Below are 115,343 nucleotides of genomic sequence, written 5' to 3' on the forward strand. Positions count from 1 at the left end.
ATCGCGGAGCCGACGACGAGATAGCCTGAAATCACGCTGAGCAGCGGCACCGACGACCGGCCGAGCAATTCGACCAGAACCGCGCGATAAACCGACTGGGTGCCGTGGCTCAGCGCCTTGGATTGATCGAGCGTCAGCCCCGTCCAGCTATGCACATAGACGATGCCGAGGATGCAGATAACCCGCGCAACCTTGATCGCGGTTTCGGTGCGGATCGCATCCGCGTTGCGCGCCACGGACGTGCCGGTCATCGCCCGCAACCCCCGTCCGCTGTTCGCCCGACCCGCTTCACGGTCATGCGTCGATCGCTTCCTCGTCGAGCCGTGCCGCATTTTCCTGGATGAACGTGAAACGATGCTCCGGGTTCCGGCCCATCAGCCGGTCGACAAGGTCGCGCACGCCGGCGCGCTCCTCATATTCCTGCGGCAGGGTGATGCGCAGCATGGAGCGCGTACGCACATCCATCGTCGTTTCGCGAAGCTGTTGCGGGTTCATCTCGCCGAGGCCCTTGAAGCGGCTGACCTCGACCTTCTTGCCCTTGAATTCGGTGCGTTCCAACTCGGCGCGGTGCGCTTCGTCGCGCGCATAGGCGCTCTTGCCGCCTGCGACCAACCTGTACAGCGGCGGCTGCGCGAGGTGGAGATGCCCGCGGCGGACGAGCTCGGGCATTTCCTGGAAGAAGAAGGTCATCAGCAATGTCGCGATATGCGCGCCGTCCACATCGGCGTCGGTCATGATGACGATCCGCTCGTAGCGCAGATTGTCGGGCACGCATTTGTCGCGCGTGCCGCAGCCGATCGCTTGGATCAGGTCGGCGATTTCCTGGTTGGCGAGGATCTTGGTGGTGTTCGCCGAGGCGACGTTGAGGATCTTGCCGCGAATCGGCAGGATCGCCTGCGTCTTGCGGTCACGTGCCTGCTTGGCGGAGCCACCGGCGCTGTCGCCCTCGACGATGAACAATTCGGTGCCCGCCGGATCGTCCGCCGAGCAGTCGGTCAGCTTGCCGGGCAGGCGCAGCTTGCGGCCCGCGGTCGCGGTCTTGCGCTTGACCTCGCGCTCCGCCCTGCGGCGCAGCCGTTCGTCCATGCGATCGAGGACGAAGCCCAGCAGCGCGCGGCCGCGCTCCATGTTCTCATTGAGGAAATGGTCGAAATGGTCGCGGACGGCGTTCTCCACGAGCCGCGCCGCCTCCGGGCTGGTCAGCCGGTCCTTGGTCTGGCTCTGGAACTGCGGATCGCGGATGAACACGCTCAGCATCAGTTCGCTACCGGTCATCACGTCTTCGGGGGCGATGTCCCTGGCCTTTTTCTGGCCGACCAGCTCACCGAACGCGCGAATGCCTTTCACCAGCGCCGCGCGCAGCCCGGTCTCGTGCGTTCCGCCATCGGGGGTGGGGATGGTGTTGCAATACCAGCTATAGCTGCCCTCCGACCACAGCGGCCAGGCCACCGCCCATTCGACGCGGCCCTGCTCGTCCGGAAACGGATGGCGACCGGCGAAGAATTCGGTGGTCGCGCACTCGCGCTGCTCGAGCTGCGCGCGCAGATGATCCGAAAGCCCGCCGGGGAACTGGAACACTGCCTCGGGCGGCGTGTCGTCGCCGATCAGTTCGGGCGCGCATTTCCAGCGGATCTCGACGCCCGCGAACAGATAGGCCTTGGATCGCACGAGCTTGTGCAGGCGCCCCGGCTTGAAATGCATCTCCCCGAAGATCTCCGTGTCGGGGACGAAGGTCACGCTGGTGCCGCGGCGGTTGGGGGTGCCGCCCAGCTTCTGCAGCGGGGTCATCACCGCACCGCGCGAGAAGCTCTGGCGGAAAAGTTCCTTGTTGCGCGCGACCTCGACCACCGTCTCGCTCGACAGCGCGTTGACCACGCTGACGCCCACGCCGTGGAGGCCGCCCGAGGTCGCATAGGCCTTGCCCGCGAACTTGCCGCCCGAATGGAGCGTGGTCATGATGACTTCGAGCGCCGACTTGCCCGGGAATTTCGGGTGCGGGTCGATCGGGATGCCGCGGCCATTGTCGACGATGGTCAGCCGGTTGCCGGGTTCGAGCAGCACCTCGATGCGGCTGGCGTGGCCGGCGACGGCCTCGTCCATCGCATTGTCGAGCACTTCGGCGGCGAGATGGTGGAAGGCGCGCTCGTCGGTGCCGCCGATATACATGCCGGGGCGGCGGCGCACCGGCTCAAGTCCCTCCAGCACCTCGATCGACGAGGCGTCGTAGGCGCCGGACGTGGGGATGGGGGCCGCGAACAGATCGTCGTCAGACATGGGCGAAGGCTATGGGGCCCCGAAGCGTTGCTGGCAAGGCATGGCCCCGCCGCGTAGCCGGATGGGCCTGTTGCATTCCGGCCACAGATGCGGCGCGAACGATCGGTGCCATGGATCGATCCCACGCCGTCTTTGTTCCTACCGGGCTTGAATGAGCGAGCATGGAGTAGCGTATGCGTATCAAATATCTGGCGTCGGTTGCGGCGCTTGGCCTGGTGTCGGTGGCGATGCCGGCTGCGGCGCAGGAAGCGGCCACGGACGGCTTTTCCGGCGTTTATGTCGGCGGATCGTTCGGTGCGACGCTGCAGCCCAATGATGGCGGCTCGCGCATCGATTTCGACACCGATCTGGACGGCGATTTCGGCGACACGGTCAACACCGCGTCAGGTGCCAACGCATTCTCACCGGGTTTCTGCGGTGGCCGCGCGCTGGGCTCGACCCGGGATGCAGGCTGCAGAAGCGATAAGGACGGCATCGAATATTACGGCCATGTCGGCTTCGACCGGCAGATGGGCTCCTTCGTCGTCGGCGTCGTCGGTGAATTCGGCAAGAGCGAGGCGGTGGACAGCGTCTCCGCGTTCAGCACGACGCCAGCCCGTTACACGATGACCCGCGAGTTCAAATATAATGCCGGCGCCCGCCTGCGTGCCGGTTATACGCCGAACGGCAGCACGCTCTTCTACGGCACGGGCGGCGGTGCCTGGGCCCGGATCAAGAACAGCTTCTCGACCAGCAACGGCGCCAATGCCTTTGCCGGCAGCGGCAATTCGGATGCCTGGGGCTGGAGCGCGGGCGGCGGTGTCGAGCAGAAGCTGGGCAGCCACTTCTCGGTGGGCCTGCAATATCTCTACACGAGCCTGAAGGACGATGATTATGTCGTCCGGGCGGGTCCCGGCACCGCGCCGCTGACCAACCCGTTCCGCCTCGTCAATGCGGACGGCACCGACTTCCAGCGGGGCGACGACAAGTTCAACACGCACAGCGTGCGCGCAACCGCTTCGTTCCGGTTCTGACGACCAGACCCGCTTCCGCTTCGGCGGGAGCGGGTCCGAACGAAAAAGGCCGGCGCCTTCGCGCCGGCCTTTTTTGTATCAGCGAACGCGCGGGCCGCCGAAGGGCAGCGGCGGCGGCGGGCGGCGGTCGCGCCGGGGCAGTTGCGCCTGATAGGCCTGCCCGCAATGCTCGACGCAATAGGGAAAGCCGGGGTTCACCTGCACGCCGCAGAAGTGGAAGTCCGGCTCGCCCGGATGGCCCAGCGGCCACTTGCAGATGCGGTCGTTCAGTTCGAGCAGGCTGGTCTTGCCGGCGATGTCGGCGCTGGGCTTCGCCGGCACGAGGCGGCGGGGCGGCGCGGGCGGGATCGGTGCCTGCTGGTCGCCGGGGCCCTGACGCAGGAAGCCGCCGGGGCCGACCGAGCGCATCGCCGGTTCGGCAGGGCGGGGCGCGGCTTCGGCCGGGGGTGACTGCGGTTCGGCGGCGGCAGCGGTGGTCGCCGGGGCAGGGCGAGGGGCCGCTGCCGGCACCGGCACCGGCACCGGGGCAGGCACGGGTTCGGCGGCACGCGGCGGCGGCGGCGCCGCGGCGCGACGCTCCTCGGCCTTCGCCTCGCTATCGTTCGCCTTCACCGGTGACGGGCGCGACTGCAGGCCAAGCCGGTGCGCCTTGCCGATCACGGCGTTGCGGCTCACACCGCCGAGTTCCTCGGCGATCTGGCTCGCGGTCATCCCCTGTTCCCACATCGTCTTGAGCTGGTTGATGCGCTCGTCCGTCCAGGCCATCGGTCGTCCTTGTTCAAATATCTCTGCGGCCAAACATGGCCTGCCGATCAGTTCGTCTTGCGGGTTGGGCCGAACGCCGATAGGCGATCCGGCAATGAACGGCCAGCCCGAATCCGGAGTCCGCAACCCACCTGGCGTCCCGACCATCAGGAACGTCAACTGGGCAGGGATGCGTGCGCTCTATATCAAGGAGGTGCGGCGTTTCTTCAAGGTGCAGCTCCAGACGATCTGGGCGCCCGCGCTGACGACGCTGCTTTTTCTCGTCATCTTCACCGTCGCGCTCGGCCGTGGCGGCACGACGGTGATGGGCGTGCCCTTCGCCGATTTCGTCGCCCCAGGCCTGATCATCATGGGGATGATGCAGGCCGCCTTCGCCAATGCCAGCTTCTCGCTGCTCGCCGGCAAGATCCAGGGCACCATCGTCGATTATCTGATGCCGCCGCTGTCCACCGCCGAACTGCTCGCGGCACTGGTCGGTGCCTCCACCACGCGCGCGGTGCTGGTCGGCCTCACCGTGTGGGTCGCGATGCTGCTGTGGCCGGGCGTCCACATTGTGCCCTCGCACCCGTTGAGCGTGCTGTGGTTCGGGCTGCTCGGCGCGGTGTTCCTGTCGACGCTCGGCGTGCTGACCTCGGTCTGGGCGGAAAAGTTCGACCATGCCGCCGCCGTCAGCAATTTCGTCGTCGGGCCGCTCTCGCTGCTGTCGGGCACCTTCTATTCGGTCGACCGGCTGAGCCCGGCCTTCCAGATGGTCAGCCACGCCAACCCGTTCTTCTACATCATCTCGGGCTTCCGCTACGGCTTCCTCCAGCGCGCGGATTCGCCGATCGTCGCGGGTGCGGTGCTGATCCTGCTGATCAACCTCGTCTTGCTCGGCATTACCTATGCGGTGATCGCGCGCGGCTGGAAGATCAAGAACTGACGCCGCGAGCGCCGGCGGCTCAGTCTGCCGCGGCGTTGCAGGTCAGGAGCGCGTCCGCCTCAAGTCCGGCGACGCCGACACGATAGCTGGCGACGGTGCCGACGCTGCGCGCCAGCGTCTTGCAGGCGCGCATCATCGCTACGCCGCAGGTCTCGCCCGGGCCGCTGCACTGGCGTTCGGCGCACCGCCACAGCCGGTCCTCCACCACCACCTTTTCGGGCACGGCGACGCCATCGGCGAAGCGGACTTCGCCGGCGGTGCCCGCCCAGGCCGGCATCGCCGCGGCGGCGAGGCAGCCGGCGGCTGCCAGGGATATCATGCGAACCATCACACTCTCCTTGCGGACTGTTGACAATGGTTGCATTGTGCTACTGGAATTTGAGACGATGAAGCGCTAGAACGCGCAAAACCTGTGTCGGTCGTCCAAATGTCCATCGATCCGCTTGATGACGTCTTTTCCGCCATGCGAACCCGTACCGCGCTTTACGCGCGGTTCGAAGGCAGCGCCCCATGGGGGGTGGAATTCATGCAGGGCCGCGCGGCGCGCTTCGGCCTTGTCGCGCAGGGCGGCTGCTGGCTGAGCGTCGACGGCGAGGCACCGGTCTGGCTCGAAACCGGTGACTGCTACGTGATCGCCTCGGGCCTGCGCTATGTGCTGCAGGACGATCCCGCCTCTCCCACCAAATTCTGCTTCGATGCCTTGCGCGAACATAAGCATCATGTCGTGCGGCACGGCGGCGGCGGGATCGCTGCGACCGTGATTACCGGCTGGTTCATGTTCGACGAGATCAGTGCCCGGCCGCTCATCGATCTGATGCCGCGGCTGATCCTGGCGCGCGTGGCCGAGGATCAGTCGCAGATGATCCAGGCGACGCTGCAACTGCTCGCGTTCGAAACCGGAGAGCGCAACCTCGGTACCTCGATCGTCGTCAGCCGGCTGGCCGACATTCTCTTCATCCAGGCGATCCGCGCCTACGCCGATCGGGCCGGTGAGGAAGCGGGCGGCTGGCTGGGTGCGCTCGGCGATCCCCGGCTGGCACCCGTGATCGGCGCAATCCACGGCGCGGTCGACCATGGCTGGACAGTCGACGAACTCGCGCGGCTCGCCGGGATGTCGCGATCTTCGTTCGCCGCCCGCTTTCGCGCCCGCGTCGGCTTGACGCCGCTCGACTATGTCACGCGCTGGCGGATGTATCGTGCCGGTACCATGCTGCGCCAGTCGGCGGAGCCGATCGCCGGCATCGCCTACCGCGTCGGCTATGACAATGAATCCGCTTTCTCGAAGGCTTTCCGCAGGGTGACGGGGGTGAGTCCGGGGCGGTATCGCCGCGCCTCGGGAGACAAGGCAGTGCCGGCGCCGCCCAGCACTGCGCTCAGGCAGGCGGAAGCGGCACTGGCGCGCTGATCGCCGTCACTTGCGGGGGGCGTCGCCCGAGAAGCTCAGCTGCAACTTGTTCGATGCGCGCGGCACATCCACCTCGGCGCTGTTGAACGCCATCGTCGCGCGCGGCGCGATCTCGCGGCTGGGCGGGGTGATCGTCCAGCCATAGACCACGCGGCCGCTGGTATCGCGCAGTTCGGCGAGGATGTCGGGCACGCGCTGCGGGCTGTCGGTCGGGTTGACGATCCGGCCGCTGATCGCGAGCAGTTCGTTGCCGCTTTCCATCTCACGCCGTTCGGTCGTGGGCGGCTCGATCAGCAGCACCACGCGCGGCGCCGGCACCGAGAAGCCGAGGCGGCTGGCGAGATCGGCGGCGAAGGTCGGCGTGCCGAAATAGAACAGCGCGAGCACGCCCGCGATCAGCGCGAGCACGCCGCACGCGGCGACCCCTATCCAGCGGCGCGAGCGTCGCGGCTTCGGCAACGCGGGCGGGCTGGCGGCGGGCGGGCTGGCGACGGTGTCGGCCACCGGCTCTTCCACCGCGACGGCTGCGGGTTCCTCAGCCGCGTCGCCTTGCGTGGCCGGGGCTTCGGGCACGGCATCGGCCGCTGCCGCATCGGCCGGGGTTTCGGCAGGAAGCGGGTCACCGGTTGGGTCTGCCGCCCCGTCCCCGTCGATGGGGGGCTGAAACCAGCTATGCTTGCACGCCGCGCACCGCACCGAGCGCCCTTCCGCGCCGATCGCGTCGTCGGGCACGGAGTAGCTCGTCCGGCATTCGGGGCACTGCAGGATCATCGTTCGCGGGCAGACTTTTCTGTCACTCTCGGGCGCCATCCACGCCGTCCGCTGCTTCTAAGCACCGTTGGCGCGCCGCTGGCAAGCGTCGAAGCATGGCCGCGGACGATCGCGGCCGCTTTACGCCGCACCTGCGGCTGTGCGATGGCGAGAGCGAATGGGCGAACCGGGAAGCGGCTTGGGCAGCATCGTACAATTCGAGGATGTCGGGCTACGCTATGGCGCCGGGGGCGATGTGCTTTCGGGGGTCAGTTTCGCGCTGGCACCCGGCAGCTTCTATTTCCTCACCGGTCCCTCGGGGGCGGGCAAGACCTCGCTGCTGAAGCTCCTCTATCTGGCGCTGAGGCCCACCACCGGCACGGTGCGGCTGTTCGGTGAGGATGTCGCGCATGTTCCGCGCGCGCGCCTGCCCGCGTTGCGTCGCCGGATCGGTGTGGTGTTCCAGGATTTCCGGCTGCTGCCGCACCTTTCGGTCTTCGACAATGTCGCGCTGCCGCTGCGCGTCGCCGGGGCGGCGGATAGCGAGATCGCCGGGCCCGTGGGGGAAATGCTCGACTGGGTCGGGCTGGGTGACCGCGCCGGGGCGCGGCCCGAAACGCTGTCGGGCGGCGAGCAGCAGCGGGTGGCGATCGCGCGCGCGGTGATCGGCCGACCGGAGCTGCTGATCGCGGATGAGCCGACCGGCAATGTCGATGCGGAAATGGCGGCGCGGCTGTTCCGCCTGTTCGACGGCCTCAACCGGCTGGGCACCACATTGGTGGTGGCGACGCACGACATCCACCTGCTGCAGGCGGTGGCCGATCCGCAGATCATGCGGCTCGACCGCGGTCGCCTCGCCGACCCCACCGGCGCGCTGCGCTTCCCGCCGCGGCGGCAATCCGAAACGGGGGCGGCGGCATGACGACCGCTGCGCGGATCGGTGACGTGATCGTCCGGTCGTTCGGCAGCGCGGCCGACCGCAAGCTGCTGCCCGAAGGCCGTTCGCTGGGGCCGATGCCCTGGGTGGTGGCGATCATGATGTTCCTGGCGGTGCTCGCGACTGCCGCCGGCATCGGCCTTTCCAACGCCGCCGGAGGGTTGCGTTCGGACCTTGCCGGCCGCGCGACGGTCCAGATCGTCGAGGCCGATCCTGTCCGCCGCGCGGCCGCGGCGAAGGCCGCAAGCGCCGCATTGCGCAGCATGCCCGGTATCGACGGCGTCCGTCGCGTGACCGATGCGGAGATCGCCGCGCTGCTCGAACCCTGGCTGGGCGCGGGCAGCATCGACGCCGATCTGCCGGTGCCCGTGCTGATCGATCTCGACTTCGCGCCGGCGGACGAGGCGGCGGTGCTGGCGCGGATCGAGGCGGTGCTGGCGCGTGTCGCGCCCGGCGCGCGGATCGATCGCCACGCCGCATGGCTCGCGCCACTCTCCGGGCTGCTCGGCGCGTTGACGTTGCTGGCGGGCGTGATCGTTGCGCTGGCCGCTGCCGCCACCGCCGCAACCGTTGTGCTGACGGCGCGGGGCGCGCTCGACGCGCATCGCCAGACCATTGCCACCCTCCATCTGCTTGGCGAGACCGACGGCCGCATCGCCGGCCTCTTCCAGCGGCGCATCGGGCTCGACGCGCTGTTCGGCGGCATCGCCGGGGCAGCCGCGGCGATCGTCACATTGCTGGCGATCGGCGCGCGGATCGCGGCGGTCGGCGCGGCCGCGCTCGCTGCGGGCTCGATCGGCTGGGGCGGATGGCTGCTGCTCGCCGGTCTGCCGGTCGCCGGTGGGGTGCTGGCGATGACTGCCGCCCGGCTCACCATCCTGCGCGCGCTGGAACGTCTGCCATGATCCGCCGTGCCGCTTCGCTGCTGCTGATCGTCTGGGCGCTGGGCTTCGCCCTGTTCGTGGTGCTGTTGCCGCAGCCGCTGCCGCCGGCGCGGTCCGACGCGATCGTGGTGCTGACCGGCGGTCCCGGCCGGATCGAGCGCGGGCTGGCGCTGATGCGCCGCGGCCTGGCCAAGCGGATGCTCGTTTCGGGCGTGGCGCCGGCGGTGAAGCCCCACGAACTGGCCGCGCGCACCCGCGCACCGCTCGCGCTGTTCGATTGCTGCGTCGATCTGGGCCATGAGGCCGTCGACACGCGCTCCAACGGCGAGGAGACCGCGCGCTGGATCGCGGCGCGGCGCTATCGCAGCGTCCGTCTGGTCACCACCGATTGGCACATGCCGCGCGCCGCGCTGGAACTCCGGCATTCGCTGCCGCGTGACGTGACCGTGGTCGGCGATGCCGTGAAGAGTGACCCCAATTTCGGGATGCTGCTGATGGAGTATAACAAATTCCTGCTGCGCCGCGCCGCCGTGCTCGTGGGGCTTTGAGCATGATCGCCGCATTGCGCTCGCTGCTGTTCACGCTCGTCTTCTATGTCGCGACGGTGCCCTTCGTCTTCATCGCGCTCCTGGTGGGATTGGTCGATCGGCGCTGGCTGATCGCCGTGGCCGATGCGTGGGGCCGGTTCTTCATCGGGTCTGCCTATTCGTTGCTCGGCATCCGGACCCGGATCGAGGGCGAACTTCCCGATGGGCCGGTGCTCATCGCGCTCAAGCATGAGGCGATGTACGAAACGCTGCGCGCGATTCCGATGTTCGATGCGCCCGCAGTGGTGATGAAGGCTGAACTCGCGCGCATTCCGCTGTGGGGCTGGGCGGCGCGCCGTTACGGCATCATCCCGGTCGACCGCGACGCCGGTGCCCGCGCAATGCGCGAAATGCTGACGGCGGCAAAGGCGGCGGCAAGGGAAGGGCGATCAGTGCTCATCTTCCCCGAGGGCACGCGGGTGCCGCCGGGCGAAACGCCGCCGATCCGCGCCGGGTTTGCCGGGCTCTACAAGGCGCTCGGGCTGCCGGTGGTGCCGATCGCGCTCGACAGCGGCCGGCTGTGGACGCGCGCGATGACCAAGCATCCCGGCACCATCACCTTCCGCGTCGGCGAGACGATTCCGCCCGGCCTGCCGCGCGCCGAAGTCGAGGCGCGGGTGCATCGGGCGATCAACGCCCTCAACGCCTGAGCGCGCTTCTTCGGTCTTCCCTTTTCACCGCAGCTCCTGCAGTTATACTCCGAGTAATCACGTCGATGCCGCGGCGATGGAGACGGCAATGGAGGCAGGGATGAATTGGAACGGCCACGATGTCATGGCGGGCGCCCCGCTGCGCCTGTCGCGTCGGCAGATGCTCGCCGGTACGGCCGCCGCCGCATTCGTCGGACCAGCCTTTGCCGCCACGCCCGCGGGCGTGACGATCCGCAAGGTCGAGCCCGTCGCGCTCCGGCATGTGCGGTTGAAGCCGTCGATCTTCGCCGACGCCGCCGCCGCCAACCGGCGTTACCTGCTGTCGCTCGATCCTGAGCGGCTGCTGCACAATTTCTATCTCTCGGCTGGTTTGCCTGCGCCGGCGCCGCGTTACGAGGGGTGGGAAGCGCAGGGCATTGCCGGCCATTCGCTCGGCCACTGGCTCTCCGCCTGCTCGCTCGCGATCGCCAATGGCGGTGACGCGGCGCTTGCCGCGCGGCTCGACCATGGCCTCGCGGAGATGGCGCGGATCCAGGCGGCGCATGGCGATGGCTATTGCGGCGGCACCACCGTCGATCGTGACGGCAAGACGGTGGACGGCAAGATCGTGTTCGAGGAGGTGCGCCGCGGCGAGATCCGCACGCAGGGCTTCGACCTCAACGGTGGCTGGGTGCCGCTCTACACCTGGCACAAGGTTCATGCCGGGTTGCTCGATGCGCACCGGCTGGCGGGCAACCGCCGGGCGCTCCCGATCGCCCTCGGTCTTTCCGCCTACCTCGCCGGCGTGCTGGAACCGCTCGACGATGCGCAGATGCAGCAGGTGCTGCGCGCGGAGCATGGCGGCCTCAACGACAGCTATGCCGAAACCTATGCGCTGACCGGCGATCCGCGCTGGCTGCGGATGGCGGAGAAGATCCGCCACAAGGCGGTGCTGGACCCGCTTGCGGCCGAGCAGGACAAACTCGCCGGGCTCCACGCCAACACCCAGATCCCCAAGCTGATCGGCCTCGCGCGGCTCTATGAACTCACCGGCGAGCCGCGGCAGGCCACCGCCGCCCGCTTCTTCCACAAGGCGGTGACCGGCCGCCACAGCTATGTGATCGGCGGCAATTCCGAGCGCGAGCATTTCGGCCCGCCCAATGCCATTGCCGGCGCCATCACCGAGGCGACCTGCGAGGCGTGCAACAGCTACAACATGATGAAGCTCACCCGGCACCTCTATGCATGGCAGCCGGACGCGGGCTGGTTCGACTATTTCGAACGCGTCCAGCTCAACCATATCATGGCGCACCAGCGGCCCTCGGATGGTGCCTTCGTCTATTTCATGCCGCTTTCGGCCGGTGCGCGCCGGAGCTATTCGACCGCGGAGGAAAGCTTCTGGTGCTGCGTCGGCTCTGGCATCGAGAGTCACGCCAAACATGCGGAATCGATCTACTGGCAGGCGCCGGGCACGCTCTACGTCAACCTGTTCATCCCCTCGTCGCTCGACCTGGGCGCGCAAGGCCTCGCGCTCGATCTCGACACGCGTTTTCCGATGGACGGGGTGGTCGATCTCACCATCCGCAAGGCACCGGCCGCACCCACCGCGCTCGCGCTGCGCCTGCCGGCATGGGCGCATGAGCCGCGCCTCAGCGTGGACGGCAAGGCAGTGTCGATCGAACGGCGCGATGGCTATGCCGTTCTCAGCCGCCGCTGGCGCGCCGGCCAGCGCATCCGCCTTGACCTGCCGATGGCGCTCGCTGCCGAGCCGACGCCCGACGATCCGACGCTGATCGCTTTCACGCATGGTCCGCTGGTGCTCGCCGCGGATCTCGGGCCGGCGGCCGCGCCGTTCGAAGGCGCCGGCCCCGCGCTCGTTGCCGCCGGCGATGCCGAAGCCACGCTTGCGCCGGCGGACGGCGCGCACCGCTTCACCGCACGGTCGGCGCTGGGCGAGCCGATCAGCCTCGCACCCTTTTTCAACCAGTATGACCGGCGTACCGCGGTCTATTTCCCGACCTTCACCCCCGAACGCTGGGCGATCGCACGTGATGGCTATGTCGCGGCCGAGGCCGAACGGCAGGCCTTGGCGAAACGCACCGTCGACACCGTCTATCTCGGCGAGATGCAGCCGGAACGCGACCACGCGTTCAAGGCGGCGGAAAGTGCCACCGTCCAGCTCCACGGCCGCAGCGCGCGCAAGCTGAAACCGGGGCAGAGCCTGTCGATCGACCTCGCGCGCAAGCCGGGGCCGGCTGTGCTGCGCGTGATCTACTGGGGCGGCGACATCGACCGGGAGATCGAGATCCGCGTCGACGGCACGCTGCTCGCGACCGAACGGCGGGTGGGGCCGAAGGTGGGCAAGTTCGTGGCGGTGGATTATCCGCTGGCCGCGGCAGATGCGGCCCGAGCCACCGTATCGTTCACCGCGCGGGCGGGTGAGGCGGATATCTATGAGGTCCGGATGATGACCAGCGAAGCAGCCGCGACCGTGTGAGGTCGCGTCGGGAGCGGTCGGGGTAGGTCCGCTCGTCGCGGGGTGGCGCGGCGCCACGCCGGAGACGGCGCGCTACCGCCGGTATGACGGCGCACACGGTCCGCAGATTGTCGGAGCGATCGCTCAGATATCGTGATTTCGCGAGCGGCCCGCGCCGCTCTTGCTTGCAGCCTGCGCACACAGATTTTCGGAGGATGGTTCCAACCCTCGGCTAGGAGGACGGCGCGGCAGGTCGGCTGCCACTGCCATTGGAAGGAACAGTCTTGGCCCGCAAGCGCGATCGAATTGGGTGGAAGGGATATCTTCCGGCGATCACGACGCCCTTCGACGCGAGCCGCAACCTCGATTTCGACGCGCTCGGCGACCTGCTCGAGTGGCAGCACGGCGAGGGGATGCACGGGTTGATCGTCGCGGGCACGACCGGCGAATGGTTCAGCCTCGACGCCGACGAACGTCATGCATTGTTCGAGGCCGCCGGCGCGCAGATGGCGACGCGTCTTCCCCTGATCGCGGGATGCAGCGCCTACACCCCGGCGGACGTCGTCGCGCACATCGACACGGCGCATGCTGCGGGTTTCGCGGGCGCGCTGGTCACGCCGCCGCCCTACATCCGGCCGGGGGACGAAGACATCCTCGCCTTCTATACGACCATCGCCCGGCACAGCCGCCTGCCGATCTGCGTCGACAACTGGCCGCCCGGCACCGGTATCGACATGTCGCTGCCACTGCTCGAGCGCATCGCGGCGCTCGACGCCGTCGTCGCGATCAAGCAGTCCACGGGCGACATGGTGCGCTTCATGGCGACGTTTTTCGCCCTCAATGACAGGGTGCGCGTGTTCGGTCTGCCGCTGGACGACGTCGGATTGATGATGGTGCAGAGGCATGATGCCGACGGCACCATCGGCGCGGGTGGCGTGCTCGGGAGGCACCAGCCGGATTTCTACAACCTGGCCTGGCAGGGTGACTTCGCCGGAGCGCTCGCCGCCGGTGCGAAGGATCGCGTCATCATGCGCGAATGGTTCACGCCCTCGCTGGTCGGGCGCTTCGGTTCCGCCGCTGCCATCCTGAAAGCCGCCCTCGATGCGCGCGGCGTTCCTGGTGGCCGCGTGCGGCCCCCGTTTCAGGACGTCAGCGCCGCGAACGCTTTTCGCATCGCCGCGACGCTCGCCAAGCTCGACTGCCTTGACGATCGCGCCCGCACGGCGCGCGCAACGGGATCGCCGGACTGGAAATCGGGGGCGGTTTCGCACGCTAATTTGCGTCTGCGACAATGAAACCGCAACGGCGATCTCATTGATCGCGGCGGGCCGAAATGGAAGCATCGCCCTCGGCCGCAGCGCCCATGAAGATCACAAGAGGACCGCGTCGAGACGAGCGCGGCGAGAGTGCAGGACCAGGAGGAAGACAGTGGCGCGCCTTCGCAGCGGCGGTGGCGTCCAGGCCTTTCAGCACAAAAGGGTTTAATCCATGAAAACACGTTACAGGACCGCCATTTCGACCAAGGCGCTGGTCTGCGCCGGGCTGGTTACCGGAGCGTTCTCCGCCTTCTCTCCGGCCGCCATCGCCCAGACGGTCGACGAGAACGCATCCAACGACATCACGGTTACCGCCCGCAAGCGCAGCGAGACCGCGCAGACGATCGCCGATCCGATCAGTGTCGTGACCGAGGCGAAGATCGCGGGTGCCGACCTGCGTACGCTGCAGGACGCGGTGCGGCTGACCCCGAACCTGGTCGTGCTCGACGGCCTCTATCCGGGCTACAAGACCATATCCTTCCGTGGCTTCACCACATTGGGCCGCGACGGCGAGTTCCCCTTCGCCACGGTCGTCGACGGCGTCGTGCAGCCGGGTCAGATGTTCTTCCAGCAGGACCTCGTCAACGTCCGGCAGATCGAGATCCTGCGGGGCCCCCAGGGCACGCTTTATGGCGGCGGCGCGATTGCGGGCGCGATCAATGTCGTGACGCGCAAGCCGACCGATACGTTCGCCGGTACGGCCTCGTTCCAATATCTCAACGGCGACGAGAAGCGTGGGCTCGTCGGTCTCTCCGGCCCGATCGTCAAGGACAAGCTGTACTTCTCGACCGGCGCCAGCGCCTACAAGACCGATGGCCTGATCGACAACCTCGCCAACGACAAGAACGCGGATTTCGGCGAGGGGCTGACCACGCGTAGCTCGCTCATTTTCACGCCGACCTCCGACATTTCCTTCGCGCTCAGCGCTTCGACCACGGACAGCAAGAATGGCGGCCTTTGGCTGGCACCCGTTCCCGACGAGGACTTCAAGGATGTCATCCCGCTCCCCAGCGAGAACCAGGCCGGCATCGTGCGGAGCAAGCTTCGCGCCTATTCGCTGAAGACGGACTGGGACATCCCGGGCTTCGCGACGCTGACGTCGGTTACCGCCTATTCGCGCGGTCGCGAATATACGACGGCGGACGCGGATTTCACTGCCGCCAACATCGCCTCGCAGACCGTGCGCTTTGTCGACACGACCTGGTCGCAGGAGCTCCGCCTCACCTCAGACAGCAGCGGCCCGTTGAAGTGGAACGCCGGCGGCTATTATCAGGATGAAAAGCGCGACTATCAGAGCAGCTACGATCCTGTCGGCGGCGTTTCCAGCCTCAACGACAACCTGCGCCACTACGAGACGTTCGCGCTGTTCGGCCAGCTTTCGTACGAGCTGACCGACCGGCTCGAGCTGACCGGCGGTTTCCGCTACGACTGGGAGAACCAGTCGTATCTCGATCGCCTGACCGGCCAGATCCTCAAGCAGAAGTTCAGCGAGCCGCAGGGCAAGGCGTCGGTTTCCTACAAGTGGAGCCCGGACCTGTTCACCTATGCGACCTATTCGCGTGGCTATCGCAAGGGCGGCTTCAACCCGAGCAGCAGCGCCGAAACCCTGCTGTTCTATGATCCCGAAACGGCTGACAACTATGAAGTGGGCTTCAAGAGCAACTTCGGCGGCAACCTGGTGACGCTGAATGGCGCGGCCTTCTACACCGACTTCAAGGGCCAGCAGTTCTCGACGTCACGCGTGATCGAGAATGTCGGCATCTTCACCGCCATCTCGAACATCGGCAAGACCCAGGTCGTCGGCGCCGAGGCGGAACTGTCGATCCGGCCGATGCGCGGCCTTAGTCTGAGCGGTTCGCTCGGATATTCCGACGTGAAGATCAAGGACTTCGTCCCGGAAAATCCCGACCTGTACCGCAACAACGTAATCCCGCAGATCTATCGCCTGACGGCGCAGGCCGGCGTCGATTACGAGGCATTCCTCGCGGACGACGCGTCCCTCCTCTTCCATGGCGACGTGTCGCACCGCGGCAACGTCTACTGGGATGTGCAGAACGAACTCGAGACGGGGCCGAAGACCTTCTTCAATGCGAAGCTCACGCTGCGCAAGGGGCCGTGGTCGATCTCGGCGATCGGCCGCAACCTCAGCAACGAGCGCACGCCGATGGCGGTCGGCCCCCACGCGCTGGGGAACGCGACGCTGGCCAGCTACAACCCCCCCCGCCAGTACGGCGTCGAGGTCGGCATGAAGTTCTGATCGGCCGGGACGGTCGCGAATGTCACGCGACCGTCCCGACCCCGCTGGACCCGCGAGGGCGAGTGCATGCCTTATGCGGAGAATCGTGCCACCTTTTCGGCGCAGAACCCGTCGCTGACCTATATGGCGCTCACCGCGCGCGCTGCCGTATTTGTGGCTGACCAGATGAAACGAGGAGTGCTGTGATGACCGACGCCGCCCTATCCCGCCGCGGGCTGCTCGGCGGCGCGGCCGCCCTGGCGGCAGGCACGATGCTGAACGGTGGGGGCGCCTTCGCACGCTCCCCCCGGCGACAGCTCGGCATCCAACTCTACACGCTGATGGCGCTGCTCGATGCCGATTTCGAGGGCACCGTCGCCGCGGTCGCGAAGATGGGGTATCGGGAGGTGGAGACGCTCGGCAGCTTCGGGCGCGATCCGGCGTTCGTCCGCGACGTGTTCGATCGCAACGGGCTTGTCTCTCCCTCGCAGCACATCATGCCGCCCGGCCTGTACGAAGTGTTCGACGATGGCGTGGCCGGCCGGATCGACCGGGCGACATTCGAGCGCAAGTTCATCGAGGCATTCGATTTCGACCATGTCGAAGGATTGATCGATGCCTGCGCCAGGCAGGCCGGCCCGTTGGGCCAGACCTACATCGTGTGGCAGATCAGCTGGCCATCGCAGTTGCAAACGCTGGCGCAGATCAAGCAGTTGATCGCCGCTCTCAACCGCGCGGCCGATGCCGCGCACGCGCGCGGCTTCCAGCTGGCCTATCACAATCATGATCAGGAATTCAAAAAGGTCGGTTCCGACGTGCCGTACGACCTGATCGTCAAGGAAACCGATCCGGACAAGCTGAAGTTCGAGCTCGATCTCGCCTGGTCGACCAAGGCCGGTGTCGATCCGGTCGGCTATTTCCAGCGCTACCCCGGCCGCTTCCGGATGCTCCACATGAAGGACGTTGCGGCCGATGGCAGCGTGCGCGATCCCGGCACCGGCCTCGTCGACTTCCGTCATATCATCCCGGCGGCCGAGAAGGCCGGAATCGCGCACTTCTTCGTGGAGTATGACGTGCCGACCGATCCGCTGCGCACTGCCGCGGATGCGCAGAAATATCTTGCTCCGCTGATGTGAACGCGCGGCGATCGAGAAGATGGGCCCGGCCGCCGGATGCGGCCGGGCCTTTTTGCATGCGCTCAGGCCGCCTCCGGGCGGCCCATGACCTCGAAGCGGGCTATCTTGCCGTCCCGGAAGCGCGCGTACGCCATGCAGACCTCGGATCCCGGCTTGCCGTTTACGGTGAAGGTGCAGCGATACTGCACGAAACCCTGGGCGTCGTCGCTCAGCGTCGCGATCACCGGCGTGACCAGCTCGACGGTTTCGCACGTGCTGCGGATGCGTGTGAAATGGGCGCAGATGCTTTCCGGTCCGGTGCCCCGCAGGCCGCCATCGACAATGAAGTCGGCGTCCCCGGTGAAATGCTGCGCGAACGCTTCGGGGGTGAAAGTGTCGGCGCGGAAGGCGCCGTTCCACCAGTCGAACATGCGGGTGATGGGGTTTGCAGGTGCGGTCATGGAAACTCCGTTCAGCTCAGCTCAGCTCAGGTCAGCTCAGGGCGGTTGCCGGGCGTGCCCCGGTCAGGCGGTCGGCGACGAAGAGAAAGAGCATCGCCGCGAGCAGCGCATCGACCGTGGGGGCGTGGGTGATCTCGAAAAGGCCGAGGCCGACATTGGCGCGCGGCAGCGTGGCGACGCCGATGACGATGCCGAACAGCCATGCGAGGAGCGGCGCGGTGCGAAATGCCGGGATGGACGCATCGGCATCGGTGTAGCGACGGCGCTTCATCAGGAAGTCTGCCACGTAGGCGCCCGACATCGGCGCGATCAGCAGGCCCATGAAGGTCAGCCAGACGATGAAATGGCCGAGAATGTCGGCAGCGGCCAGGCAGGTGCCGAGCACGCCGGCGACCACGGCCAGCTGCCATCGCTCCACCCTCGGGAACAGGGCCGAAAGCGCAAGACCCGATGCGTAGAGGTTCTTGTCGTTGCTCGTCCAGGTTGCCAGGATGACGATGAGGGTGCCGGGCAGCGCGATGCCGGCGGCCAGCATCGTGGCGACGAGGTCTGCATTGCCGTAGAGCGTGCCGAGCGCGGCGGCGAGGATCAGCAGCAATGGAAAGGCGACGGCGTAGTTGATCGTCATCGCCGTGGCATTGTCCCTTCCGGTCCTGAGGAAACGGCTGAGATCCGGATTGATCGAGCAGCCGAAGACTTCGGCACCGACCACGACCGACACGATCATGCCGAGACCCATCGGCTCAGCGATCGTGCGCGGGGCGAAAAGTCCGGCCAGGCCGTGGCGGTCGAGCCCGATCGCCAGCGGCACCAGCGTCGCGGTCAACAGCAGCGGCACACTGACCACGGCAACCTTGCCCATCGCCTTGACCCCGATGATCGCGGTCGAAGCGATCAACGCGCCGACGAGGACCACGCCGATCCTCTCGTCGAGTTCGAAAGCCAGCTGGGTACGCAGGATCGCGGCAAGGCTCTTGACGAGAATCTGGGTCTGCAGGCCGAACCAGCAAAGCGACGTCAGGACCATCATCGCCACGATCGCCATCGACCCGCGCTGCCCGAAGGTGCGCTGGATGATCATCGCGGTCGGCAGCCGAGCGACGATGCCGACATAGCCGGTCATCACGCCCCACAGACCCAGCAGCACGCTGCCGAGAATGACACCGATCGCGACGGTCGCGAAATCGGCATGCTGGCCCAGCTGACCGCCGAATGCGAAAAAGGGAACCGAGATCGAAACGCCGATCAGCACCATCGTCAGGAACGGCCAGCTGCGCAGTTCGCCAGCTTCGGGTGGGCGCTCGGGATTGCGTTCGACGGTGTCGGCGATCTTGCGCAGCAGCTTCATTATCGAAAAATTCTCCAATGCGCCGGACACCACGGGAGGCGCGGCGGGCGTTCGGCAATCCCGATGGTGTCAGACGGGGCGCACACGGCAAGCGGGGAGGGCGGGTCTTGCGCGTGATGCAATGACTTCGCGACGACTTGTGACGTTTGAACAATATCATCCGCGGCGAACTCACGGGATTCATATTCAAATCCGGGAACGCAGTGCATGAAGAGATTTCGCGTCGCCGTCGATATCGGCGGGACATTCGTCGACTCGATCCTGTTTGATTCCGAAACCGGCACCACCCGGCTCGCCAAGGCGTCGACGACGCCCGACGAGCCCGTCCGCGGCGTTCTGGCCGCTCTGGATCGCCTCGGCGTCTCGCTCGATGAGACCGAACTCTTCGTCCATGGCACGACGCTGGGCCTCAACGCCGTGATCGAACGTCGCGGCGTCGAGACGGGCATCATCACCAACGCCGGCTTCCGCGACATCTTCGAGATCGGCCGCGCCGATGTGCCTGCGGCCTCGATGTACGACTATCGCTACCAGCGCGAGGCGAGCCTGGTGAAGCGCCGCCACCGCTTCGGCGTCGGCGGCCGCATCGACGCACAGGGCAACGAGATCGTGCCGCTCGACGAAGCGGCCGTGCTGGATGCCGCGGGCAAGCTCGTCGAGGCCGGCATCCGTTCGGTCGCGATCTGCTTCCTGCACAGCTATCGCAATCCGGCGCACGAGACGCGCGCGGCAGACGTCATTCGCGCGGCCTATCCGCACCTCGCCATATCCGCATCGAGCGCGATCACGCGGGAATATCGCGAGTATGAGCGTACCGCGACGGCGGTGGTGGATGCCTACATCAACCCCATCTTCAACGATTATGTCGGGCAGCTCGAAAACGGGCTCGTCGATGCAGGATTCGGCGGCAAGCTGCTCATCATGCGCTCGGCCGGCGGCGCGATGACGGCCGAGACCGCGCGCCGCGCGCCGATCTATACGGTCCTGTCCGGCCCGGCGGGCGGACTGATCGGCGCGGGCCAGCTGGCGAAGGTGATCGGCCGCGACCGGCTGCTGACGCTCGACTATGGCGGCACCAGCCTGGACGCCGCGGTCATCGAGAACGGCGAGCCGCTGGTGATGCACGAAGCGCCGCTGGCGGATCTTCCGGCGCTGATCCCGATCTTCGACATCCGCTGCATCGGCGCGGGGGGCGGCTCGATCGCCTGGGTGCAGGAAGGATTGCTGCAGGTCGGCCCGCAGAGCGCCGGCTCGCAGCCCGGCCCGATCGCCTACGGCCGGGGCGGTACCGAACCGACCACGACCGACGCGGCGCTGATCCTGGGTTTCCTCGATCCCTCGACCTTCCTCGGCGGCACCGTGGACCTCGATGTTCCTGCAGCACGGCACGGGATGCACGATCGCGTCGCCGGTCCGCTCGGCATCGACATCGACCGCGCGGCAGCAGGCATTTTCGACGTTCTCGTGGCGCGGACCGCGGGCGCCATCCGCGAGATCACCGTGGAGCGCGGCCGCGACCCCCGCGATTTCTCGATGCTCGCCTTCGGCGGCGCAGGGCCGCTGATCGCGCCGCTGATCGCTCGCGAGGTGATGAACGCGGAACTGATCGTGCCGCAGGCGCCGGCCGTGTTCTCGGCGTGGGGCATGCTCATGTCCGACATCGTGACGGACGTCGCGCTGACCCAGCTGCGCCTGCTCGAACCGGCAGCCCAGGCTTCCGTCGATGCAGCATTCGCGACGCTCATCGAAGAGGCCCGGGCGCAGCTGGAAGGGCAGAGCGGCAGCGATACCGAGCGCCGTTTCCTGCGGCTCGTTGAATGCCGCTATGCCGGGCAGGAACATGCGCTGGAGATCGAACTGGCCGAAGGGGAGGCGCTTTCCGCACTTCGCGCCCGCTTCGATGGCCTGCACCGCGAACGCTACGGTCATGCCATCGACGCACCGGTGCAGATCGTGACGCTGCGCGTGCGCGCGAGCGCGGTGATGCCCAAGCCCACGCTGCCGATCCTGCCCGAGGCGAAGCGCCCGGCTTCCGATGCGCAGATGGGCTCGCGCGAGGCGTTCTGCTTCGCCCGCCGGGCGCGAACGCCCTTCGCCGTCTACGACCGCAAGCTGCTTGGCGCCGGCCATGGCTTCGATGGCCCCGCCATCGTCGAGGAAGGCACCACCACCACCGTGATCCATTCCGACCAAACCGTTTCGGTCGATCGCTATGGCCACCTCATCGTCCGCAGGAAGTCCGCATGACGCCCGAAACCAAGCTCGACGGCGCGACCGTCGAAGTCATTCGCAGCTATCTCGTCTCCGCTGCCGAGGAGATGCGCCGCACCCTCATCCGTACCGCCTTCAATCCGGTGATCTACGAGGTGCTCGATTTCGGCATCTCGATCTACGACGGTGACCTCGAACTGATCGCGGATGCGCCGGGCCTCGCCTTCTTCCTCGGCGCCAACGATTATGCGATCCGCAAGGGCGTGGCGTTCGCCGGCGCCGCGACGATGCGGCCCGGGGACATCTTCATCATGAACTATCCCTACTGGAACTCGGCGCATGCGCTGGACGCCACGCTGTTCGCGCCGGTCTTTGCGGAAGGCGCGGACGAGCCCTTCGCCTATACCTGCATTCGCGCGCACTGGATGGATCTGGGCGCGAAGGACCCGGGCTATGTGCTCGACTCCACCGACATGCACCAGGAAGGCCTGATCTTCCCGGGCACGCGCATCTACAAGGATGGCGCGCCGGTGAAGGACATCATCGACATCATCAAGTTCAACTCGCGGATGCCGGGGCCGGTGATGGGCGACCTCGACGCGCAGGTGGCGGCGACCCGTACCGGGGTAGAGCGTCTGAATGCCATCCTCGGCAAGTTCGGCCGCGGCGCGTTCGACGAGGCGGTGGCGCGCACCAAGCTGGCGAGCGACGCGCTGGTCCGCCGTGCGCTGTCGGATCTGCCGCGCGGCACCTGGGAAGCCGATGACGTGGTCGACGACGATGGCATCACCGACGATCCCGTGCCCATCCACGTCAAGGTCACCATCGACGACGATGGCCTGACGTGCGACTTTTCCGGTTCGTCCCCGGCGGTGCGCGGGCCGATCAACATCCCCATCGGCCTGACCGAGACGATCTGCAAGTTCGTGCTCAAGTCGCTGACATCGGCCGGACAGCGCAACAATGCCGGCTCGTTCCGCGCGCTCAAGGTGATCGCCCCCAAAGGCAATCTCTTCCACGCGGTCTACCCGTCTGCCACGTTCACTCAGTGGCCGGCGCACCTTGCGCTGGAGCTGGTCTACAAGGCGCTGGCGCAGGGCATGCCGGAGCGAATTGCGGCCTNCTCGGGCGGCGACACGCTCGGCTTCATGATGATCGGCACGGACCCGCAGACCAGGGCGATGTACGCCGTGTCCAACAACGAACCGGTTGGCTGGGGCGGCAGTTCCGCGTTCGACGGCATCAACGCCACCAATCATATTTCGGGCAGCCTCGTGCGCAACACGCCGATCGAGGTCATCGAGATGAAGACCGGCATGATGATGGAGCAGTTCGAGATCAAATCCGATTCGGGCGGGGCCGGCAGGCGCCGTGGCGGCGTGGGCACCGAGCGCGTGATCCGTTTCACGCAGGACGGCGAGTTTCTCTCGATCACGAAGCGATCGAAGGAAAAGCCATGGTCGCTCGGCGGCGGCGCGCAGCCCGAGGCGAACGAGATGATCGTGCGGCTGGGCACGGCCGAAGAGAAGCGGGTGGGCACCTATCGGATGCCGGTGGCGGTCGGCGACCGTGCCATCGCGCGCGGCGCTGGCGGCGCCGGCTATGGCCGCGCGGAGGAACGCGATCCGGCATCGGTTCTGAACGATGTGCTGGACGGTTACGTGTCGCTCGACGCGGCGCGCGACGTCTACAAGGTGGCGATCGGCAACGGCGCCGTGGATGAGGCGGCGACCGCGGCGCTGCGCGCAGGCTGAGATCGATTGCGAGCCGAAGGGAAGCCCGCCGGAACCCGCCGGCGGGCTTTTCCGCATCCCGCCGGCGGGGACGCTCGCACCGGCAAAACCCTGCGGTTTCCCGGTGCGACGAACGAAGGCTTCTTCAGGGCGGGCCGGCGGCCGTCACGCGGGACAGCGTGCCACCGGATAGAGCATATGACGCTCATCCCGGTACGGCGAACGCAGGTAGAACCATTTGAGTCGCGCCATCGGATCGGCCGCGAAGACATTGTCCCCGGCCAGTTTCGCTGCGAACTCCGCCCGCAGCTCGGGGTCGGTTGCCAGCATCTCGTCGGCCATCGGCGCGATGACATAGGCTTCGAGATATTCCACCGGATCCAGCATTCCGGAGACATAGCCCTGCGCGAACAGCGAATCGGCGCAGATCGGCTCGAGCATGTGAATGGCGAGATCGCCCAGGCGCTGGTCCGTGGGTACGAAGGCAGATCCCGGCGCAAAGCGCTCGACACGCCGCTCGACGGCGGCGATGTCGGATTTCAGCGCGATGCGGCGTTCCGAAACGCCGGCCGCGATCTCCAGATCGCGCAGGCGGAGCATGTCGACCTCCGCCTCGATCCAGGCGGTCGAAACGTCCATCGCGATGCCGTGGGCGCGCAGGCGATCGAGCACGTCGAACTCGCTCGCCGGTACCCAGTAGCCGGTCGGACGCGCGACGGTCCGTCCCGGCGTGGAACCGAACACCGGTGCCTCGATCGACGGCAGCGGCGTCCCAAGCCAACGCACTTCGTGTGCGCCGCTGGCGGGTGAATCGTAGAATTCGGAAGCGATCGGGTGGAACGTCATCGTCCGCACCGGTGCGGGAGCCATATCCCAGGTCAGCACCGGTTCCGCGACGCGGCGCTCCCGGTCCGCGCGGGAGGCGGCGCGCAGCGTGTCGGCATTGGCGGCGGCGGCACGCAGCGATGCCTCGAGCAGCGCATAGGTGCCGAGGACGCGTCGACGCACGGGTTTGAGCGAGTGGTTTTCCACCAGCACCGTGGCGATGTGGCAGATGTCGCCATAGCCGTGCGAAAAGCGCGGCGGGAAGGCCGGCAGCATCAAGCCCAGTTCCGGTTGCCGATCGTCGGCAGCCAGAATGAGCGGGCCGGGACGATGTCCCAGCGCCTGCATGTGCGCGTCGACGTGCGGGCGATACGCCTTTTCGAGCCAGGCGCTGAGTTCCGGCGATGCGGAATAGCCTGGATCCTGGAATCCGTAGGTGATGTCGTACTGGTAATCCAGTCCGTCGGTTACGTGCAGGTCGATGAACAGGTCGGGATCGACCTGCCTCAGCAGCTTGAGGATCGCGCGGATTTCCGGCGCGTGCGCCTTGACGAAATCGCGGTTGAGATTGAGGCCCTGCGCCGATGCCCGCCATCCCTGTTCGCGTGGACCGCGCTGGTTCGGCCGGCTGAAGACCGATCGGCGTTCATGCCCGTCGGGATTGAGCACCGGGACGAAGTACCAGTCGCAACCGGCAAGCAGATCCGCCTTCCCGCCCACCGCGATGTCGCGCAGAAGCATGAGACCCGCGTCCTTGCCGTCGATCTCCCCGGGATGGATGCCGCATTCGGCGAAGACCCGTATCGGACCGGCTTCCTCGGCAGCGGCCGCGGCGCGGTCATGATCGGTGCTGGCGATCGCGAGCGTGAGGGGGTGGCCTTCGGCGGACACGCCGTACTCGCAGAGCCGTATGAGCGGCGAGGTTTCGGCGAGGCGCAGCAGAAAGGCGCGGGTCTCGGCGTAGGTGGGTGTGGTCTCGAGACCATCGATCTCGGCCGGGGTGACCCAGGGCGCCGAAGCCTCACGGATCAGCGCCTCGCTGGCCCCGCTCCACGGCTGGACGGGGGGGAGGGGGGCACGGCGCTCCGGCGGCCAATAGGCGGGCTTCATCTTCGTCCTTTCCGATCACGCGATGCCGATGGTCGGACGGCAGGCTAAACCCCCTAGGTTGCGTGCGCAGTCCGATGATGTTGCGCGACGCCGGGTGACGCTTCAGTGCGTCCAGCTGCGCATCTTGGCTTCGAGCACGGTCAGCAGTTTCGAGGGGGCTCCCTCCAACTGACGACCGAGACGGGTGATCAGGTGGACCGACACCGGCTCCGGCTCGGTCTCTGCGAAGGGGATCGCGATCAGCCGGCGGCTGGCGATCTCTCCGAAGGCGGCAATCTGCGGAAGCACCGTGGCGAAGCGTCCTTCGGAGGCGAGATCGCGCATCATCACGATCGAGGTGGTGGTCTGCGCCGGCTCGAGGTGCGCACCCGCCATCGCTTCCATCTGGCTGAGGATCTGGCGGATCCGGAAGCTCTTGGGCGGGAGGCACAGGTCGTGCTGCGAAAGCTCGACGATCGACACCTGATTCTTGCGTGTCAGCGGGTGCGACGGGTGCACGAGCACCATCAGCGGCTGGGCGACGGAGAGGCGCACGCGCACCTTGGGTTCCGGCTCGATCTGCAGCACGAGGCCGAGGTGGACCTCGTCCTCTTCCACCATGCGCACGATCTCGCTGGTGGAGCCGACATGGGTATCGATGTGGAGGCCCGGGTTCTTCTTGTGGAAGGTGTCGATCGTCTGGAAGAACGCGCTGGTCAGGAAGCCTTCGCCCACGGCCAGCCGGACCGATCCCTTGCGCACGCCGCGCAGGTCCTGGATCTGCGAACGCAACGCGTCCAGCTCGGCGATATGCGTGCGGTGGAAGTCGTAGGTAAGCCGTCCCGCCTCCGTCAGCTTGACCGAGCGTCTCCCCTTCTCGATCAGATTGACGCCGAGATAGCCTTCCAGCTGGACGATCTGGCGGCTGATCGACGAGACCGCGACACCCAGCTTCTCGCTGGCGAGGCGCATCGAGCCCTGGCTCGCCGCCTCGTAGAAATAGCGCATCGCCACGTCCATCAACATCTTCGAAAGCCCTTCCACCGCCCCTGGAGAACGAGGGGGAGGATAGCCAAGGGCTGTCGGCCGGCACCGGTGAGAAATGGACAGGATCGTGCAGATTTGGCCAGTTGTGCTCTGACGATGGCTTGCGCGAGAAGGCTCAGGAGCGATAGCCTTCCGTTCATGCGAAGGCTGGCGCGTTTCCTCTGATGCCGCGGGCTCCACGAAATCGCTGGAGCGCTGGGGTACGCGACGGCATGACGGCCCTGCCGCGCGTCATGCCTCTACCCGCAACATATGACGGGTCCGCGACAGCAGAAACGGGCAATCGGCAAAGCGCGGCGTTTCGCGAATTCGATCTTTTCGCTCCGCCCGCACCCCTCACCGCCGATGTGCGTCTCGAGCGGCTGGCACGCCTGATCGAACCGATCGGGCCGCAACGGGTCTTGCAGGTCTACGGCCCGACCGGGCTCGGCAAGACGACGTTGCTCGCCAATCACGCCTCGGCCTGCCGCGCCTTGCAGCGGCAGGTTCGCTGGCTCGATCTGCGCAGCGTCCACATCCAGGATGAGGGCGCATTCAGGCGGGTGCTGTCCGCCGCGCTATGCGCGGGCGATGAAAGCCACGCCGATTTCGATCGTATCCGTGCTGCCGTTCGCCTGGACGCCGATCCGGTTCTCGTGATCGACGCCAATGCGCTGGACGTCGGACCGCTTGGTCGCGTGCTGGCGGAACTGGTGCACTGCACCGGTCCCGAACTGCAGCTGTGGGTGGTCTCGCGTCGTCCCGCCTCGGCGATGCTTGCCGAACTGCGCTCGCCGCATCTCGTTCGCACGCTCGATCCCGCCGCTCTGCTGTTCGACCATGATGAAACGGGGCGCAATGCGGCCGAAGGCGGCGCAGGCCATGTGGGCAGCGCCGCGGAAGGCTGGCCACTGGCCGAAGCCATAGTCGCTGCCCTCCCGCCCGAAGGCGCCGGCGCCGACCGATTGCTCGACCATGACGGGGGGCTGCTGGAGGCGGCGATCCGCGACGGCATCTGGCGGGATCTCCCGGCCGCGACCCGCGATCTGCTGGCGGAAACCGCTATGGTCGAATGGGTGGACGAGCGATACCTGTCCCGCGTCGCGGCCCCGCTCGCCGCATTTCCAATACTGGACGACATTGCCACGCTGGTGCCGCTCGTCAGGGTTCGTCGCGGGACGAGCGGCGGTTTCTCCATCCATCCCCTGCTACGGGCCTTTGCCTTGCGCCAGCTGGAACGCAGCGAGCCCGCTCACAGGAACCGGGCCTACAGGCAGGCGCTGCTCCATCATGCCGAGCGCCGCGAGCCCGAAGCGGCGATCGCCCTGGTCCGCGACACCGGCGATCAGGGGCTCGCGCGCATGGCTTTCGAGACGTTCACGAGCACCGAACTGCTGCGCAGTTCCGGTTATAACCGGCTGCGTTCCGCGATGGCGCAGTTGATACCGGAGGCGGCCGAGCAATCGGCACAGATCCGCATCACGCAGGCGGTCGTCGCGATGAAGGAGGGCCGTTTTCCCGAGGCCCGCAGGCTTCTCGAATCCGCGCGCGAAACGCTGAGCGAGGACTTGGCCTACCAGTCGCCGTCGCTGTCGCGGGTCTATGCGGATTTTATCATTTCCCAGCACACCCTGGCGTTCCACGCGCATACCGAGCTGACCGAATCGCAGCTATCGGAAGGCGCTTTCTGGTCGACCTACACCAATGATCTGACCAACGCGGCCTTCGTCTATGCCTTGCGGAGCCTGCACTACCTGCGCCGGGGAGAGATCGCGCTCGCGCAGGACCAGATCGAGATATCCCGCGACAAATATGAACGCGCGACGAGCTATTATGGTCTCGGCTCGGCGTTGCTCGTCGACGGCATGATCGCCCTTGCGGCCGGGCGGCTCGGCAGGGCGGAGACGCTGGCGACCGAGGCGCGGCTGCTGATCACGCGCGCCATGCCGGACGATGCGGGCCTGATGGCCGTAGCCGAATGCGTGCTGTGCGAGGTTGCGTTCGAGCGGGGCAATGCCGATGGCCTGTTCGAACGCGTGGATGCCGCGCTTCGCGACCTCGAGGCGTGTGACGGATGGCCCGACGCTTTCGTGATCGGCTATCGCGTGGGCGCACGCGCGGCCATGGCCACGGGCAGCGAGCAACGCGCGCTTGGCCTGCTGAACCGGGCGATCCGGCTCATGCGCGGCCGCGGCCTAAGCGATATCGAGCGCTACTGCCGCATCCTGCGCGCCGATGTCTCAGCGAAGAGCGGGGGCGGGATGCAAGGCTGGCGTACCGGGGAAATCGCGACCAACCTCCTGGCGCCAGACTGGATCGGATGGTGCGAGAGCGACGAGACGGAGCTGCTTGACGGACACGAGGCGCTGAAAGCCGGCGACCAAGGTCGCTTGGGCAACATCGTCAGGCGGCTGGAGGATGTCGCGGCCGAATCCGGACGGCGGATCACAGCGATCCGCGCTCTTCTCCTCTCGGCAGTGGGCGCGTTCGCCCGTGATCATATGAGCGAAGCCGTACAGCATCTCGAGAAAGCCGTCGGCCTCGCGGAGGCCGAGGCTATCGCGCAGCCCTTTATCGAGCATGGCCCGAAGATGCTTCTGATCCTGGAGGCGATGAAGGCGGACCCCAGCCGACTTAGAATGGGGCGCGGCACGCGGGGGTTCTGCGCGGGTCTGGCGCGCACGATTGCGGCGCGCAGCCAGGATGCCGACGGCGGCGCGGTTTTCGTTCCGCGTGAACTGCAAGTGATCCGCTTCCTGGCGCAGCGCCAATCCAACAAGGCGATTGCGCGTGAGCTGGGCTTGTCCGCGAGCGCGGTCAAATTCCATTTGAGCAACATATACCGTAAGTTGGGCGTCAATAAGCGCCATGAAGCGGTCATCGAGGCTCAGCGTATCGGCGTCTCCCTTTGAACCATGCGGCATCGCGGCGTACTTGCGCCAGATGGCCTCCGGGAAACCCGTGGCGGCTCATCTCGACCGGAAGGCCGGCATCGGCACGGGCCACACAAGCGGCAGGCGTGGGACGGTCACACCGACCCTGCATGGTCGGCGGGCGGCAGCACCAGATCGGACCTTGCCCGCTGGATGGCGCATTCGCTGGCGAGAAAGTCCACCAGCGCGCGCACGGAGGGAAGCAGCCCGCGTCGTGACGGGAAGACGGCGTGGACGATGCCCGGCCGGGGTCGCCATTCCGGAAGGATGTGGGCGAGGCGGCCTGTTCTGACGTCGTCCCAGATGAAGATCGTCGGCAGTTGCACCGCCCCCGCGCCCGCCATCGCGGCATTGCGCAGGACGGACATGTCGTCGGTGATCAGGCGCGGAGCATGCGGTACGGTCGCCACCTGGCCATCGGCGTGGTGCAATTCCCAGGCGTGGCCGCGATTTGGCCGCACCTGATCGAGGCTGGGCAGGCCCTGCAGATCGGCGGGCGATCGTGGCGCGTTGGCGATCAGCGCCGGTGCGGCGACGAGGCACTGGCTGCTTTCGTCGAGCCGGCGCATGACGAGATCGGTCGATTCCAGCGGCGGAAACCGCACGCGGATCGCCAGATCGAACCCTTCCGCAATCACGTCGACGCGCCGGTTGGTGCTGTCCAGATGCACCTGGATGCCGGGATTCAGCATCATGAAGCGCGCGATCAGTTCGCCGAACTGGAAGGAGAGCAGCGCCGTGGGGCAACTCATCCGCACCACGCCGCGCGGCGCGGCCTGCACCTCCGCGGCGATCTGCTCGGCTGCTTCCGCCTCGACCCGCATCGCCACGCAACGCTCGTAGAACTCGCGGCCGATGTCGGTCACCGAGAAGCGGCGCGAGGACCGGTTGAGGAGGCGCACGCCCAACCGCTCCTCCAGAAGAAGGACGCGGCGGCTCAACCGCGATTTCTGGATGCCGAGCGCGCGCCCCGCCGACGAGAAGCCGCCATGGTCGACCACGGCCGCGAAATAGTAAAGGTCGTTCAGGTCCTGCATCGTCCCGTCAGTAGGACGCTGCGTCGCCACGGGCAATCTTTTCGCAGGATCGTCGCGTGATTAGCTCCATTCCAAGCGTGGTCGCGCTGCGGCCCACGGAATCGGAGAACAGACATGGCCAAGAAGATACTCGGCCGGTACGGCAACGACCGGCAGCACTGGGTGGGCGACGGCTTCCCGGTCCGCTCGCTCTTCTCTTACAACATGCTGGGCGCGCATATCAGCCCGTTCCTGCTGCTCGATTATGCGGGGCCGCATATCTTCGCACCGACGAAGCAGCGGCGCGGCGTCGGCGAGCATCCGCACCGCGGCTTCGAGACCGTCACCATCGTCTATGACGGCGAGGTCGAGCATCGCGATTCCGCCGGCAATGGCGGGGTGATCGGTCCCGGCGATGTCCAGTGGATGACGGCGGCCGGCGGCATCGTTCACGAGGAATATCATTCGCCCGGTTTCGCCCGGACGGGCGGGCCCTTCCGCATGGTGCAGCTCTGGGTGAACCTGCCTGCCAAGGATAAGATGGCGCCCGCCGGCTATCAGGGCATATCGAAAGCCGACATTCCCGTCGTCTCGCTCCCCCGCGGCGCGGGCAAGGCGCGCATCATCGCCGGCGAGTATCGCGGAACGAAAGGGGCGGCGCGCACCTTCACCCCGATCAACCTGTGGGATCTGAGCCTGAAGGCCGACGCGGACCTGACGCTGGATCTGCCCGAAGGCCATACCGCGATGATCGTGGTGCTGACCGGCCATGTCACGGTGGGAGACGGGCATGGCGCAGGCGAGGCCGAAGTCCTGCTGCTCGATCGCGAGGGCAGCGACATCGCCGTCCACGCCGATGGCGACGCCAAGCTGCTGGTCCTGACCGGCGAGCCGATCGACGAGCCGATCGTGGGCTATGGGCCGTTCGTGATGAACAGCGAGGCGGAGATCCGCCAGGCTGCCGACGACTTCAACAACGGCCGCTTCGTCGCGGCCGCATCCTGATCGAGGGGCCGGATCCGGATTGCGGGTCCGGCCCCTTTTTCCTGCGGAAGGGCGCGTGCCACCCCTCCGCCTGATCGCGGGCTTCGGCCCGCCCCCGGCGCAGCATGTTCAATCAAGAAAAGGGACCCCAATGGCCAGTGAAGCGATCCGCAACGCGCAGACCGATGACCTTCTCACCCCCGAGAATTCGGCCTTCATCATCATCGACTATCAACCGATCCAGGTGTCCTCGATCCGCTCGATCCCGCGCGATGAACTGGTGTTCAACATCGTGAGCACCGCCAAGGCGGCGGTGAACTTCAACCTTCCGATCATCCACTCGACCGTCAACGTCGCGACCGGCCGCAACAAGCCGCCCATCCAGGAACTGCAGGACGTGCTCGGCCATCTGCCGACCTATGACCGGACGTCGATCAACAGCTGGGAGGACTCCGAATTCAAGCAGGCGGTCAAGGCGCTCGGCCGCCGCAAGCTGATCATGACCGCGCTGTGGACCGAGGCCTGCCTGACCTTCCCGGCGCTCGACGCGATCCGGGAAGGCTATGAGGTCTATGTGCCGGTCGATGCGGTCGGCGGCACGTCGCTCGCCGCGCACGAGGCCGCGCTGCGCCGCGTCGAACAGGCGGGCGCGAAGCTGATCAGCCGGGTTCAGATGTATTGCGAACTCCAGCGCGATTGGGCGCGCGAGGCGACCGTGCCCGGCTTCATGGATGTCTTCGAGAGTTTCGACGGCTTCAACCCCGAAAAGGCAGCGCAGAGCGCGGCGAACGGCTGATGTGGGCGATGGCGGCGGCGTGGAAACCGCCGCCATCCCCGCAACGGGCGGAAACGATGGCACGTCGTTCGATGGCGACGGACCGGAAAGGCCGGCTTTCGGCTTTTTCGTTTTTCGACGCAGATGACCGGGTTTGGCGCAAAACTGCCGTTGCCCATTGCCGATCAGTTCCCCGCTTCATCGATCTGGACCCTTGACTAAATCACATCAAGATATTTAAGCGGGGATGCGCCGATCGGATGCAGGATAGGCCAGCGTAGGGGAGGCATTCCTCCGGGAATGGCAGGGTAAAGCTCGTGATGGAGACACGCTTGCCAGCGGGCACTTTCGGACCCGCCGCATCTTCGCGGCTGCTGTTGTTCGGCGCGACCGGTGATCTTTCACAACGGATGTTGCTGACATCCCTCTTCGGACTTGACGAGGATGGACTGCTTGATCCCGATCTTCGGATCGTGGCGACGGCGATCGAGCCGCTATCTAGCGAAGAGTTCCGGCGGCTTGCTGAAGGGGCGCTCCTCAAATATCTGGATACCGCGCGAGCGACGGCGCCGGCGCTGAAGCGGTTCCTCGCCCGATTATCCTATGTGCGTGTGGACGCATCCGATCCGGCCCACTTCAGCCCGCTGGCCGACGCAGTCGGGCCGATCGGCGGCGGTCTCTCGATCTTCCTTTCAACCGCGCCCAGCCTGTTCGGGCCGACGATCGCGGGCCTCAGTCAAACAGGGCTGGCCGGCGAAACGGCACGGCTTGCGCTCGAAAAGCCGTTGGGCAGCGATCTCGCTTCAAGCCGGTTGATCAACGATGCCGTAGCGGCCGTCTTTCCGGAAAACCGGGTCTTTCGCCTTGATCATTACCTCGGAAAGGAGACGGTCCAGAACTTGCTCGCCCTTCGCTTCGGCAATGCCCTGTTCGAGCCACTCTGGAATGCGCAAGGCATAGAGCATGTTCAGATCAGCGTTGCAGAGACTGTCGGCCTGGAGGGGCGTGGTGCCTATTTCGACGGCATGGGATCGCTGCGGGACATGGTGCAAAACCACATGCTGCAGCTGCTGGCACTCGTCGCGATGGAGCCGCCATCATCGTTGAACCCGCAGTCGGTCCGGGACGAGAAGGTCAAGGTGTTGACCTCACTGCGACCGGTCGGCCAACGGGACAGCATCGCAGGGCAATATACCGCCGGCGCGATCGGCGGCGCTCTGGTGGGTGGCTATATCGACGAACTCGGCGGCCCATCCGACGCTGAGACATTCGTCGCGATCAAGGCGCATGTCGATAATTGGCGGTGGAAGGGCGTGCCCTTCTATCTGCGGACCGGCAAGCGCCTGCCGATTCGCCGCTCAGAGATCGTCATCCAGTTCAGGCCGGTGCACCATTCGATATTTGGGGCGCCCGGAGGAAGTCTCCAGCCCAACAAGCTTGTGATCGGCCTGCAACCTGAAGAGAATATCCGCCTGCTGTTGATGACCAAACAACCTGGTCTCTATCGCATGGGTCTCAGGCTGCGCGAAGTGCCGCTCGATCTCGGGATGGCCGATGCCTTCTCTGATGTCCGCAGGCGGATTGCTTATGAGCGATTGCTGCTCGACCTGATCGAGGGTGATCCGACTCTTTTCGTCCGAAGGGATGAAATCGAGGCGCAGTGGCGATGGATTGACGACATCCGCGCCGGATGGGCTTCCCGCGGAAGTGGACCGCGGCCGTATAGCGCCGGGACGTGGGGTCCTTCCGCCGCAATCGCGCTTGCCGAGCGGGACGGCGTCAGTTGGCATGAATGATCCTGTCATCGATGTCGACGATCCGGAGGTCGAGCGCCATCGTCAATCGGGATGCACGCATCCGTCGTCCTGCGCCATCGGATCAAAGGAGCGCGCCAGGCGGGCGGGTCCATTGCCGGCAATGACCGGGCTACCTACGCCAGAAGGGCCGATCTTCACCGGGAGAGAGCGTCAGGCCGACGTGGATGGGGTGTGTCCCTTCTGAAGGGACACAAGATTTGGCGTATAGGTAGAGAACAGAGGCAATAAGGCAGCGCCGATTGCCGGAGCGTTGCCGCAATTTTGTCCAATCCTCAGTTCCGGACAGAAGAAATCTTCCGGAGCAACGTGCCGGATTTTGTCATGGATGAGCGCCTGCATCGTCGTCAGCCGCTCGTTCGAAAGCGTGCCTCCGATCACGACCGCATCGAGATCGAGAAGGCTGTTGGCACCGATGATGGTGAAGACGAGCGCATCCGTGCATCGTGCCATCCAACCATCCCATGCAGCCTGAGACCCGTCCGTGCCGCCGGGCAGGTTATAAAGTGAAGCAGAGTGCAACAGGAAATCAATGCCGCCGACTTTCGGCACGGGCATGGAAGCAAGCGCGCCAGCATTGCCATTTTTTCCGCGCTTGATTTCGCCGTTAAGAATGAGCCCGCCGCCGACGAAGTTACCGATATGGATATAAAGAAAGTTCGTGAGACCTGCGCCTGTGCCGGACATAAGTTCCGCCAGCGCGCCCGCGTTGCCGTCATTCTCGAAAATGACAGTGTCATTGAGTTCATGCTGGAAAAAGGCCTCCAGACCGGGATCTGCCCAGGCTGCGGCCTGCTGGGACGCGATGCCAGCCTCTTCGCGCCACTCCCCGATGAACCAGGGCATGGCAACGCCATAGCCGAGAAAGCCGTTGCGCTGCTCCTGATGCAGTTCCGGCATGGATTGACGCGTAAAGGATTTGATATGCTCAACTGCGCTGGCCGGGCTCGGAAACGGTGTGTTCGTGCTCTCGGAGGTGATGATGCGACCATCAAAATCGAGCATGGTGCACACCAGCCGGTCACGGCCGATTTCTACGCCGATCGTACAACCACTGTCGCCGTTGATCCGATAGATGATCGAGGGTTGACCGATTCCCCCCGTCCGCTTTCCAGCCTTGACCAGGCGGCCCTCCTCCGCGAGGCTCTCGACAATGCGTACGGCCGCCTGGGGGGACAGGCCGGTGATTCTGGACAGATCGGCTTTTGAGGCGCCGTTGAGCCGCCTTACCGTCGCGAGGATGAGGCGCTCGTTGTAACGCCGCACTCCGACCGCGTTGCTGCCACGCTTGTTCACCCGCAACCCCGTTCATTTTCATCGGCAGCAGAATGATGCGCGATGGCTTCGGACGTTTGGAGCACGCGGCCGACGAATGGCAAGTCCACTCGTCCCTCACCCCGTGCGGAGCGCTCGATCGCCTCGCGAGGTTCAGCGGGCCGGATGCCGGGCTGGAGCCGGTCTATCGAACGACAGGAAGATGGCTCACCTGAATGGCGGATTCTGTACGCGCGGGAACGAGCACAGCCGCCGCTTCGATGGTGGAGACCTTGGAAGGGGAGGGGCGGGCCGCTCGACCCGAATGCCTCAACGTTCACGGCGAAGGGTTTCGCGGTCGAACAACGAAAACACAATTGACAGACTAAATCACATCGATAGATTTAGAGAAACAAAGCGGCGCGCCAGCACGGACAGGTGCCGCAGAGCAGGGAAGAGGATGGCGGTGGAGGCTGATCCACAGAACCGGATTGCAGCGTCTCAGAGGGCGCCTGGCCCGTTACGGATTTGCACGCCGGTTGCATTTCGTGCCGAGCGCGCGGCGCGGTGCCGGCCGTCATACGTCTTTCACTATTGCCCGACCCGACGCACAGCCGAGCGGTGTGGGCTTGTCGCGAGATCGATCCATGCAACATGAAAATCTTCTTCTCGGCGCAATCGAAGCTGGGGGAACAAAATTCCTTTGCGGAATAGCGGGCCGCGACGGCCGCATCATCCGGCAGCAGCGGATTCCGACGACACTGCCAGGAGAAACGCTCAACGCGGCGGGCGCGTTCTTCAAAGACGCTATAGCGGACATCGGGCAATTGTCGGCATTCTCGATCGGGAGCTTCGGACCGCTTTCCCTCAATCCGATTGCGCCGGATTATGGCTGCATCACATCCACCCCCAAGGCAGGTTGGGAAAACAATGACCTGCTCGGCCATTTCTCCCGCCTGATAGATGCGCCAATGGCGCTCGACACGGATGTCAACTGTGCGGCCGTCGGCGAGCGGCTGTTTGGCAGCGGCCGCGGGCTGGACACCTTCTGCTATGTAACGGTCGGCACCGGGATCGGCGTCGGTCTGCTCGTGGATGGCGCGCCCCATGGCGGTGCGAACCACCCCGAAGCGGGGCACATCCGGTTGCCACGCGCTGCAGGCGATGAGGTGTTTCCTGGCATCTGCCCTTTCCACGGGGACTGCCTCGAAGGTCTTGCGAGCGGGCCGGCCATGCGCGCGCGCTGGAACATGCCTGGCGAACACCTGCCGCCCGACCATCCGGGCTGGGAAATCGAGGCCGACTATCTCGCGGGCCTGTGCGCGACATTGACCTATATCGTGCGTCCGGACCGTATCATCATCGGCGGCGGCGTCATGGAATCTCCGGGCATGTACGGTCGCGTTCGACGGGCGCTGACTACCAAGCTGGCCGGCTACGACGCCAGCATGCGCACCCTGCAGATGGACGACTATATCGCGGCGCCGACAGCGGGCTCATCGGCGGGACTGACGGGGGCGCTCGCGCTCGCCTATCGAACCGCGACACGTCAGTGGCCGATGCATTGGTCGGTCAGGCTCCCGTCGTTCTCCAATCCAACTTCTTTGTCAGGAGCTGCTCTTGCATAGTCCCTCCATATCGGTTCGCGGGGGCCACGGCATGGCAGCTGCGGCTGATGCCCGGGTGACCACCGCCATCGTCCTGAGCGCGGCCGGTGCGGCGCTCGGCGGCCTTCTGTTCGGCTTCGACACCGCCGTGATCTCGGGAACGACCTCGGCCCTCGAGGAGCGTTTCGGGCTCACCGACGGCATGTTGGGCTTTACCGTGGCGTCCGCGCTCATCGGAACGGTGGTCGGCTCGCTGGTGGCCGGGGCGCCGGCCGACCGCTTCGGCCGGCGCGCGGTGATGTTGACCGTTGCCATCTGCTATGTCGTATCGTCCTTGGGCACGGGCCTTGCCGGCAGCTGGCTGACCCTGCTCGCGTTCCGCTTCCTGGGGGGGCTGGCGATCGGCGCGGCTTCGGTGGTGACGCCCATCTATATCGCGGAAGTGTCGCCCGCCCGATTCCGGGGGCGACTGGTTGCAATGAACCAGCTCAACATCGTGCTCGGCATCCTGATCGCCTTCCTGTCGAACTACGTCATTGCCAGGCTTGTGCCGGCCGATATCGCGTGGCGATGGATGTTCGGCATCGTCGCCCTGCCGTCGGCGCTTTTCCTCGTCGTCAGTCTATTGCTCCCGGAAAGCCCGCGCTGGCTGGCGATCAATGGCCGGGATGGGCAAGCGATCGGTGTCATGAAGAAACTGGGTTTTCTCGATCCCGACGGCGAACTTCATCATATCCAGGCAGCCGAGAGGCGTGTCGATCGGTCCGCGCCATCAGGGCTTTTCCAATCCGCCTACCTACGGCCTGTGGCGTGCGCCGTGGCAATCGCCATGTTCAACCAGCTCTCCGGGATCAACGCGCTTCTCTACTATGCGCCGCGCGTTTTCGAACTGGCCGGGGCCGGCGCCGACAGCGCGTTGCTGCAGTCCATCGCGATCGGTGGGACGAACCTGCTCTTCACGATTTGCGCGCTTTTTCTGATCGATCGCTTCGGCCGCAAGCCGCTGCTCTTCATGGGATCCCTTCTTTGTGCCGCCGCGCTGTTCCTCGTCGGCTATCAGCTCGAAAGCGCACGTCCGGATGGTACGCTTATCCTCGTCGGCCTGCTCGGCTTCATCGCCGCATTCGCCATGTCGCAAGGCGCCGTCATCTGGGTCTTCATCTCGGAGGTGTTCCCGAGTGCCGTGCGCGGCAAGGGGCAGGCGCTCGGCAGTACCACCCATTGGGTCATGGCAGCGGCGATTACCTGGGCCTTTCCGGTCTTCGCGGCCTCGGTCGGAGGTTGGGTTTTCGCCTTCTTCGGCGCGATGATGCTCCTCCAGTTCGTCTGGACGTGGAAGGCGATGCCTGAAACCAATGGGGTGGCGCTGGAAGACATGAACCTGGGGAGTGCGAAGGCATGATCAGGACGCTTCTCATGCTGACCGGCGCGGCCGTGATGATCCCTGCGGCCGCGGATGCGCAGCGGGCCGATCCTCGCCCCGCCTATCATTACGGGCCGAAGCGGAATTGGATGAACGATCCCAACGGCCTGGTCTATTTCGAGGGAGAGTATCATCTCTTCTATCAATATAATCCGCATGGCGATCGCTGGGGCCATATGAGCTGGGGTCATGCCGTCAGCCGAGACCTCGTGACGTGGGAGGAACTGCCGGTCGCGATCCCGGAGACAGCCGACGTCATGGCGTTTTCCGGCAGCGCTGTGATCGACTGGAAGAACAGCAGCGGTTTTGGCCGCGACGGCAGGCCACCGATGATTGCCATCTACACGGGGCATAATCCCAAGGCGAAGCTGCAATCCCAGTATCTCGCCTACAGCAATGATCGCGGGCGCACGTGGACCGTGCACGGCGAGGTTCTGAGCGTTGGTTCATCCGAATTCCGGGATCCCAAGGTTTTCTGGCATGAGCCGACAAGGTCTTGGGTGATGATCGCGGTCATGGCGGTCGAGAACCGCGCGGTGATCTTCACGTCCTCCGATCTCAAGCAGTGGCGCTACGCCAGCAGCTTTGGACCCGCCGGTGCGCGGGGAAAAAATTGGGAATGCCCGGATCTCAACCTGTTGCCGGTCGAAGGCGGCGCGCCGGGCGAACAGCGGTGGGTCCTCAGTATCAATCTTGGCGACCAGGCCGTCGGCGGAGGGTCGGGTGGCCAGTATTTCGTGGGCGATTTCGATGGCCGTCGCTTCACCCCCGTTGACGCGTGGGGCGGGGAACCGGTGTGGACCGACTATGGCGCCGACTTCTATGCGGCGGTAGCCTGGAACGACCTGCCCAAAGACGATCCGCGTCGGATCTGGATCGGGTGGGCCAATGACTGGCGATACGCCGAGGCCATCCCGACCTGGCCTTCCCGAGGCATCATGACTGTCCCGCGCAGCATCTCGCTTCGAAAGACGGCCCAGGGCTACCGCATGACGCAGAGGCCCGTCAGGGAACTGGAGCGCTTGCGAAGCAAGGTGCCGATTTCCCGTCAGTTGTCGCTGCGCGATGAACCGCTTGCCCTTCCCGTCGAAGGTGGCGCGGTGGATCTCACGGCGAACCTGGCGCTGGGGCAGAGCGAACAGGTGACACTCACGTTGAGCGACGGCGAGGGCTATCAGATGGTGATTGGCGTCAATCCGGCCGTGAACGAAGTTTTCATCGATCGCTCCCGCGCGGGTCCCCATTTTCATGACGGGTTTGAAAACCGCCACGTGGCGCCCGTCGATCTGAGACAGGGCAAGGTTTCCCTCAGGCTGCTTGTCGACGAGTCGATCGTGGAACTGTTCATCAACGATGGGGAGCAGACCATCACCGATCGCTTCTTCCGCGGTTCGGGGCCCTTGCGCTGGAGTGCTTCGGCACGGGGCGGGGCTGCGACGATGGATGTCACCGCCTGGTCGATCAGGCCGGGGGTGCGTCACTGACGATCGACCCAAAGAGCGGCTGAACCGCCGCATTCCGTCGGAAATTTCGTTGATTCCGCTGACACAGGCAGTCGGGAAACGGCCTTGTGCGGCCTGAAGAACCGTAAAAAAAGGGAGGATTATCATGAACTTCAAGGCAGCTGCATTGCTCGGGTCGACATCCCTTGCGTCTCTTCTGCTGGCCGTGCCCGCCAATGCGCAGGATAGCGGCAGCGACCGGCCGGCGCCGGTGCAAAAGGAGGACAGCATCGATTCGGTGCCGGTTTCCGATATCGTGGTGACGGGGTATCGTGCCGCGCTGGGATCCGCGCAGGACGCAAAGCGCCGGTCCGACGCAATCCTGGACGCAATCGTGTCGGAGGATATCGGCAAGCTGCCCGACAACAATGCCGCCGAAGCGATCTCCCGTGTCGTCGGTGTGCAAGTGCTTCGCTACAATGACGAAGCAGGGGTGGTATTGGTTCGCGGCCTGCCGGACGTGAACACGACCTTCAATAGCCGGGAATTCTTCACCGCAGACGACCGTGTCCTGCATCTGCAGGATTTTCCCGCCGGTGTCGCGGCTGGTTTCGAGGTTTTCAAATCGGGCACATCCGATCTCATCGAGCCCGGGCTTGCCGGTCTTATCAACCTGCGCTCGCGCCGCCCACTGGACGTGACCGATACCGAGATCGCGGGCGAAGTCCGCGGATCCTACAATGATCAGTCGAAGGCGTTTGATCCTTCCGGAAACCTGTTGCTGACCAAGCGGTGGGACACCCCGATCGGAGAGATTGGGGCACTGGTCAATTTCAGCTACGTCCGCACGACGTACCGCAATGCGGACCGCTACGCGGACTCCGCCATTATCAGTCCGCAGGGGTTCGGCGTCGACGATCCGTCCGACGACATGACGGTCACGACCCCGGGCGTCGGCAATTTCCGGTTCCCGGCCAATGCCGGCAACTTCTATGAGACCGGGGTTCGGCACCGGCCAGCGGTAAACGGCACGATCCAGTGGCGGCCAAACGCCGACCTGGAAATCTATGCGGAAGGCCTGTGGCAGGCCTATCGCGGGAGGGTCATGCGCGACGGGTTCAACGTCAATTTCGAACGTCGCAGCATCGACGGCGTACCACCAACGCTGAGCAACGTGGTGCTGGTCGAAGGGGAGCCGCTGAAGGCGGCCAGCTTCACCAAGACGGGCGGCTATGTGCCCGAATTCTTTCGCGCGACCCAGAATGACCAGACGGACACATATCAGGCAGCCCTCGGGTTTAAGTGGAAGACTGGACGGGCGACGCTGTCGGGCGATTTCGCCTACACCAACAGCAAATATGAAGCGAACGAAGACAGCCTTGACGCACAACTGGCGACCGCGCCGACCATCGATGTCGCCTGGGACGTAAAGGGCTCGGCGATATTCGACCTCGTCGACTTCGACAGAAACGACGCCGCCAACTATGTGTGGCGCGGATACTTCCAGCGGCGCTTCGTCACGAAGGGAGATGGCGTACAGGGGCGGCTCGACCTCGACCTCGAAACCGATGTCGGCTGGCTGCCGAGAATCCAGGTCGGCATCCGCGCGAGCGACCGGACCGCGCTGTCCCAGAACAACAACCGCTATGCCTACACCGCGGGTCTCGGCCTGCCATTGGCAAGCCTGCCCACCGGCGAACTGCAGCTCATAAAGGACGGCTTTCGTAACGACCCGCAGCCCTTCCAGAACTGGCTCATGCCGACACGCGGCGCGATACGCGACAATGTCGAAGCCCTGCGGCAGCTTTCCTATGCCGCAGTACAGGACCTGACGCTGCTATTTCCGAATGACAACGGAATTCGCGAGGCCGTGACGGAGTTTGCCAACGAAGAAATCCCTTTCGATCCCCTGGGCGGATTCACGGCAAAGGAAGCGAGCTATGCCGTGTATGGCCAGGGCAAATACGCGTTCTCCCTGGGAAGCGTCGAGGCCGATGGAACGTTCGGCGTGCGGGTCGTCAATACCGACGGGCGTTATTCCGGCTTTTCCCGCGTAAACAATGCCGATGGCACGTCGCAGATCGTTCCGCAGGTGTCGCGACAGAATTATCTGGACGTCTTGCCCTCGATTCAAACACGCTTCCGGTTGACGCCCGAGTTTCAGATCCGCCTTGCCTACAATCAGACGCGGACGCGTCCCGGGTTCGGTCAGCTGAATCCGTCGCTCAACATCACCCGCAACAGCCCAGGGCCGGACGGGTCACCGCCTCAATATGCGGCCTTCGGCAGTGGCGGAAATCCGGATCTGAAGCCGCTGACGTCCAAGAATTATGACGCAACGCTCGAGTATTATTTCTCGAAGAACGGATCAGCGACCGTGGCGGTTTTTTACCGGGATCTGAGGGGGTTCATCAGCAACTATACCCGCGACGTTATCGATCCCGATTATGGCCGCATTCAGATCAACCGCCCCGAAAACGCCGGGAAGGGGGAAATCAAGGGTGCCGAAGCGTCCTTCCAGACGTTCTTCGACTTCCTGCCCGGATATCTTTCCGGCTTCGGGGTACAGGCCAATGTGACCTATCTCGATGGCACCAACGCGCTGCCGACCGTTCTGGGAGAAGGTGCGCGGCAGGTCCGGATTACAGGGCTTTCGAAATGGGCTTATAATCTTACCGGCTTTTACGAAAAGGGGCCGGTGGCGGCGCGCCTATCCTACAATCACCGATCCGACTTCATAAATAGCTACAACCGCAATTCCAACGAGGAGCAATATGCCGGCGAAATCACGCGCGGCATCTCGCGCCTGGACTTTTCTGCTTCATATGAAGCAATCAAGGGCATCACGATCGTTGGCAACGTCAGCAATATCCTTGGCAAGCCATTCAATAATTATCGTTACTATAATGAAACGCAGTATTTCCCCCGGGACCTGCGTATTGAGGGCCGTTATTTCAGCCTCGGTGTCCGTTTCAAGATGTAAGGAATCTCCGGATTGAGGGCCGATACTTCGGCCCCGGTCTGCGCTTCGGAATGTAGGCAGTTGGTACGCCGCGAACGTCCGGATGCGGCGCCGTTCATCAAAACATGTTGCAGGAGGTCATGATGGTCGATTCTACGCCCTACTCGCGTCGTGCGACGCTGCGTCTCCTCGGCACCACGACATTATTCTTTCCCCTGTCAGCTTGCGGCGAAGGCGGGGCGGCCGGCATGCTTGCGGGTGCGACGTCCTCCCCCAACGCCACCCCCATACCGTTCCCAACGCCCATGCCTTCCCCAACGCCCATGCCGACCGCCACCCCCACGGCTGACCTGCGCCCGCGCTATCACATCGCCGCCCCTGGCGGTGGCTGGATCAACGATCCGCAGCGCCCGATCAGGACCGCGGACGGATGGACGCTGTGGGCACTCTTCAATCCGACCTACCCGAACGGGGGGACCTCGTGGCGGCGCTGGACGTCCACGGACCTCATCACATGGCGCGATCGCGACGTCGCCATCCCGCGCAATACGACCCCGTTCGGCGATGTCTGGACGGGCAGCACCGTCAGAGACACAGACAACACGTCCGGCTTCGGCGCGGGCGCCATCATCGCCCTAGCGACCATGCCGGCGAACGACGCTGCCGGACAGAACCAATCCTGCGCGCTGTGGTACTCCCTCGACGAGGGCGCAAGCTTCACCTTCCACGCCATCGTCCTTCCAAATTATCCAGGCAACAAGCCGTTCCGTGATCCGACGGTCTTCTGGCACGAGCCGACACGACGCTGGGTGCTGACCCTGTCGGAAGAAGGCAAGATCGGAATCTACACATCCTCCGATCTGAAGAGCTGGAGCTATGCCAGCGGCTTCTTTTCGGATCTCGTGGGCAGCGTCATGGAATGCTCGCACCTCTTCCAGCTGCACCTGTACGACGAGAATGGCGTGGTGGGCCCGGACAAGTGGGTGCTGCTGGTCGGTGGCAACGGCACGGCCCAGGGCTTCACCGTCGGCACATATTATTGGGTCGGCGACTTCGACGGGACGACCTTTACGGCCGACACCATGACGGGTCAGTGGCTCGACAGCGGTGCGGACTTCTATGCCGCGGTGGTCTGGGCCGATCCCCGCGCCGCCGATCCGCTCGCGAGCGCCTGCACGATCGGATGGATGAGCAATTGGGACTACGCCAATCAGCTCTCGACGAATGCGGGCTACCGTGGACAACTCAGCATCGTTCGTCAGCTACGGCTCCGACGGGCGGGCGGCATCACCCGTTTGTTGAGCACGCCGCTTGCCGAGCAGAATGGCGCGTTCGACCATATGGTCGCTGGAACCGACCAGGTCATCTCGGAAGGAGCAGACTATATGTGGCCCTCCGGCGCCGGCTTCTTCGCCGGTCGCATCGACCTGACGCTGACCCGCGTCGGAGATAGCTGGCCAACGGGGCTTTGGCTCTCGGTGCGGGGCGGCGGGGGCTATTTCACCCAGGTTGGACTCCAGCTCCGGGACAACGCCGTTTTCCTCAAGCGGGATCGGAGCGGTCCAAACGCACCCGACGTCGACGCCTGGACGAAGACCCGGACGGCAGGTTGCGACTTCACCGATGGAACCGCGACGATCAGCCTGCTTGTCGATGCGGGCTCGATCGAGGTTTTCGTCAACGAAGGGGCCGCGGTGCTGTCGGAGCTTATCACCGCGCCCTTGAACTCGACCGAGCTCCACCTCAACACGGCCGGGGGAAGCGTCGGGGTGAGCGACGTCACGATACGCAGCTGAGTTCGGAAAGTGGTGGCCTTGCTGGGCCCGGCAGCCACGGGTCACGCCAGAGCGTGTCGAGCCGGGTCCACCGTTCGCCGCGAGATTGATCCCGATGAGGTTTCGACTGGCTGGGGCGGCACGATTCGAACCTGCGAATGCCGGTACCAAAACCGGGACTTCATCCCGCCTTACCATTCGAAGGCCGCGGATTTCCGGGGCTTTGAGCACTCAACCGGAACTCAAGCGTCGACCCCGACCGGATCGGTCGGGGAAACTCGAACGACCAGATCCACTCATGTCTGCCTCCCAGACGCCCCTTTGGTCGCGCAGCAGCTTGACGGGCGCAGGAACGGGGCCGGCCGCGAAGATAGGGAAAATAGCCCAAGCCGCCGCGAGCGCGAGAGCGCCGAGGCCACCCATCGGCGTGGCGCGGCGCCGCGGATCATCGACATGCGCTGCCATGAAGGTGGAGGAATTGGTGCTGGATCGAGATCGTGCACCGTTCATCTCCAGAATGCTTGAGAACTGGTAAGCGGTGCGCCGACATACTTGTTGGTTTTCGACGATCTTGGCGGAATGGTGCGGGTTGTCGGCATTGTATTCCTATCGACGTTCCTCGATAATTCGGGCTGACGGCAAATCAGCTTTCGAGGAATTCCAAGGATGGATCGGATCGACGCGATGCGCTTGCTGCTCGATGTCTCGGAGGCCGGCAGCTTCTCGAGCGTCGCCCGGCAGCGCGCAATCGCCACCTCGACCGTTGCGCTCGCAATAAGCCAGCTCGAGGAAGAACTCGGCGTCAACCTGATGGTGCGCTCCACGCGGAAGCTCGTGTTCACGCATGAGGGCGAACTGATGCTTGCTGACGCCCGTCGTATCGTGTCCGAGTGGGATGCCGCACTGAGCGGCATGCGTGAGGACGGGCCCCTCAGCGGACCCATCCGGATCACGGCGACAAACGACTTCGGCCGGGTCAGACTGCGTCCGCTCCTCGACGCCTTCCAGGAGCGACATCCTGGCATCCAGGTGACCCTGCTCCTGAGCGACAGTTCGGTAGACCTGATCGAAGAGCACATCGACCTGGCGATCCGGAGCGGGCCACTGCCGGATTCCGCGATGCGTGCCCGGATGCTCATAAGGGGGCCGCGCATCGTCTGCGCGTCCCCGGAATATTGGAGCCGCGCGGGCGTACCCACGCATCCGCGCGATCTCGAGGACCACAACTGCATCGTGCTCGCTCGACCGGGCGCGCCGCTGTCCACATGGCCGTTTCGCGAGGCGGGCAAAATCCTCAACGTCAAGGTGCGGGGGGATCGTCAGGCAAGCGACGGCGATGTCCTGCGCGAGTGGGGCGCGGCGGGGGCTGGCGTCATCCTCAAGAACCAATGGGATGTGCGGCACGAGCTTGAAGCCGGCACGCTCACGACGGCTCTGGACGAGTTCGTGCCCTGGCAGGTCGATCTGTTCGCCGTGCACGCCGGGGCGCCGCCAAGCCGACGCGTGGCGGCGCTGATCGAGTTCCTCACCGCCGCCCTGCGCGACGGTTCCACCGCGGATTGACGCCGATCCCGATCTCACAGGTCCGTCGAGTGCTCGCCTCATCGTGCGGCTCCGTCGACGCGCCGTGCGCGATCGCCGGACCGGAGCGCCTTTGGTAGCTCGGCCGCCAGGAAGTCCAGCAGGGCGCGCACGCCCGGCGGCACGCCCAGTCGGTAGGGGATCACGACGGAGAAGGAAGCGTCCATCACCCGCCACTCGGGCAAAACCGGGACGAGCGTGCCGTCCTCGATCTCGCGGCGGCATATGTAGCAGGGTAGCGCCGCGATCCCCAGGTTGGCGCACGTGGCCATTTTCAGCGAAACCATGTTGTTCGTCCGAAAGCGTGGCGTCAGCGCTACCGACCGCGTCTCATGTCCCGTTCTGGTCAGCTGCCAGGTGGCCATCCCCGGTCGCGAGAGCGCGAGAGCAGTGTGCCGCTCGAGCTCGGCCAGGTCGGCAGGCGCGCCACTGACCTTCAGGTATGTGGCGCTTGCGAACAGCATCCACGGCGCCTTTGCGATGTGCCGCTGGATCAGTGACGAGTCGGCGAGTGCGGTGTTGTGGCCCCGTATCGCGACGTCGAAGCCTTCGGCGATGAGGTCGACGACCCGATCGGTAGCCTCCTCCGTTATCCGCACCTTGGGATGCCGCGCGAGGAACGTCGGCAGGAGGTCGCACAGGACGTACTGCGAGAGCTCGGTCGTCGTCGTGAGCCGGATCACGCCGCTGGGCTCCTTGAGGCCGCTCCGGATCGCCTCCTCGACCTGGGCAGCGCTGGCGATGAGATCCGTCGCGTGCCGATAGAACTCCTCTCCCGTCTGGGTAAGGGCGACCTGGCGTGATGTCCGGTTCAGCAGCCGGACGCCCAGCGCCAGCTCAAGCTCGCCCACTCTGTGGCTGAGCGTAGACTTCGGAAGGTCCAGCTTCCTCGCGGCCGATGCGAAGCCCCCCTGATCGACCACCTGGACGAAGTAGTAGGCGTCGGAAAGATTCAGCATCTTGTATCTCCACGCAGCCGGCAATGTTTTGACACTATATGTACGTGTCGTTCAGACTGGGACAGCGCCGCGACCCGATCCGGCAGATCTACCGAGTTGATCTAAACTTCAGCCGGACCACCTGCTGTGGCACAAGCCACGGCTGAACATGATCCGCAACAATTAGACGTCCATCTCCCTGGACGCAGCGTTCAACAATCTGCCGGAACGAGCCGCCTCGCCATGGGTCGTGCCGATGAATAGCGAAGAAATTGATGCCCGCGCTTCAACCATCGAGGCGCAATGCCGATCACCGGCGATCGTGTCGCTGGCGCCGGACACCAGGGGGGATACTGCAATGACACCGGCGTTCGCGCATCAATCCGGCCTCGCCGACGACCCGCTCTCGCAAGGCAAGCATCGTCTATCGCGCAGGACCGTTCTCGGCGCGGCCGTGGGAAGTGCCGTCACCCCCCGACTTGCCGATGCCGAGCACGCCGCGCGACAGCCTCAACAATGCAGCGATAGCGACACTATCGTGTCGTCCAGGATCGCGATACCGCAGGAAAAGCTCGACGGGTTGCGCGCCCGGCTGCGTTTGACGCGCCGGCCTGAGGCCGAGACGGTCCCGGACTGGTTTCTGAGTGTACCGACCAAGAGCGACGGAAGCGATACCGGTTGCGAACGTCTTTCGCCTCCGGTCCCAAGACAATGCCGCAAGAGTTTTCGACCTACTCGAAAGATGAATTCGAACCGGCCGGGATTATCTTTACATCGCCGCCGCCGCACATCGAACGGGCAACGATCGAGGTGACATCATGAACATCGACTTCACTCACAAGCGCGTCCTCGTTACGGGCTCCACGGCCGGTATCGGCTTCGCCGCCGCCAAGGTTTTTTTGGCTGCGGGCGCAAGCGTCATCATCAACGGTCGGACTGACGAGAGCGTCGAGCCCGCGGTCGCGAGCCTCCTAAAGGTAGCGCCGACTGTCGAGGGCTTCGTCGGCGACCTCGGGACGGCGGAGGCCTCTGCACGGCTTCTCGAACGGCATCCCGAAGTCGACATTCTGGTTAACAGCATCGGCGTCTATGGTCCCAAGGATTTCTTCGAGACACCGGATGACGAGTGGGAAAGGTTCTTTCAAACCAACGTCATGTCCGGCGTCCGGCTGTCGCGTGGCTACGCACCGGGCATGGTGGATCGCGGGTGGGGCCGCATCGTGTTCGTCTCGTCTGAGTCTGCGATCAACATCCCCGCCGACATGATCCACTACGGCTTCACCAAGACCAGCCAACTGGCAGTTTCCCGTGGTCTAGCCAAGCGGCTCGCGGGAACGGGCGTCACCGTCAACGCCGTCCTGCCGGGACCCACCCTGTCCGAAGGCGTCGCCGGCATGCTTACGGCCGGCAATGCGTCTGGCGACAGCGTCGAGAAGATCGCGGCCGACTTCATTGCCGAGCACCGGAGCTCATCGATCATCCGCCGTGCTTCCACGGTCGAGGAAGTGGCCAACATGATCGTTTACGTCAGCTCGGAGCAGGCATCCGCCACGACAGGGGCGGCGCTCCGGGTCGACGGCGGCGTGATCGACAGCATCGTGTGAGCCCCCGTCTCCGGGCCGGCCCGGCGAGACGCGCAGATGCCCGCAAGACCGAACCAAAAACCATCGCATGCAGAAGGAACACCAATGACCGACATCATCACAGCCATCGAAGAGCGCCGCACCACCGTGCTCTTCGATACCACGCGTGACATCAGCGACACGCAAGTTACCGAGCTCGTCCGCCTCGCCACCAAGGCGCCGACCTCGTTCAACCTTCAGAACTGGCGCTTCATCGCCGTGCGCACGCCCGAGGCGAAGGCACGGTTGCGCGCCATCGCCTGGGACCAGGCGAAGATCACCGAAGCTGCCGTGACCTTCATCATCATCGGCAAGCTGGCCGACGAGCAGACGCTGCCCGACCGGCTCGCGCCCGCGGTCGAGGCCGGTATCATGCCGGCGCAGATGGTCGATGGCTGGGTCGCAGGTGCCGGCAGCCTTTACAAGGACCAGCCCTGGCGTCAGCGCGACGAGGCGATCCGTACCGCAACGCTCGGGGCGACGACCCTCATGTTCGCGGCCCACGCCATGGGACTGGGTGCCGGACCGATGATCGGCTTCGACGCTGGGGCGGTTGCCAGCGAGTTCGGCCTGGCCGACGACGAAATCCCTGCGATGCTCGTTTCGGTGGGCTACGGAACGCCGGAGAACTGGCCGCAAAAGCCGCGTCGTCCGCTCCAGCAGGTCCTCAGCTTCGTCTAACGGGAGGGAATGATGCCGCACGTTATCGTGAAGTTCTACTCCGGCCGCAGCGACGAGGACAAGCGGGCCATGGCGGATGGCGTTGCCGCGGCTCTCCAGGAGACCATGGGCTACGAGGTCGCGAACATCTCCGTCTCGGTCGAGGAGGTCGAGAAGGCCGACTGGATGGAGGCGGTCTACGAGCCGGACATCGTCCGGCGCCAGCATCAGCTGGTGAAGCGGCCGGGCTACGGCCACCTGGCCGGGTAGCTTACAGGGCGGCGCGGCGTCTGCAGTCGCGCCGCCTGGCCCGAGAGGCGGCACGTCGGACCGCGTTTGCTTCAACCGATAGCTGAACGGCCACTCCAACACGAAGGAGAATGCAATGTTCGATAAATTCTCGAAGGGATTGTTTCTCGCCGTTGTCATGCTGCTAGCCGCCCCCTCATTGGCGGCGCCACCAACCTCGGAGGAAGAGTTTCCGGCACCGGCAGGGTTCACGCCGGCCTACCAGACCGTGGACGGCGTTAAGCTACACTATCTGAAGGGCGGAAAGGGACCGCTGGTGCTTCTCGTTCACGGGTTCGCACAGACCTGGTATGAATGGACCCAAATCATGCCCCTTCTGGCGAAGAACTATACCGTTGTGGCGATCGATCTACCCGGCCTTGGCCAATCGGAGGCGCCAAAGTCTTATCTGGGCCAAGACATTTCCAAGATTATCTATAAGTTTGCGAAATCACATAGCCAGGATGGCAAGATTAATCTCGTGTCGCACGACATAGGCAACTGGAACACGTTTCCGACGGTCGCGGAGCATCAGGCGGACTTCACGCACGTCGTGTTCATGGAAGCGCCGCTACCTGACGAAGGCCTCTATGCTTTCCCGTCCTTCACACCACAGGGCGAGTCACCCATGTGGCATTTCAGCTTTTTCGCGGCGCCTGGAAATTTCGCCGAAAAGATGGTCGCGGGCCGAGAGAGGATGTTTTTTGAACATTTTATCAAATCGCATGCGGTCAACAAGGCTGTCTTCACTCCGGAATTGCTTGATCGTTATTCACGCTCTTATGCCAAGACGCATTCGTTTAACGCCGCGATGGAGTATTACCGCGCGCTTCCTGAAACCCAACGGCGCAACATCCCGTTGTTCAAGAATAAGCTGACCATGAAAACGATGGCGATCGGCGGCGGCTCTCCAGTGTCGGTCGGCCGGTTCCAAATCGACCAGCTCGCGAAATACACGACTAACATGAAGGGTGTCGTGATTCCGAACTGCGGGCATTGGGTACCCGAGGAATGCGCTGCGTCTTTCCACACGACAATCATCGATTTTCTCGCGGACAAGTGAGTTTTTCTGGATCGGCGTTACGCCGGCAGTGCTGCGCGATCTCGACTATCTCATTGGGAGGATCTCCGCGTGAGACAATTCCTTTTCTCCCAGTGCGAAGCTCTTCATTCGACCGAGAGGGCAATGAAGCCTGATTGCATGCCGCGCTGCTCGCCTTGTCCAAGCCTGCGGAGGCGGGTCGGGCCTCGTCAAGCGCGGCGTCCCTTTACGAACGATCGACAAGGTGGTGGGGCGAACTGGCAGCGCCTCTTCCGTGAGACTTGGGCGTGAGGTGGTTTGACCCTGTCGAATCCAGCCCACCACAGGCCGTGAAAAAAATTGATCTCGATTATCGGACAATTAGAGGCCGAATCCGAGGGATTCGACTGGCTGGGGCGGCAGGATTCGAACCTGCGAATGCCGGTACCAAAAACCGGTGCCTTACCACTTGGCGACGCCCCACCATATCGGCAGGGGCAGGCCCTTAGCGCCTCGCGCGCGGCGGGGAAAGCCCCAAATCGGCTCAGCGGCTAAGCAGGAACACCGCATGGTCCGCACGGAAATTGGCGGCGGCGGCGGTGGTGAGCGATCCGCCGGAGAGGAACCAGGCCTGTTCCACCGCGATGCCGCGTTCCTTCACGAAGGCGCGGAAATCATCGACCGTCAGGTGATGGATGTTGGGCGTGTCGTACCAGCGCATCGGCAGGTTGCTCGTCACCGGCATCCGCCCGCCCCAGAGCAGCGACAGCCGCACCCGCCAATGCGCGAAATTGGGGAAGGAGACGAAAGCGTGGCGGCCGATGCGCAGCAGATGATCCATCACCTGGTCGGGCCGCCGCGTCGTCTGCAAGGTCTGGCTGAGGATCGCATAGTCGAAGCTGTCGTCGGGATAGGAGGCGAGGTCGGTATCGGCGTCGCCCTGCACCACCGACAGGCCGCGCGTCACCGCGCGCGACACATCGCCCGCGTCGAGTTCGAGCCCGCGCGCGTCGACCTGGCGTTCGTCGCGCAGCGCGACCATCAGCGCGCCATCCCCGCAGCCGATATCGAGCGCGCTGCTGCCCGGCGCGACATTGGCGGCGATGATGGCGAGGTCGGGACGAAGCGGGGTCATCGGCGGTACACATCCGGGTCGTGGCGCTGCATCATGAGCGTCGGGTCGGCAAGCGCGGTCCAGCCGAACGACGCGTAGAGCGGATGCGCATCGCGCGTCGCGAGCAGCCAGCGCCGCAGCCCCTGCAGCCGCGGATGAGTCTGGAGGTGCAAGACCATCGCCCGCGCCAACCCCCGTCCGCGCGCCTCCTCGAGCACGAACACGTCCGCGAGATAGGCGAAGGTGGCATGATCGGTGACGACGCGCGCGAAGCCCACCTGCCGATCGCCCGAGAACACGCCGACGACATGTGAGTCCGCCACCGCGCGCGCCACCGTCTCGCGCGGAATGCCTTCCGCCCAATAGCTCCGCGCCAGATAGGCATGGATCACGTCGATCTGCATCTCGGCATGATCTTCGGAGAGGCGATAGACATCGGGCAGCGCGCTCACGCCACGCCCGCCCGCAGGAAGCCGTCGGCGACCCGGTTCAGTTCGGGTACGTCGAGCAGGAAGGCGTCATGCCCATAAGGGCTCGACAACTCGACGAAGCTGCCCTGCGCGCCGGCGGCGTTGAGCGCCTGGACGATCGCGCGTGACTCGCGCGTCGGATAGAGCCAATCGGTGTCGAAGCTGACCAGGCAGAAGCGCGTGCGCGTCCCGCGAAACGCGTTGGCGAGCAGGCCGCCATGCTCCTCCGCGATGTCGAGATAGTCCATCGCGCGGGTGATATAGAGGTAGGAATTGGCATCGAACCGATCGACGAAGCTGATCCCCTGGTGGCGCAAATAGCTTTCAACCTGGAAATCGGCATCGAAACCGAAGCTCTTGGCGTCCCGGCCCTGCAGCCGGCGACCGAACTTCTCGGTCAGCCCCGCTTCGGAGAGATAGGTGATGTGCGCCGCCATCCGCGCCACCGCGAGCCCCGCGGCGGGCGGCTTCGCACCATAATAATTGCCGCCCGCCCAGTTGGGATCGGCCATGATCGCCTGCCGCCCGACCTCATGAAAGGCGATGTTCTGCGCGCTGTGCCGCGCGGCGGAGGCGATGATCAGCGCGGCGCGCACGCGGTCGGGATAGGTCGCCGCCCATTGCAGCGCCTGCATGCCGCCCATCGAGCCGCCGACCACCGCCTCCAGCACCGAAACCCCGAGATGATCGAGCAGCATCGCCTGCGCGCGCACCATGTCCCGGATGGTGATCACCGGAAAGCGCATCGCATAGGGCGCGCCCGACAGCGCGTTGATCGAGGCGGGGCCGGAGGAGCCCATGCAACTGCCGATCACATTGGCGCAGACGATGAAGTGCCGCGCCGGATCGATCGGCTTGCCGGGCCCCACCATGCGCGACCACCAGCCGGGCTTGCCGGTGATCGGATGGGTGGAGGCGACGTGATGATCGCCTGTCAGCGCATGGCAGATCAGGATCGCGTTGCCGCGATCCGCGTTGAGCGTGCCATAGGTTTCATAGGCGATCTCGACGGGCAGCAGGGTGCCGCCGCCATCCAGCGCGAGCGGCCCGGGGAGGATCGCGTGGCGCGCAAGGCCATAACGCTGGTCGTCGGACATTCGCGCGCCCTTAGGCGCGTGTGCGTCAGCGTTCAAGCGGCTCGGCAGGTCCGCCAACACCATTGCCGGTAAAGCCCAGCATGACCGCACCCGGAGGCGTGGCCGCAGCGACGACGTGCATCACGCATTCCACGCGTCCCCCGATGGCGGGATCGGTCATTGCGGCAGGGTCCAGCGTCACGACATCCGTGCCTTGGGCCTTCAACATCGTGCCCAGCCCGATGCCGCAATGCGACTCCACAGCGCGCGCATAATCATCCAGAGGCCTGCCTTCGGCGGGCTGCGGCAGCCCCTTGATCAGATCATGCTCGGTCAGCCAGCGCACTGCCATGTCATGCTGGCGCTGCTGCACCATCGGCCAATAGATGTCGCGATAGCGCGTTTCCAGCGCCGCATCCTCGAACAGCACCAGCATGTCGCTGCGCACGCTGGCTTCGGCGAGGCAGGTCAGCACCTTGTCGTTCAACGGATCGCTGCCCTTGGCGATCTGAATAGCCTCCTCGTCGAGATCCTTGTCGAACCCGATCGCGACGCGGCCGGGCGCGACGCCGCAGCCCGCCACCTCCTGGCTGCTGATCGTCGGCGGCGCGGCATCTTCGACCGCACTGGACGGTTCCGTGGACGCGAGCGCCAGCGCGAGCACGACTGCGCTCAGCACCAGCCGATCCTGACTTTGGGCGAACAGGACGCCGATCGCGCCTCTCTGCAACCGTTCATGACATCTCTCCTTTTGTTTCACCCTAGCATGAACAACGCATGACACCAGCGGCTTGCCATCGCCCCGCCGTTCCGCCATGCGCCGACACCATGTCCGAGCCCGCCACCGCCCCCGTTCCCAAGCCCTGGATCATGGACATCGCGCCCTATGTTCCGGGCCGTTCGACCACCGATGACGGCCGCAAGGTCGCCAAACTGTCGTCGAACGAGAACCCGCTGGGCACCAGCCGGGCGGTGGTGGAAGCGTTCGCACAGGGCAAAGCGAGCCTCAGCCGTTATCCGGATGCCGGCGCCGCGGCGCTGCGCGAAGCGATCGCCGCGCGCCACGGCCTCGATCCGGCGCGGGTCATCTACGGCACCGGATCGGACGAGGTCCTGCACCTCGCCGCCGGCGCCTATTCGGGGCCGGGCGACGAGGTGATCTACGTACGCTACGGCTTCTCGGTCTACGACATCGCCGCGCGGCGCTCCGGCGCGACGCCCGTGATCGCGCCCGACAAGGATTATGCGACCGACGTCGACGCGATCCTCGCCGCCGTCACCGAGCGCACGACGCTGGTGTTCATCGCCAACCCCAACAATCCCACCGGCACCTATACGCCGCGCGCGGACCTGCGCCGCCTCCACGCCGGGCTGCGGCCGGACATCATGCTGGTCGTCGACCAGGCCTATGCCGAATATCTCGAGGCAGACGAGCAGGACGGCGCGTTCGAACTGTCGCAGACCGAAGCCAACGTCATCGTCACGCGGACCTTCTCCAAGATCTATGGTCTCGCCGCCGAGCGGATCGGCTGGGGATATGGGTCGGCCGAGGCGGTGGCGGCGATGCATCGCATCCGCGCGCCGTTCAACGTGACCACCGCGGGCCAGATCGCCGCGATCGTCGCCGTCAACGATCTCGCCTGGGAAGAGGCCAGCCGCGCGCACAACCGCGAATGGCTCGCCTGGCTGGCCGGCGAGGTCGGCGCCCTGGGGAATCACGGTCTGCGCGCGGTGCCCAGCCGCGCCAATTTCCTGCTGGTGCTGTTCGAAGGCAATCTCTCCGCCGAGCAGGCCTATAAGGGGCTGATGGACGCGGGTTATATCGTCCGCTGGCTGCCCGGGCAGGGGTTGCCCCACGGGTTGCGCATCACCGTCGGCACGCCCGAGGAAACGCAGGGCCTCGCCAGGGCGCTGCGGGCGCTCTGCGAGGCGGCGGGCTGATGCTGCCCTTTGCGCGCGTCACCGTCATCGGGCTCGGACTGATCGGCTCCTCGATCGCGCGCGCGATCCGTCAGCACATGCCGACCGTACGGGTGACCGGGCATGATGCCGACCCGCAGGTGCGCGAGATCGCGCGCGCCATCGATCTGGCCGACGATATCACCGACACCCCGGGCGCGGCGGTGACCGACGCCGACTTCGTCATCCTGTGCGTGCCGGTGGGCGCGATGGGCGCGGCGGCGGCCGATATCGCCGCCGACCTGCCGCCCGAGGCGATCGTCAGCGACGTCGGTTCATGCAAGGCGAGCGTCGCGGCGGCGCTGGCGGCGGCGTTGCCGGGCGTGGCGATCGTGCCCGCGCACCCCGTGGCGGGCACCGAGAACAGCGGGCCGGAAGCGGGCTTCCCCAGCCTGTTCCACAAGCGCTGGTGCATCATCACCCCCGCCGCCGATGCCGATGCCACCGCGGTCGCGCGCGTCGAGGCGTTCTGGCAGGCGCTGGGCGCCGAGGTCGAGCGGATGGACGCGACGCACCATGATCTGGTGCTTGCCGTCACCAGCCATCTGCCGCACCTGATCGCTTATACCATCGTCGGCACGGCATCGGACCTCGAGACGGTGACCCGCGGCGAGGTGATCAAATATTCCGCCGGCGGCTTCCGCGACTTCACCCGCATCGCCGCGTCCGATCCGACCATGTGGCGGGATGTGTTCCTTTCCAACAAGGAAGCCGTGCTGGAGATGCTCCAGCGTTTCTCCGAGGATCTGACCGCGCTGCAGCGCGCGATCCGCTGGGGCGATGGCGATACGCTGTTCGACCTGTTCGCGCGAACGCGGGCAATCCGGCGCAGCATCATCGAAGAGGGGCAGGATGATGCGCGGCCCGACTTCGGCCGGTCGCACGAGTAGGGGGCTTCCTCCCCGGGCGCCAACCGACCGATACCGATCGGGCGGTCGCTATCGGGCTCGATCATCATCCCCGGCGCCCATCGAGCGACGTTGCGCGACAGATCGGCATGTCCGGCGTTCGATATCAGACCGGCAGGCGGTTGCCGGTCATCTGCGAAGACCGTCTCGGATTCTGTAGCGCAGATAGCGCTTCTTCAACCGAGCACCCGGGCCGCCGGCATCACCGCCCGGAGAACTTGCGCACGGCCGCGGCGCGCGCCGGATGAACCAACGACCCGGCCCGGACGCGTCGCGACCAAGCCGCTTCGCGCGGCGATCTGACCGCCATGACGGCGAACGCTATATCTCATAATTTTATCTGGTGCGGGGTCTCGTTCGGCCATATGCATGATGCAAGCGACTACAGTAGCGCTATCATCAAAATGGAGGGAGATGTCATGCTGAAACGGACAAGTTTCATTCCGGCAGGTAAAGTTGCGCGGCGGCAAGCTCTGATCGCGGGGATGCTCGGGCTCATCGCTGCGGTAACGCTCTCAGGGGCAGCGCGCGCCCAGACGGACAAGATGGAGCCGATCGCGGTTCCGGCCCAACCCGATGCGATAGAACTGGCAACCGGACCTCTTCCCGGCGCGGTCGCGCAGGAGTCCTGGCATAGCCAATATGGTAGCGTTTTCGCACGGAACGTCACCGTCGCAACGCTCACGCCGTTTTTGCCGGACCCGGCGAAGGCGACGGGCGCGGCCGTGATCGTCGCGCCCGGTGGCGGGTTCCGGACGCTTTCGATGCAGAACGAGGGATGGGATGTGGCCAAGGCGCTGGCCGACCGGGGTGTCGCCGCGTTCGTCCTGAAGTACCGCCTCAACCAGACACCGCAGGACATGGCTGCCTTCGAAAGGTCCATGCAGCAGATGTTCTCGGCCGCGGCGCGCCCGCGGCGGATGAATCCGGATGAAGCCATCAAGGGGCTCACACCGCAGATAGAAGATGCTCGCGCAGCGTTCGCGCTGGTGCGGCGTCGGGCCACCGAGTGGCGCATCGATCGGGATCGCATCGGAATGATCGGATTCTCCGCCGGAGCGATGCTGACGATGGCGACGACATTGGCGGGCCAGGACGCGAAGCCAGCCTTCATCGGAAACATCTATGGTCCGCTGGCGGCCATGACGGTTCCCACCGACGCGCCGCCGATGTTCGTCGCGCTTGCTGCGGACGATCCGCTGTTCGCGAACAATGGTTTCGGCCTGATCGAAAGCTGGCGGACCGCGAAACGGCCGGTCGAGTTTCATTTCTACGAGCGCGGTGGGCATGGGTTCGGGATGTACAAGAAGGCGACGACCAGCACGGACTGGTTCGAAGCGTTCGCACACTGGATCGGGATGCATGGCATGCTGAAGCCGGCAAGCTGATCGAGCACGCCACCGCGGTGGATCGGGCGTCACCGTCAGGCTCGAGCCTGGGGCGCTGTCCTGATCCGCCGCGGTGGCGGCCTCAACATGGTTCGAACGACGGTCACGCAATCCCGCCTGGGGCGCTTTCCTGCGCAGCGGCCGTCAATCGCGTAAAAAGGCGCGTTCCGCCTCGTCGCCTTCCCGATACCGGAACCATTCGAAATCGGCGGCCAGTCCGGTACCCGACAGATCCTGGCACGCCATGCCGACGAAGCAACCGGTAAAGTTGGGCAATCCCGGCAGCGTGGCTTCATCCGACAATATCGACGCATCGAGCGTCATCGGCAAAACCTGCCATTCGCGATCGCCGGCCGATCGCCAGGCAAAACGAAGCGCGGCGCCGTCGACATCGACGCGCAACTCGATCGCGCCGTCGGGAAGGGCAGGGACGACGACCACGTCCGTGCAGCCGGTGAGATCCGGGGCGGCGGACATGACGTGCAATTGGCGGACGCCATCATCGGACGTGATGTTGAGATAATGAAATTTCGTGCTGTTATAGTAGCACGCCAGTCCGGCGGCCTGCTGAAAATGATCCGGCGCGAACTCCACGCGCGTCGTCACCGTATATCGGTGGTCAGTCTGCCGGCGCGCGACCAGTGATTGCTGGAACAGGCTGCCGATCGTCTCGCGTCCGAACAGACGCAGATGACCCGGTCGAGCCGTCAGACTGAACAGGAATTCAGGACGAGGCGTTCGCAGCCACTGGAACGCGTCGGGCAGATCCGGGCCGTCGAACGTCCCGTCCCATGCCTGCTCGGGCCACGGATGGGGGGCGAGGGCGGGCTGCGGGGGCGTGGGATCCGGTTTGCCGGTGCCGTCGATCGTCCGCAGCCAGCCATCCGCATCCCACCGTACCGGCTGGATCGATGTCTCGCGCCCGAGCACGCAACGCTCCGTGCCTGGCGCGGGGCGGCCGCACAGAAAAGCCAGCCAGGTCGTTCCATCGGCCAGTTCTACCAGGTCGCCATGGCCCGCACGGGCAAGCGGAGCATCTGCGCGTCCGCCCGCGGTGAGCACGGCGCCGTCCGGGTGTACCTCATAAGGGCCGAGCAGCGATCTGGACCGTGCCATCACCACGGCGTGGTCCCAGCCGGTCCCGCCCTCCGCGACCAGCAGATGATACCAGCCATCCCGCTTGTAGAGGTGCGGGCCTTCGGTGAAGCCCCGCGCGGTCCCCGTGAAGATGAGCTTCGGGACGCCGATCAGCCGCAATGTTTCGCGGCAGAGCTGCTGCGCCACGATCCCCGCGAACCGACCGCGTCCCGGCCGGTGATCCCACAACATATTGAGCAGCCAGGTGCTGCCGTCGTCGTCGTGGAAGAGCGCCGGGTCGAAGCCGCTGCTGTTCAGATAGACAGGGTCGGACCAGGCGCCGTCTATCCGGTCGCAGGTCACCAGATAGTTGTGGAAGTCGCGCAGCGACGCGCCGGTGGCGCCGTCCACCGTGGTCTGCCCGTACCGCTTGACGTCGGTATACACCAGCCAGAAGCGCCCATCGGCATGGCTGAGATCGGGCGCCCACACGCCGCAGGAATCGGGATTGCCCCGCATATCGAGCTGCGCCGCGCGAGCCAGCGGTCGGGATGCCAGCCGCCAATTCGCCAGGTCGCGGGAGTGATGAATCTGCACGCCCGGATACCATTCGAACGTGGATGTCGCGATAAAGATATCCTCCCCGACGCGCACGATCGAAGGATCGGGGTTGAAGCCGCGAAGGATCGGATTGCAGATGTGAGTCATACGGGCTTGCGTACCAATGTCCAAAGGAGGGCGGCGCCGACAAGATCGAAGACGCCAAGCAAAACGAAGAACGGCTCGTAGCCGACCTGGTCGACAAGGCCCCCGATAAGGAGCGAAAAGATCAGCACGCCGAGATTGCCGGCCAATCCGGCAAAGCCTGTCGCCGTCGCGACCTCGTTGCGACGGAACAGGTCGGACGCCATGGTGATGACGGTGACCGAAAGCGTCTGGTGCGCGAAGCCGCCAAGGCAGAGCAACGCGATCGCCACATAGGGGTTGGTCACCCAGCCGACCAATGCCATTCCGGTCATCATGACCGCGCCCAGCGTAAAGGCGCTGCGCCGGGCATCGATGAGGTTGATGCCGCGGCGCTGCAGGAAGGCGACGACGGCAGGACCGAACAGGCAGCCGAGATCTGCGGCGAGGAACGGCAGCCAGGCAAAGATCGCGATCTGGGTCAGGTCGAACCCGCGTTCACGCGCCAGATAGAGCGGCATCCAGAATGACAGCATCCCCCACGTCGGGTCGGCGAGCAGCCGCGGCAAGGCGATGCCCCACAGGTCGCGCCGCTTCAGCAGCGGCAGGATCGCAGGTCGTGCCGTCGTCGCCGCGAGGCGCGCTTCCTGACCTTCGTTGATGTACCGCTGTTCCTCGGCGCGGATGTGGCGGTGGCGTGCCGGGGTTTCGTACCACCAGAGCCATATCAGCACCCACAGGATGCCGAGGCCGCCGGCAACGAGAAAGGCGAGGCGCCAGCTTTGGGTAAGCACCGCCCAAGCTACCAGCGGAGGCGCAAAAACGGCGCCGAACGAGGCGCCGATATTGTAGATGCCGCCGGCGACGCCGCGCTCGCGCGAGGGGAACCACTCCGCGATCAGCTTCTGGCCGGCCGGCTGCGCCGATCCCTCGGCCAGGCCGAGCGCTCCGCGCAACGCGGCAAAGCCCAGCCAGCCTTGCGCGAAGACATGGGCCATCGTGATGAGCGACCAGATCGCCACGCAGAAGGCAAAGCCGATCCGGAGACCGGCTCCGTCGAGCACGTAACCGATGAGCGGCTGAAACATGACGCCGATCTGGAACGCGCCGGTGATCCAGCCATATTGCTCGTTGCTGATGCCCTGTTCGGTCAGGATCACCGGTGCGGCGACGCCGAGAACGGAGCGGGACAGATAGTTGATGATCATCGCGCCGACGAACAGCGCGATGATGGTCCATCTGAGCTTGGGAATGCCAGCGATTCGCAACGACCCCTCCGGTAACGTGAACAGATCGGTCGATAGCGCTTTCACATGGCACCGAGCGAGCGATTCGGATTATTTTTGATTGCAGACGGCTTCGCGAACCGCCCACAGCCGCCAGAGCTAGCGCATTTGTCAGAGTATTGACAAGAGGAAGTCTGGAATTTATGCAGTAGATGATAACGTTACCAAGCCGGTGCGGTGGCACCGGAGGTGGCGAAGCCGAACGGGCGGGTGTGGTGTCCCAGCGACGTCGCGTACCGGCCGCTATCACAGGGGGGTGCGTGGGAAATCTTCGCTCGAATCGCTAAAAGATGCGCTGGCGCGCTTCGCTGTGACGGATCGCGCGAACAGATCGCGACGATCCGGGCAGCGGCCGTGGCGCGTTAATCATAATAGAAATCGAGTTTTGTTGCGATGATCCGTCACAACAGATGATCCGTTACAACATCAGTGCACGGTTCCAATAACGAATATGGCGTCAAGGTGCTTTTCCAATGTGCACCAGATCCATTTATCAAAGATCAGGGAGAGTGGGATGTTAAAGGACGTTTCGGTTTATTCGAAGCAGGGCATGCTCAATGCCTCTGCCAGCTTTCTGGCCATGATCGCGTGCATGGCGCCGGCGGTAGCCGCCGCGCAGGAGGTCGCACCTTCATCGCCTGCTGCTGCCGTGCCCGCCGAGGCGCCCGCTACGCCGCAGCAGAACGAAGCCACCGTGGAGCAGGCGGATGCGGCCGAAGCATCGCAGCGCGACATCGTCGTGACCGGGACGCGCATCGCCGCGGGCGGTTTCGATGCGCCGACGCCGACGACCGTGATTGGCGAGGCGGATATTGCCGCCAACGCCCAGCCCAACATCTTTACGACGATCGCGCAATTGCCTTCGCTTCAGGGATCGTCCGGTACGTCGGTCAATACCTTCAGCACGTCGAGCGGTCAGCAGGGGCTCAGCTCGTTCTCGCTGCGGGGGGTCGGGGCGATCCGCACGTTGACGCTGCTCGACGGGCAACGCATCGTCGGCGCCAATGTGACGGGCGTTCCCGACATCAGCCTGTTTCCCCAATTGCTGGTCCGGCGGGTGGACGTCGTCAATGGCGGCGCGTCCGCGTCCTACGGTTCCGACGCTGTCGGCGGTGTCGTGAACTTCATCACGGATACGCGTTTCGAGGGTATCAAGGGCAACGTCCAGGGCGGCATCACGCGCTACGGCGACGATGAGCAGGGGCTGGTCCAGCTTGCCGCGGGCAAGAGCTTTCTGGACGACCGGCTGCACGTCGTCGCCAGCGGGGAATATAGTCATGAGGATGGCGTCGGCGGCGGCGAGTTCGGGACGGAACTCGCAGGCGGCCGCGACTGGTTCCGGCAGACCACGATGATCAATCGCGGTGTGCTGAACGACGGATCGCCGCAGTATATCGTGCGCGATTTCGCGCAGTCGATCACATTCGCCAAATATGGTCTCATCACCGCAGGCCCGCTGCAGGGCATCGCATTCGACCAGAACGGCAGCCCCTTCCAGTTCCAGTACGGATCGAACGGGGTGCCGGCGCGCGATGCGTCGGGCGCGGTCTCCGGTTGCTTCCCGGGCTTCTGCCTGGGCGGCGATCTGAGCGGCAACGTGGATGCGGGGCGGTCGTTGAAGTCGAGCATCGAACGGCTGATCGGATATGGCCGGGTCGGTTTCGACTTCGCCGACAAGAACGAGATCTACGTCTCGTTCAACTTCGGGCAGGTCAAAACGAGCAACCAGCCGGTCAACGGCCAGAACCGGCCCAACCTGACGATGCAGTGCGAGAACCCGTTCGTGCCCGGTTTGGTGCAGGCCGCCTGCGCGGCGGCGGGGATCACCAGCTTCCAATACGGCACGAGCAACGCGGCGCTCGGCAACACCCAGGTCCATACGGATCGTCGGCAGTACAGGGGCGTGGCCGGTGTGAAGGGTGAGTTATCGCTTGCCGGATCGGCGTGGAACTATGACGCCTATTACCAGCACGGAACCAATTACACCGATATCGATGTCGACAACATCCTGCTGTCCAATCGTTTCAACCAGGCGATCGATGCGATCACGCTGGACGGCGCGATCGTGTGCCGCAGCGCGACCGCGCGCGCGAACGGCTGCCAACCGCTCAACATCTTCGGCGGCAACCCGTCCGAAGCGGCCCTGCGCTACATCATGCCCGAGAACGGACCCTATCAGCGGACGCGGCAGACGCAGGATGTCGTCAGCCTCAGCGTCTCGGGGTCGCCGGTCGATCTCTGGGCGGGCCCGTTGTCGATCGCATTCGGTGGCGAGTATCGCCATGAATTCTATACCGTCCGCGCCGACCCCTACGGCGCCGGCTTCGCCGCGACGCCCGAGAATGGCGACTATCCGGCCGATCCGGTGCTGATCCCCGGCGGCAACAATTGGTATGCGGGCAACTACAAGAACGGATCGGGCGCCTACAGCGTCAAGGAGGCGTTCTTCGAAGCCAATCTGCCGATCCTCGATTCCGAAAGCCTGGGTCGTGCGAACATCAATGGCGCGGTCCGCGTCACCGATTACACCACCTCGGGCACCGTCTGGGCGTGGAAGGTGGGTGGAACCTGGGATCTGCCGGTGGATGGGCTGCGCATCCGCGGCGTCACCTCGCGTGACGTGCGCGCGCCCAATTTGTCGGAGTTGTTCGCCGCGCCGGTCACCACCACGCTGCCGAACTTCTTCGATCCGTTCAACAATACCAATGTCCTGGTTATCCAGAATACGATCGGCAACACCGATCTGACGCCGGAACTGGCACGGAACACGACCGCCGGCATCGCCCTGGTCAGTCCATCCTGGCTGCCGGGCCTCAGCCTGTCGTTCGACTACTACACGCTCAAGATCAAGGACGTGATCTCGAGCATCGCGCCGGCCGATATCGTTCAGCTGTGCTTCCAGAACGTCCTTCCGGAAACCTGCAGCGCGTTCAACCTCAACAACACGAGCGGCCCCAACTTCATCAACGTGCAGGCGTTCAACCTCGCCTCGATCGACACCGATGGCTTCGACATCGAGGCGAGTTATCGGTGGCAGCGGCCGCTAGGATTGCCGGGCAACTTCACCGTCCGCGTGCTGGCCACCCACGTCCGCAAGTTCGTGACGGACACGGGCCTGCCGGGTACGATTCCGAACGACACCGCGGGCGTGAACAACGGCAACACGCCGGACTGGAAGTGGCTGGCGGTGCAGACCTACGAGAACGACGATTTCTCGCTGCTCGTGCAGGAGCGCTGGTTCACCGACGGCACCTTCGGCAACCAGTATGTCGTCTGCGAACCCGGCAGCTGCCCGGCGTCGACCGCCACTCAACCGACGATCGACGACAACTTCATGCCCGGCGCCTTCTATCTCGACATCGGCGGCACCTATAACCTGACCGACCAGGTCACCGCCTATTTCAAGGTGGACAATCTCTTCGACCGTGATCCCGCGCGGTCGACGATCTTCAGCAATCCGGCGCTCTACGATCAACTCGGCCGGACCTATCGCGCGGGTGTCCGCTTCAAGTTCTGATGGACGCGACGGCCGGGCGGGGTGACCCTCGTCCGGCCGAATCCGGACTGAGAGAAGAGGGAGGGGCGATCATGACATATGTCTTCCGTGGCGCGATGCTGACGACGCTGCTTTATGCGAGCGCGGCCACCGCCGCGCCGCCGCCCGCGAGCGTCACGGTCCGGATCGACGCCGCCCGGCGCGCGGCGGCGGTGACGCCCTATCAGTACGGCATGTTCATCGAACCGATCGGCGGCCTGGTGGCGCGGACGCTGTGGGCGGAAATGCTGGACGATCGGAAATTCTATTACGCGGTCGTTTCGCCGCAGCACGATGTGCCGCCGCCGCCCAACGTGGAAGGGCGCCCCGGCGTCAGCTATCGCAAGTGGCGCCCGATCGGGGGCGACGATGCGGTGGTCATGGATACCCGGGCCCCGTTCGTCGGGTCGCAGAGTCCGAGCGTCGGGGTCGCCGGGGATGCGCCGCGCGGTCTGAGCCAGGCCGGCATCGGGGTTGCGGCGGGAAAACGATATACCGGGCACCTGTGGCTGAGCGGCGATCCCGGTGCGAAGGTGGTGGTGACGCTGATCTGGGGCTCGCGCCCGCAGGATCGGCAGTCCGTGACGCTTCCGGCGGCAAGCGAGCCCTGGCAGCAGGCGGCGTTTGCGTTCACGCCGACGGCTGCCACGCTCGATGCGCGGCTGGAAATCACCGGTAGCGGCAGCGGTCGGTTCCGGATCGGCGCGATATCCTTGATGCCGGAGGACAATATCAACGGCTGGCGCGCCGACACGACGGCCATCGCGAGATCCTTGAAATCGGGATTCTGGCGGCTTCCGGGAGGCAATTTTCTGTCCAATTGGGATTGGCACGAGGCCCTCGGGCCCCGTGATCGGCGCTCGCCGATGTTCGACCATGCCTGGAGCGCGATGCAGACGAACGATCTTGGCATGGACGAATGGATGGAACTGACCCGAATCCTCGGGGTCGAGCCTTATGTGACCGTCAATGCGGGGCTCGGCGACGCGAATTCGGCGGCCGAGGAGGTCGAGTATCTGAACGGTCCGGTGACCAGCGAATGGGGGGCAAAGCGTGCCGCCAACGGTCATCCGGAGCCCTACGGGGTCCGGTGGTGGAACATCGGCAACGAGCCCTATGGCTGGTGGCAGATCGGCAAGACAAGCCTCGATTACTACATGATCAAGCACAATGAGTTTGCGCGGGCGATGAAGGCGAGGGATCCGTCGATCACCCTCATCGCGTCGGGCGCGATGCCTGACCAGCTCCATCCTGTCAACGGCGGAGCAAAACCCGGCCAGCGGGGCGGAGTAAAAGCAGGCCAGCGGTCGAGGCGTGATGACGATATGGAAAGGGCCCCGATCGGGGCCCTTTCCATATCGTCGCGACCGTTTTCTCCCGGCTATGGCGACGGGATCTCGCCGGTGTTCGGGTCGGCCGACACGGTGGCCTGGTTTTGCTCCGCCCTTCTGGCTGATCGCCGGCCGGCGGACTGTTTGAGGCGGTAGCTGTCGCCGTTCATGGTGAGGATGGAGACGTGGTGGGTGAGCCGGTCGAGCAGCGCGCCGGTAAGCCGTTCTGAGGCGAGGACCTGGGTCCAGTCCTCGAACGGCAAGTTCGACGTGATGATGGTCGAGCCGCGCTCGTAGCGCTGCGACAGCACCTCGAAGAGAAGTTCGGCGCCAGTCGCCGACAGCGGCACATAGCCGAGCTCGTCGACGATGAGCAGCTTCACGGCCGCCAGTTCCCGCTGGAGCTTGAGCAGGCGCCGCTCGTCGCGCGCCTCCATCAGCTGGTTGACCAGCGAAGCGGCGGTCGCGAAGGCGACGGTGAATCCCTTCTGGCAAGCAGCCAGGCCGAGCGCGAGAGCGACGTGCGTCTTGCCCGTGCCGCTGTTGCCCAGCGCAATGACGTTCTCCCGCCGAAGGATATACTCCGAGCGAGCGAGCTCGAGCACCAGCATCTTGTTGAGGCTGGGGATGGCTGTGAAGTCGAAGGTGTCGAGACTCTTCACCGCCGGGAAGCGGGCGGCGCGGATCCGCCGCTCGACCGTGCGCCGCTCCCTGTCGATGAGCTCAAGCTCGATGAGGCGCAGCAGGTAGCGTGGGTGGTCGACACCGTCGCGAGCGCATTCGCGCGCGACCTTCTCATATTCGCGCAGCACGGTCGGCAGCTTGAGCTGCTTGAGGTGGTGGGCGAGCAGCACCTGGGGTGTCCCGCCGGTCGTGCCGGTCGGCATCTTGTCGCCGGTCATGCCGCCAGCACCCCATAGTCCGCCGCCCGTGTCGTCTTCACGTCCGTCCGGGGCAGGTGCGGATAGGCGGCCAGATCGAGACGGGGCGGTCGCCGTTCGATACGCGCCAGCGCGATGAGCTTCACCGCGTCGAAGCCGATGGCGCCGAGCTGCACGGCCTGCGTCACCGCGTCGGTGACGACGGCGAGCGGCAGGGCTTCGAGCAGCCGCAGCACCTGGATGAACTCGCGCTTCCCCTTGGTGCCCATACGAGCTTCCAGAAGGTGGCGCAGATGCTGGAAGATCTCGGGCAGATCCCAGCCCTGCAAGGCGGCCGCCTGGTCGAGCGCGCCGGGCTTCTGCTCGATGAGCGCGAGATAATGCAGCGGGTTGGCGACGAATGCGCCCTCGCCATAGCTGCGCGGATGCCGGGCGATCTCCTCGCCGGCGATGCTGATGACCACCTCGTCGACGAACCCCTTCACCAGGACGTCGCGGAAGCCATAGACGGTTGGCACCGAATAGTCGTTGGTCCGATAGCGCACCAGCGCGGTCGACGATACGCGCGCCGACCGCTTCTCGCACGGCTCCAACGGCACCGCCGGCAAGGCCCGGAAGGCCTGCCGGTCGGCGACGAGGCGCTCGGCGATGGTGTCGGCATGGCGCCCGGCATGCCCGTTCTGTCGAGCCAGGCAATCCTTCGCCAGGCGCTCGTTCAACTCGTCGAAGCTGCGCGCTACCGGAATGGGCACCATGAACATCGCGCGGGCGTGCTTCACCAGCGCTTCGACCTTCCCCTTGTCGTTGCCCTTGCCGGGACGACCGAAGCGGTCGGCAAACAAATAGTGGCTGACCAGCTCGGTGAAGGCCCGCGTGCGCTCGCGCTTGCCGTCGCCGCAGATCCTCGCCACCGCGATCTTCAGATTGTCGTAGAGGATGGACAGCGGCACGCCGCCGAAAAAGGCGAAGGCCGAAACATGACCGTCGAGGAACGCCTCGGTCGTCTCGCGCGGATAGGCCTTCACGAAACACGCATCTGAGTGCGGCAGGTCCATGCAGAAATAATGGACCTTCTGCCGCATGCCGCCGATCTCTGCCCACGCCTCGCCGAAGTCGACCTGGGCATGGCCCGGCGGGTGTGCCAGCGGCACGAACGTCTCGCGGCTGCGTGCGCGGCTCTGCCGGACATAGTCCTTCACCACCGTGTAGCCGCCGCCATAGCCATGCTCGTCGCGCAGCCGCTCGAAGATCCGCTTGGCGGTGTGCTGCTGCTTGGCCGGCGACAGGCGATCCTCGCGCAGGATAGCGTCGATGACCGGCAACAGCGGACCTAGCTTCGGCTTCTCCGGCGGCTTCGTGCGCCGGTAGCCCGGCGGCAGCGAGAACGCGCACATCTTCGCCACCGTGTCCCGGCTCAGACCGAACGCCTTCGCCGCCTCCCGGCGGCTGTGACCTTCCACGAACACAAAACGCCGAACGGCCGCGTAACTCTCCAAGGCAAACATCCCCGCCGCCCCAAAACGAGCAGCTTACCACTGGCAGGATTTCTCTCCGCCGCACCGGCACCTATGCCGGCGCTCCCGTGGCCGGGTTTGTCACCGCCCTACACAGATCTTCTCGATCAGGTCGCGGTGGCGGGGCAGGCGACCGCGGAGCCGCTCCGTCTGAGCGGCATTTTCCTGCATCGCGCGGGTCGCGGCGCGCGCATCCTGCGCCAGCGCGGCCGGATCGACCTCGGTCCGGAAGCGCATGCCATACAACACATACTGATAGCTCGCGGGCGGAAACACCTCCTCGACGCGGTCGAACTCGTCGTGGAACCATGGCGAGTGGTGGCGCCAGAGCAGCATCAACTCGCGCAAGCGGTCGGGCATCGTTTCCGGGCGCTGATTGTCGCGCCAGAAGTCGCTGTCCTGGCGCTGGGTGAGCGCATAGTGCAGCTTGAGGAAGTCGATGATTCTGCCCCACCGATAGTGGGTGGTCGCATTGAAGCGCGACGCGATCACGTCCATCACTTCGCGGCACGCGGGCATCTGTTCGGCGATCAGCTTGGCCGACAGCTCGATGAGCACGATCGCCGACGCTTCGAGCGGCTCGAGGAATCCGGCGGCCAGCCCGACGGCGACGCAGTTGCCGCGCCAGAACGTTTCGCGATGCCCGGCATTGATCGCGATCTTCCGAACGTCCAGCCCGTCGGCGATCGGGCCGAGGTACGCGCGCAGCTCGCGCTCGGCGTCTTCGTCGCTGATATGCGCGCTCGAAAAGACGTAGCCGGTACCGCGGCGGGTCGGCAGACCGATATCCCAGATCCATCCGGCCGACTGCGCGGTCGAGATCGTGTGCGACGCGATCGGTGCGTGCGCATCTGCGTGCGGCACCTGGACCGCGAGCGCGGTGTCGCAGAACAGCGTGTCGCTCAGCGGCTTGAAGCGGACGCCCATGGTCTGCCCGATCAGCAGCGCCTTGAAGCCGGTACAGTCTACGAACAGATCGCCCGCGATCTCGCCGGCCTGCTCGGTGACGAGATGCGCGATGTCACCGGATTCCGTCTGGACCACGCGCTGGACATCCGCGAGCACATGGCGGACGCCGAGGACGTCGCAGCAATGGCGGCGCAGAAAATCGGCGAATTTCCCTGCATCCAGATGATAGGCGTAATTCGCGATCGCGTCGAATTCGGGGGTTGCGATCGTCTTGGGTGCCAGGCCGTCGTCGCAGATATGTCCTTGCGGGCACACCGCATCGCAGAAGCTCTTGCCGTCGTCCCCGGCCAGCCAGTGCGGCGCGAGGTTCACCTGGCCGAAGCCCTGCGGCAGCATCAGCGGGTGATAATAGCCATCGTCCACCGCGCCGGTGGTCCAGCGGGCGAACCGGGCGCCCTGCTTGAACGCAGCGTCGCACTCACGAAAGAAGTCGGTCTCGGAAACACCGATCTTGGAAAGCGTCGTCCTTAGCGTCGGCCAGGTGCCTTCGCCGACACCGATGATCGGTATGTTCGGCGATTCCACCAATGTCACCGTGAACCCGCCAGCGCCGATACGACCCTGATGCCTGGCGGCGATCACGCCGGCAGTCAGCCACCCGGCCGTGCCCCCGCCGACGATGACGATATTGCGAACGGGATTCACCATGCACATTCCCAGACCAAAAAAGTCCGGGGAAGTCGAGGCTTTCGACTTCCCCGGCAGAGGGGAAGCTAGAAGCGCACGCGCGCTCCCGCCGTCAGGCGTCGACCATATGCAAAGACGTCGAGCAATTGGTTGGCGAAGCGGCCATGCGTGCTCTGGGTTTCGTTGGTGATATTGAGAACTTCGAGAAATATGCTGTAATGCTCGTTAAAGTCGTAGCTGGTGCTGAAATCGACCTGGAGTGCGGAATTGACGAACGTCGGCTCCGCCCCGAACGCGGAATTATTCTGTGCCTGGCCGAACTGGGAAAGATATTTGTCGCGCCAGTTGACCGCTGCACGCGCCTGGAAGCCATTCTTGTCGTAGAAACCGACGAAGTTGGCGGAGTTGGCAAGGCCGGTGACGGCGAAGCCGCTCGTGGACAGGTCGGTCTCGTCATAGGGCTTGTTGGTGTTCACGAACGTGGCGTTTGCGTTGAAGCCGAAGCCGGTATCGCCAAAGACGTGCTGGAGTGCGAGTTCGATGCCGCGAACGGTCGCGTCCGGGCCGTTGACCCGTTGCGATACGGTAAACACGGCCGGCTGGCCGGTGCTTGGATCGCCGACATCGTTGATCGTCTGGCGCTGCGTACCCGCGACGACGAAGTTCGACACGTTCTTGAGGAACAGGTTGACCGACAAGTATGAATTGCGCTGATAATACCATTCCACCGCAGCATCGAAATTGTCGGCCAGATACGGCCGGAGCGCAGGGTTTCCGCCGGTTGCGGTCAACGCCCCGATGCGCTGGCCCGAGCCTACGTTGAGCACCGGCGTCAAGGTGTTCAGCGCCGGCCGGGTGAGGGTGCGGGAAGCATCGAAGCGAAGATGCAGCTTGTCGGTGACCTCCAGCTTCATGTCGATGCTGGGCAGGAGGTAGGAATAGCTGCTTTTGGTGGTGATCGGCTGGGTTTCGCCGAACACCACGGTAAGCAATGTCGGATCGGCGGAACTCGGCGTGATCGATAGCGGCAGACGCCCGAGACCGCTCGAGGAGATGTTCGTATTCTCCTGGCGCAATCCGGCATTGAACCGGAACGGCATGTCGGCGATCTCGGCATTGAAATCGACGCGCATATACGCCGCCCAGGTCTTCTCCCGAATGTCCTGGACCGAACCCGGGTCGAGCGCCAGGTCGAAGGTCCCGGCGAACGGCGGTGTGCAGCACCCGGTGTTGAAGCCGGGGATGGTCTGCGTCTGCGGATTGCCCAGGCCTTCGAGATATTCCTGATATTCGCGCGCGTCGTAGACCAGCAGCGGAGAGGGCAGCGATCCCGAGAAGCCCGGGATCCAGTCGTCGGTGTCGATCGTGCCCTGATAGAGGCTCGTCGGTATCGGAACGCCCGTCGTACGGCCCGATGGCAAGCCGTAGCCGGCATAGGCCTGCCAATAATTGTTGACGAAGGTGCTGCTGTTTTGAATCTTGAACCGGTCTTCCATGTACATGGCGCCGGCCTTGATCGTCAGATTGTCCTGCTCCCAGGCAGCGTTGAACCGGAGCTGCTTGATTTCGTCGCTATTCTTCTGCGCCTGCCTTACGGTCACGTGCGAACCGATGACGGTCGGATCGATCCAGCGCGATTGATCGCCGTTCGGCCCATAAGTCGTGAAGACCGGGAAGCTGTTCTTGCTGTTCCCGTTGACCTGCACGCCCAAAGTGGTGCCGAGATCGCCGCCATAGCCGATGTCGCCATTCTCGCTCGATACGCGCCCGTCGGGATTGAGTTGGCTTTTCGAATAATTTCCGTCCAGTTCGAACTTCAGGTTGCTCGTCGCATCCCATTTCAGGTTGAGGCCGACCTGATTGGTCTCGAGCAACGATCGGTCGGTTCCCGCGACGAAGTCGGTGGGCGTCCCCGCCTGCGTGAAGTCGACCGTCGTGCCGTTCTCGTCCAACTGGACGTTGCGCAGATCGCCCTGGTTGAACCACACGCCGAAGCCCGCGATGTCGGTACGGATCGTCTGGCGGGAATAGTTGTCGTCGATCGTCAGCAACACGTCGTCGGATGCTTGCCACTGCAAGGCCACCCGCCCGTCGATCCGCTCATCCTTCGTGTAGCGCTGATCCGCACCATATTGCTGCTGGTACCAGCCGGTCACCGATCGCCGGTTGGTCGGGGTCGCCCACGCCGCGGACGTCGCGTCGGCGGTCGGCGCGCAGCTTGCCGCCGTGCTGCCGGCGAGTTGGCACGGCGCGTAGAGGCCGCCCTGCCAGCCGGAGACGAATACGCGGTTCGTCTGCGTGTCGCGGCGCGTGTAGATCACGTCGGCGAGGATACCCATCGTATCGTCGGCGAACGTATGGCTGATCAATGCGCCGACCGTCGGCACGACCTTGCCCGCTTCATCCTGGATCGATCCGGCAGCCGTTGCCGCGATGCGCGTTCCGGGGCGGTCGAAAGGCTTGGGATACGAGATGTTGACGGTCGCGCCAATCGAACTGCTGGAAAGCGTGACATCGGGCGTCTTGAAGACGGCCAGCTGGCCGATGAAGTCGGAGCCGACGGTCGTAAAGTCGATCGATCGGCCGCCGGTCGCGGTCGACAATCTCCGGCCATCGATCAGCGTCTCGTTGAAATCGCCGCCGAATCCGCGAACGGTAATGCCCTGGGGTTCACCACGCGAACCGGATCGATTGATCGACACGCCGGGCAGGCGTTGCAACGAGGCCGCGACGTTCGAGTCCGGGAACTTGCCGATGTCTTCCGAGGAGATGACGTCTACGACGCCCGGGGACGTCCGCTTGATGTCGAGGTTGCGCTGGAGCGAGCCGCGAAGCCCGGTAACGATGATGTCTTCGGTGGACGTCGCCGTCGCTGCCGCCGGCGATTCTGCCCCCTCCTGGCCCGCGGTGCCCTGATCTGCCGAAGGTGCGCCGACCTGCGCCAGCGCGCCTGTGGACGCGCAAAGCGCAATCACACTGATGCTACCGGCGAATGCCTTGCGCAACTTCGTGGTATCGCTAACATTATCGGTCGAAAGCCACCACAGCATCATCTCTCTCCCATCGTTGCGGCGACATCACCGGCAGGTTGCCGATTTGCCCGCATTTTCCCAGCCGACTCTATGGTCGGTATCTCAGAACTAGCATGCTTGCCTGGAGCCGACAATTTCAATTTGTCGGTGTAGTAAACAATATTTGGCCTCTTCATCAGGCGATCACGGGCGGGAGCGGCGCCTCCCCGGCCGAATGGTTGCGCTCACGTGCCAGAATCCGCCGCGCGCAAAGCGCCGCGCAACCGCGCGGTGGGGGCTTTCGCGCGCGCACCCTGCTGCGGATGCTGGCGAGCCTTGACGCGTCGTGACGGGCAGGCGCGGCCGGTCAATCGTATGTCGTCGGGCCGCCTGTCGTGCCGGCGAAAACGGTCGCCGGATCAGGGTCGGGCCGGACAAGATTGTCCTTACCAATTGTTGGACAAGAAAGCCGGGGCCTCGACCGTCACTCGGCCGCTAATGCTGCCGCCGAATTGGCCAACTCCACATAGGCGGCACCGAGATCGACGACATACTCATTCTCTCCCCAGAAGAATGGCCAATCCTCGTGGTTCTCCGGAAAGTCCGGCTTCAGGATGAGCATGCCGGGGACCACGCCGCCGGCGATGTAGCTGAAATCGGCGCGATTGCTGCCGTACGCGACTTCTTTGGAGCGCGTCCCCACGCCGGACACGAACGAGATGTCGGATCCCGGATGATTGCCGTGCAGGAAGGCCAACGCATCGAACACATGCCTGGCCGGTACGACCTCCGGGAACGCGCGATGGAGCCGGTACGCGGTTATCCCGAAGCCGATGACTGCGCCGTTGCCGGCCCAGCCGCCCCGGGTGATGGGCACCCGATAGGGGTTTTCCGTTGCAAAGGCGGCTGCTGCGGCAGCCCATCGCCTGGCCATGGGCTCGAGAGCCGCGCGGTAACGCGGCGGCATATGGGGAATGGCATCGAGCGCCGTGATCGCGTCGCGGCCGAACGTCTCAGAAAGGCGCGGGAGCATCGCTTCGATCGCCTGCGCATATCGTGGATCCCGCGTCGCCGCGAGCAGTTCGACGGCAGCGCCGAAACGTTCGGATTCAAGCGGACCACCGGTGGTGTTGCCATGCTTGAACGTGTCGGGCGCGCGGCCATCCTCATCGGCCCAGACACGCTTCGCGATGTCGAGGCAGCGCGCCGCGAACGCATCGTCGGTCCCCTTGAGGGCTCGCGAGGCCGCCGCCAGCGCCGCGATCGAGCCATAGTTCAGTGCGGACGATTTGCTGGTGAATGCCCAGCGATCATCGGGCGTCCCGCTACGATCACCCTTCACGATGCCGGCGCTCAACGTCGCATCGTAGATCAGGCCGTCCGTCTTGCTCGCCGCATCGCCCAGGTGCGTGTATTGGCCGACATCGGGCTCGACGATGCCATGAATGGCATGCCCGACCGCATCGAACTGGGCGACCAGTTGAACGGCGCCGTGCCGGATCTGCTGCAGGATGTCCGGCGTCCCGTCCGGCACATGGATCTCCACGCGCCGTGCCTGGGGATCGATGCTGGTGGTGTCGCGCCGGATGCCGAACTGCTCCCAACTGCGGACCAGCGAGCGGACGACGGCATATTGCGTTTGCGTCCGGATGTCGAAGTCACCGGCATCCAGCCAGCCGCCCACGTTCAGGCCGGGGATATGCTCGCCCGGCGCGAAGCGCGTGTCGGTGGACGGCCCCTGCCGGTAAAGGTCGATATGCTCGTGATCGATCGGGGCCTGGCGGGCATCGTCGCGGTGGGAATCGCCATGCCACACGCGATAGGCTTCGTTCACGGCCATATGGTCCATCTGCACCGGCAGATAGACGCCCAGCGATGCGTGCCATGCATCGGCATAGATCCCGTCGTCGATGCGGAAGGGTGACGTGCGCGTGCCCCGATAGTCCAGAACGTAAAGCCCGGGCGCCCGAACCTGGGAGAAGTCGAACGTGCGGTAGCGGTACCTCAAGAAAGGTCCCCACATCGACGGCGTCGCCGATGCCGCGACGATTTCCCGACCGTCGGCGCCGATGCGCAGCAGCCTGGCCACGCCGGAACCGCGATCATGCTCGTCGAGTTCGATGGTGGCGATCTTGGCTTGTTCCGGCGCGTATCCGATTTGCGAATGGCCGATCACCGGCGGGCGGTGCCAACCCGGTGCTGCCGACAGCGTGACGGTCCAGTCCAGCACCCGTCCCGCGCGGCCGCCCGGCAGGACGCCGCGCAGGACGAACCAGCCATTCTGCGCCTGCGCACGACCGTCATAGAGCGCGATCGGTTCGCCGGCCGACGCGACGCTCACGCGCCGCGCGGCATCGGACGGCGCCAGGACGAAGCGCCGGGCGGTCGCGATCGGCAAGGGCTCCGCGCCGCCGCCATCGCTGCGGCCGCTCGCCGCGTTGCGCTGAACGGTGGCCTCCATGTCGCTTGTCGGATGGAGGGGGAAGATGCCCGCGGCCTCATCCGCGAGATAGCCCTGATGGAAGTAGGCCGAAGGGAGAAACTCAAGCGTAAAGCCCGCTTTGCCGACGAGGGCCGGCGACAGGCTTGCGGGAAGCAGCACCGAGACACGCACCGCGTCCGCGCCCGCCGGCTCGGTCCGCACGGTGTAGCGCAAGCCTTCGTCGGGATATTCCAGGTCGACCTCGATCACGCCCTTCGCACGGTCGACCCGCCGCGCGACCACCCGCGCCATTGGATCCCACTGGCCGGGCGTAGCGGACAGGCGAACATCGCCGTTGGTGGCGATGCGCTGATCGCGCTGAATGATCTCGACGCCGCTGATCTTCGCATCGGCGAACAGCCCGTCCGCCTGGTTGCTGAACACCAGGACGTTCACCGCTGGCGCTTCGTAATACTCCTTGGCGTTGATGGCGATGGCGCTGCCGTCGCGGGCTTGCTGCGCGGCAGCTGTGCCGGGCAGCGCCAGCAGGAGGCAGGTCGTTAGAAGCAGGCGCTGCATGGGTGTCCCTTCCGCCGTCAATCGATGGGTCGGTACCTTGGCGTAGATCGAAGTCATCGTTCGCTGCGCGGTTCGATGCCGAGTGCGAACGGCACGGCCGGCAGGCCGGCGTCATCGAAGAGGTTGACGATCGGTGCGTCCGCCCACGCGTAGCGCACCTGCTCAACGGCGGCGCCGTCACCGTTGAGACGGATGCGATCGCCTTCGATCCGCGCGCGCGCAAAACGGCACCGACCCGCGCCGCACAGTTCGAAGCCGATCGGGCCGGGCGCGCTCGATGCGTTCAGCCTGCCGGTGATGCCGACGAAGGAGATCAGGACATCGTCACCGTCGCGCACGGCGCGCACTGCCAGCGGCCCGGAGGCCGGCCGCTCGTCGCTATAGGCAAGCACGGCAGCGGCACGCGCCATGCGTTTCGCCAGCTCGTTCTTGTTCGCCGGGTGAATGTCCGTCCGCTCGCCGATGTTGACGGCGGTAACGATCGCCGCGTGCCCGTCGCCGGCCGCTGCCTTGCGCTGCTCGTCGCGGACCACGGCCCAGCCGCTATCGACCGGCGCCCCCGTGAGCGGCCCGAAGTTCGCAAGGCCGACGATCACGAAGGGAAGGGCGGGGGCGCGGAACTGCTGCCGCCAGCCGGCCATCAGCGCGGCCATGCGGCTATCATAGCCCGGCAGGCCGGCGTCGGATTCGCCCTGATACCACGCCACACCCTTGAGCCCGATCGGGCCCAGCGGGGCGATCATCCCGTTATACAGCGTCGACAGGCCTGCGTGGCTCTCCCACGGCATACGCGGCGCGCGTCCGAGATCGGGCTTCTGCACCGAGTAGCGCCAGCCATTCCCCAGCGCGATCGGCATTTCCCCGGCCGGGCGGATCTGCATGTCCTCGGCGGGGCCGAGCATGCCGCCCGTTGCCCAACTGTCGCTCACCGCGACGACGATCTCGTTGCGCCCGGCACGAAGGGCAGAAGCCGGTACGGTATAACGCCGGGCTGTTCCCCAGCCGAAGCTGGAACCCACCGGCACGCCGTTAACCCATGCCACGTCGAGTTCGTCGATGCCGCCAAGATCGAGCTCTGCGGCGCCTTTGGGGGCCTGCGGAAGATCGAATCCTTGGCGAAACCAGATCGTGCCGTTGAAATCGGCAGTTTCCGGCACGCCCCAGTCCTCCCACGCGGCAATGCGCGGAACGGGGTGCCATGAGCGCTTGTCCGGCGCGTTCCAAGGCTCGCTGCCGACGGCGTCGCCACTCTTGCCCCGCCACCAGGCGCCCCACCGCCGGGCGAACCGGGCCATCGCCGCCGGGGGATCGCGATGGTAGAGGCCGAGCAGATCCGCGTCCTCCGCCATGCCGGGCAGCGCGCGGGCTTGCTGCGCCGGAATCCAGGGCCGGATCTGGGTTCCGCCCCAACTCGCATCGATCGCACCCATGGGGACGCGCTGTTCCGCCTTGAGCGCCTTGACCATCAGGAAGCAGGCGGCCGAGAAATCCGCTGCGCTTTCCGGCGTCGCCGCCGACCATGAAGGCCGTTCCGGAAGAGGCGTGTCGGGCGAGAAGGCGACCCGTTGCGCCATGGTCAGCAGCCTCAGCTGCGGGTCTGCCGCGCTCTCGACGAGGGCGCTGCCGTTGAGCGCCGCCTTGAGGGGATATTCCATGTTCGACTGTCCCGAACACAGCCAGACATCACCGACCAGCAGGTCGCTGAGGGTCGTGGTTTCGCCACCGGCGCCGGTAACGTCCAGGCGGTAGGGGCCGCCCGCCTTGAGCGGCTTGAGTTCGGCACGCCACTGCCCCTGCGCATCGGCCGTCGCGTCAACCCGTTGCGCGCCGAGCTTTACGGCCAGACGCTCATGGGGAGCGGCACTCCCGGTAACGACGACGATCTGGTCGCGCTGGAGCACGGCATGATCGCCCAGCGGGACATCGATCCGCGGCGGTGCGGCCGCCAGAGGCGCAGCGACGCCGATCGCCGCACATGCCGACAGAAACGGCCGCCGCCGGCACAGGCTTCGCCAATGATGCCCCATGCGCCTCTCCCTATTTCGCTCTTATGGTGATAGCGCTATCACCTGCTAGGGTCCCGATGCAAGCGCCTTGGACGGTCTGGTCGCAAAGGCGGGTTGAAGGCGCCTGGCGGCGATGGCAGTGTCATCGCCTGCGCTGCCCGAAAGCCGTTCCAGGCACGGGTTGCGCGATATCGCATCGCTGAGCCGGCCACATTTTGTACCTGAATACAAGAAGCTGAATATTCGATAAGAAAAGGAGAGGCCTTGGCATGACGACAGCGCTTGAGCAGCCCGATCCGGGCCGGCACGGATCTTTGCGTGTCGGAGATCCTCTCGCTGCGCCCGTTCCGGTTCTCGTCCAGATCATCGCTGACGAGTTTGCGGCGGCGTCGGCATTGTGCCCGGTCATGCTGACCAAGCACCCCGAAACGGGGGGCTTCTACGTCGCGGCATTGCTCGGTCTCAAGCCGGATGAGCCGGCGCTGATTACGCGCGACGAACTTGCAGGCACCTTTCGGCCGCTCGACGTCGAGCGGCGGGGCTTCTATCTGGCGGATGACGGCATTGCGATCGATCCGCGCGATCCGCGGTTCGGCGATCAGAGCGGCGAACCGCTGTTCGCCGCGGATGGACGGCCCGGGGTGGCGCTCCAGCGGATGACGGCCATCGTCCGGAAACTTCGCGATGGGTTGCAGCATACCGATGATTTCATCGCTGCGATGATGACGCTGAAACTGGTCGAGCCGATCGACATCGAACTCGGCTTCGACGATGGCGACAAACTCACGCTGGCCGGGCTCTATACCATCAGCCTCGATGCGCTTGCGGATTTGGCGGACGACCAGATCGTTGCGCTGTTTCGCGCCGGGCATCTCCAACTCGCTTACGCGATGACCGGATCGATCCGCCAGTTTTCGCGACTGGCGCAACGTCGCAACGCCGGTTTGTCCGCGCCGGTGCGATGATCGACATCGAGGAGATCGTGCCCGCGGCGATCGGCAACGCCGCGGCGTTTCGCGAGCGCGTGATCGAACCTTGCCAGCCGGTGGTGCTGCGAGGCGCATGCCGGCACTGGGACATTGTCGAACAATCCGGCGCCACAATGCTGGATCGTCTGCTGCGGTTCGATTCCGGAAGGCCCGCCGAAATCTTCGTCGGCCCATCGACCATCGCAGGCCGCTACCGCTATGGCGAGCATCTCGTGGGGTTCAACTTCGACCGCGAATTTTCGCCCTTGCCCGCAGCGTTCGAACGGATGCTGCACGCGGCCGCCGATCCTCAGGCGCCGACCATCTACGCGGGATCCTTGCCGGCCGACACCTATTTTCCGGGCTTTGCCGACAGCCATCCGATGCCCTTGATCGGGCAGGGGGTGACCCCGCGCATCTGGATCGGCAATGCCTCGAACATCGCCTGCCATTATGACGCGTTCGACAACCTCGCCTGCTGCGTGGTCGGCCATCGGCGCTTCACCCTCTATCCGCCGGTAGCGATCGCCGACCTCTATGTCGGGCCGATCGATCATACGATGGCGGGTCAACCGATCGCGCTGGCAGCGGATGCGGCGGCCGACGAAGCGCGCTATCCGCGGCTTGCGCGGGCGCGCGCGGCGTCCGTCGTCGTCACGCTTGCGCCGGGCGACGCCTTGTACCTGCCCAAACTCTGGTGGCACCAGGTCGAGGCGCAAGACAGCCTCAACTGCCTCGTCAACTATTGGTGGGATGCCTTCAGCGCCGGTCCGGATGCACCGATGACGGCTATGATGCTGGCCATGATCGCCATCGCCGAGCGCCCCGCCGCCGAACGCGCGGCATGGAGCGCCTGGTTCGAGCATTATGTGTTCCGCCCCAACGGGCATCCGCTCGCACATCTGCCGCCGGAGCAGCATGGCGTACTCGGCCCGCTCTCCCAGGGGAATTACGGTCGCCTGCGCGCCATGGTCATGCAGCTTTTGCGAGGCCGCTAGCCGCCCATGACTGCGCGCGCCTTATTGCAGCAGGCGCGCGTCCGCCCAGACCACGGGCAGCATCTCGTTCGATATCCCCCCCGTCCGGGCGACGAGTTCGATCAATTTGGCGCCGCCAAGGCTGGCCATGATCTCGACGGCGGCGTCACCGCGCCGCAAAGCGCGCGACTGCGCGAGCAGCCGCCCGTCACCATAGACGAAGAAGGTCACGGCGCTGTCGCCGCTGATCGCCGCATCATCGATCCCGACCGTTGCGGCGAACCGCGCGTGGCCGCGATTGCGCACCTCGAACCGCGAGTTCACCAATACGCCGAGCCCGGTGTCGAAGCGTTTGCCCGCAACGCGCAGCGGTTCGCCGAACGGCGAGCGGTCGGCCTGCGCGCCGCCCCAGCCGGCATATTGCGGCTGTTCGCCCGGCCCGCGCGTGCCGGACCAGGGGATGACGGACCGGTGGATGGTCGGATCGGCCTGTGGAACGGTCACGCCGTCTTCAGCGGGGTTCACGTCGCCAGGCATCTCCGAGAGATACAGGCCGTCGGCGAGCCGTCGCTCACCGCGGACCCTGAACATCAGCGTTTCGCGCGGCGCGACCGCGAGTTTGACCTCCTTGGTGAAGCGGCGCTGCGTGCCCGTCCACAGGTCGGTCATCGCAACGTCGCGGTCGTCGCGCAGCTTGAGATGGTCGGCGGTCAGCACGGCTTCGAGCGGCGCCAGCCCCCGGTTGAACACCGCCACCGCCTTGTCGCCATTGGCCAGCGTCTTCACCAGGATCTGGACGTCTTCAGACAGATAAGCCGGGACGGCCTGGTTGCCCGCCGGATCCTGATTGATCGCGACGATCGCCTGGTTGCCGAACAGTGCCATCTGGGCCGGCGTCGCCTTGCGCAGGTCGAAGCCGATCAACAGCGGCGCATTGGTGATCGCCCAAAGGCCGAAATGCGACCGCGCCTCGGTCATGTGGTCGGCGTCGAAATCGCCCGATCCCACGAACAGCATGTCCGGGTCGTTCCAGGAACCGGGATGTGCATAGAGCGCGCGGGATATGGTGCTGTCGAAGTTCGTCAGCATCCGCGTCCAACTCGCGGTGATGTCGTCGCTGGTGCGCGAGACATTGCCGATCTCCTTCGCCCAGGAGCGGACGTCCGCAGATCCCCACAAGCAGAGCGCGAATATATAGTCGCCATCGGGATTGTGGCGCTTCAAGGCCCGCGCCACCTCCTCATAGAGCGTCCGTACGGCGGGAATGTCGGTGCGACTCAAGGCCGCCATGTCGATGAGCGGCGGCAATTCGCGGTAGTCGCCGTTGCGGACATGGTCGGTGTCGCGGCCCAGACCGCGGATCCCGCAGCCATCGACCTTGATATAGTCGAAGCCCCATTCGGCGAAATACAGGCCGATATCCTGATCGACATGGCCGTAGAGCCCGACCTCGCGCTCCGCGAGCGTCCCTTCGGGCTGGTTGGCGAACGTCGGCGTATAGATCTGCCCGCAGCTGTTGCGCCCGATATCCGAATAGATGCCGGCCTTCAGCCCCATCTTATGCAGGCGGTCGGTCAGCGGACGGAAACTGGTGCGCTGGTTCCTGCCCGCCGCGGCCGAGGGAAAGCGATCGGTGCGGATGACCATCCGGCCGTCCGGCTGACGGCGGCGCAGCCACCAGCCATCGTCGATGTTCACATAACGGTAGCCAAGTCGTGCCAGGGCGCTGTCGATGAGAAGCTGCGCGGAGGCCATGATCTTTTCTTCGTCGATGTCGCTATAGAACGCGTTCCAGCTGTTCCAACCCATAGGGGGCACCGGCGCGCGGCCATCCGCGTTCGCGCTCCAGCGGCCGGTGGGGGCCAACGCATCGCCGGCCGTCTGCGGAGGGTCGCTCGCGGCGGTCAGCAGAAACGCGGATGCGGCAATCAGCCACTTTTTATCGATGCGGGCATTCATCGCTTTTCGCTCCCTGTTGACGTTAACATTTGTCGGAGTAGAAAGCCATTGTCCAGCGCCGATCGGGCTCGGATGACCCGTGACCGCTTGCGCCGGCTTCGGGAACCATGAACGATCGAAGGCGCACCGATAAGCCGGCGGACGAAACGAGGGGATCGACATGAAATATTGCGTGCTGGCCATGGTCCTTGCTGGCTTCGCCGGCAGTTCGGCGGCGGTTGCCGCAGACCCGCCGCGGTTCAGCCGCTTCGCCTATGAAGGACAGGCGATCGAACGGGTGGAGGTCGGACCCGACTCTTATCGCAATCCGATCCTGTCAGGCTATTATCCCGATCCCTCGGTGACGCGTGTCGGCGACGATTATTATCTCGTTCTGTCCTCCTTCGCCCATTTCCCCGGCCTGCCGATCTTCACGTCCAAGGATCTCGTGAACTGGACGCAGATCGGCAACGCCATCGATCGGACCGAACAACTCGATTTCACCGGCATGCGGACCTCGCAGGCCGTGTTCGCGCCGGACATCTCCTACCATGACGGCACGTTCTACATCGTCAACACCTGCGTGGAGTGCAAAGGCAATTTCGTCATAACCGCGAAGGACCCTGCCGGGCCGTGGTCGAACCCGATCTGGCTGCCGTTCGAAGGCATCGATCCCTCGATCTACTGGGAGGGCGATCGCGCCTATATCGTCAACAATCGCGCACCTGCGGAACCGCCGCGCTACAGTGGCCATCGCGCGATCTGGATCCAGGAGTATGACTGGCGATCGGGCAAGATGATCGGCGAAAGCACGCAACTCGTGAATGGCGGGGTCGACATCAGCAAGAAGCCGGTGTGGATCGAAGGCCCGCACATCTTCCTGAAGGATGGCTGGTACTATCTGACCGCCGCCGAAGGCGGGACCAGCGTCAACCATTCGCAGGTGGTCCTTCGATCGCGCAAGCTGCGGGGGCCGTTCGTGCCATATGCCGGAAACCCGATCCTCACGCAGCGGGATCTGGATCCGGCACGGACCAATCCGATCACGTCGGCGGGGCATGCCAAGCTGGTTCAAACCCAGAAGGGGGACTGGTGGGCGACCTTCCTGGCGGTGCGACCCTACGAGGGCGACTATTACAACATCGGGCGGGAGACATTCCTGTTGCCTGTGACCTGGAAAGACGGTTGGCCGGTCATCCTGCCCAAGGGGCAGCCGATCCCTTTCACTGCGCCGGCGCCGAAGCTTCCCCGTCAGCAGCCCCCCAAGCTGCCGACCAGCGGGGATTTCGCCTATGTCGATGAATTCGATGGCCAGACGTTGGCGATGCAGTGGGTGGGGGTGCGCACGCCGAAGTCGCCCGTCTACCGGCTCGACGGCGGCGATCTCCTGCTCGAACGCGGTGCGCCCATGGGCGACCTGCAAAGGACGCCGGCCTTCGTGGGCCGCCGGCAGCAGCATCATCGCGCGACGATGAGCACGACGGTTCGGTTCGCCCCCGGGCAGGACGGGGAGCGTGCCGGATTGGCGGCGATGCAGAGCGACCTCAGCTATCTCTTCTTCGGGATAACGCGCATCGATGGTCGCCGCGTCGTCGCGCTCTACAGCAGGGAGGGCGGGCAGGAGCGTCTCGTCGCCTCCGCCCCGCTCGAGAGTGACGCGCCACTGACGCTGACGATCCGCGCGGATCGCGGCAAGATGGCATTCGACTATAGCGGGGCGGGGGGCAAGCAGACCCTGATACAGGATTTCGACGTCAAGTTCCTCAGCACGAAGGTCGCGACCGGGTTCGTGGGGACCATCGTCGGCCCCTATGCGTGGTTTCGGTGATGCGCGCCGCGCTGTCGATAGCCACGGTTGCCGCCCTGCTCGGCGGACCGGCTGCACCGGCACAGGTCTGGCGATCGGACCAGGGCGACGGCACCTACGTCAACCCGCCGCTGAATGCGGATTATCCCGACCCCGACATCATCCGCGTGGATGCCGACTTCTACTTTGTCAGCACCACCTTCGCGAATGTTCCCGGACTGACGATGCTTCATTCGCGCGATCTCGTGAACTGGGACATCGTGTCGCACCTCGTTTCACGGCTGGAAGGCCGGCCACATTATGATCTCGAAGCCGGCGGCGCCTATCGCCGCGGCATCTACGCCCCCAGCCTGCGGTATCGCGATGGCACATTCTATGTGGCCTTCACCCCGGTCGGACAACATACGCGCATCTACAGTGCCCGCGATCCCAAGGGGCCATGGTCCCATATCGAACTCGACCGGGAGGCCTTCGATCCGGCGCTGTTCTTCGACGATGATGGGCAGGCGTATCTCGCGTCGTCGATCGGCACCGATGGCACGGTCACGCTTCACACACTCGACAAAGGCCTGACCCGGATCGAGCGCTCCGCCGTGATCCATTACAACAAGGGTGCCGAAGGCACGAAGATCGTCAAGCGCCAAGGCTGGTACTATCTCTTCAACTCCATTCCCGGAAAGCTGGCGCTGACCGTGTCGCGCGCCCGATCGCTGCGCGGCCCGTGGGAGGTGCGCCCGCAGATCGACGACACCACCGGCGGCCATCAGGGGGCGATCGTCGATCTGCCAAACGGCGATTTTTACGGCTTCGTCATGCTCGATGCGGGCCCGATCGGCCGCGTGACGAATATCAGCCCGGTGTTCTGGCGCGATGACTGGCCGGTTTGGGGAACGCCCGAAGCCCCTGGGCGCGTGCCCCGGCGGGCGCCGAAGCCGATCCCCGGCGAGGCGTTCGTCGAGCCTCCGGCGTCGGATGCATTCGACGCGCAAGACCTGGGGCGTCAATGGCAGTGGAACCATAACCCCGTCCCGGCGCTCTGGTCGCTCAGCGAACGACCGGGTTGGTTGCGGCTGAAGGCCGCACCCGGTGATCAGCTCTGGTGGGCGCGCAACACATTGCTCCAAAAAGGGCAGGCCCCCCGCGGGCGCGGGGAGATCGAGGTCGATCCGCGCGGCATCCGGCCCGGCGACGTGTGCGGCTTCGGGACGTTCGGAAAATTTAGCGGGCAGATCGCGATCGTCGGTCTGCCCGATGGGACACGCGCGCTGACGATGCGGGTGACGGAGTCCACCGTCGATGGGCCGAGGGTGGATGTTCGGGTCGCCAGCCAGCCGGTTCGCGCTGATCGGCTCTGGCTTCGGGCGGACATGGATTTCCCCGCCGGACGGGCTATCCTCTCCTACAGCGAGGACGGCCGCCGCTTCACGACGCTGGGCGATGAGGTGCCGCTCGTCTATGATTGGAAAACCGGGACCTTCCAGGGCGTTCAGTTCGCCCTGTCCTGTTACAATCCGAACGGCGCCGGCGGACACCTCGACGTCGATCGCTTCACCCTGTCTCGCCCCTGAGAACGGGGGCACCCGTGCGGACGGTGTCCAACGCGGACACCGTCAACCGGATCGAAACGTTCAGGGGCGTGCCGGCGCGCTCACGCCGGCGTCGGTTTGAACGACCGGCTTCATCGTGCCGTCCGCATTATAGTGGAGATACTCCACGGTGACGGCGCGGCGGCCGATCGCGCCATTCTGGTCACCGATCGCCAGCGTGGCATTGTGGAGAAAGAGGTATGATTTGCCGTTGAACTCGGCGATGCCCGGATGGATGGTGAAGCTGTACTTTCCCGACCCGGTCAGCGTCCCGCGATAGGTCCACGGGCCCTGGATCGATGGTGCCGTCGAATAGGAAACGCGTTCGTCACGGTGCGTGGTTCGATCCAGCGACGCATATGTCAGATAATAGAGCGAGCCGCGCTTATGGAGCCATGGCCCTTCTTCGAAATGGGGCGGCGTGATTTCCCGGATCGGGCCATCGATATCGATCATGTTTGCACTGAGCTTGGCGATGTAGCAATTGCGATTGCCCCACGCGATCCACGTCGTCCCGTCATCGTCGGTAAAGACGGTGGGATCGATATCCTCCCAGCTGTGCGGCCCCTTCGGCGTCATCTCGTTGGTAATGAGCGCAGAGCCCTTGGCATCGACGAACGGACCCGTGGGCGTGTCGGATACGGCGACCGCGATCGCCTTGCCCGGGTGTGACGCGTCATGTTCGACCGCGGCGTAGAACCAGAACTTGCCGTTCCGCTCGATCACCTGCGAGGCCCACGCATCCTTCTTCGCCCACTTGAAGTCGGTGACGTTCATGATCGGCCCATGATCGGTCCAGGTCTTCATGTCCTTGGTGGAATAGACGAGCCACTCGCGCATGTTGAACATCTCATCGCGCTGCGCTTCGTCATGGCCGACATAAAGATAGAGCGTATCGCCCACGACGAGGGGGGCCGGATCGGCGGTGAATTTATCGCGGATCAATGGGTTCGAACCCGGGGCGGCTTGCTTCGCCTGAGCCTGTGCGGCTGTGGCGATGGTAAAGAAAAGCGCGACCGCGACGACGCCCGTTTTTTTCACGACCTGATCTCCCGTTCAAAGCTGCGAGCGTTATCATTCGCTTCATGTTGGCGATGTCTACTCCGACAAAAGGCGCGTCGTCGAGCTTTGAATGAACGGTCGTTGGATTGCCCGCCTTTTCGGTTGGGAAGCGAAGTGGCTGGTGTATTGCCAAGGGTGCTTTGCGCAGCGGGCGCAATGACGTAGGTCGGTCGATCGAAGGCTGCAACGGCAAGGAAGCAGAGTGACCAAGCCAGTTCGACCTGTCCGCGGGGCGACGATCATCGACGTCGCAATGCGCGCGGGGGTGTCGCCGATGACTGTTTCGCGCGTCATCAACGGACGCGATGGCGTGCGTCCACAGACACGCGAGGCTGTTCAAAAAGCAATCGATGCGCTCGCCTATACGCCGAATTTCGCGGCCCGAAGTCTCGTCAAGTCTTCCGAACTGCGCATCGGTGTCATCTATTCCAACCCCAGCGCGGCCTTCATGAGCGACTTCCTGACCGGCGTATTCGAGGAAGGTTCGACCCACGGTGCGCGATTCATTCTGCTGAAAGGCGATGGTGGCCGCCCGCCTTCGCCGGAAGCGTTGCACGAACTGGTGGCGTCGGGGATCTCAGGGGCGATTCTCACGCCGCCGCTGTGCGAGGCACAGGGCGTCCTGGACGTGCTGCAGGCCGCCGGTTTGCCGATCGCGGCGGTCGGCGCGCACAGGTGCAAAGATGCGGTTTGCGTTCGCGTCGATGACCGCCGCGCGGCTTACGAGATGTCCCGCCTGTTGCTCGATCTGGGCCACCGTCGCATCGGTTTCATCCTCGGCAATCCCGATCAGGCGGCGAGTGCCGAACGGATGGCAGGCTTTTTCGACGCGGTGCGCGAGGTCGGTGATGCCGATGTCAGGGTCGTGCAGGGGGATTTCAGCTACGCGTCGGGTTTGATCGCCGGTGAGCAACTGCTCAACGACCCCAGGCCGCCAACCGCCATCTTTGCCAGCAACGACGACATGGCGGCCGCGACGGTATCGGTTGCCCATCGCCGGCAGCTTGATGTTCCGAAGGAACTCACCGTTGTCGGCTTCGACGACACCCCTGCGGCGGTAATGCTGTGGCCGCCGCTGACGACGGTGCGCCAGCCTGTGCACAAGCTTGCCGCCGAAGCATTGGCCCTGCTGGTTTCCAACATCATGGCGGGTGGCCCACCGCAGCGCCGCGAGATCATCCTGGAACATGACATCGTCATGCGCCAATCGACGGCGCCGCCCCCGGCGGCCGAGGACGCCTGACGGCCCGGTTCTTTTCAGCCGCTCGCCGAGCTGCCGCCGCCGACCCCGCATCGATTGCATCATTGCGCTGCTCGATCGCCCGCTGTGCGCGCTCCCGTCATCACGGCGTCATCGCAAGTTGCTTGAGGCTTTCGTCTCTCGACTCACGCGATTCTGGAAAGCCAATTGATGATCGCTCGTTCGCTGCTTCCGTTCACGCTCCTCGCCGCCACGGGCGCGGCGGCGCAGACGCCCGCGCCCGCCGGTCAGCCGCTGGGTGGGCCGGTGATCCCGGGCGTCTGCCTGCTGTCCCGCGAGGCGATCTTCGCCAATGCCGCGGTCGGCAAGGCGGCGAGCACGCGGCTGCAGGAGCTGACCCGCGCGGCGCAGGCCGAGATCGACGCCGAACGCAAGCCTCTGGAAACCGAGGCGAAGGCGCTGGAGCCGCTGCCCGACAACGCCCAGAACAAGCCGAAGCGCGAGGCGCTGGCGACCCGCTGGCAGGCGCTGCAGGCGAAGGCCGCGCACAACAGCCGCGAGATCGAGGCGACGCGCGCCAAGGTGCTGGAGCGGATCGCCAATGACGCGCAGCCGGTGATCGCGCAGGTCTATGGCCAGAAGAAGTGCGGGTTGCTGTTCGATCGCAACACCGCGCTGGGTGGCAATTTCACCAACGATCTGACCGCGGATGTGGTTCGCACGCTCGATGCCAAGGTCACCACGATCAGCTTCGAGCGCGAACGCCTGCCCATGCCGGCGCGGTCGGGCACGCCCGCGCCCGCGCCGGCCAAGCGCTGACGGGGGCGCAGGAGTTGAGACAATCGGCTTCGATGCTGCGCACGCTGGTCGCGCGGATGGCGGCTGTGTCGGCCGCGCTCGCCGCGCTGCTGGGGCCGGCTGCGCCCGCTTTCGCGCAGGGCGTGGCTCCTTCGGCCGCGCCGGCGGAATGGGTGCGCTATGCCGAGACCGTGACCGGCACCATTTCCGGCTGGCTGAGCCAGGAGGAGGAGGCCGCCACCCGCTTCCGCGCCTATCTTCGGGAAACCGCGGCCGCGGCAGACCAGCCGCCGGCCGCGCTCGAAATCAAGCTGTGGATCGCACCCGACGGGCGGGTGGAGAAGATTGGCTTCACGCCCTTCGTCGACGAACAGGCCAATGGCGATCTGCGGGCGGCGATCGTCGGCCGCATGCTCGCCGCGCCGCCCGTCGGCATGCTCCAGCCGCTGCGGTTGCAGGTAGATATGAAGAGCGAAGCCATCGGCGAAGGCGCACGAGCCGGCGGCGATTGAGCGCTGCGCAGATGTGGGCGTGACGGTTGTGCTCCCGGCGCGGACGACGATATGATCCGCGCGATGAGAGCGAAGCCATTGTCGGCCCCCGGGGCCCATGTCGCGGCAGCCGGCACGATGCCGGACTTCGTCGTCGTCGATGTCGAAACCGCCTGCCAGCGCGTCAGCAGCATCTGCCAGATCGGCATCGTCGGCTTCAAGGATGGGGCGGAGATCTTCGAATATGAGACGTTCGTCGATCCGCTCGACGATTTCTCATCGTTCAACACGCGCATCCACGGCATCACCTGCGATCATGTCGCGGGCAAACCGAGCTTTGCCGTTCTTCATGCGACCATCGATGGTCATCTGTCGGGACGGGTCACCGTCGCGCATTCCTATTTCGACAAGGGCGCGCTGGGGGCGGCCTGCCACCTGCACGGGCGCGCGCCGATCGAGACGCGCTGGCTGGACAGTGTGCGGGTCGCGAAGCGCGCATGGCCGGAGCTTCAAAGCCATCGGCTGAACGTCCTGACCAAATTCCTGGGGATCCGGCATCGGCATCATGACGCGCTCAGCGACGCCCGCGCCGCCGGCATGGTGATCCTGCGCGCGATCGAACATACCGGGATCGACCTCGCCGGCTGGCTGGCGCCGGCGACGTCACGCGGCGCGGCGGTGCCGAAGCCCGCGTCGATCGGGCCGCTCAAGGGCGAACGGATCGCGCTGCTGGGCGCGCCGCGCGATGGCGCGCTGGCATGCAGCCTGGCGGCGGCAGGCGCCCGCATCATGGCCGCCGTGGGGACGACGACGACGATGCTCGTCATCGGCGACGACCAACCCTTCGGTCGCTATGTCACCGCCCATGAAGATCATCGCCGGGCCGAGGACATGCGGCGGCGCGGCGTCCCGATCGCGATTACGACCGAGGCGGACATCCGCGCGCGCATCGCGCTGCCGATCGCATCCTGATGCTTACAGCCGCTGCAGCTCCGGCCGGTCGGGCGTGACCTGATAGCCGACCAATGTGCGGATGGCCCCGCCCGGCTTTTCGACCTCGTCCATCACCTTCACTTGCGTCGTCCAGCGCCCGGGGGCGATGTCGAACAGCTGATAGCCCCGGCGATCCGTGTAGAGATCGAGGCTGGGGTTGTTCTCCAGCATATGCGCCAACCCCTCATCCCCGCGGCCGTTGCCGCCGGAGGAGATCGACGTCGCGAGGAACTCGACAGCGACCGGCTTGCCGTCCGGCACCGCGTCCGCCTCCGGCACGACGCCCGCGGCGTGCTTGTGATGGTCTCCGGTCGCGATGACCACGTTGGAGAGGCCGTTGCGGCGGATGCTCTCGACGAGCCGCGCCTTGGCGGGGCGATAGCCATCCCAAAGGTCGGTCTCGAACACCGGGCGATCCTGGCCCGGCGCGCGGACGTCGAGCGGCATCACGATGACCTGCTGGGCCAGCAGGTTCCATGTCCGCTGGTTGCCCAGCCCTTCGTCGAGCCATGCCTCCTGCACATGCCCCAGCATCTCGGGGCTGGCATGCGCCTCCGGCGTGCAGGTGTCGGCGCGGGCGATATCCTTGCAGGACTGGTCGGTGCGGTAGCTGCGGGTATCGAGCACATGCATGCGCAGCAGGCGGCCATAGTCCAGCCGGCGGAAGGCGCGGATGCCCTGCAGGCCGGGCATCTGCGCGCGCCGCACCGGCATATTTTCGTACCACGCCTGGTATCCCGCCAGTCGGCGCAGCAGGAAGGCTTCGGGCGGGGTGCCGTCCTGATCGAAATCGCCCGCCCAGTTGTTGTCGACCTCGTGATCGTCGAACGACGCCGCGAAGGCGCAGGACTGGTGCGCGGCCTGAAGCTGCGGGTCCGCCTTGTACTGGGCATAGCGGCGGCGATAATCGTCGAGGCTGTAGATTTCGTCGCCCGCATGGCTGCGCACGACATGCTCGCCCACCGGCCGCCCGGCACCCTCGTAGATATAATCGCCATAGTGGAAGACGAGATCGACGTCGGGCTCGCGCGCCAGCGCACCCCACGCGCCGTAAAGCCCGGCCTCCCAATTCTGGCACCCGGCGACGCCGATGCGCAACCGGTCAAGCACGGCGTCCGCAGCGGGCGCGGTGCGCGCGCGGCCGGCGGGGCTGATGTCGCTGCCGGTCACGGCGAAGCGATACCAGTAATGGCGGTGCGGGCTGAGGCCGCTCACCTCGACATGGACGGCATGGCCGAGTTCGGGCCGGGCCATCGCCTGGCCCTTGCGCACGACACGAGCGAAGCGCTCATCCTCGGCGACCTCCCAGCTGACGGGCACGGTCATTTGCGGCATGCCGCCATGGTCGTCGAGCGGGCGGGGAGCGAGGCGCGTCCAGATCACGAAGCCGTCGGGCCAGGGATCGCCCGACGCGACGCCGAGCGTGAACGGGTTCGCGCCGAGCGGACGGGTCAGCACCGCGGCGGCGGCGTGGGCGGGAAGGCCCGCGAACAGCAGCAACCCTGCTCCGGTCTTCATCAGCGTGCGGCGGTCGATGGTCATGGGGCTGGATATCCTGGGCAGCGGTGGGTGCTTCGGGGGCATGTCCACCCGAAAGCTGACAGCTTGATGTCGGCGACGAAGATTTGCGCCCGCGATCAGGGTGCGGGCGCGGTGCCCGTCTCTGGATCATAGTGCGGATTGGCCGGATCCTGCGGGCGCGGATCGCCCACCCCGGGCTTCGCGCTTTCCTTCCACGCGCGATAGAGCAGATCCCGCAGCATCGCCGCCCCGGCCGCGCTGCGGCGATGGACGAAGTCGCGCCCTTCCTTGCTCGACGGATCGGAGAGAATGCCGCGCCTGTCGAGATCGAAGATCGTCTCGACCTCGGCATTGCTCGCGTCGAGGAAGGCGAGGACCTGTTCGAACAGGTCGCCATCCTGCCGTTGAGGCGCGCCGATGCGGGCGGCGACGTCGGCGGGCTGCAGGTCGATGGCGTCGGCATAGCCGATCTCGAAATGGCCGTGGATGCCGCCGCTGCGGGTATAGCCCTTGCGGTTGTCGCCGACCCAGCCCTCGCAATGGATGCTGGCATGATGCGGGTTGGCCCCGTCACCGATATAGTGCGACATCCACGCGGTGTAGAAGGCGAGCGTTCGCTCGATATTGGCGGTCGGCTCCCCGCGCGAGCGCTTGGCGCGCAGGCTGCGCATCCCTGCGACGATGCGGCCATAGCCCTCCATCACCGCATAGGGCAAAGTGCCCGTCCAACGGACATTGAGGCGCTCCGCCGCCTTGGGGTCGATCTTCCGCACCCGCTCATGCTCGCGATAGAGCGCCAGCACGAAGGCGTAGCGCGAGCGCGGCACCGGATCGAGGAAGCGCAGCCGCTCGACGAACCAGCTGTGGTTGGGATCCTCGTCGATCTTGGAGAAGGGCTCGGAGGAGGAGCGCCACGTGTCGGGCGCACCCGCCTCCTCGCCGATAAATTCGGCATGGTCGCGCAGGAAGACCGGGCCGTCCTCCGGCAGCGCATCGAGCGCGGCATGGTCGATGACGGCATGGCCGCGCCCGCCCCAGGCGAAAGCGGCTGACGGCACGGTCGCGAGCAGCGACAGGGCGGCGAGGGCAAGTCTGCGCATTGGGATCGCTTTTCGTAGAGGCAAGCGGCCGGACGCGTCGTGCGTCCGGCCGGCTGGCCGGGTCAGAAGTTGTAGGACACGCCGACATAGGCGCGGCGACCCGAATAGATCGAGCTGGTCAGCCGGTCCTTGGTGTCGCTGCCGAGATATTGCCATTCGTGGGACTTGGTGAGGTTGATGATCGAGGCGGTCAGCATCAGCCCGTCCCACAGCTCGTAGGAGGCGTTGAGATCGACCTGCTCATAGGGCGCGGTATAGGTGTTGAGGCCGGAAGAGAGCCCGCCGACGACGGTGCCGCGGCGGTTGTAGGAGGCGCGCAGCAGCATGCGGCGCGTTTCGTAGAAGACGGAGGCGTTGAACTGCGTCTTGGCGCTGCCGACCAGCGGCGAGGTGCCGACCTTCTCGCCGTCGAGCGTCACGTCGGCGGTCGAGGTGTCGTTATAGGTGAAGTTGACCTGCGCGCCGAGGCCGAAGGGCAATGTGTGCTGGGCATAGAGTTCGACGCCCTGCGACACCGCGCTCGAACCGTTCGCCACCGTCGAATAGGATTCGATCAGCACCTGCTCGCCCGCCACGTCGCGGGTGACGTCCATCACCAGCGGCACGATGAAGTTGGAGACGTCCTTGCGGAACGCGGTCGCGCCCACCACCGAACCGGGCCGGAAATACCATTCGAGGCCGATGTCGTATTGCCAGGCCTTGAACGCCTTGAGCTGCGAGTTGCCGCCGCTGCCGGACCAGCCCGCAAACTCGCCGAACTGGTCGCGGTCGAACGCATAGGCCTCTGACTTGTAGGTCAGCGAGCGGGCACCGGCGAGGTCGGAGATCGACGGACGCGCCACCACCTTCGCCACGGCGCCGCGCAGCAGCAGCGTGGGGGTGACGTCATAGGCGAGGTTCAGGCTCGGCAACACGTCGGTATAGCTCTTGCGCTCGTGCAGCCGGATATTCTCGATGATCTCGCGCTGGGTCAGCGGCAGCACCTGGCAATTGCCGTCCGCGCCGAGCGGCCGGTTGGGATCGAACGGGCCGTTGGCGCCATCGACGCAATAGTCGACCAGATATTGCAGCCGGTCCGAGGTCTCGTCGCGCTGGATGGTCTTGACCACGCGCACGCCGATATTGCCGCGCAGCCCGCCGGTGGCGAAATTCGCCTGCGCATAGCCGCCCAGCGCCTCTTCGCTGAGGTTGTAGACATTGTTGGGCTCGGGCTCGCGCACCGACGGGCCGTAGCGCTCGTTGATGATTTCGAGATAGCGCTCGAAATTCACGCCGGGATAGAGGTTGGCGCTGAAGCCGCCATTGATGTTGCCCATCGGCGTATCATAGAAATATTCGGGCTGGGCGACGGCGCCCTGGGGCGTGTTCTGGTATCGGATCTTGTTGGCCGCGTCGGCATACCATTCGTTGCGGCCGGTCTCGCGATGGACTTCGAGCTTGCGCCACTTGCCGCCCAACTGGATCGAGCGCAGGAAGCCGCCGTCGAAGCTGCGCGTCAGGTCGAGCTGGACATAGGGCTGGTCGATCGCGCTGTTGGTGAAGCTGGAATTGGTGCCGCCGATGTCGATCTGGGCGATGCCGTTCATCAGATTCTCTTGCAGGTTGGGCGAGAACTCCATCGCCACGCCCTTGCTGCCGAGATCCCAGGCGCTGAGGAAATTGCCGTTCTGCTCCTGCCCGGTGACGGTGATGCGCGGCTTGGCGGCGACCTGGAAGCGCATCGAGGGGCCGCCGCGCGACGCCGTCTTGCCGACCTTGAGGATCGCGTCGAAGCGGTCGCGCTTGTAATGCGCCTCACCCTCGAAGGTCTGCGAGTGCTGCTTCTCCTTCGAATAATAGCCGGTCAGCCGCGGCGTCTCCATCGTGCACATCGGCGTCGCGTTCAGGCAGGGTGCGCCATCGACGGCGAAGGTGGCGGACTTCATCACCGTGCCGCTCCGGTCGAACGTGGCGTCGCTGAAGAACTTGCCATAGCCCCATTCGGGGATGGTCAACTGGTTCATGATATAGTCGCTGCTATATTCGAACCGGAAATAGTTCGCAGTCAGCGTCAGCGTGTCGGTCGGGCGGAACTGGGCGGTCGCCTGGATGCCGAAGCGCTCGCGATCCTGGTCGAAGACCTCGGCACGGACGGACTGCGGCGCCCAATAGCCGGTATAATGGTCGCCGCCGATCGTGCTCTGGCCGCCGCCGGTCCAGTAGGAGACCGCCGCGTCATTCGCGATCGGATTGCCGTTTACGTCGGTCGCGCGTTCGAGCACCTGACCGTCGGCACCGCGATCGCTCCACCAGCGCCACGTGCCCGCGGTCGAGCGCATCTCGCGGTTGGTGCGCTTCTGATAGACGCCACCGATCAGGAAGCCGATCGTCTCGTCCGCGTTCTTCCACGAATATTGCGCACCGATCTGCGGCTCGAACTTGTCGCTGTTGTCGGAATAGGTGCCTTCGGTCGAGATGAAGCCCGAGCCCGCGGGCACGTCGAACGGGCGGCGGGTGTTCAGGATGATGGTGCCGCCGATGGCGCCTTCCTCCAGCCGCGCCTCGGAGGATTTGTAGACCTCGGTGCTGGCGATGAAATTGGCCGGCAGCATCACATAGTTGAACGAGCGCTGCGGATCGCCGCTGTCGGCACCGGCGAGGAAATTGCCGTTGAGCAGCGTCTGGGTGAGGCCCGGCTGCAGGCCGCGGATGCTGACGCGCGAACCTTCGCCGCCATCGCGGGTGATGACCACCCCCGGCATGCGCTGCAGCGCGTCGGCGACGTTCTTGTCCGGAAATCTGCCGATATCCTCGGCGGTCACGACGTCGACGAAGGCATTGGCTTCGCGCTTCTGCTCGAGGCTTTCCTCGATCGACTGGCGATAGCCGGTGACGACGATCTCGGGATCGGCATCCGGCGCCGGCTCACTCGGCGCTGCAGCAGGCACGTTTCCCACCGCGCGAGCGCCACGACCTGTCCGTCATCGCCGACGACGCGCAGCCCCGAACCTGCGATCAGGCGGCCCAGCGCCTCCTGGCGCGTCATCGTGCCGCGCACCGAAGGGGCGGTCACGCCGCGGATCTTCGCCGCGGGATAGACGATCTTGACCTTGGCCTGCTTGGAAAAGGCGATCAGCGCCTGGCCGAGCGACTGGGCGGGAACATCGAAATAGATGGTGACCGCCTGCGCCGGGGCGGCGGCGAGCGCGGTCGAGGCGATCAGGGCAGCGGCAAGCGACGTGAACGTACGGACGGACATGAAATTCTTTCCCCCGACATGGCGCAACACCTGCGCCATTCACGGGGATGACGGGACGAGGGGGCGCTGCCTCCAAGTCGGCGGAAAAAAATTTCAGCGGGTCAGTTCGTAGCCGTCCGGGGTGGTGACGACACGGGCGTCGAGGCTCAGCGATACCGCTTTGAGGAACTGGTCGGGCCGGTCGAGATCGAAGCGGCCGCCGATCTTCTCGCGCGCGAGGTCGGGGTTGGTGACCTTGATCTTGCGGGTGAGGTGGCGGTTGAAATCCGCCGTGGCGTCGGCGACCGACTGGTCGAGGAAAACGATCTCGCCCGCGCGCCAGGCCATCAGCGACTGGACCTGTTCCGTGCTGCGCGCCATCAGCCGCGGCGCGCGATCCTCGTCGACGATGATCGCCATGTTGGGCTGCAGCATCATGCCCTTCGCGATGCCCGGAAGCTGCATGGCGGCACCGTCCACCAGGGTGAGCTCGGCCTGCCCGGCATCGACCCGCGCATCGAACAGCCCCGGTGCAAGCGGCAGCACGGCATCCTTCGCGTGCAGGAGGGCGGCGCCGCCATGGCGCAGGTCGAGCGCCATCTCGCCGCGATCGAGCCGCAACATCCTTTTCTCGGTGGTAAAGCGCCATGACAGCGAACTGTCCGTATTGAGATAGGCGACGCTGCCATCGGGCAGCGGCACGCGCCGCTTCTCGCCCACGCGCGTCGTCGCATTGTCCCAGGCATAGGCACGCTGGGCGATGAAGCCGGAGCCCAGCAGCATCACGGGGAGGCCGACCGCCGCAGCCTTCAACCACTGGCGGCGACCGGCGGTCGTGGGCACAGGTGCGGCCGCGACAGGCGCCTGCGTTGCGCCCGGTTGCGCGGCGGCGGTGCTCTCCCAGCTCGCCGCGACGCGCGCATAGGCGACCGCGCGCGCGGGATCGGCCCGGCGCCACGCTTCGAACTCGTCGGGCCGTGCACTTCCCGCGTCAAGCGCGGCAAGCCAGCGCGACGCTTCGGCAATAAGGGCATCCTGACCCAACGGGTCCTTCGAAATCGTCATCTGTAGCAAGTCTGCAAAAAGGGCGCGGTCATCGGGCATCGACCGCCCGCCATTCATCTATCAAGCGGCTTCCGGTCAGAGAAGCATCTTCTCCCGCGCTTGTTCCGGGGCCGCGTCGGCCGGCGGATCGTGCGGCGTCAGCGCGAGCGTCAGCAGTTCCACCGCGCGCGCCAGCCGCTTTTCGAAGGTCGAGATGCTGATGCCGAGATCGCTGGCGATCTCGCGCGGCGTATCTTCGGCGAGACGCCGGCGGACCAGCGCGATCCGGCACCGTTCGGGCAGTGCGGCGATCGCCCGCTGCACGCGCGCCATCTGCGATTGCGCCGCGACGATGCGGAAACTGTCCGGCGTGTCGTCGACGATTTCGATCAGCGCTGGCGCTGGCAGCGGCTGCATCGTCACGACCCGCGCCTGCCGGATCCGCTCGATCGACTGGTTGCGGATCATGCGCATCACATAGGCCGGCGGATTGGCGATCGCGCTCCAGCCGTCGAGCGTGAACAGCTTCGCATAAACATCCTGCACGATGTCGCCCGCCTCGTCGTGGTCGTGCACCGTGCGGCGCGCATAATCGAGATAGGCGCGTTCATGGGGCAGGACTTCGTCCATGAACCAGCGATCGATCGGACGGACGTAGGGGGCGGTCACGACGAGAAACCCGCAAGGCAAAAGGAACGGTGTGGGCGCGTCTAGGTATGAAAAAAGTAAGTTCGATTACAGGATGGCGGGATTCTTTTGCGGCGCAGCATCACTGGCCAAGGCCATCGCGCGGAAAGGGAACGGCGCGCGCGACGCCGGAATGCGGGCCGCACCGCGCAGGCCCAATCGCGCATGGCGATCGCACCGCGGTAACCGCTTTCTGATCGATCCTCGCCGGAGCGGATAAGGCGCGCACCGCGCCTCGGGACGATCCCCCCGGACCGCCCCGTGCGCACATGCGCCCTTATTCGGCCGCCTCGGTCAGCCGGCTTTCCAGAGCGTCCTGCTGGCGGGACAGGGCGGGCGGCAAGGTCGCGCCGAAGCTGTCCAGATAGGCGCGGCTGCGCCCGGCTTCGTCCTGCCAGGCAGCGGTATCGATCGACAGCAGTTGCGCGAGGTCGGCGGCGGCAATGTCGAGCCCGTCGACATCCAGTGCGCCGGCGCTCGGCACCAGCCCGATCGGGCTCGCATCGGCTGCGGCGCTGCCTTCGACTCGATCGACGATCCATTTCAGCACACGCGAATTCTCGCCGAAGCCGGGCCACATGAACCGCCCCGCATCATTCTTGCGGAACCAGTTCACCATGAACAGGCGCGGCAGCGCCGCCGGGTCGGGCGCGGTCGCGCCGATGTGCAGCCAGTGGCCGAAATAATCGGCGATGTTGTAGCCGCAGAACGGCAGCATCGCGAACGGGTCGCGGCGCAGTTCGCCGACCTTGTTTTCAGCGGCCGCCGTGCCCTCGGAGGCGATGTTGGCGGCCATGTAGACGCCATGTTCCCAATCATAGGCCTCGGCAACCAGCGGCACCACGCTCGCCCGCCGCCCGCCGAACAGGATCGCGGAGATCGGCACGCCTTCGGGCCGGTCCCATTCGGGCGCGATCGACGGGCATTGATCGGCCGGCGCCGCGAACCGCGCATTCGGATGCGCGGCGGGGGTGCCACTCTCGGGCGTCCAGGCGCGGCCCTGCCAGTCGGTCAGCGCCGCCGGCGGGGTTTTGGTCAGCCCCTCCCACCACACGTCGCCCTCGGGCGTCAGCGCGGTGTTGGTGAAGATGGTGTCGCGCGCCAGCGTGGCGATGGCGTTCGCGTTGGTGCTCGGCGAGGTGCCGGGTGCGACGCCGAAGAAGCCGGCTTCCGGGTTGATCGCGTAGAGCCGGCCGTCCGCACCGAAGCGCATCCACGCGATGTCGTCGCCCACCGTCTCGGCGGTCCAGCCGGGGATGGTCGGCTCCAGCATCGCGAGGTTGGTCTTGCCGCACGCGCTCGGGAACGCCGCTGCGACATAATGCACGGCGCCTTCCGGATTGGTCAGCTTCAGGATGAGCATATGCTCGGCCAGCCAGCCGCCGTCGCGTGCCATGATGCTGGCGATCCGCAGCGCGAGGCACTTCTTGCCGAGCAGGGCATTGCCGCCATAGCCCGAGCCGTACGACCAGATCTCCCGCGTCTCGGGGAAATGCACGATCCACTTCTCGTCGTTGCAGGGCCAGGCGACATCGGCCTCGCCAGCGGCCAGCGGCGCACCCACCGAATGCACGCACGGCACGAAGAATCCGTCGGCGCCGAGCATCTCGAGCGCAGGCGCACCCATTCGCGCCATAATGCCCATGGAAAGCACGACGTAGGGGCTGTCGGTAATCTCGACGCCGATCACGCTCTTGTCGGAACCGAGCGGCCCCATGCAGAAGGGCACCACATACATCGTCCGGCCGCGCATGCAGCCGGCGAACAGCGAATCGAGGTTCTGGCGCATCGCCTGGGGCTCGAACCAGTTGTTGGTCGGCCCGGCGTCGGATTCCTTCTCGGAGCAGATGAAGGTGCGGCTCTCGACCCGCGCGACGTCACGGGGATCCGAGCGCGCGTAGAAGGAATTGGGCCGGAGGTCCGGATTGAGGGGGATAAGCGTGCCGATATCGACAAGCTGTTGCGTGAGATGCTCGCGCTCTTCCGCGGAGCCGTCGCACCAGTGAACCGCGTCGGGCCGGGTGAGTGCGGCGATCTGCGCGACCCATTCGAGGAGACCCTGATGGGTGACCGGATGCGCCGCCGCGGCTGGCGCGATTGTGCTATCGAACAGCATCCCGGACCTTCTCCCTCCAAACATCTATCTGCCGTGATGGATAGAACCATCGGGGCAGCGGCCCAAATATGATTAGCGGAAGGGTATAAGCCTGGGTTAAAGGTGAAGCGTGGGCCAGCTGTTCGACCTCAACCTCCGCCACCTCGGCCTGCTTGAAACCATGCATGCCAGCGGTAGCCTGAGCACCGCTGCGCGCGAGGCGGCGATCTCGCAGCCGGCGCTTACCCAGGCGCTCGCCAAGCTGGAAACCGCGTTCGGCACCCAGCTTTTCGAGCGCACCCCGCTCGGAATCGTCGCCACGCCGGTCGGCCGCCGCATTTTGCGGCGCGTCGGCCGCGGGCTCGACCAGTTCGGCAAGGCGCTCCGCACCGGGCGCATCGATGCGCAGCGCAAGGGCGCGGAGCGCTATCTGACGATGGCGCATGTGCGCGGATTGCTGGGGCTGTCGGAAGGCGGAAGCTTCGTTCGCGGTGCCGAGATCGCGGGCGTCTCGGTGCCGGCGCTGCATCGATCGGTCCGCGACCTCGAGCAGCTGTACGGCGCGCCGCTCGTGGAACGCCGCGGCCGCGGCGTCGGCCTGACACGCTCGGGGGCCAGGCTGGCGCAAGGCTTCACGCTCGGCGTCTCGGAATTGCGCACCGCACTCGACGAGCCCGTGCAGAGCGGCGGCCGGCTTGCCATCGGCGCGATGGCGCTGTCGCGCTCGCTGCTGCTTCCGGCGACGCTCGCAGATCTGCTGCGCCACGCGCCCGAGGCGCATGTCGATGTCGTCGAAGGCGCCTATCTCGAACTCGTCGAATTGCTGCGCAGCGGCAAGATCGACGTCATTGTCGGCGCGCTGCGCGAACATCCGCCCAGAGACCTCCATCAGGAGGCGCTGTTCGTCGACTGGCTGACGATCATCGGCCGTGCCGATCATCCGCTCGCGGCGCGGGTGGCGGGGTTCGAGGATCTTGCGGCCTTCCCCTGGATCATCGCGCGCCGCGCGTCCGGCCTGCTGGAACGGTGGCAGCAATTGTTCGATCGGGCGGGCAAGCCGCGGCCGAGGGCGCCGATCCAGTGCGGCTCGGTCGCCCTCATCCGCGGCGTGCTCGGCCGCAGCGACTTCCTGACCCTGCTGTCGGTCGATCAGGTGCCGTCGGAAATCGAAACCGGCGCGCTCGTCCGCATCCGATCCGAAATACCCGATACCGAACGCACGATCGGGGTCATCACGAGGCGGGACTGGTATCCGACCTCGCTGCAGGAAGCGTTCATGGCGGCGCTGAAGCGTAATGTGCCCGCGGCGGACGCCGCGGGAGAGGATGTGTGAGACCCTCCCCCGGCCCGGTGGATGCGTGGGGCAGGGGAGGCGCCATGCATCCAGCCGGACGTCAGCCGACGTCCGCCGCGAACGCCACATCGCGCTGCGCGCGCAGCTCCGCCAGCCGCTGCACCAGCGCGCGTTCGATGCTCTCATAGGCGGTGCTGCCCAGCGCCACGCGCCGCGCCGGCCGTTCAGCGTCGCCCGCCGCGATCATCGCATCGACGGTGCGGTCGGCGTCGCCCCTGATCACAAAGCTGCCATCGGCCACCGCGCGGCGCACCGCGCCCGCCGGCGTCGCGTCATAGACCGCGCTTTCGGGCGCGCGATCCAGCGCGGCGCCGAAATTGGTGCCGGTGGGGCCGGGTTCGATCAGCGTGAACTCGATCCCGAACGGTGCCACTTCCTGCGCCACGCCCTCGACGAAGCCCTCGATCCCCCATTTGGTCGCATGATAGGCGCTGAAGTTCGGATAGGCGATCTGCCCGCCTTCCGAGGAGACCTGCAATATCCGCCCGCCGCCCTGCGCGCGCAGGTGCGGCAGCACCGCGCGGATAAGCTGGATTGATCCGGTGAGGTTGGTCGCGATCTGCCGGTCGAGCTGGTCGTCGGTCAGTTCCTCCGCGGCGCCGAACAGGCCGTAGCCGGCGTTGGAGACGATGCGATCGATCCGCCCGAACGCGGCGAAAGCCGCTGCCACCGCGGCGCGGATCGCGTCGCGATCGGTGATGTCGAGCGCGACCACCCGCAGCCGGTCGCCGTGCGCGGCGGCGAGGCCGTCCAGCGCCTCCACCCGCCGGGCGGTTGCGACGACGCGGTCGCCGCGGTCGAGCAATTTGCGTGTCATGCCGAGGCCGAGGCCAGAGGAAGCGCCGGTAATGAGCCAGTTTGTCATGATGATGATCTCCTTCTGGAACGCGATTTAGGCTCTCCCGATTGTTGTGATAAGAAAGCCTAATCAGCATGACCTGTTGAGAGATTTGCACGAATGAACGACGTCAGCCTTAGCGACCTCAACGCTTTCGCGGCGGTGGCTCAACAGCGCAGCTTCCGCCGCGCGGCGGATGCGCTGGGCGTGTCGCGCTCCGCGCTCAGCCATTCGGTGCGCGCGCTGGAAACACGGCTCGGCGCGCGGCTGCTCCATCGCACGACGCGCAGCGTCGCGCCGACCGAGGCGGGGGAAGCACTGCTCGCCCGCCTCGTTCCCGCCTTGCGCGATCTCGACGAGATGCTCGACGCGGTCGGCCAATCCGACGCCGAGCTGACCAGCACGTTGCGGATCAACGCCAATGAGGGCGGCGCCGGCTGGCTGCTGCAGCACGTCGTGCCCGCCTTCCTCCTACGCCACCCGCGCGCGTCGATCGACCTCGTCACCGAGGGCCGGCTCGTCGACATCATCGCCGATGGCTTCGACGCCGGCGTGCGGCTGCGCGAGGCCGTGCCGCAGGACATGATCGCGGTGCCCTTCACCGGCGCGATCCGCTTCCTGCCCGTCGCTGCACCCGCCTATGTCGCCGCGCACGGCCGTCCCCAGACACCCGAGGATCTGCGCCGCCACCGCTGCATCCGCCAGCGCCTGCCCAGCGGCAAACCCTATCGCTGGGAATTCGCGAAGGCCTCGGACGAAGTCACGGTGGAGGTGCCGGGCAGCATCAGCCTCGACCATAGCCGCCTGATGGTGGACGCGGCGGTGCTCGGCCTCGGTATCGCCTTCGTTCCCGAACCCTACGCCGCGGATGCGCTGGCAGACGGCCGGTTGGTCGTGCTGCTCGAGGATTGGTGCCCGCCGCTGGAGGGGCTGTGCTTGTACTATGCGGGCAATCGGCACGTGCCGGCGGTGCTGCGGGCATTCATCGATGTGCTGCGGGGGCTGGCAGGATGATGGGAATATTGCGCCAAAATCCCGCCTGTCGCCCGGCGGACCGCTGCTACGCCGCCTCGTTGATCCGCACCGCATCCGCCGCGGCGAGCCAGCCGAAGGTCATCGCAGGCCCCAGCGTCGCACCCGCGCCGGGATAGGAATAGCCCATCACCGACGCTGCGAGGTTGCCGACCGCATAGAGGCCGGGGATGGCGCCGCCGTCTTCGCGCAGCACGCGGCCGCGGCCGTCGGTCACCAGCCCGCCGTTGGTGCCGATATCGCCGAGGTGGAGCGGGATCGCATAGAAGGGCGCCTGCTCGACGGTACCCAGCGTCGGGTTGGGGGAGACGCGCGGGTCGCCATAGAGCCGGTCATAGGCGGCATCGCCGCGACCGAAATCCTCGTCGCGGCCCTTGGCGACCAGCGTGTTGAAGCGCGTGACGGTCGCCTCGAGCACCGCGGGGCTGAGCTTCGTCTTCGCCGCGAGTTCGGCGATCGTCGCGGCCTTGTGCAATATCTGGCGCACGTCCTTGGGCAGCATCGCATCGGGCATGCCGGGGATCACCGGACCCGCGGGGTAGCGGCTGCGATAGCGGCTGTCGAAGATCAGCCAGCTCGGATCGGTGGCCGCGCCCGGCTTGTGCCGCGCCATCATCGCCTCGCCGAAGCGGTGATAGGACAGCGCCTCATTGGCATAGCGCCGCCCCGCCTGATTGACGATGATCGAATAGGGAAGCGCGCGCTCCACGGTGGAGAGCCGTGCGCGATCCTCGCCGGGCACGCGGAAGACAGGCGCCCACCAGGCGGAATCGAGGTTGCGCACCGCGGCGCCGACCTGCTGCGCGGCGACCAGCGCGTCGCCCTGGTTGTTGACCTGCGATCCGCTGGCTTCGGGCTGGGAAGAACTGGGCAGATGTTCCTCGCGCAGCGCCGGGTTGCGCTCGAACCCGCCGGCGGCGAGCACCACACCCTGACGCGCGCCGATCCGGAGGTCGCGGCCTTCATGGCGGATCACCGCCCCCACGATCCGTCCCTGTTCCTCGATCAGCGACACCAGCGGGCTTTCCAGCCACAGCGGCGTGCCGGTGGCGTCGATCGCCTTGCGCAACTGCCCCAGCAGCGCGGTACCGAGCGTGAGGCGGCGGTCGCGCGGGCTGCGCAGCCGCTGGGGCACGTCCAGCCAATAGCTGCCCATCACCTTCGCCACCGTCTTGATCCAGCCATTGGGCCGGAACAGCACGATGTGGGTCTCGTCCAGCTTCCAGTTGATCCGGCCCCACAGGCTGGCTGCAGGCGAGGCGCGCTGCATCGTGTCGAACGCGTCGCGGCCCAGTGTGCGGGCGTCGATCGATCCCGGCATCAGGTGGGTGCGGAAGCCCTCGCGGCTGCCTTTGGTCTCTGGATAATAGTCCGGATAGGGCAGTGCAGCATATTGCACATCGGCCTCGCGCTCGATCCAGGCGAGCATGCGATGGGCATTGTCGATGAAGGCGTGGATCTGGTCGTCCGCGACGTTGGGCGCGGTCAACCGGCGCACATAGGCGAAGGCCTCGTCGAGATCGTCGGGATGGCCCGCAGCTTCGGCGAGATGGCTCCCGGGGATCCAGATGCCGCCGCCCGAGGTCGCGGAGGTGCCACCCCAAAGCTTGCCTTTCTCGACGATCAGCACCCCGGCGCCGGCCTTCGCGGCGCGCAACGCAGCGACCAGCGCGCCCGCCCCCGAGCCGACGACCAGCACGTCCACGTCCATGTCGAAAGCCATACCCTCTCCCGTCCGGCGCATTTTTAACGTTATGCGAACTTATGAGGCTTCATATCAACGCATATCGAACGTATCCAGCGCTAAAATCAGCGAGTGCGTCATGTCGTCGATCCTGTCGACTATGGATCGATGTTGCACGGGCGGGGTTCCGTTCGGGGCAACCGGGCGTATAGTCTTCCCTCATCCGGGTTCATGAGGAAAGTGCAGGTTTGCGTCGTCAGCGCGCGTCGGACGGGCCGGAGGATCGGTCGGATTTTCTGACGGATGTGTTTCTTGGCGCGCGTTACCGCGACGAGATCGCGCGCGCCCACATGCCGGTGACGCGCGCCTTCTTCGCGATCGGCGGCATCTATTTCGCGGCGATGACCATTGCCGGGCTGGCGGTGCGGGAGGGGATGGAGCGGCTGATCCTCGCCTCCTCCACGGGCACGCTGGCGCTGGGCGGGCTGCTCGGTTGGCTGCTGTGCCGCCGGCCGCGAAGCTATCGCATGCAGGAACGGCTCGGGCTGCTCGCCAATCTCGCGATCCTGGCGAACCTCATGCTCGTGCTCGCGCTCACCTTCGATCAGAGCAAGATCGTTTACTTCATCATCCTGATCACGGTCTATGCCGCGGTGGGCATCAGCCTCAGGCTCATCCTGTCCAGCGCGGCGCTGGCGGTGCTGGGCATGGTCTTCCACCTCCATGCCCGCCCGCCTGACCTCGGCCTGCTTTACGGTTTCGTCCTGTTCGGTGCGGGCCTGGCGGCGATCGGCGGCTGGATGCTCGGCCGGCGCGCGCTGATCGAGGCGATCGATGCGCGCCATGATGCAGAGGCGCTGGCCGCCGAGGCGCACGCGCAGGCGGCGACGGACAGCCTGACCGGCGTCAGCAACCGCCGCGCCTTCCTCGACGCGCTGGAGGAGGCGATCGACCGGCTGCGCCGCGAGGGGCGGCGTTTCGCGCTGGCGCTGCTGGACCTCGACGGGTTCAAGGCCGTCAACGAATATCATGGCCACCAGGTGGGCGACATGATCCTGACCGACGCCGGCTACCGGATATCCCGGCGCTGCGGTGAGGACGGCTTCGCGGCGCGGCTGGGCGGCGACGAGTTCGCGCTGATCGTCACGGCGCCGGCGCGGCTGGCGGATCCAGCGCGGCTCGCCGCCGAGGTTGCGGCGGACATGAACGATCCGTTCGGCTGCGAGGGGCGGTCGATCCGCATCTCGGCCTCGGTCGGCTGCCTGGTCTGCGACGAACCCGATTTGTCGGTGGACACGGCGATGGAGCGTGCCGACTTCGCTTTGCGCTTCGCCAAGCGCAACCGCACCGGCGAGGCGATGGTGTTCGACCAGCGGCTCGAACGCGAGATGGACAATCTGTTCGTCATCGATCAGGCGCTCAGGAGCTGCGATCCGGAGGAGGAGTTCCACCTCGTCTACCAGCCGCAGTACGACATGATTTCCGGCCGCACGATCGGCTTCGAGGCGCTCGCGCGCTGGCGGAGCCCGACCATCGGTATCGTCGCGCCCGATGTGTTCATCAAGGTGGCCGAACAATCGAGCCGGATCTCGACGCTGGGCGCCGTGCTACTGCGCAAGGCGCTGGCGGATCGGCGCGACTGGCCGGCCGGCATCACGACCGCGTTCAACCTGTCGGCGCGCGACATCCTGTCGGACGCCGCGATCGACACCTTCCTGGCTATCGTCGCGGCTTCGGGCGTGCCGCCGCAATGCATCGAGTTCGAGGTTACGGAGACCGCGATGATGCCCGATTTCGCGACGGCGACCGGCAATATCCGCCGGTTGCGCGAGGCGGGGCACCGCATCGTCCTCGACGATTTCGGCGTGGGCTATTCCAATCTCGGCCGCGTCCAGCAGTTCCGCTTCGACAAGATCAAGGTCGACCGTTCGTTCGTGCGCGACATCGCCGAGTTTCCGAACTCGGTCGCGCTGATCCGGTCGATCTTCGACCTGACGGTCAATCTCGGACTCGATTGCGTGGTGGAAGGCGTGGAGACGCCCGAGGAGATGGCGGCGCTGCGCGGGATCGGCGTGGGGGTTGTGCAGGGCTACATGATCAGCCGGCCCATGGCCGCGGCGGCGGTGATGGAATTTCTGTTTCGAGAGGATCGGTCGGGTACGGGTGCGCGTATCGGCAATGGATTGTCCTGATATTGGTATTTGCGTAGGTTGAATGCCCGATGTAGTCGCATGTCGTAGAACGAGTGGCACGCGGGAGAGCGCTGATGGACGGAGAGGTGCTGCGCCGGCTGGACCGGCTGGAATCGATCGACGCGATCCGCCAGCTCGCCGCGAAATACAGCCTGGCGCTCGACATGCGCGATGCAGATGCGTGGGTGGGGCTGTTTCCCGAGGATGTGAAGGTGGGCGGCGGCGCGGTCGGTCGGGCGGCGTTGCGAGACTGGTTCGACGAGACGATGCGCGTCCAGTTCACCGGCACGTCGCACCATATCGGCGGCCATATCATCGAGTTCGACGATCCCGACCGGGCGCAGGGCGTGGTCTATTCGAAGAACGAGCATGAGACCGGCGACGAATGGGTGATCATGCAGATGATGTATGTCGATCGCTATGAGCGGATCGCCGGACGCTGGTTCTTCCGCCGCAGACTCCCCCTTTATTGGTACGCAACTGACCTCAACAAACCCCCGATCGGCCCCCAGAAAATCCGCTGGCCCGATCGCGAGCGCTATGATGGCGGCTTCCACGACTATTTCCCGTCATGGCAGGCGTTCTGGACGCGCACGGGTCCGGACGACGCACCGGTGGCGGAGCCGGCGCCGCTCGATCGATTCATCGCCACGATGCGCGGCGATGCCGCTGCGCCGAAGGTGAAGGTGCGCTGATGGCCGGGCTGTTCGATCCGGTCCGTCTCGGCGCGCTCGACCTCGCCAACCGCATCGTCATGGCGCCGATGACGCGCAGCCGCGCGGATGACGATGGCCGCCCCAACGCGCTGCTGGTCGACTATTATCGACAGCGCGCGACCGCCGGGCTGATCGTGAGCGAGGGGATCCAGCCGAGCATCGCCGGCAAGGGCTATGCGCGGACGCCGGGGCTGCACGAGGCGGGGCAGGTGGCGGCGTGGCAACCGGTGACCGCGGCGGTGCATGGCGCGGGCGGTCTGATCGCCGCGCAGCTGATGCATGTCGGCCGGATCGCGGCCGCGGCCAACCGGCTGTGGGGAACGGAGACGATCGCACCCTCGGCGATCGCCGCACGGGTGAAGCTGTGGACGCCGGAGGGGATGCGCGCCACCGAGACGCCCCGCGCGCTCGAAACCGCGGAGATCGCAGGGGTGATCGGCGATTATGCCGCGGCGGCGCGCAACGCCGTCGCCGCCGGGTTCGACGCTGTCGAACTGCACTGCACCTCGGGCTATCTGCCCGCGCAGTTCATGGCGAGCGGCAGCAATGTGCGCAGCGACGGCTATGGCGGCGCGGCCATCAATCGCATCCGCTTCGTCGTCGAGACGCTGGAGGCGCTGGCGGAGGCGGTGGGGGCCGACCGCGTCGGCTTCCGCATCTGCCCGGGCAACCCGTTCAACGATCTGTTCGACGAGGATCCTGCCGCGACGCACGGGGCGCTGCTCGACGCGGTGGACGGGCTCGGCCTCGCCTATTGCCACCTGATCGACATGACGGTGCCGCAGGTAGTCGACCAGCGCGCGCTCGCCGCAGCGCACTGGCACGGGCCGCTGATCCTCAACGAAAGCATCGACCAGCCGCGCGCGGAGGCGCTGCTGACGACCGGCGCAGCGGACGCGATCGCGTTCGGCCGGCTGTTCGTCGCCAATCCCGATCTCGTCCGCCGCTTCCGCGAGGGGCTGGCGCTGGCGCCGTTCGATGCGGCGACGCTCTATGCGCCCGGTGCGGCGGGCTATACCGACTATCCCGCCTGGGGACCGGCGCCGGTCAGGCGTTGAACCGCACCGTGGCGTAGATGGATGCGATAGGGATCTTGGGACACCCAGCGCGCGTCACAGAGCGACCCGGCTGGCAGCCCCAGGCCGGCGTTGAAATAGGGCGCCGCTAACCAGTCGTAGCGCGCGATCTTCGCGACGGCGCCGCCGCTCGGCACGGAGGCGAGGAAGGCGCCGCCAACCCTATCGCGGATGGTCTGCGATCAAGGCGTTTCCATGCGGATTCCGATCGTTGCGGTGCGCGGCGTCTGCGGCACGAACTGGGTGGTGCCGGCCGCCTGGGCGATCGATCCCAGCGCGAAGCGGTTGCCCGCTGAATCGAGCAGGTTGGTGACCCGCGCGAAGACGGTCGCTCGGCCCACCGCCACCGAAGCATCGGCTTCCCATTCGACATAATCGCCCTGGTCGCGCGCCAGCGAGGGCCCGATGCCGAGGCTCGATCCGCCGAAATAGACGAGCCGCGACGAGAGCCGGTAGGGCAATGGCTCGCCCGGAGGCGCTTGCCACGCGGCGGTCATCTGCGCGTGCAGGCGCGGCACGTTGGGTAAGCGTGCCCTGGGGCTGATGATGATCCCGAAATCGTCGGACCGGATCGTGGCGCGGTTGAAGGTCGCGCCGCCGCTCAGCCGGAATTGAGGAAAGGCCTGCCAGCCCGCCACCGCCTCCACCGTCATGAGACGCGCATCGCCGATATTGGTGGTGAGCAGGAAGCCGGCGCTGTCGATGGTATCCGCCTGCACATCGCGCCAGCGGCCGAGCGAGACGCCGAGCGAGCCGGTGAACGCCCGATCCGCGGCAGGCGGCACGCGGATCGCCGCCTCCCACGCCGCGAATTTGTCGCCATCGACGAAGCGCTTGCTGGTGGCGGCGACAGACGCGCTGTCCGGCCGGTAGCTTTGGGCATAGCGCAGCAGCAGTTGCGCCGCGCCGGTCACCGGCGCCGTCGCCGCGACCGACGGCAGGCTGCGCCATCCGTCGTTCCCATGCCGCGATGCATCGGGCAACGGCCCCGCAGCGGCGGCGCTGCTTCGCCAGCGGACGAGGCGCAGCCCCACCGCGAGATCGACGGGGCCGACCCTCTGCGTGCCTTCCCCGAACAGCGTGCGCTCGCTGACCGCGGCGCGGGTGGCGCGCGCGAAGATGCCGTGGGGCTCATGGGAGAGGGTGGCGAAGATCGCGCTGCTTTCCACGGAGGCGATGCCCGCGAGCCATCCCCCGCCCGACGCCGTCTTGTGGCTGATCCGCGCCTCGCCGGCGGTCACCGTTGCGGTGTTGCTGCGATCGAAGAACAGGATGTCGGGGGATGGACGCCCGCTGTCGAAGCGGTCGCGCAGCCGCGCGTGGGAGCGCGAGAGGTTGGCGACGATCGTGAGAGGGCCGGCATCGTGGTGCAGCGTGGCGGAGGCGAGGCGATAGCGCTTGGAAAAGGGTTCGCCGACGATGGCGGCACGCGCGAGCGGCCCGACCTGGCCGTCGGCATAGCCTGCATCACGGGCGTCGACATCCTGCGCGACGGCGGCGAAGTCGACCGTCCAGCCCGCCGCCGGGCTGATGGCCAACGCAATCCGCCCCCCGAGCGTATCGAGCCGGTTGCTATCGGCGATGCCGCGCCCGACATCGTCGATGAAGCCGCCGTCGCGAATGCGATAGCCGACCATCCGGATCGCGGCCCGGCCGTTCGACAGCGGCAGGTTGAGCATCGCGGCGGCCTCCGCCCCCGGCGCGCCGTGACGGGTCAGCGAACGCGACAGGGTCAGCGCGCCGCCGATGCCGCCGGCATCGGGCGCGCGGGGCTCGATGCGGATGATGCCGCCAAGCGAGCCGGCGCCGTAGAGCGCGCCCTGGGGGCCTAGCAGCAGTTCGACGCGGGCGATGTCGTAGAGCCTGAGGTCGGGATCGGGACCGGCATAGTTGAGCCGCGCCTCACCGAAATATTGACCGACCGTTGCCTGCGCCTGCCCGCTGTAGCTCGAATCGCCGACGCCGCGCAGGAACAGTTTGTCGCGGCCGGAGCCCAGATGCGTCGAACTGAGCGAGGTCGCGACGCGCTCGATCGCGCCGGTGCCGTCGCGCTCGGCGAAAGCGAAAGCTGCGGCGCCCACGATCTGCGCCGTCGCCGGATAATGGGCGAGGCTGCCGTCGCGCTTGGTGGCGGTAACGACGATGTCGGCGGCGCGCGGGGCCGGCATATCGATCGTTCCGGCGGCGTGGGAAGCGGTGGGCGCCGACGCGGGCGCGCGGACGATGCGGAAGGCGGCGGCATCGATCGCGACCACCCGCACCGGCAGGCCGCGGACCATGCGGCGCAGCGCTTCGGCGGCGGAGAAGCGGCCGGACAGGCGGCGGACGGGCAGCGCCGCCAGCGCGGGATCGGCAAGGGCGATGCTGCTGTGGGTGTTCTGGGCAAGGGCGTCGGCGGCGTCGCCGAGCGTGCCGGCGGCGATCTCGATCCGGGGATAGGGCTGTGCCGGTGCCGGGGCCGCGGCAACGACTGCCGCCGCGACGATCGCGAGGCTCAGGGCGCCGCTTCGAGGATCCACTTGCCCTCCCGATGGACCACGCGGACCGCGAGCAGCGGCGCCAGCCGCGCCATGCTGCGATCCACGTCGAGGTCGAGTTGGATCGTCGCGGTCACGCGCATCTCGGCGAGCGCAGGGTCGGCCTCCACCGGCACCTGCAATGCGCGCGACAGGTCCGCTGCGACGTCGCTCAGCCGTGCATCGCGGTAGCGCAGCAATGGCGTGGCCCACGCGCCGATGGTGCCGGCGGCGACGCGATCGACCTGCGCATCCGCATTGCGCGCGATCAGCCGCTGGCCCGGGCGCAGCATGACGGTGGACTTGCCGCCGGCCCGATAGGCGACCGCGCCCTCGGCGACTGCCACCTCGATCCGCTGCGGCGCGAGCGCGATGGTGAAGCGCGTGCCGAGATCCTCCACCGTGCCGCCGGCGAAGGTCACGCGGAACGGCGCGTCGCGATCATGGACGATGTCGAACAATGCCTCGCCGCGCACGAGTTGCGCGGTGCGCGGCGCATCGCGATCGAGCCTTAGCCGCGCGCCACCGTTGAGGACGATATGGCTGCCGTCGTCCAGCCGAATGTGGCGATGCTCGCCTGCTGCGGTGGCGATCTCGTAGGTCGAGGCCGGCCGCGTCGTGACGAAGGCGACCAGCGCTGCCGCCGCCGCGGAGATCCCGATCAGCGGCGTGAGGATGCGCCGTACGCGGCCGGGCCGGTAGGCCGGGCGAGGGCCGGCGGGTACCGAAGCCGGCGGTTGGGACGGTGCCAGTGACGGCGGATCGCGCCGCAGATCGTCCGTCACGCCGGCGTCGAGCGCGGCAAGCCGGTCATAGGCGCGGGCATGCTCCGGATCCGCCTCGAGCCAGGTGGTGAAGCCCATCCAGTCGTCGAAAGCGGGATCGCGCTGGCGGATCAGCCAGTCGATCGCACGCTCCGCCGGATCCCGATCGCGGCGTTCAACCATGTGTTTCGTCCTTCAACGCCGCCAGCGCGCGATAGCCGCGCTGGATATCCTTTTCGACCGCGCTCACGCTCAGGCCGTAGCGCGCCGCGATCTCGCGCTGGGTGAGCCCTTCGGCCCGGAACAGAAAGAAGATATCCAGCACGCGCTGCCCTGCCGCCTGCAGCCGCTGGCGCGCGAGGGCGATTTCCTGGCGGGCGACGATCGCACCCCAGGCATCGCTCTCGTGCCCGGCCGTCATGTCGCCCCAGGCATCGTTGCGCGCCTCGTGCCGGGTTTCGCCGCGATACGCATTGACCATCAGATTGTTCGCCGCGCGGAAGAGATAGTTCAAAGGATCGACGATCGGGGCCCTGGGGGGTGCGGCGATGCGCAGCCACAGTTCCTGCACCAGGTCTTCCGCGCGCGCGCCGGCACCGCGGGCGCGCAGGAAGCGCAGCAGCGCCGGGCGGTTGGAGAGATAGACCGCTTCCAGTCCGGACACGGTCTCCCCGGTGGCCCGCGTCCGCCGATCGATGTCAGGCGGCATCGCCGCCCTCATATGCCTTACACACCAACCGTCTTCGACTCCCCGTCCACGCGCTGGGAAGACGGCGGGGGCGGAGCGCATCCGCACCTCGGCCTCGATCGCGTGCGGCTGTGGCAACGCTGCTTCCGCGCCATGGTCCATGTCGCTGCGCTGGTGGACGCCGGGTGGCTGGGGGGAGCACCCGGCGTCCGGCCAGTTCAGAAGCCGATGCGAACGCCGACGCGCCCGGCAAGCGCGTCGTAGCCGCCACCGACTTCGCCCTGGCTTTCGGCAAAGGCCTCGAACCCGGATGTCGCGCGATAGGAAAGGCCGAAGCGGCCCTCGCCATAGGTGCCGAGGCGATCGGCGCCGATCGTCTCACGCGCCCCCGCGATCAGTTCCAGGCCGTAATCGTCGCCGAAGCGGTGGACGGCATGACCGCTGGCATAGAGCGTCAGCGCCGCTCCTTCGGAGAAGGGCATGGTGCCGCCGATGCGGCCGCCGATGCGCCCCTTCACGCCGGTGGAATCGTCGAACGCGATCTGCTGGCGTCCGGCGTGCAGCGTGTCGACGGAGGTGCGCGTCCAGGCGAGCCCGACGGTGGGTTCGACGAACAGGCCGGTGTTGCCGAAGCGCACGCCGATCTCGCCATCCGCACCCCAGGTCGAACCGTCGATCTTGGCGGCGCTGTCGAGCGCGTCGGTCTTCAGCTTGATGTCGTGCCGGTCGTATTTGACGAGCAGGTTGGCGAACAGCGCCTGTCCGACATAGCCGGCATAGAGGCCGATATTGCCGGTGGAGAGCGCGATGCCGTCGCGCGTGTGGCGATAGTCGAGGTCGGACCGGGTGTAGCCCGCGGTCACGCCGAAGCGCAGCGCGCCGCCTTCTCCATCGCCGCCCAGCAGGTCGAGGCCGATCTGCCCGCCCTGGCGCGTCTGGCGATAGGAGAGGTCGGTGGTGCCGCCTTCGCCCGCGCCGGTCCAGTCGCGCGACACGCGGCCGCCCTGCATCGCACCCCACAGCCGCCGGGCGGTGGATGCCCGACCGCCGAGCTGTGCGTCGCGCTGGCCGAGGCCGTTCTGCCGCCACAGGTCGGCGCTGGCATCCCACACATTGTCCGCCGCCTGGATCGCGCCGAGCTGGCGATAGGCGGCATTGCCCGCGCGGCCGACCAGCGCATATTCGCCGCCATCCTGCGCGAGCGTGTAGCGGACGAAGCCGATCTCGAGGCTGGAGGGGGCGATGCGGAAGGCATCGGCCGCCGAACCCGCGCCGGTGCTGACGACGACGATGCCGTCCGGCCCGGTCAGCACCGCGTCCGACGCGTCGATGGCGAGGTCGACGAGCGTCGATCCGGTCGCCGTACCCGCCACCACGAGACGGTCGGCGATGCCCTTTTCCGTGTCGAGATCGACGAACAGTCTGGCGCCGCCGGTCCCGCGATAGTCGCCCGAGAGCGTGAGCGTGTCACCGATCGCGCCGTTGCGCAGATCGATCGCACCACCGTTCTCGAACCGCTCGAGCCCTGCCAACGCATATCGGCCCGCGGCGCGCGCGGTGGCGAGCTTGACGATGCCGCTGTTGCGCAGCGTATCGACGCCGGCGCCGAAATCGCTGTCCTTCGAGACCAGGAAGGTGCCGCGATTGTCGAACAGGTCGTCGCCCGCGGCGACCTTCACCGCGCCTTCGATCCGGCCATGGTTGGTCAGCGCGACGGCGCCGGTTTCGGCGCGGACGGCATAGCCTGCGCCGGCCGCGATGGTGCCGCGATTGACGATCGTCGCGGCGCCCGCGAGCGCGCGCGGATCGGCCGTCACGGTCGCGGTTGCGCCGATGCCGATGCCGCCGCCACCACCGGCGCTGCTGCCGGGGACGGGGCAGGGGTTGGGAGAGCCGTCCGCCGGATCCTCCAGCGCGCAGCGTTTGCCGACGGCGTTGACCAGGATGCCATCCTGCCCGCCGAACACGCTGCCGCCGGCGGCAATGTCGATCGCGACATCCTCACCCTGCGCGAAGATCGCGGTCGCCGCGTCGGACCGGACGGCGCCGCGCAGGTCGAGCGCCACGGTGCCGATCATGTCGGTCTCGATCGCATGGCCGGCGGTCGCGTGGACTCTGCCGGCAAGGATCGTCGCAGTGCCGAGGCCCATCGCGCTGATGCCGGTCGCGCCGGCTCCGGCGACGCTGACATTGGCGGCACGAATGTCGATGTCGCCGGCGCGCGCCACGAGCGGGCCGGATGCCGTGCCGATGAAAAAGCCGGGAAATCTGGTCCGGGCATGGATGCCGGCGCTGTCGGCGCCGGTCGTCCTGACGTCCTGCGCGTCGATCCGCAGGTCGGTGCCTTCGCCGACCGCCTGGATCGCGTTCGCGCCGTCACCGGCGACATCGATCGCCCCGGCCGTACGGATCGTCCCGCCGCCATAGCGCGCGACCATCGCGATGCCGATCGCGTCCGCGCCCGTCGCGGTGAGCGTGCCGGCGCCGATCACCTGGCCTTCGCCGCCCGTCGTGATGCTCTGGATGCCCTTCGCACCGTCGCCGTCGATCAGCAGCGGCCCCGCCAGCTGGACCAGGCTGGATTGGCCGCTGGCCCACAGCCCGACGTTGTTCTGGCCCTTCATTGTCACGCTGCCGGCGCGGACGCGCGCGGTTGCTTCCTGCGCCGTCGCGGATGCGGCAACGGAATAGTCGCCGTCGATGTCGATGGTGTCGACGTCGATCGATGCCGAAGCGAACGCGGAGGATGCGATGATGCCGGCGCCGCCATCGCCCGTCAGTACGCCGACGTCCACGCTTGCGGACCCGGCGACCGAGAAGGCCTGGATGCTGCCGCCCTCGCCGGTGAAACTGGCCGTGTCGATGATCACGTTCAGGCCGCCCAGCGCCTGCGCGGCGACGCCGGTCGACGCAAAGCCGTCGAGCGCGAGGTCACGGATGTGGATATAGCCGTTGCTGTCGGTGATCAGCGAGACGCCGGTGGCGCTGTCGCCGCTGAGCTTGATCGTGTCGACGTCGATATAGACGTCTCCCACCCCCAGCGCGCTGACGCCGATATTGTTGTTGCCGCCGATGTCGATGCTGCCGATGGCGATGTAGGACGAACCGCCGACCACCTGCTCGTCGACGATCGCGCCGTTGAGAAGGTTGATGCCCCACACATAGTCGCCCGAGGATTCGATCCGGTCGATGGCGATATCGACCGCGCCGGCGGTGACCACCTTGACCGTATCCGCGGCGAAACCGCTGGTGGAGACCAGCCCTACGTCGATGATGACATCGCCGGTCGTGCTTTCGGCGATGATCGCGAAGGAATCGTCGCCGACGCTGCGGACCTCGTCGACGGTGATGCGGGTCGTGCCCGTGGCGGTGAAGGTGTTGATGCCCCACGCGAGTTCGCCGGGAATGGCCTGCGACGTGACGGTGCCGAGGTCGATGCTGACGTCTCCCTTGGCGAAGGCCACCGCGCCGGTCGCGCCGCGCGTGCCGATGTGGGTGCCGGCGCCGTTGATGGTGACGCCGCCCTCTTCCGAAACGATCAGCAGACCGGGCGCGCGTGGATCGGGCGTGATCGACAGGCCGGGCTCCAGATCCACGGTGATGTCGCCGGGCGCGTCATAGCCGATGCCCTCGTCGAAGGGCTGATCGCTGGGCGTGCAGGAGACCTGGCCGTCGACCAGCGCACCGCACTCATCCTGCGCATAGGCGGCGGGGGCGGTCGAGCAGAGCAGGGCGGCGGCAAAGCCGATGCCGGTGGCCGAGAGGAGATGCTTCGGTGACGGAGATTTGGTCATCGGCGGGTCCCTTTTGCGCTGTGCCTTTTGGCGTTGCGCGGCGAAGACACCGCCGGTGCGGAAATCCCGCACGGCGATCGAAATTTGTTGTGGGGATGTTTGGAGGGGCGACCGGATCGGTGCGCCGTCGGGCAAGGGGGGGGCGGTGCGCGACGGCGACGGGGTGGGGGGCTGCTTCACCGATCCGGTCAGCCCCTTGATGCGCCGATCGATCGGCGAAAACCATTATACGCAGGTGTAGTCGCGGCCGTCCTTGGCACAGGGCCTGTG

General features: G+C 66.0%; 85 protein-coding genes and 1 tRNA gene (1 of these 86 running past the window's edge). 46 read left to right on the forward strand and 40 right to left on the reverse strand.

Going from position 1 to position 115,343, the window contains the following annotated elements:
• Both NX02_RS06860 and parE read right to left on the reverse strand, forming a co-directional pair.
• Nucleotides 1-251, reverse strand: the 5' end (the start) of a protein-coding gene (locus NX02_RS06860) for an acyltransferase family protein (protein WP_025291453.1). The gene continues 886 nt to the left of window position 1, outside the view; the window shows 251 of its 1,137 coding nt (coding positions 1-251); its start codon is at nt 249-251; the stop codon falls past the left edge of the window.
• A 43-nt stretch (nt 252-294) separates the two neighbouring features.
• Nucleotides 295-2,274 carry a DNA topoisomerase IV subunit B gene (gene parE, locus NX02_RS06865; RefSeq protein ID WP_025291454.1) on the reverse strand — a complete coding sequence of 660 codons (1,980 nt, stop codon included), beginning with the start codon at nt 2,272-2,274 and terminating at the stop codon, nt 295-297.
• A 173-nt stretch (nt 2,275-2,447) separates the two neighbouring features.
• Here parE and NX02_RS06870 point away from each other — a divergent pair, with 173 nt between their 5' ends.
• The gene (locus NX02_RS06870) at nt 2,448-3,287 is read left to right on the forward strand and encodes an outer membrane protein (RefSeq protein ID WP_025291455.1); all 840 of its coding nucleotides are present in this window, start codon (nt 2,448-2,450) and stop codon (nt 3,285-3,287) included.
• Nucleotides 3,288-3,365: 78 nt separating this feature from the next.
• On the opposite strand, the gene NX02_RS06875 is transcribed toward NX02_RS06870, so the two are convergent.
• Complete coding sequence (locus NX02_RS06875) at nt 3,366-4,052, reverse strand: GcrA family cell cycle regulator (RefSeq protein ID WP_025291456.1); 687 nt, start codon at nt 4,050-4,052, stop codon at nt 3,366-3,368.
• 94 nt (nt 4,053-4,146) lie between these two features.
• On the opposite strand from NX02_RS06875, the gene NX02_RS06880 reads away from it, so the two are divergent.
• The gene (locus NX02_RS06880) at nt 4,147-4,974 is read left to right on the forward strand and encodes an ABC transporter permease (RefSeq protein WP_025291457.1); all 828 of its coding nucleotides are present in this window, start codon (nt 4,147-4,149) and stop codon (nt 4,972-4,974) included.
• A gap of 19 nt (nt 4,975-4,993) precedes the next feature.
• On the opposite strand, the gene NX02_RS06885 is transcribed toward NX02_RS06880, so the two are convergent.
• Nucleotides 4,994-5,302 carry a DUF8200 family protein gene (locus NX02_RS06885; RefSeq protein ID WP_025291458.1) on the reverse strand — a complete coding sequence of 103 codons (309 nt, stop codon included), beginning with the start codon at nt 5,300-5,302 and terminating at the stop codon, nt 4,994-4,996.
• Between the two features lie 99 nt (nt 5,303-5,401).
• Between NX02_RS06885 and NX02_RS06890 the strand changes: the two genes are divergently transcribed.
• Nucleotides 5,402-6,379, forward strand: a complete 978-nt coding sequence (locus NX02_RS06890; RefSeq protein WP_281178313.1) for an AraC family transcriptional regulator — start codon at nt 5,402-5,404, stop codon at nt 6,377-6,379.
• Nucleotides 6,380-6,385: 6 nt separating this feature from the next.
• Here the strand turns inward: NX02_RS06890 and NX02_RS06895 are convergent, their stop codons facing one another.
• Complete coding sequence (locus tag NX02_RS06895; protein WP_053000608.1) at nt 6,386-7,111, reverse strand: MJ0042-type zinc finger domain-containing protein; 726 nt, start codon at nt 7,109-7,111, stop codon at nt 6,386-6,388.
• Between the two features lie 217 nt (nt 7,112-7,328).
• Here NX02_RS06895 and ftsE point away from each other — a divergent pair, with 217 nt between their 5' ends.
• The 8 genes from ftsE to NX02_RS06935 all read left to right on the forward strand — a co-directional run bounded on the left by ftsE (nt 7,329) and on the right by NX02_RS06935 (nt 17,330).
• Entirely contained in the window at nt 7,329-8,051 is a 723-nt protein-coding gene (gene ftsE / locus NX02_RS06900; protein ID WP_025291461.1) for a cell division ATP-binding protein FtsE, read from the forward strand.
• Entirely contained in the window at nt 8,048-8,971 is a 924-nt protein-coding gene (locus NX02_RS06905; protein ID WP_047099751.1) for a cell division protein FtsX, read from the forward strand. Before ftsE ends, NX02_RS06905 begins: the two co-directional genes overlap by 4 nt.
• Entirely contained in the window at nt 8,968-9,498 is a 531-nt protein-coding gene (locus NX02_RS06910; RefSeq protein WP_025291463.1) for a YdcF family protein, read from the forward strand. The genes NX02_RS06905 and NX02_RS06910 overlap by 4 nt, the downstream gene beginning before the upstream one ends.
• Before the next feature lie 2 nt (nt 9,499-9,500).
• Nucleotides 9,501-10,187, forward strand: coding sequence for a lysophospholipid acyltransferase family protein (locus NX02_RS06915; RefSeq protein WP_025291464.1), 687 nt, complete (start codon nt 9,501-9,503; stop codon nt 10,185-10,187).
• Nucleotides 10,188-10,275: 88 nt separating this feature from the next.
• Entirely contained in the window at nt 10,276-12,663 is a 2,388-nt protein-coding gene (locus NX02_RS06920; RefSeq protein ID WP_211258299.1) for a glycoside hydrolase family 127 protein, read from the forward strand.
• A 263-nt stretch (nt 12,664-12,926) separates the two neighbouring features.
• Nucleotides 12,927-13,937 (forward strand): dihydrodipicolinate synthase family protein, encoded by a 1,011-nt coding sequence (locus NX02_RS06925; RefSeq protein WP_025291466.1) that lies wholly within the window; start codon nt 12,927-12,929, stop codon nt 13,935-13,937.
• Between the two features lie 193 nt (nt 13,938-14,130).
• The gene (locus NX02_RS06930) at nt 14,131-16,215 is read left to right on the forward strand and encodes a TonB-dependent receptor (RefSeq protein ID WP_025291467.1); all 2,085 of its coding nucleotides are present in this window, start codon (nt 14,131-14,133) and stop codon (nt 16,213-16,215) included.
• Between the two features lie 185 nt (nt 16,216-16,400).
• Complete coding sequence (locus NX02_RS06935; protein WP_025291468.1) at nt 16,401-17,330, forward strand: sugar phosphate isomerase/epimerase family protein; 930 nt, start codon at nt 16,401-16,403, stop codon at nt 17,328-17,330.
• Nucleotides 17,331-17,392: 62 nt separating this feature from the next.
• Here NX02_RS06935 and NX02_RS06940 read toward each other — a convergent pair whose 3' ends face one another.
• Nucleotides 17,393-17,770, reverse strand: coding sequence for a nuclear transport factor 2 family protein (locus NX02_RS06940; RefSeq protein ID WP_084717638.1), 378 nt, complete (start codon nt 17,768-17,770; stop codon nt 17,393-17,395).
• Nucleotides 17,771-17,801: 31 nt separating this feature from the next.
• Entirely contained in the window at nt 17,802-19,118 is a 1,317-nt protein-coding gene (locus tag NX02_RS06945) for a purine-cytosine permease family protein (RefSeq protein WP_025291470.1), read from the reverse strand.
• A gap of 207 nt (nt 19,119-19,325) precedes the next feature.
• On the opposite strand from NX02_RS06945, the gene NX02_RS06950 reads away from it, so the two are divergent.
• Both NX02_RS06950 and NX02_RS06955 read left to right on the forward strand, forming a co-directional pair.
• Entirely contained in the window at nt 19,326-21,365 is a 2,040-nt protein-coding gene (locus NX02_RS06950) for a hydantoinase/oxoprolinase family protein (protein ID WP_025291471.1), read from the forward strand.
• Nucleotides 21,362-23,083: a hydantoinase B/oxoprolinase family protein gene (locus tag NX02_RS06955; RefSeq protein WP_025291472.1), complete on the forward strand. Its 1,722-nt coding sequence runs from the start codon at nt 21,362-21,364 to the stop codon at nt 23,081-23,083. Before NX02_RS06950 ends, NX02_RS06955 begins: the two co-directional genes overlap by 4 nt.
• Before the next feature lie 144 nt (nt 23,084-23,227).
• Here NX02_RS06955 and NX02_RS06960 read toward each other — a convergent pair whose 3' ends face one another.
• A complete protein-coding gene (locus NX02_RS06960) occupies nt 23,228-24,997 on the reverse strand; it encodes a M14 family metallopeptidase (RefSeq protein ID WP_025291473.1) in 1,770 nt (589 codons plus the stop codon).
• 102 nt (nt 24,998-25,099) lie between these two features.
• Entirely contained in the window at nt 25,100-26,002 is a 903-nt protein-coding gene (locus tag NX02_RS06965) for a LysR family transcriptional regulator (protein WP_245648789.1), read from the reverse strand.
• 233 nt (nt 26,003-26,235) lie between these two features.
• Here NX02_RS06965 and NX02_RS06970 point away from each other — a divergent pair, with 233 nt between their 5' ends.
• Nucleotides 26,236-28,914, forward strand: coding sequence for a LuxR C-terminal-related transcriptional regulator (locus NX02_RS06970; protein WP_025291475.1), 2,679 nt, complete (start codon nt 26,236-26,238; stop codon nt 28,912-28,914).
• A gap of 116 nt (nt 28,915-29,030) precedes the next feature.
• Here the strand turns inward: NX02_RS06970 and NX02_RS06975 are convergent, their stop codons facing one another.
• Nucleotides 29,031-30,002: a LysR substrate-binding domain-containing protein gene (locus NX02_RS06975; RefSeq protein WP_245648790.1), complete on the reverse strand. Its 972-nt coding sequence runs from the start codon at nt 30,000-30,002 to the stop codon at nt 29,031-29,033.
• Nucleotides 30,003-30,086: 84 nt separating this feature from the next.
• Between NX02_RS06975 and NX02_RS06980 the strand changes: the two genes are divergently transcribed.
• From NX02_RS06980 to zwf, 3 genes are all read left to right on the forward strand, one after another.
• A complete protein-coding gene (locus NX02_RS06980; RefSeq protein WP_025291477.1) occupies nt 30,087-30,956 on the forward strand; it encodes a pirin family protein in 870 nt (289 codons plus the stop codon).
• A gap of 130 nt (nt 30,957-31,086) precedes the next feature.
• Nucleotides 31,087-31,731 carry a hydrolase gene (locus NX02_RS06985; protein ID WP_025291478.1) on the forward strand — a complete coding sequence of 215 codons (645 nt, stop codon included), beginning with the start codon at nt 31,087-31,089 and terminating at the stop codon, nt 31,729-31,731.
• Nucleotides 31,732-32,030: 299 nt separating this feature from the next.
• Nucleotides 32,031-33,506: a glucose-6-phosphate dehydrogenase gene (gene zwf / locus NX02_RS06990; protein ID WP_025291479.1), complete on the forward strand. Its 1,476-nt coding sequence runs from the start codon at nt 32,031-32,033 to the stop codon at nt 33,504-33,506.
• 171 nt (nt 33,507-33,677) lie between these two features.
• Here zwf and NX02_RS06995 read toward each other — a convergent pair whose 3' ends face one another.
• Nucleotides 33,678-34,820: an ROK family transcriptional regulator gene (locus tag NX02_RS06995; protein WP_025291480.1), complete on the reverse strand. Its 1,143-nt coding sequence runs from the start codon at nt 34,818-34,820 to the stop codon at nt 33,678-33,680.
• 605 nt (nt 34,821-35,425) lie between these two features.
• Here NX02_RS06995 and NX02_RS07000 point away from each other — a divergent pair.
• From NX02_RS07000 to NX02_RS07025, 6 genes are all read left to right on the forward strand, one after another.
• Complete coding sequence (locus NX02_RS07000) at nt 35,426-36,406, forward strand: ROK family protein (RefSeq protein WP_025291481.1); 981 nt, start codon at nt 35,426-35,428, stop codon at nt 36,404-36,406.
• A 31-nt stretch (nt 36,407-36,437) separates the two neighbouring features.
• On the forward strand, nt 36,438-37,787 hold the full coding sequence (locus NX02_RS07005) for a sugar porter family MFS transporter (RefSeq protein ID WP_025291482.1): 1,350 nt from the start codon (nt 36,438-36,440) through the stop codon (nt 37,785-37,787).
• A complete protein-coding gene (locus NX02_RS07010; RefSeq protein ID WP_025291483.1) occupies nt 37,784-39,292 on the forward strand; it encodes a glycoside hydrolase family 32 protein in 1,509 nt (502 codons plus the stop codon). Before NX02_RS07005 ends, NX02_RS07010 begins: the two co-directional genes overlap by 4 nt.
• A 124-nt stretch (nt 39,293-39,416) precedes the next feature.
• Nucleotides 39,417-42,233 carry a TonB-dependent receptor gene (locus NX02_RS07015; protein WP_025291484.1) on the forward strand — a complete coding sequence of 939 codons (2,817 nt, stop codon included), beginning with the start codon at nt 39,417-39,419 and terminating at the stop codon, nt 42,231-42,233.
• A gap of 119 nt (nt 42,234-42,352) precedes the next feature.
• Nucleotides 42,353-44,008 (forward strand): glycoside hydrolase family 32 protein, encoded by a 1,656-nt coding sequence (locus NX02_RS07020; protein ID WP_162232665.1) that lies wholly within the window; start codon nt 42,353-42,355, stop codon nt 44,006-44,008.
• Between the two features lie 645 nt (nt 44,009-44,653).
• Entirely contained in the window at nt 44,654-45,550 is an 897-nt protein-coding gene (locus tag NX02_RS07025) for a LysR family transcriptional regulator (protein ID WP_025291486.1), read from the forward strand.
• A 38-nt stretch (nt 45,551-45,588) separates the two neighbouring features.
• On the opposite strand, the gene NX02_RS07030 is transcribed toward NX02_RS07025, so the two are convergent.
• A complete protein-coding gene (locus NX02_RS07030; protein ID WP_025291487.1) occupies nt 45,589-46,527 on the reverse strand; it encodes a LysR substrate-binding domain-containing protein in 939 nt (312 codons plus the stop codon).
• Between the two features lie 235 nt (nt 46,528-46,762).
• Here NX02_RS07030 and NX02_RS32270 point away from each other — a divergent pair, with 235 nt between their 5' ends.
• From NX02_RS32270 to NX02_RS07050, 5 genes are all read left to right on the forward strand, one after another.
• Nucleotides 46,763-47,320 (forward strand): hypothetical protein, encoded by a 558-nt coding sequence (locus NX02_RS32270; RefSeq protein ID WP_158013946.1) that lies wholly within the window; start codon nt 46,763-46,765, stop codon nt 47,318-47,320.
• 4 nt (nt 47,321-47,324) lie between these two features.
• The gene (locus tag NX02_RS07035; RefSeq protein ID WP_025291488.1) at nt 47,325-48,110 is read left to right on the forward strand and encodes an SDR family NAD(P)-dependent oxidoreductase; all 786 of its coding nucleotides are present in this window, start codon (nt 47,325-47,327) and stop codon (nt 48,108-48,110) included.
• A gap of 84 nt (nt 48,111-48,194) precedes the next feature.
• Nucleotides 48,195-48,809 carry a nitroreductase family protein gene (locus NX02_RS07040; protein ID WP_025291489.1) on the forward strand — a complete coding sequence of 205 codons (615 nt, stop codon included), beginning with the start codon at nt 48,195-48,197 and terminating at the stop codon, nt 48,807-48,809.
• 9 nt (nt 48,810-48,818) lie between these two features.
• Nucleotides 48,819-49,058 (forward strand): tautomerase family protein, encoded by a 240-nt coding sequence (locus tag NX02_RS07045; protein ID WP_211258300.1) that lies wholly within the window; start codon nt 48,819-48,821, stop codon nt 49,056-49,058.
• Between the two features lie 115 nt (nt 49,059-49,173).
• On the forward strand, nt 49,174-50,139 hold the full coding sequence (locus NX02_RS07050; RefSeq protein ID WP_025291491.1) for an alpha/beta fold hydrolase: 966 nt from the start codon (nt 49,174-49,176) through the stop codon (nt 50,137-50,139).
• Nucleotides 50,140-50,505: 366 nt separating this feature from the next.
• Here the strand turns inward: NX02_RS07050 and NX02_RS07055 are convergent.
• The 5 genes from NX02_RS07055 to NX02_RS07075 all read right to left on the reverse strand — a co-directional run bounded on the left by NX02_RS07055 (nt 50,506) and on the right by NX02_RS07075 (nt 53,574).
• Nucleotides 50,506-50,580, reverse strand: a tRNA-Gln gene (locus tag NX02_RS07055).
• 61 nt (nt 50,581-50,641) lie between these two features.
• Nucleotides 50,642-51,232, reverse strand: a complete 591-nt coding sequence (gene metW / locus NX02_RS07060; RefSeq protein ID WP_025291492.1) for a methionine biosynthesis protein MetW — start codon at nt 51,230-51,232, stop codon at nt 50,642-50,644.
• A complete protein-coding gene (locus NX02_RS07065; protein ID WP_039996463.1) occupies nt 51,229-51,663 on the reverse strand; it encodes a GNAT family N-acetyltransferase in 435 nt (144 codons plus the stop codon). The genes metW and NX02_RS07065 overlap by 4 nt, the downstream gene beginning before the upstream one ends.
• Nucleotides 51,660-52,778, reverse strand: coding sequence for a homoserine O-acetyltransferase MetX (metX, locus tag NX02_RS07070; protein ID WP_025291494.1), 1,119 nt, complete (start codon nt 52,776-52,778; stop codon nt 51,660-51,662). The genes NX02_RS07065 and metX overlap by 4 nt, the downstream gene beginning before the upstream one ends.
• 25 nt (nt 52,779-52,803) lie before the next feature.
• A complete protein-coding gene (locus NX02_RS07075) occupies nt 52,804-53,574 on the reverse strand; it encodes a hypothetical protein (RefSeq protein ID WP_158013947.1) in 771 nt (256 codons plus the stop codon).
• An 11-nt stretch (nt 53,575-53,585) separates the two neighbouring features.
• Between NX02_RS07075 and NX02_RS07080 the strand changes: the two genes are divergently transcribed.
• The 3 genes from NX02_RS07080 (at nt 53,586) to NX02_RS07090 (ending at nt 57,012) form a co-directional block, all read left to right on the forward strand.
• Nucleotides 53,586-54,698 carry a pyridoxal phosphate-dependent aminotransferase gene (locus NX02_RS07080; protein ID WP_025291496.1) on the forward strand — a complete coding sequence of 371 codons (1,113 nt, stop codon included), beginning with the start codon at nt 53,586-53,588 and terminating at the stop codon, nt 54,696-54,698.
• Nucleotides 54,698-55,606 (forward strand): prephenate/arogenate dehydrogenase family protein, encoded by a 909-nt coding sequence (locus NX02_RS07085; RefSeq protein WP_025291497.1) that lies wholly within the window; start codon nt 54,698-54,700, stop codon nt 55,604-55,606. The genes NX02_RS07080 and NX02_RS07085 overlap by 1 nt, the downstream gene beginning before the upstream one ends.
• A 503-nt stretch (nt 55,607-56,109) precedes the next feature.
• A complete protein-coding gene (locus NX02_RS07090; RefSeq protein ID WP_245648862.1) occupies nt 56,110-57,012 on the forward strand; it encodes an alpha/beta hydrolase in 903 nt (300 codons plus the stop codon).
• 144 nt (nt 57,013-57,156) lie between these two features.
• On the opposite strand, the gene NX02_RS07095 is transcribed toward NX02_RS07090, so the two are convergent.
• Together NX02_RS07095 and NX02_RS07100 are read right to left on the reverse strand one after the other, a co-directional pair.
• Nucleotides 57,157-58,797, reverse strand: a complete 1,641-nt coding sequence (locus NX02_RS07095; protein ID WP_025291499.1) for a glycoside hydrolase family 43 protein — start codon at nt 58,795-58,797, stop codon at nt 57,157-57,159.
• Nucleotides 58,794-60,041, reverse strand: a complete 1,248-nt coding sequence (locus NX02_RS07100; protein WP_025291500.1) for an MFS transporter — start codon at nt 60,039-60,041, stop codon at nt 58,794-58,796. Before NX02_RS07100 ends, NX02_RS07095 begins: the two co-directional genes overlap by 4 nt.
• Nucleotides 60,042-60,573: 532 nt before the next feature.
• Here NX02_RS07100 and NX02_RS07105 point away from each other — a divergent pair.
• Complete coding sequence (locus tag NX02_RS07105) at nt 60,574-63,576, forward strand: TonB-dependent receptor plug domain-containing protein (protein WP_025291501.1); 3,003 nt, start codon at nt 60,574-60,576, stop codon at nt 63,574-63,576.
• A gap of 71 nt (nt 63,577-63,647) precedes the next feature.
• Nucleotides 63,648-65,081, forward strand: a complete 1,434-nt coding sequence (locus NX02_RS07110; protein ID WP_025291502.1) for a hypothetical protein — start codon at nt 63,648-63,650, stop codon at nt 65,079-65,081.
• On the opposite strand, the gene istB is transcribed toward NX02_RS07110, so the two are convergent.
• The 6 genes from istB to NX02_RS07140 form a co-directional block, all read right to left on the reverse strand.
• The gene (istB, locus tag NX02_RS07115) at nt 64,976-65,827 is read right to left on the reverse strand and encodes an IS21-like element helper ATPase IstB (RefSeq protein ID WP_425424012.1); all 852 of its coding nucleotides are present in this window, start codon (nt 65,825-65,827) and stop codon (nt 64,976-64,978) included. The genes NX02_RS07110 and istB overlap by 106 nt on opposite strands.
• Nucleotides 65,824-67,311: an IS21 family transposase gene (gene istA, locus NX02_RS07120; protein ID WP_039996352.1), complete on the reverse strand. Its 1,488-nt coding sequence runs from the start codon at nt 67,309-67,311 to the stop codon at nt 65,824-65,826. The genes istB and istA overlap by 4 nt, the downstream gene beginning before the upstream one ends.
• A 90-nt stretch (nt 67,312-67,401) precedes the next feature.
• Nucleotides 67,402-68,937 (reverse strand): tryptophan halogenase family protein, encoded by a 1,536-nt coding sequence (locus NX02_RS07125; protein ID WP_025291503.1) that lies wholly within the window; start codon nt 68,935-68,937, stop codon nt 67,402-67,404.
• Between the two features lie 65 nt (nt 68,938-69,002).
• On the reverse strand, nt 69,003-71,966 hold the full coding sequence (locus NX02_RS07130) for a TonB-dependent receptor (RefSeq protein WP_039997228.1): 2,964 nt from the start codon (nt 71,964-71,966) through the stop codon (nt 69,003-69,005).
• 445 nt (nt 71,967-72,411) lie between these two features.
• Complete coding sequence (locus NX02_RS07135) at nt 72,412-74,928, reverse strand: glycoside hydrolase family 9 protein (RefSeq protein ID WP_025291505.1); 2,517 nt, start codon at nt 74,926-74,928, stop codon at nt 72,412-72,414.
• A gap of 53 nt (nt 74,929-74,981) precedes the next feature.
• Nucleotides 74,982-76,955, reverse strand: coding sequence for a sialate O-acetylesterase (locus tag NX02_RS07140; RefSeq protein WP_025291506.1), 1,974 nt, complete (start codon nt 76,953-76,955; stop codon nt 74,982-74,984).
• Between the two features lie 248 nt (nt 76,956-77,203).
• Between NX02_RS07140 and NX02_RS07145 the strand changes: the two genes are divergently transcribed.
• Nucleotides 77,204-77,899 (forward strand): SapC family protein, encoded by a 696-nt coding sequence (locus NX02_RS07145; RefSeq protein ID WP_025291507.1) that lies wholly within the window; start codon nt 77,204-77,206, stop codon nt 77,897-77,899.
• Nucleotides 77,896-78,900 carry a cupin-like domain-containing protein gene (locus tag NX02_RS07150; RefSeq protein ID WP_025291508.1) on the forward strand — a complete coding sequence of 335 codons (1,005 nt, stop codon included), beginning with the start codon at nt 77,896-77,898 and terminating at the stop codon, nt 78,898-78,900. The genes NX02_RS07145 and NX02_RS07150 overlap by 4 nt, the downstream gene beginning before the upstream one ends.
• 21 nt (nt 78,901-78,921) lie before the next feature.
• On the opposite strand, the gene NX02_RS07155 is transcribed toward NX02_RS07150, so the two are convergent.
• On the reverse strand, nt 78,922-80,838 hold the full coding sequence (locus NX02_RS07155; protein WP_039996465.1) for an NPCBM/NEW2 domain-containing protein: 1,917 nt from the start codon (nt 80,836-80,838) through the stop codon (nt 78,922-78,924).
• A gap of 181 nt (nt 80,839-81,019) precedes the next feature.
• On the opposite strand from NX02_RS07155, the gene NX02_RS07160 reads away from it, so the two are divergent.
• A complete protein-coding gene (locus NX02_RS07160) occupies nt 81,020-82,645 on the forward strand; it encodes a glycoside hydrolase family 43 protein (RefSeq protein WP_245648863.1) in 1,626 nt (541 codons plus the stop codon).
• Nucleotides 82,645-84,192 (forward strand): glycoside hydrolase family 43 protein, encoded by a 1,548-nt coding sequence (locus NX02_RS07165; protein WP_025291511.1) that lies wholly within the window; start codon nt 82,645-82,647, stop codon nt 84,190-84,192. Before NX02_RS07160 ends, NX02_RS07165 begins: the two co-directional genes overlap by 1 nt.
• 60 nt (nt 84,193-84,252) lie before the next feature.
• Here NX02_RS07165 and NX02_RS07170 read toward each other — a convergent pair whose 3' ends face one another.
• Nucleotides 84,253-85,155, reverse strand: coding sequence for a glycoside hydrolase family 43 protein (locus NX02_RS07170; protein WP_245648791.1), 903 nt, complete (start codon nt 85,153-85,155; stop codon nt 84,253-84,255).
• 319 nt (nt 85,156-85,474) lie between these two features.
• Between NX02_RS07170 and NX02_RS07175 the strand changes: the two genes are divergently transcribed.
• The 4 genes from NX02_RS07175 (at nt 85,475) to NX02_RS07190 (ending at nt 88,734) form a co-directional block, all read left to right on the forward strand.
• Nucleotides 85,475-86,515 (forward strand): LacI family DNA-binding transcriptional regulator, encoded by a 1,041-nt coding sequence (locus tag NX02_RS07175; RefSeq protein ID WP_025291513.1) that lies wholly within the window; start codon nt 85,475-85,477, stop codon nt 86,513-86,515.
• 168 nt (nt 86,516-86,683) lie between these two features.
• The gene (locus NX02_RS07180; protein WP_039996466.1) at nt 86,684-87,292 is read left to right on the forward strand and encodes an OmpH family outer membrane protein; all 609 of its coding nucleotides are present in this window, start codon (nt 86,684-86,686) and stop codon (nt 87,290-87,292) included.
• A 65-nt stretch (nt 87,293-87,357) separates the two neighbouring features.
• Nucleotides 87,358-87,783 carry a hypothetical protein gene (locus tag NX02_RS07185; RefSeq protein WP_158013948.1) on the forward strand — a complete coding sequence of 142 codons (426 nt, stop codon included), beginning with the start codon at nt 87,358-87,360 and terminating at the stop codon, nt 87,781-87,783.
• Nucleotides 87,784-87,846: 63 nt separating this feature from the next.
• Nucleotides 87,847-88,734, forward strand: a complete 888-nt coding sequence (locus NX02_RS07190; protein ID WP_047099959.1) for an exonuclease domain-containing protein — start codon at nt 87,847-87,849, stop codon at nt 88,732-88,734.
• Between the two features lie 3 nt (nt 88,735-88,737).
• Here NX02_RS07190 and NX02_RS07195 read toward each other — a convergent pair whose 3' ends face one another.
• The 7 genes from NX02_RS07195 to NX02_RS07225 form a co-directional block, all read right to left on the reverse strand.
• Nucleotides 88,738-90,297, reverse strand: coding sequence for an alkaline phosphatase D family protein (locus tag NX02_RS07195; RefSeq protein ID WP_025291517.1), 1,560 nt, complete (start codon nt 90,295-90,297; stop codon nt 88,738-88,740).
• 95 nt (nt 90,298-90,392) lie between these two features.
• Nucleotides 90,393-91,376, reverse strand: a complete 984-nt coding sequence (locus NX02_RS07200; RefSeq protein ID WP_025291518.1) for a phospholipase C/P1 nuclease family protein — start codon at nt 91,374-91,376, stop codon at nt 90,393-90,395.
• 62 nt (nt 91,377-91,438) lie between these two features.
• Nucleotides 91,439-94,255 carry a TonB-dependent receptor gene (locus tag NX02_RS07205; RefSeq protein WP_245648864.1) on the reverse strand — a complete coding sequence of 939 codons (2,817 nt, stop codon included), beginning with the start codon at nt 94,253-94,255 and terminating at the stop codon, nt 91,439-91,441.
• Nucleotides 94,174-94,614, reverse strand: a complete 441-nt coding sequence (locus NX02_RS33545) for an STN domain-containing protein (protein ID WP_245648792.1) — start codon at nt 94,612-94,614, stop codon at nt 94,174-94,176. Before NX02_RS33545 ends, NX02_RS07205 begins: the two co-directional genes overlap by 82 nt.
• Before the next feature lie 93 nt (nt 94,615-94,707).
• Nucleotides 94,708-95,658 (reverse strand): FecR family protein, encoded by a 951-nt coding sequence (locus NX02_RS07215; RefSeq protein ID WP_158013949.1) that lies wholly within the window; start codon nt 95,656-95,658, stop codon nt 94,708-94,710.
• A gap of 75 nt (nt 95,659-95,733) precedes the next feature.
• The gene (locus NX02_RS07220) at nt 95,734-96,306 is read right to left on the reverse strand and encodes an RNA polymerase sigma factor (protein ID WP_025291522.1); all 573 of its coding nucleotides are present in this window, start codon (nt 96,304-96,306) and stop codon (nt 95,734-95,736) included.
• 295 nt (nt 96,307-96,601) lie between these two features.
• Nucleotides 96,602-98,440 (reverse strand): phosphoenolpyruvate carboxykinase (GTP), encoded by a 1,839-nt coding sequence (locus NX02_RS07225; RefSeq protein WP_245648793.1) that lies wholly within the window; start codon nt 98,438-98,440, stop codon nt 96,602-96,604.
• 109 nt (nt 98,441-98,549) lie between these two features.
• On the opposite strand from NX02_RS07225, the gene NX02_RS07230 reads away from it, so the two are divergent.
• A complete protein-coding gene (locus NX02_RS07230; RefSeq protein WP_025291524.1) occupies nt 98,550-99,752 on the forward strand; it encodes a LysR family transcriptional regulator in 1,203 nt (400 codons plus the stop codon).
• 61 nt (nt 99,753-99,813) lie between these two features.
• On the opposite strand, the gene NX02_RS07235 is transcribed toward NX02_RS07230, so the two are convergent.
• Entirely contained in the window at nt 99,814-100,638 is an 825-nt protein-coding gene (locus tag NX02_RS07235; protein ID WP_025291525.1) for an SDR family oxidoreductase, read from the reverse strand.
• A gap of 93 nt (nt 100,639-100,731) precedes the next feature.
• On the opposite strand from NX02_RS07235, the gene NX02_RS07240 reads away from it, so the two are divergent.
• Complete coding sequence (locus NX02_RS07240; RefSeq protein ID WP_025291526.1) at nt 100,732-101,625, forward strand: LysR family transcriptional regulator; 894 nt, start codon at nt 100,732-100,734, stop codon at nt 101,623-101,625.
• 46 nt (nt 101,626-101,671) lie between these two features.
• Here the strand turns inward: NX02_RS07240 and NX02_RS07245 are convergent, their stop codons facing one another.
• Entirely contained in the window at nt 101,672-103,366 is a 1,695-nt protein-coding gene (locus NX02_RS07245; protein ID WP_025291527.1) for an FAD-dependent oxidoreductase, read from the reverse strand.
• A gap of 209 nt (nt 103,367-103,575) precedes the next feature.
• Between NX02_RS07245 and NX02_RS07250 the strand changes: the two genes are divergently transcribed.
• The 3 genes from NX02_RS07250 (at nt 103,576) to NX02_RS07260 (ending at nt 107,293) form a co-directional block, all read left to right on the forward strand.
• On the forward strand, nt 103,576-105,519 hold the full coding sequence (locus NX02_RS07250; protein WP_025291528.1) for a putative bifunctional diguanylate cyclase/phosphodiesterase: 1,944 nt from the start codon (nt 103,576-103,578) through the stop codon (nt 105,517-105,519).
• Between the two features lie 74 nt (nt 105,520-105,593).
• Entirely contained in the window at nt 105,594-106,214 is a 621-nt protein-coding gene (locus tag NX02_RS07255) for a nuclear transport factor 2 family protein (RefSeq protein WP_039996467.1), read from the forward strand.
• The gene (locus tag NX02_RS07260) at nt 106,214-107,293 is read left to right on the forward strand and encodes an alkene reductase (RefSeq protein WP_025291530.1); all 1,080 of its coding nucleotides are present in this window, start codon (nt 106,214-106,216) and stop codon (nt 107,291-107,293) included. Before NX02_RS07255 ends, NX02_RS07260 begins: the two co-directional genes overlap by 1 nt.
• A gap of 200 nt (nt 107,294-107,493) precedes the next feature.
• Here NX02_RS07260 and NX02_RS07265 read toward each other — a convergent pair whose 3' ends face one another.
• The 4 genes from NX02_RS07265 to NX02_RS07280 form a co-directional block, all read right to left on the reverse strand.
• The gene (locus tag NX02_RS07265; RefSeq protein ID WP_025291531.1) at nt 107,494-109,830 is read right to left on the reverse strand and encodes a TonB-dependent receptor; all 2,337 of its coding nucleotides are present in this window, start codon (nt 109,828-109,830) and stop codon (nt 107,494-107,496) included.
• Nucleotides 109,806-110,774 (reverse strand): FecR family protein, encoded by a 969-nt coding sequence (locus tag NX02_RS07270; RefSeq protein ID WP_025291532.1) that lies wholly within the window; start codon nt 110,772-110,774, stop codon nt 109,806-109,808. The genes NX02_RS07265 and NX02_RS07270 overlap by 25 nt, the downstream gene beginning before the upstream one ends.
• Nucleotides 110,767-111,300, reverse strand: a complete 534-nt coding sequence (locus NX02_RS07275; protein WP_025291533.1) for an RNA polymerase sigma factor — start codon at nt 111,298-111,300, stop codon at nt 110,767-110,769. Before NX02_RS07275 ends, NX02_RS07270 begins: the two co-directional genes overlap by 8 nt.
• 197 nt (nt 111,301-111,497) lie before the next feature.
• Nucleotides 111,498-115,073, reverse strand: a complete 3,576-nt coding sequence (locus NX02_RS07280) for an autotransporter outer membrane beta-barrel domain-containing protein (RefSeq protein ID WP_158013950.1) — start codon at nt 115,071-115,073, stop codon at nt 111,498-111,500.
• Nucleotides 115,074-115,343: the final 270 nt, after the last annotated feature.

It is taken from the genome of Sphingomonas sanxanigenens DSM 19645 = NX02 (assembly GCF_000512205.2).
Classification (GTDB): domain Bacteria; phylum Pseudomonadota; class Alphaproteobacteria; order Sphingomonadales; family Sphingomonadaceae; genus Sphingomonas_D; species Sphingomonas_D sanxanigenens.

Excerpts from the sequence above, each read along its gene's own strand:
- parE (WP_025291454.1), bottom strand. The coding sequence starts at position 2,274 with ATGTCTGACGACGATCTGTTCGCGGCCCCCATCCCCACGTCCGGCGCC.
- NX02_RS06870 (WP_025291455.1), top strand. The coding sequence starts at position 2,448 with ATGCGTATCAAATATCTGGCGTCGGTTGCGGCGCTTGGCCTGGTGTCG.
- NX02_RS06875 (WP_025291456.1), bottom strand. The coding sequence starts at position 4,052 with ATGGCCTGGACGGACGAGCGCATCAACCAGCTCAAGACGATGTGGGAA.
- NX02_RS06880 (WP_025291457.1), top strand. The coding sequence starts at position 4,147 with ATGAACGGCCAGCCCGAATCCGGAGTCCGCAACCCACCTGGCGTCCCG.
- NX02_RS06885 (WP_025291458.1), bottom strand. The coding sequence starts at position 5,302 with ATGGTTCGCATGATATCCCTGGCAGCCGCCGGCTGCCTCGCCGCCGCG.
- NX02_RS06890 (WP_281178313.1), top strand. The coding sequence starts at position 5,402 with ATGTCCATCGATCCGCTTGATGACGTCTTTTCCGCCATGCGAACCCGT.
- NX02_RS06905 (WP_047099751.1), top strand. The coding sequence starts at position 8,048 with ATGACGACCGCTGCGCGGATCGGTGACGTGATCGTCCGGTCGTTCGGC.
- NX02_RS06910 (WP_025291463.1), top strand. The coding sequence starts at position 8,968 with ATGATCCGCCGTGCCGCTTCGCTGCTGCTGATCGTCTGGGCGCTGGGC.
- NX02_RS06915 (WP_025291464.1), top strand. The coding sequence starts at position 9,501 with ATGATCGCCGCATTGCGCTCGCTGCTGTTCACGCTCGTCTTCTATGTC.
- NX02_RS06920 (WP_211258299.1), top strand. The coding sequence starts at position 10,276 with ATGGAGGCAGGGATGAATTGGAACGGCCACGATGTCATGGCGGGCGCC.
- NX02_RS06930 (WP_025291467.1), top strand. The coding sequence starts at position 14,131 with ATGAAAACACGTTACAGGACCGCCATTTCGACCAAGGCGCTGGTCTGC.
- NX02_RS06935 (WP_025291468.1), top strand. The coding sequence starts at position 16,401 with ATGACCGACGCCGCCCTATCCCGCCGCGGGCTGCTCGGCGGCGCGGCC.
- NX02_RS06940 (WP_084717638.1), bottom strand. The coding sequence starts at position 17,770 with ATGACCGCACCTGCAAACCCCATCACCCGCATGTTCGACTGGTGGAAC.
- NX02_RS06945 (WP_025291470.1), bottom strand. The coding sequence starts at position 19,118 with ATGAAGCTGCTGCGCAAGATCGCCGACACCGTCGAACGCAATCCCGAG.
- NX02_RS06950 (WP_025291471.1), top strand. The coding sequence starts at position 19,326 with ATGAAGAGATTTCGCGTCGCCGTCGATATCGGCGGGACATTCGTCGAC.
- NX02_RS06960 (WP_025291473.1), bottom strand. The coding sequence starts at position 24,997 with ATGAAGCCCGCCTATTGGCCGCCGGAGCGCCGTGCCCCCCTCCCCCCC.
- NX02_RS06965 (WP_245648789.1), bottom strand. The coding sequence starts at position 26,002 with ATGTTGATGGACGTGGCGATGCGCTATTTCTACGAGGCGGCGAGCCAG.
- NX02_RS06970 (WP_025291475.1), top strand. The coding sequence starts at position 26,236 with ATGACGGCCCTGCCGCGCGTCATGCCTCTACCCGCAACATATGACGGG.
- NX02_RS06980 (WP_025291477.1), top strand. The coding sequence starts at position 30,087 with ATGGCCAAGAAGATACTCGGCCGGTACGGCAACGACCGGCAGCACTGG.
- NX02_RS06985 (WP_025291478.1), top strand. The coding sequence starts at position 31,087 with ATGGCCAGTGAAGCGATCCGCAACGCGCAGACCGATGACCTTCTCACC.
- zwf (WP_025291479.1), top strand. The coding sequence starts at position 32,031 with ATGGAGACACGCTTGCCAGCGGGCACTTTCGGACCCGCCGCATCTTCG.
- NX02_RS07000 (WP_025291481.1), top strand. The coding sequence starts at position 35,426 with ATGCAACATGAAAATCTTCTTCTCGGCGCAATCGAAGCTGGGGGAACA.
- NX02_RS07005 (WP_025291482.1), top strand. The coding sequence starts at position 36,438 with ATGGCAGCTGCGGCTGATGCCCGGGTGACCACCGCCATCGTCCTGAGC.
- NX02_RS07010 (WP_025291483.1), top strand. The coding sequence starts at position 37,784 with ATGATCAGGACGCTTCTCATGCTGACCGGCGCGGCCGTGATGATCCCT.
- NX02_RS07015 (WP_025291484.1), top strand. The coding sequence starts at position 39,417 with ATGAACTTCAAGGCAGCTGCATTGCTCGGGTCGACATCCCTTGCGTCT.
- NX02_RS07020 (WP_162232665.1), top strand. The coding sequence starts at position 42,353 with ATGATGGTCGATTCTACGCCCTACTCGCGTCGTGCGACGCTGCGTCTC.
- NX02_RS07025 (WP_025291486.1), top strand. The coding sequence starts at position 44,654 with ATGGATCGGATCGACGCGATGCGCTTGCTGCTCGATGTCTCGGAGGCC.
- NX02_RS07030 (WP_025291487.1), bottom strand. The coding sequence starts at position 46,527 with ATGCTGAATCTTTCCGACGCCTACTACTTCGTCCAGGTGGTCGATCAG.
- NX02_RS32270 (WP_158013946.1), top strand. The coding sequence starts at position 46,763 with ATGAATAGCGAAGAAATTGATGCCCGCGCTTCAACCATCGAGGCGCAA.
- NX02_RS07035 (WP_025291488.1), top strand. The coding sequence starts at position 47,325 with ATGAACATCGACTTCACTCACAAGCGCGTCCTCGTTACGGGCTCCACG.
- NX02_RS07040 (WP_025291489.1), top strand. The coding sequence starts at position 48,195 with ATGACCGACATCATCACAGCCATCGAAGAGCGCCGCACCACCGTGCTC.
- NX02_RS07045 (WP_211258300.1), top strand. The coding sequence starts at position 48,819 with ATGATGCCGCACGTTATCGTGAAGTTCTACTCCGGCCGCAGCGACGAG.
- NX02_RS07050 (WP_025291491.1), top strand. The coding sequence starts at position 49,174 with ATGTTCGATAAATTCTCGAAGGGATTGTTTCTCGCCGTTGTCATGCTG.
- metW (WP_025291492.1), bottom strand. The coding sequence starts at position 51,232 with ATGACCCCGCTTCGTCCCGACCTCGCCATCATCGCCGCCAATGTCGCG.
- metX (WP_025291494.1), bottom strand. The coding sequence starts at position 52,778 with ATGTCCGACGACCAGCGTTATGGCCTTGCGCGCCACGCGATCCTCCCC.
- NX02_RS07075 (WP_158013947.1), bottom strand. The coding sequence starts at position 53,574 with ATGGCGGAACGGCGGGGCGATGGCAAGCCGCTGGTGTCATGCGTTGTT.
- NX02_RS07080 (WP_025291496.1), top strand. The coding sequence starts at position 53,586 with ATGTCCGAGCCCGCCACCGCCCCCGTTCCCAAGCCCTGGATCATGGAC.
- NX02_RS07085 (WP_025291497.1), top strand. The coding sequence starts at position 54,698 with ATGCTGCCCTTTGCGCGCGTCACCGTCATCGGGCTCGGACTGATCGGC.
- NX02_RS07090 (WP_245648862.1), top strand. The coding sequence starts at position 56,110 with ATGCTCGGGCTCATCGCTGCGGTAACGCTCTCAGGGGCAGCGCGCGCC.
- NX02_RS07095 (WP_025291499.1), bottom strand. The coding sequence starts at position 58,797 with ATGACTCACATCTGCAATCCGATCCTTCGCGGCTTCAACCCCGATCCT.
- NX02_RS07105 (WP_025291501.1), top strand. The coding sequence starts at position 60,574 with ATGTTAAAGGACGTTTCGGTTTATTCGAAGCAGGGCATGCTCAATGCC.
- NX02_RS07110 (WP_025291502.1), top strand. The coding sequence starts at position 63,648 with ATGACATATGTCTTCCGTGGCGCGATGCTGACGACGCTGCTTTATGCG.
- istB (WP_425424012.1), bottom strand. The coding sequence starts at position 65,827 with ATGACCGGCGACAAGATGCCGACCGGCACGACCGGCGGGACACCCCAG.
- istA (WP_039996352.1), bottom strand. The coding sequence starts at position 67,311 with ATGTTTGCCTTGGAGAGTTACGCGGCCGTTCGGCGTTTTGTGTTCGTG.
- NX02_RS07125 (WP_025291503.1), bottom strand. The coding sequence starts at position 68,937 with ATGGTGAATCCCGTTCGCAATATCGTCATCGTCGGCGGGGGCACGGCC.
- NX02_RS07130 (WP_039997228.1), bottom strand. The coding sequence starts at position 71,966 with ATGCTGTGGTGGCTTTCGACCGATAATGTTAGCGATACCACGAAGTTG.
- NX02_RS07135 (WP_025291505.1), bottom strand. The coding sequence starts at position 74,928 with ATGCAGCGCCTGCTTCTAACGACCTGCCTCCTGCTGGCGCTGCCCGGC.
- NX02_RS07140 (WP_025291506.1), bottom strand. The coding sequence starts at position 76,955 with ATGGGGCATCATTGGCGAAGCCTGTGCCGGCGGCGGCCGTTTCTGTCG.
- NX02_RS07145 (WP_025291507.1), top strand. The coding sequence starts at position 77,204 with ATGACGACAGCGCTTGAGCAGCCCGATCCGGGCCGGCACGGATCTTTG.
- NX02_RS07150 (WP_025291508.1), top strand. The coding sequence starts at position 77,896 with ATGATCGACATCGAGGAGATCGTGCCCGCGGCGATCGGCAACGCCGCG.
- NX02_RS07155 (WP_039996465.1), bottom strand. The coding sequence starts at position 80,838 with ATGAATGCCCGCATCGATAAAAAGTGGCTGATTGCCGCATCCGCGTTT.
- NX02_RS07160 (WP_245648863.1), top strand. The coding sequence starts at position 81,020 with ATGGTCCTTGCTGGCTTCGCCGGCAGTTCGGCGGCGGTTGCCGCAGAC.
- NX02_RS07165 (WP_025291511.1), top strand. The coding sequence starts at position 82,645 with ATGCGCGCCGCGCTGTCGATAGCCACGGTTGCCGCCCTGCTCGGCGGA.
- NX02_RS07180 (WP_039996466.1), top strand. The coding sequence starts at position 86,684 with ATGATCGCTCGTTCGCTGCTTCCGTTCACGCTCCTCGCCGCCACGGGC.
- NX02_RS07190 (WP_047099959.1), top strand. The coding sequence starts at position 87,847 with ATGAGAGCGAAGCCATTGTCGGCCCCCGGGGCCCATGTCGCGGCAGCC.
- NX02_RS07195 (WP_025291517.1), bottom strand. The coding sequence starts at position 90,297 with ATGACCATCGACCGCCGCACGCTGATGAAGACCGGAGCAGGGTTGCTG.
- NX02_RS07200 (WP_025291518.1), bottom strand. The coding sequence starts at position 91,376 with ATGCGCAGACTTGCCCTCGCCGCCCTGTCGCTGCTCGCGACCGTGCCG.
- NX02_RS33545 (WP_245648792.1), bottom strand. The coding sequence starts at position 94,614 with ATGTCCGTCCGTACGTTCACGTCGCTTGCCGCTGCCCTGATCGCCTCG.
- NX02_RS07215 (WP_158013949.1), bottom strand. The coding sequence starts at position 95,658 with ATGACGATTTCGAAGGACCCGTTGGGTCAGGATGCCCTTATTGCCGAA.
- NX02_RS07225 (WP_245648793.1), bottom strand. The coding sequence starts at position 98,440 with ATGCTGTTCGATAGCACAATCGCGCCAGCCGCGGCGGCGCATCCGGTC.
- NX02_RS07235 (WP_025291525.1), bottom strand. The coding sequence starts at position 100,638 with ATGACAAACTGGCTCATTACCGGCGCTTCCTCTGGCCTCGGCCTCGGC.
- NX02_RS07240 (WP_025291526.1), top strand. The coding sequence starts at position 100,732 with ATGAACGACGTCAGCCTTAGCGACCTCAACGCTTTCGCGGCGGTGGCT.
- NX02_RS07245 (WP_025291527.1), bottom strand. The coding sequence starts at position 103,366 with ATGGCTTTCGACATGGACGTGGACGTGCTGGTCGTCGGCTCGGGGGCG.
- NX02_RS07255 (WP_039996467.1), top strand. The coding sequence starts at position 105,594 with ATGGACGGAGAGGTGCTGCGCCGGCTGGACCGGCTGGAATCGATCGAC.
- NX02_RS07260 (WP_025291530.1), top strand. The coding sequence starts at position 106,214 with ATGGCCGGGCTGTTCGATCCGGTCCGTCTCGGCGCGCTCGACCTCGCC.
- NX02_RS07270 (WP_025291532.1), bottom strand. The coding sequence starts at position 110,774 with ATGGTTGAACGCCGCGATCGGGATCCGGCGGAGCGTGCGATCGACTGG.
- NX02_RS07275 (WP_025291533.1), bottom strand. The coding sequence starts at position 111,300 with ATGCCGCCTGACATCGATCGGCGGACGCGGGCCACCGGGGAGACCGTG.
- NX02_RS07280 (WP_158013950.1), bottom strand. The coding sequence starts at position 115,073 with ATGACCAAATCTCCGTCACCGAAGCATCTCCTCTCGGCCACCGGCATC.